General features: G+C 70.2%; 93 protein-coding genes. 36 read left to right on the forward strand and 57 right to left on the reverse strand.

Annotated features, from left to right (window positions below; genetic code table 11):
* Positions 1 to 73 precede the first annotated feature (73 nt).
* The 3 genes from ACODT0_RS28505 to ACODT0_RS28515 are packed head-to-tail and all read left to right on the forward strand — an operon-like array spanning position 74 to position 4,079.
* On the forward strand, positions 74 to 2,104 hold the full coding sequence (locus ACODT0_RS28505; protein ID WP_489042851.1) for a transglutaminase TgpA family protein: 2,031 nt from the start codon (positions 74 to 76) through the stop codon (positions 2,102 to 2,104).
* 57 nt (positions 2,105 to 2,161) lie between these two features.
* Complete coding sequence (gene mltB / locus ACODT0_RS28510) at positions 2,162 to 3,427, forward strand: lytic murein transglycosylase B (RefSeq protein ID WP_413763005.1); 1,266 nt, start codon at positions 2,162 to 2,164, stop codon at positions 3,425 to 3,427.
* A 10-nt stretch (positions 3,428 to 3,437) separates the two neighbouring features.
* Positions 3,438 to 4,079 (forward strand): HD domain-containing protein, encoded by a 642-nt coding sequence (locus tag ACODT0_RS28515; protein ID WP_489042852.1) that lies wholly within the window; start codon positions 3,438 to 3,440, stop codon positions 4,077 to 4,079.
* Between the two features lie 16 nt (positions 4,080 to 4,095).
* On the opposite strand, the gene ACODT0_RS28520 is transcribed toward ACODT0_RS28515, so the two are convergent.
* From ACODT0_RS28520 to glpD, 16 genes are all read right to left on the reverse strand, one after another.
* Positions 4,096 to 4,542, reverse strand: a complete 447-nt coding sequence (locus ACODT0_RS28520) for a hypothetical protein (protein ID WP_489042853.1) — start codon at positions 4,540 to 4,542, stop codon at positions 4,096 to 4,098.
* Between the two features lie 41 nt (positions 4,543 to 4,583).
* Positions 4,584 to 5,672: a beta-ketoacyl synthase N-terminal-like domain-containing protein gene (locus tag ACODT0_RS28525; RefSeq protein WP_489042854.1), complete on the reverse strand. Its 1,089-nt coding sequence runs from the start codon at positions 5,670 to 5,672 to the stop codon at positions 4,584 to 4,586.
* A gap of 7 nt (positions 5,673 to 5,679) precedes the next feature.
* Positions 5,680 to 5,952 carry an acyl carrier protein gene (locus ACODT0_RS28530; protein WP_296798125.1) on the reverse strand — a complete coding sequence of 91 codons (273 nt, stop codon included), beginning with the start codon at positions 5,950 to 5,952 and terminating at the stop codon, positions 5,680 to 5,682.
* Entirely contained in the window at positions 5,949 to 7,106 is a 1,158-nt protein-coding gene (locus tag ACODT0_RS28535; RefSeq protein WP_489042855.1) for an ABC transporter permease, read from the reverse strand. Before ACODT0_RS28535 ends, ACODT0_RS28530 begins: the two co-directional genes overlap by 4 nt.
* A 6-nt stretch (positions 7,107 to 7,112) precedes the next feature.
* Positions 7,113 to 8,021 carry an ABC transporter ATP-binding protein gene (locus ACODT0_RS28540; RefSeq protein WP_489042856.1) on the reverse strand — a complete coding sequence of 303 codons (909 nt, stop codon included), beginning with the start codon at positions 8,019 to 8,021 and terminating at the stop codon, positions 7,113 to 7,115.
* Complete coding sequence (darH, locus tag ACODT0_RS28545; protein ID WP_296723492.1) at positions 8,021 to 9,034, reverse strand: BtrH-related acyltransferase DarH; 1,014 nt, start codon at positions 9,032 to 9,034, stop codon at positions 8,021 to 8,023. Before darH ends, ACODT0_RS28540 begins: the two co-directional genes overlap by 1 nt.
* The gene (locus tag ACODT0_RS28550; protein ID WP_413762999.1) at positions 9,031 to 9,426 is read right to left on the reverse strand and encodes a DarG family dialkylresorcinol biosynthesis protein; all 396 of its coding nucleotides are present in this window, start codon (positions 9,424 to 9,426) and stop codon (positions 9,031 to 9,033) included. Before ACODT0_RS28550 ends, darH begins: the two co-directional genes overlap by 4 nt.
* A gap of 32 nt (positions 9,427 to 9,458) precedes the next feature.
* Positions 9,459 to 10,601 carry a beta-ketoacyl-ACP synthase III gene (locus ACODT0_RS28555; RefSeq protein WP_413762998.1) on the reverse strand — a complete coding sequence of 381 codons (1,143 nt, stop codon included), beginning with the start codon at positions 10,599 to 10,601 and terminating at the stop codon, positions 9,459 to 9,461.
* A complete protein-coding gene (locus ACODT0_RS28560; RefSeq protein WP_489042857.1) occupies positions 10,591 to 11,574 on the reverse strand; it encodes a dialkylresorcinol condensing enzyme in 984 nt (327 codons plus the stop codon). Before ACODT0_RS28560 ends, ACODT0_RS28555 begins: the two co-directional genes overlap by 11 nt.
* A 265-nt stretch (positions 11,575 to 11,839) precedes the next feature.
* Positions 11,840 to 13,570: an ABC transporter substrate-binding protein gene (locus tag ACODT0_RS28565; protein WP_057592250.1), complete on the reverse strand. Its 1,731-nt coding sequence runs from the start codon at positions 13,568 to 13,570 to the stop codon at positions 11,840 to 11,842.
* Positions 13,571 to 13,671: 101 nt separating this feature from the next.
* Positions 13,672 to 13,980 carry a DUF2160 domain-containing protein gene (locus ACODT0_RS28570; protein WP_057592251.1) on the reverse strand — a complete coding sequence of 103 codons (309 nt, stop codon included), beginning with the start codon at positions 13,978 to 13,980 and terminating at the stop codon, positions 13,672 to 13,674.
* A 13-nt stretch (positions 13,981 to 13,993) separates the two neighbouring features.
* Positions 13,994 to 14,806, reverse strand: coding sequence for a carbohydrate ABC transporter permease (locus tag ACODT0_RS28575; RefSeq protein ID WP_019656045.1), 813 nt, complete (start codon positions 14,804 to 14,806; stop codon positions 13,994 to 13,996).
* Complete coding sequence (locus tag ACODT0_RS28580; RefSeq protein WP_057592252.1) at positions 14,803 to 15,693, reverse strand: carbohydrate ABC transporter permease; 891 nt, start codon at positions 15,691 to 15,693, stop codon at positions 14,803 to 14,805. Before ACODT0_RS28580 ends, ACODT0_RS28575 begins: the two co-directional genes overlap by 4 nt.
* Entirely contained in the window at positions 15,690 to 16,760 is a 1,071-nt protein-coding gene (locus ACODT0_RS28585; protein WP_057592253.1) for an ABC transporter ATP-binding protein, read from the reverse strand. The genes ACODT0_RS28580 and ACODT0_RS28585 overlap by 4 nt, the downstream gene beginning before the upstream one ends.
* Position 16,761: 1 nt before the next feature.
* A complete protein-coding gene (locus ACODT0_RS28590) occupies positions 16,762 to 17,835 on the reverse strand; it encodes an ABC transporter ATP-binding protein (RefSeq protein WP_489042858.1) in 1,074 nt (357 codons plus the stop codon).
* On the reverse strand, positions 17,835 to 19,529 hold the full coding sequence (glpD, locus tag ACODT0_RS28595; protein WP_489042859.1) for a glycerol-3-phosphate dehydrogenase: 1,695 nt from the start codon (positions 19,527 to 19,529) through the stop codon (positions 17,835 to 17,837). The genes ACODT0_RS28590 and glpD overlap by 1 nt, the downstream gene beginning before the upstream one ends.
* Positions 19,530 to 19,686: 157 nt before the next feature.
* Here glpD and ACODT0_RS28600 point away from each other — a divergent pair, with 157 nt between their 5' ends.
* Complete coding sequence (locus ACODT0_RS28600) at positions 19,687 to 20,472, forward strand: DeoR/GlpR family DNA-binding transcription regulator (protein ID WP_057592256.1); 786 nt, start codon at positions 19,687 to 19,689, stop codon at positions 20,470 to 20,472.
* A 7-nt stretch (positions 20,473 to 20,479) separates the two neighbouring features.
* Positions 20,480 to 21,979 carry a glycerol kinase GlpK gene (gene glpK, locus ACODT0_RS28605; RefSeq protein ID WP_057592257.1) on the forward strand — a complete coding sequence of 500 codons (1,500 nt, stop codon included), beginning with the start codon at positions 20,480 to 20,482 and terminating at the stop codon, positions 21,977 to 21,979.
* A 15-nt stretch (positions 21,980 to 21,994) separates the two neighbouring features.
* Here glpK and ACODT0_RS28610 read toward each other — a convergent pair whose 3' ends face one another.
* Positions 21,995 to 22,450, reverse strand: a complete 456-nt coding sequence (locus ACODT0_RS28610; RefSeq protein WP_057592258.1) for an SH3 domain-containing protein — start codon at positions 22,448 to 22,450, stop codon at positions 21,995 to 21,997.
* A gap of 128 nt (positions 22,451 to 22,578) precedes the next feature.
* Between ACODT0_RS28610 and ACODT0_RS28615 the strand changes: the two genes are divergently transcribed.
* Both ACODT0_RS28615 and ACODT0_RS28620 read left to right on the forward strand, forming a co-directional pair.
* Complete coding sequence (locus ACODT0_RS28615) at positions 22,579 to 23,100, forward strand: hypothetical protein (RefSeq protein ID WP_489042860.1); 522 nt, start codon at positions 22,579 to 22,581, stop codon at positions 23,098 to 23,100.
* Positions 23,101 to 23,207: 107 nt separating this feature from the next.
* A complete protein-coding gene (locus tag ACODT0_RS28620) occupies positions 23,208 to 24,896 on the forward strand; it encodes a phosphoethanolamine transferase (RefSeq protein WP_489042861.1) in 1,689 nt (562 codons plus the stop codon).
* 13 nt (positions 24,897 to 24,909) lie between these two features.
* On the opposite strand, the gene ACODT0_RS28625 is transcribed toward ACODT0_RS28620, so the two are convergent.
* From ACODT0_RS28625 to ACODT0_RS28645, 5 genes are all read right to left on the reverse strand, one after another.
* Positions 24,910 to 25,452, reverse strand: coding sequence for a prolyl hydroxylase family protein (locus ACODT0_RS28625; protein WP_064262422.1), 543 nt, complete (start codon positions 25,450 to 25,452; stop codon positions 24,910 to 24,912).
* A gap of 29 nt (positions 25,453 to 25,481) precedes the next feature.
* Complete coding sequence (locus ACODT0_RS28630) at positions 25,482 to 26,438, reverse strand: alpha-E domain-containing protein (RefSeq protein WP_057592260.1); 957 nt, start codon at positions 26,436 to 26,438, stop codon at positions 25,482 to 25,484.
* A 23-nt stretch (positions 26,439 to 26,461) separates the two neighbouring features.
* Positions 26,462 to 27,958, reverse strand: a complete 1,497-nt coding sequence (locus ACODT0_RS28635) for a circularly permuted type 2 ATP-grasp protein (protein ID WP_057592261.1) — start codon at positions 27,956 to 27,958, stop codon at positions 26,462 to 26,464.
* Between the two features lie 90 nt (positions 27,959 to 28,048).
* Positions 28,049 to 28,906 carry an oxepin-CoA hydrolase, alternative type gene (locus tag ACODT0_RS28640; protein ID WP_489042862.1) on the reverse strand — a complete coding sequence of 286 codons (858 nt, stop codon included), beginning with the start codon at positions 28,904 to 28,906 and terminating at the stop codon, positions 28,049 to 28,051.
* A gap of 145 nt (positions 28,907 to 29,051) precedes the next feature.
* Positions 29,052 to 31,529 carry a DNA internalization-related competence protein ComEC/Rec2 gene (locus ACODT0_RS28645; RefSeq protein WP_489042863.1) on the reverse strand — a complete coding sequence of 826 codons (2,478 nt, stop codon included), beginning with the start codon at positions 31,527 to 31,529 and terminating at the stop codon, positions 29,052 to 29,054.
* Positions 31,530 to 31,650: 121 nt separating this feature from the next.
* Here ACODT0_RS28645 and ACODT0_RS28650 point away from each other — a divergent pair, with 121 nt between their 5' ends.
* The 7 genes from ACODT0_RS28650 (at position 31,651) to ACODT0_RS28680 (ending at position 41,185) form a co-directional block, all read left to right on the forward strand.
* Positions 31,651 to 35,172 (forward strand): transglutaminase family protein, encoded by a 3,522-nt coding sequence (locus tag ACODT0_RS28650; RefSeq protein ID WP_489042864.1) that lies wholly within the window; start codon positions 31,651 to 31,653, stop codon positions 35,170 to 35,172.
* A gap of 144 nt (positions 35,173 to 35,316) precedes the next feature.
* On the forward strand, positions 35,317 to 38,094 hold the full coding sequence (locus ACODT0_RS28655) for a circularly permuted type 2 ATP-grasp protein (protein WP_489042865.1): 2,778 nt from the start codon (positions 35,317 to 35,319) through the stop codon (positions 38,092 to 38,094).
* A 67-nt stretch (positions 38,095 to 38,161) separates the two neighbouring features.
* Positions 38,162 to 38,974, forward strand: coding sequence for a basic amino acid ABC transporter substrate-binding protein (locus tag ACODT0_RS28660; protein WP_489042866.1), 813 nt, complete (start codon positions 38,162 to 38,164; stop codon positions 38,972 to 38,974).
* Between the two features lie 15 nt (positions 38,975 to 38,989).
* Positions 38,990 to 40,045: a transglutaminase family protein gene (locus ACODT0_RS28665; protein ID WP_489042867.1), complete on the forward strand. Its 1,056-nt coding sequence runs from the start codon at positions 38,990 to 38,992 to the stop codon at positions 40,043 to 40,045.
* The gene (locus tag ACODT0_RS28670; RefSeq protein WP_261216038.1) at positions 40,042 to 40,500 is read left to right on the forward strand and encodes a RidA family protein; all 459 of its coding nucleotides are present in this window, start codon (positions 40,042 to 40,044) and stop codon (positions 40,498 to 40,500) included. Before ACODT0_RS28665 ends, ACODT0_RS28670 begins: the two co-directional genes overlap by 4 nt.
* 62 nt (positions 40,501 to 40,562) lie before the next feature.
* Positions 40,563 to 40,841 (forward strand): c-type cytochrome, encoded by a 279-nt coding sequence (locus ACODT0_RS28675; protein ID WP_489042868.1) that lies wholly within the window; start codon positions 40,563 to 40,565, stop codon positions 40,839 to 40,841.
* Positions 40,842 to 40,855: 14 nt separating this feature from the next.
* Complete coding sequence (locus ACODT0_RS28680; protein ID WP_057595372.1) at positions 40,856 to 41,185, forward strand: Rieske (2Fe-2S) protein; 330 nt, start codon at positions 40,856 to 40,858, stop codon at positions 41,183 to 41,185.
* A 29-nt stretch (positions 41,186 to 41,214) separates the two neighbouring features.
* On the opposite strand, the gene ACODT0_RS28685 is transcribed toward ACODT0_RS28680, so the two are convergent.
* The gene (locus ACODT0_RS28685; RefSeq protein WP_489042869.1) at positions 41,215 to 41,589 is read right to left on the reverse strand and encodes a hypothetical protein; all 375 of its coding nucleotides are present in this window, start codon (positions 41,587 to 41,589) and stop codon (positions 41,215 to 41,217) included.
* 166 nt (positions 41,590 to 41,755) lie between these two features.
* Between ACODT0_RS28685 and ACODT0_RS28690 the strand changes: the two genes are divergently transcribed.
* Positions 41,756 to 43,501 (forward strand): GMC family oxidoreductase, encoded by a 1,746-nt coding sequence (locus ACODT0_RS28690; RefSeq protein ID WP_489042870.1) that lies wholly within the window; start codon positions 41,756 to 41,758, stop codon positions 43,499 to 43,501.
* Here the strand turns inward: ACODT0_RS28690 and ACODT0_RS28695 are convergent.
* From ACODT0_RS28695 to ACODT0_RS28730, 8 genes are all read right to left on the reverse strand, one after another.
* Positions 43,392 to 44,426 (reverse strand): LacI family DNA-binding transcriptional regulator, encoded by a 1,035-nt coding sequence (locus ACODT0_RS28695; protein WP_057595376.1) that lies wholly within the window; start codon positions 44,424 to 44,426, stop codon positions 43,392 to 43,394. The genes ACODT0_RS28690 and ACODT0_RS28695 overlap by 110 nt on opposite strands.
* Complete coding sequence (locus tag ACODT0_RS28700) at positions 44,423 to 45,421, reverse strand: 2-hydroxyacid dehydrogenase (RefSeq protein WP_489042871.1); 999 nt, start codon at positions 45,419 to 45,421, stop codon at positions 44,423 to 44,425. The genes ACODT0_RS28695 and ACODT0_RS28700 overlap by 4 nt, the downstream gene beginning before the upstream one ends.
* A 5-nt stretch (positions 45,422 to 45,426) precedes the next feature.
* Positions 45,427 to 46,380 carry a sugar kinase gene (locus tag ACODT0_RS28705; RefSeq protein ID WP_261216055.1) on the reverse strand — a complete coding sequence of 318 codons (954 nt, stop codon included), beginning with the start codon at positions 46,378 to 46,380 and terminating at the stop codon, positions 45,427 to 45,429.
* A gap of 17 nt (positions 46,381 to 46,397) precedes the next feature.
* Positions 46,398 to 47,141, reverse strand: a complete 744-nt coding sequence (locus tag ACODT0_RS28710; protein ID WP_093354698.1) for a sugar phosphate isomerase/epimerase family protein — start codon at positions 47,139 to 47,141, stop codon at positions 46,398 to 46,400.
* Positions 47,141 to 47,893: an amino acid ABC transporter ATP-binding protein gene (locus ACODT0_RS28715; protein ID WP_057595380.1), complete on the reverse strand. Its 753-nt coding sequence runs from the start codon at positions 47,891 to 47,893 to the stop codon at positions 47,141 to 47,143. Before ACODT0_RS28715 ends, ACODT0_RS28710 begins: the two co-directional genes overlap by 1 nt.
* Positions 47,894 to 48,061: 168 nt before the next feature.
* Positions 48,062 to 48,871: a transporter substrate-binding domain-containing protein gene (locus ACODT0_RS28720; protein WP_489042872.1), complete on the reverse strand. Its 810-nt coding sequence runs from the start codon at positions 48,869 to 48,871 to the stop codon at positions 48,062 to 48,064.
* Positions 48,872 to 48,945: 74 nt separating this feature from the next.
* Entirely contained in the window at positions 48,946 to 49,599 is a 654-nt protein-coding gene (locus ACODT0_RS28725) for an amino acid ABC transporter permease (protein ID WP_057595382.1), read from the reverse strand.
* Between the two features lie 27 nt (positions 49,600 to 49,626).
* Positions 49,627 to 50,298 (reverse strand): amino acid ABC transporter permease, encoded by a 672-nt coding sequence (locus ACODT0_RS28730; protein WP_057595383.1) that lies wholly within the window; start codon positions 50,296 to 50,298, stop codon positions 49,627 to 49,629.
* A 177-nt stretch (positions 50,299 to 50,475) separates the two neighbouring features.
* Here ACODT0_RS28730 and ACODT0_RS28735 point away from each other — a divergent pair, with 177 nt between their 5' ends.
* Complete coding sequence (locus tag ACODT0_RS28735) at positions 50,476 to 52,188, forward strand: hypothetical protein (RefSeq protein WP_489042892.1); 1,713 nt, start codon at positions 50,476 to 50,478, stop codon at positions 52,186 to 52,188.
* Between the two features lie 147 nt (positions 52,189 to 52,335).
* On the opposite strand, the gene ACODT0_RS28740 is transcribed toward ACODT0_RS28735, so the two are convergent.
* Complete coding sequence (locus ACODT0_RS28740; protein WP_057595384.1) at positions 52,336 to 52,872, reverse strand: cysteine hydrolase family protein; 537 nt, start codon at positions 52,870 to 52,872, stop codon at positions 52,336 to 52,338.
* A gap of 152 nt (positions 52,873 to 53,024) precedes the next feature.
* On the opposite strand from ACODT0_RS28740, the gene ACODT0_RS28745 reads away from it, so the two are divergent.
* Entirely contained in the window at positions 53,025 to 54,140 is a 1,116-nt protein-coding gene (locus ACODT0_RS28745) for an MBL fold metallo-hydrolase (protein WP_489042873.1), read from the forward strand.
* A gap of 21 nt (positions 54,141 to 54,161) precedes the next feature.
* On the opposite strand, the gene ACODT0_RS28750 is transcribed toward ACODT0_RS28745, so the two are convergent.
* From ACODT0_RS28750 to ACODT0_RS28770, 5 genes are all read right to left on the reverse strand, one after another.
* Positions 54,162 to 54,350: a hypothetical protein gene (locus ACODT0_RS28750; RefSeq protein ID WP_057595386.1), complete on the reverse strand. Its 189-nt coding sequence runs from the start codon at positions 54,348 to 54,350 to the stop codon at positions 54,162 to 54,164.
* Positions 54,350 to 56,749, reverse strand: a complete 2,400-nt coding sequence (gene parC / locus ACODT0_RS28755) for a DNA topoisomerase IV subunit A (RefSeq protein ID WP_489042874.1) — start codon at positions 56,747 to 56,749, stop codon at positions 54,350 to 54,352. The genes ACODT0_RS28750 and parC overlap by 1 nt, the downstream gene beginning before the upstream one ends.
* Positions 56,750 to 56,796: 47 nt before the next feature.
* Entirely contained in the window at positions 56,797 to 57,915 is a 1,119-nt protein-coding gene (locus ACODT0_RS28760; protein WP_057595388.1) for a Kelch repeat-containing protein, read from the reverse strand.
* 64 nt (positions 57,916 to 57,979) lie between these two features.
* A complete protein-coding gene (locus ACODT0_RS28765) occupies positions 57,980 to 58,894 on the reverse strand; it encodes a lytic transglycosylase domain-containing protein (protein ID WP_296723744.1) in 915 nt (304 codons plus the stop codon).
* 11 nt (positions 58,895 to 58,905) lie between these two features.
* A complete protein-coding gene (locus ACODT0_RS28770) occupies positions 58,906 to 60,900 on the reverse strand; it encodes a DNA topoisomerase IV subunit B (RefSeq protein ID WP_489042875.1) in 1,995 nt (664 codons plus the stop codon).
* A gap of 167 nt (positions 60,901 to 61,067) precedes the next feature.
* Here ACODT0_RS28770 and ACODT0_RS28775 point away from each other — a divergent pair, with 167 nt between their 5' ends.
* From ACODT0_RS28775 to ACODT0_RS28800, 6 genes are all read left to right on the forward strand, one after another.
* Positions 61,068 to 62,297 (forward strand): MFS transporter, encoded by a 1,230-nt coding sequence (locus tag ACODT0_RS28775; protein WP_057595393.1) that lies wholly within the window; start codon positions 61,068 to 61,070, stop codon positions 62,295 to 62,297.
* A gap of 33 nt (positions 62,298 to 62,330) precedes the next feature.
* Positions 62,331 to 62,471, forward strand: a complete 141-nt coding sequence (locus tag ACODT0_RS28780) for a hypothetical protein (RefSeq protein ID WP_172705632.1) — start codon at positions 62,331 to 62,333, stop codon at positions 62,469 to 62,471.
* Positions 62,472 to 62,502: 31 nt separating this feature from the next.
* Positions 62,503 to 63,084 (forward strand): class I SAM-dependent methyltransferase, encoded by a 582-nt coding sequence (locus ACODT0_RS28785; protein ID WP_489042876.1) that lies wholly within the window; start codon positions 62,503 to 62,505, stop codon positions 63,082 to 63,084.
* A gap of 91 nt (positions 63,085 to 63,175) precedes the next feature.
* Positions 63,176 to 64,066: a 4-hydroxy-tetrahydrodipicolinate synthase gene (gene dapA, locus ACODT0_RS28790; RefSeq protein ID WP_082322177.1), complete on the forward strand. Its 891-nt coding sequence runs from the start codon at positions 63,176 to 63,178 to the stop codon at positions 64,064 to 64,066.
* Between the two features lie 158 nt (positions 64,067 to 64,224).
* Positions 64,225 to 65,307, forward strand: a complete 1,083-nt coding sequence (gene bamC / locus ACODT0_RS28795) for an NlpB/DapX family lipoprotein (RefSeq protein ID WP_422096543.1) — start codon at positions 64,225 to 64,227, stop codon at positions 65,305 to 65,307.
* A 5-nt stretch (positions 65,308 to 65,312) separates the two neighbouring features.
* Positions 65,313 to 66,089: an MBL fold metallo-hydrolase gene (locus ACODT0_RS28800; RefSeq protein ID WP_057595396.1), complete on the forward strand. Its 777-nt coding sequence runs from the start codon at positions 65,313 to 65,315 to the stop codon at positions 66,087 to 66,089.
* Positions 66,090 to 66,161: 72 nt separating this feature from the next.
* On the opposite strand, the gene ACODT0_RS28805 is transcribed toward ACODT0_RS28800, so the two are convergent.
* From ACODT0_RS28805 to ACODT0_RS28815, 3 genes are all read right to left on the reverse strand, one after another.
* Positions 66,162 to 66,428, reverse strand: coding sequence for a hypothetical protein (locus tag ACODT0_RS28805; RefSeq protein ID WP_208513330.1), 267 nt, complete (start codon positions 66,426 to 66,428; stop codon positions 66,162 to 66,164).
* Positions 66,429 to 66,528: 100 nt separating this feature from the next.
* Entirely contained in the window at positions 66,529 to 67,044 is a 516-nt protein-coding gene (locus tag ACODT0_RS28810; protein WP_296723718.1) for a hypothetical protein, read from the reverse strand.
* A complete protein-coding gene (locus ACODT0_RS28815; protein ID WP_489042877.1) occupies positions 67,034 to 68,176 on the reverse strand; it encodes a JmjC domain-containing protein in 1,143 nt (380 codons plus the stop codon). The genes ACODT0_RS28810 and ACODT0_RS28815 overlap by 11 nt, the downstream gene beginning before the upstream one ends.
* 14 nt (positions 68,177 to 68,190) lie before the next feature.
* On the opposite strand from ACODT0_RS28815, the gene ACODT0_RS28820 reads away from it, so the two are divergent.
* Complete coding sequence (locus ACODT0_RS28820) at positions 68,191 to 68,715, forward strand: FKBP-type peptidyl-prolyl cis-trans isomerase (RefSeq protein ID WP_422096542.1); 525 nt, start codon at positions 68,191 to 68,193, stop codon at positions 68,713 to 68,715.
* Between the two features lie 75 nt (positions 68,716 to 68,790).
* On the opposite strand, the gene ACODT0_RS28825 is transcribed toward ACODT0_RS28820, so the two are convergent.
* The 4 genes from ACODT0_RS28825 to coaBC form a co-directional block, all read right to left on the reverse strand.
* On the reverse strand, positions 68,791 to 69,291 hold the full coding sequence (locus ACODT0_RS28825) for an outer membrane lipoprotein (protein ID WP_057595940.1): 501 nt from the start codon (positions 69,289 to 69,291) through the stop codon (positions 68,791 to 68,793).
* Positions 69,292 to 69,496: 205 nt separating this feature from the next.
* Positions 69,497 to 69,943, reverse strand: a complete 447-nt coding sequence (gene dut / locus ACODT0_RS28830) for a dUTP diphosphatase (RefSeq protein WP_057595939.1) — start codon at positions 69,941 to 69,943, stop codon at positions 69,497 to 69,499.
* On the reverse strand, positions 69,940 to 70,404 hold the full coding sequence (locus ACODT0_RS28835) for a hypothetical protein (protein WP_489042878.1): 465 nt from the start codon (positions 70,402 to 70,404) through the stop codon (positions 69,940 to 69,942). Before ACODT0_RS28835 ends, dut begins: the two co-directional genes overlap by 4 nt.
* Positions 70,404 to 71,627, reverse strand: a complete 1,224-nt coding sequence (gene coaBC, locus ACODT0_RS28840; protein WP_057595937.1) for a bifunctional phosphopantothenoylcysteine decarboxylase/phosphopantothenate--cysteine ligase CoaBC — start codon at positions 71,625 to 71,627, stop codon at positions 70,404 to 70,406. The genes ACODT0_RS28835 and coaBC overlap by 1 nt, the downstream gene beginning before the upstream one ends.
* A gap of 179 nt (positions 71,628 to 71,806) precedes the next feature.
* On the opposite strand from coaBC, the gene pyrG reads away from it, so the two are divergent.
* The 7 genes from pyrG (at position 71,807) to ACODT0_RS28875 (ending at position 78,029) form a co-directional block, all read left to right on the forward strand.
* Entirely contained in the window at positions 71,807 to 73,489 is a 1,683-nt protein-coding gene (gene pyrG, locus ACODT0_RS28845) for a CTP synthase (protein WP_057595936.1), read from the forward strand.
* On the forward strand, positions 73,486 to 73,776 hold the full coding sequence (locus tag ACODT0_RS28850; protein WP_489042879.1) for a DUF1330 domain-containing protein: 291 nt from the start codon (positions 73,486 to 73,488) through the stop codon (positions 73,774 to 73,776). The genes pyrG and ACODT0_RS28850 overlap by 4 nt, the downstream gene beginning before the upstream one ends.
* A gap of 28 nt (positions 73,777 to 73,804) precedes the next feature.
* Complete coding sequence (gene eno, locus ACODT0_RS28855) at positions 73,805 to 75,088, forward strand: phosphopyruvate hydratase (RefSeq protein WP_057595934.1); 1,284 nt, start codon at positions 73,805 to 73,807, stop codon at positions 75,086 to 75,088.
* Between the two features lie 116 nt (positions 75,089 to 75,204).
* Positions 75,205 to 75,483: a cell division protein FtsB gene (gene ftsB, locus ACODT0_RS28860; protein WP_057595933.1), complete on the forward strand. Its 279-nt coding sequence runs from the start codon at positions 75,205 to 75,207 to the stop codon at positions 75,481 to 75,483.
* A 116-nt stretch (positions 75,484 to 75,599) separates the two neighbouring features.
* Positions 75,600 to 76,220: a nicotinamide riboside transporter PnuC gene (gene pnuC, locus ACODT0_RS28865; RefSeq protein WP_489042880.1), complete on the forward strand. Its 621-nt coding sequence runs from the start codon at positions 75,600 to 75,602 to the stop codon at positions 76,218 to 76,220.
* Positions 76,217 to 76,912: an AAA family ATPase gene (locus ACODT0_RS28870; protein ID WP_489042881.1), complete on the forward strand. Its 696-nt coding sequence runs from the start codon at positions 76,217 to 76,219 to the stop codon at positions 76,910 to 76,912. Before pnuC ends, ACODT0_RS28870 begins: the two co-directional genes overlap by 4 nt.
* A gap of 121 nt (positions 76,913 to 77,033) precedes the next feature.
* Positions 77,034 to 78,029: a hypothetical protein gene (locus ACODT0_RS28875; RefSeq protein ID WP_489042882.1), complete on the forward strand. Its 996-nt coding sequence runs from the start codon at positions 77,034 to 77,036 to the stop codon at positions 78,027 to 78,029.
* 9 nt (positions 78,030 to 78,038) lie between these two features.
* Here ACODT0_RS28875 and ACODT0_RS28880 read toward each other — a convergent pair whose 3' ends face one another.
* Entirely contained in the window at positions 78,039 to 78,824 is a 786-nt protein-coding gene (locus tag ACODT0_RS28880) for an AraC family transcriptional regulator (protein WP_261216091.1), read from the reverse strand.
* Positions 78,825 to 78,918: 94 nt separating this feature from the next.
* Here ACODT0_RS28880 and ACODT0_RS28885 point away from each other — a divergent pair, with 94 nt between their 5' ends.
* Entirely contained in the window at positions 78,919 to 79,710 is a 792-nt protein-coding gene (locus ACODT0_RS28885) for an SDR family oxidoreductase (RefSeq protein WP_489042883.1), read from the forward strand.
* 2 nt (positions 79,711 to 79,712) lie between these two features.
* Entirely contained in the window at positions 79,713 to 80,582 is an 870-nt protein-coding gene (locus tag ACODT0_RS28890; RefSeq protein WP_489042884.1) for an NAD(P)-dependent oxidoreductase, read from the forward strand.
* A gap of 15 nt (positions 80,583 to 80,597) precedes the next feature.
* Here the strand turns inward: ACODT0_RS28890 and hslO are convergent, their stop codons facing one another.
* Together hslO and ACODT0_RS28900 are read right to left on the reverse strand one after the other, a co-directional pair.
* Positions 80,598 to 81,596 carry an Hsp33 family molecular chaperone HslO gene (gene hslO, locus ACODT0_RS28895; protein ID WP_261216095.1) on the reverse strand — a complete coding sequence of 333 codons (999 nt, stop codon included), beginning with the start codon at positions 81,594 to 81,596 and terminating at the stop codon, positions 80,598 to 80,600.
* A gap of 37 nt (positions 81,597 to 81,633) precedes the next feature.
* Positions 81,634 to 82,158: a gamma carbonic anhydrase family protein gene (locus tag ACODT0_RS28900; RefSeq protein WP_489042885.1), complete on the reverse strand. Its 525-nt coding sequence runs from the start codon at positions 82,156 to 82,158 to the stop codon at positions 81,634 to 81,636.
* A gap of 50 nt (positions 82,159 to 82,208) precedes the next feature.
* Here ACODT0_RS28900 and ACODT0_RS28905 point away from each other — a divergent pair, with 50 nt between their 5' ends.
* Positions 82,209 to 83,021: a ferritin-like domain-containing protein gene (locus ACODT0_RS28905; protein WP_489042886.1), complete on the forward strand. Its 813-nt coding sequence runs from the start codon at positions 82,209 to 82,211 to the stop codon at positions 83,019 to 83,021.
* Between the two features lie 9 nt (positions 83,022 to 83,030).
* On the opposite strand, the gene ACODT0_RS28910 is transcribed toward ACODT0_RS28905, so the two are convergent.
* From ACODT0_RS28910 to phnD, 8 genes are all read right to left on the reverse strand, one after another.
* The gene (locus tag ACODT0_RS28910) at positions 83,031 to 83,495 is read right to left on the reverse strand and encodes a MaoC family dehydratase (RefSeq protein ID WP_489042887.1); all 465 of its coding nucleotides are present in this window, start codon (positions 83,493 to 83,495) and stop codon (positions 83,031 to 83,033) included.
* An 83-nt stretch (positions 83,496 to 83,578) separates the two neighbouring features.
* Positions 83,579 to 84,712 (reverse strand): thiolase family protein, encoded by a 1,134-nt coding sequence (locus ACODT0_RS28915; protein ID WP_489042888.1) that lies wholly within the window; start codon positions 84,710 to 84,712, stop codon positions 83,579 to 83,581.
* Between the two features lie 90 nt (positions 84,713 to 84,802).
* Positions 84,803 to 85,384 carry a TetR/AcrR family transcriptional regulator gene (locus ACODT0_RS28920; RefSeq protein ID WP_261216109.1) on the reverse strand — a complete coding sequence of 194 codons (582 nt, stop codon included), beginning with the start codon at positions 85,382 to 85,384 and terminating at the stop codon, positions 84,803 to 84,805.
* 76 nt (positions 85,385 to 85,460) lie between these two features.
* Positions 85,461 to 86,468, reverse strand: a complete 1,008-nt coding sequence (locus ACODT0_RS28925) for a Bug family tripartite tricarboxylate transporter substrate binding protein (RefSeq protein ID WP_172705653.1) — start codon at positions 86,466 to 86,468, stop codon at positions 85,461 to 85,463.
* A gap of 20 nt (positions 86,469 to 86,488) precedes the next feature.
* On the reverse strand, positions 86,489 to 87,469 hold the full coding sequence (locus ACODT0_RS28930; RefSeq protein ID WP_261216113.1) for a Bug family tripartite tricarboxylate transporter substrate binding protein: 981 nt from the start codon (positions 87,467 to 87,469) through the stop codon (positions 86,489 to 86,491).
* 95 nt (positions 87,470 to 87,564) lie between these two features.
* Positions 87,565 to 88,386 carry a phosphonate ABC transporter, permease protein PhnE gene (phnE, locus tag ACODT0_RS28935; RefSeq protein WP_172705652.1) on the reverse strand — a complete coding sequence of 274 codons (822 nt, stop codon included), beginning with the start codon at positions 88,384 to 88,386 and terminating at the stop codon, positions 87,565 to 87,567.
* Positions 88,383 to 89,213, reverse strand: a complete 831-nt coding sequence (gene phnC, locus ACODT0_RS28940; RefSeq protein WP_057595919.1) for a phosphonate ABC transporter ATP-binding protein — start codon at positions 89,211 to 89,213, stop codon at positions 88,383 to 88,385. The genes phnE and phnC overlap by 4 nt, the downstream gene beginning before the upstream one ends.
* The gene (gene phnD, locus ACODT0_RS28945) at positions 89,210 to 90,073 is read right to left on the reverse strand and encodes a phosphonate ABC transporter substrate-binding protein (RefSeq protein ID WP_489042889.1); all 864 of its coding nucleotides are present in this window, start codon (positions 90,071 to 90,073) and stop codon (positions 89,210 to 89,212) included. The genes phnC and phnD overlap by 4 nt, the downstream gene beginning before the upstream one ends.
* A gap of 225 nt (positions 90,074 to 90,298) precedes the next feature.
* On the opposite strand from phnD, the gene ACODT0_RS28950 reads away from it, so the two are divergent.
* A complete protein-coding gene (locus tag ACODT0_RS28950; protein WP_489042890.1) occupies positions 90,299 to 91,198 on the forward strand; it encodes a LysR substrate-binding domain-containing protein in 900 nt (299 codons plus the stop codon).
* A 9-nt stretch (positions 91,199 to 91,207) separates the two neighbouring features.
* Here ACODT0_RS28950 and xerD read toward each other — a convergent pair whose 3' ends face one another.
* Both xerD and ACODT0_RS28960 read right to left on the reverse strand, forming a co-directional pair.
* Positions 91,208 to 92,119: a site-specific tyrosine recombinase XerD gene (gene xerD / locus ACODT0_RS28955; protein WP_057595917.1), complete on the reverse strand. Its 912-nt coding sequence runs from the start codon at positions 92,117 to 92,119 to the stop codon at positions 91,208 to 91,210.
* Positions 92,120 to 92,192: 73 nt separating this feature from the next.
* Positions 92,193 to 93,167, reverse strand: a complete 975-nt coding sequence (locus ACODT0_RS28960) for a tripartite tricarboxylate transporter substrate binding protein BugE (protein WP_057595916.1) — start codon at positions 93,165 to 93,167, stop codon at positions 92,193 to 92,195.
* A gap of 101 nt (positions 93,168 to 93,268) precedes the next feature.
* Between ACODT0_RS28960 and ACODT0_RS28965 the strand changes: the two genes are divergently transcribed.
* Positions 93,269 to 94,186, forward strand: a complete 918-nt coding sequence (locus tag ACODT0_RS28965) for an AEC family transporter (protein WP_489042891.1) — start codon at positions 93,269 to 93,271, stop codon at positions 94,184 to 94,186.
* Positions 94,187 to 94,286 lie beyond the last annotated feature (100 nt).

A 94,286-nucleotide genomic window follows, 5' to 3' on the forward strand; every position in this document is an offset into this window, starting at 1 on the left:
TGGCGAAGCAAAAGAAAGTGACTCGCCCGCCGGGGCGAGTCCCGGCCAACAGCCTAAAAAAGAAGAGCTCCCAATGAAGAAGCTCACGATGGCCACATTGCCAAGAGACGCAAGAGACACCCTCTTTCTCCTGGCAGTCATAGCCCTCATCATCCTCCCCCAGGCAGACACCCTCCCCTGGTGGTGCACCACCCTCACCACAGCAGTCCTGATCTGGCGCGGCACCCTCGCCATCCAATCCCGACCCCTCCCCTCCCGCTGGTGGCGCATCGCCCTGCTCGTGGTGACAGTCGCCGCCACCTTCGCCACCCACCGCACCCTGCTCGGCCGCGACGCCGGCGTCACCCTGGTCGTGATCCTGCTCGCGCTCAAGACGCTCGAACTGCGCGCGCGCCGCGACGCCTTCGTCGTCTTCTTCCTGGGCTTCTTCGCGATGCTCACGAACTTCTTCTACTCGCAGTCGCTCGCCACCGCGGCCATGATGCTGCTCGCGCTGCTGGGCCTGCTGACCGCACTGGTCAATGCCCACATGCCGGTGGGCCGGCCGCCGCTCGCACAGGCCGCGCGCACCGCGGGCTGGATGGCGCTCGCGGGCGCGCCGATCATGTTCGCGCTGTTCCTGCTGTTCCCGCGCTTCGCGCCGCTGTGGGGCACGCCGACCGATGCGATGGCAGGCCGCAGCGGGCTGTCGAACACGATGCGCGTGGGCACCATCGCCGAGCTCGCGCTCGACGGCCGCGTGGCGGCACGCATCAAGTTCGACGGCGACCGCGCGCCGCCGCAGAGCCAGCTCTATTTCCGCGGCCCGGTGCTCGCGCAGTTCGATGGCCGCGAGTGGACCGCGCTGCCATCCTGGCGCCGCGGCGCGGGCGGCTCCGAGCTGCGCACCAGCGGCGAGCCGCTGGGCTACGAGGTCACGCTCGAGCCCAGCAACCGCCCGTGGCTGCTCACGCTCGACGCCGCGCCGCGCGCGCCCGCGCTGCCGGGCTACGAGGTCACGGGCAGTTCGGACCTGCAATGGTTCGTGAACCGGCCTCTGTCGGACCTGGTGCGCTACCGCGCCCAGAGCTACACGCGCTTCGAGAGCGGCCCGGTCGCCAGCGCCAACAGCCTGCGCGCCTACCTCGCGCTGCCGCCCGCGTCGAACCCGCGCACCGCGGCGCTCGCGCGCGAAATGCTCGCCGACCCGGCGCTGGCCGGTGCCGCCACGCCCGCGCTCGTGCAGGCGGTGCTGCGGCGGCTGCGCACCGGCGGCTACAGCTACACGCTCGAGCCCGGCGTCTACGGCAACGACACCGCCGACGAGTTCTGGTTCGACCGCAAGGAAGGCTTCTGCGAGCACATCGCCTCTGCCTTCGTGGTGCTGATGCGCGGCATGAACGTGCCGGCGCGCATCGTCACGGGCTACCAGGGCGGCGAACTCAACGGCATCGACAACTACTGGGTGCTGCGCCAGAGCGATGCCCACGCCTGGGCCGAGGTCTGGGAAGCCGGCAAGGGCTGGGTGCGCGTCGACCCCACGGGCGCGGTGGCGCCGGGACGGGTCGGCCAGTCGATGCGGCTCGTGCAGCCGCCGGGCCTGTTCGCGGGCGCGGTCATCGCGATGAGCCCGACCTTCGCGCAGAACCTGCGCGCGGCCTGGGAGGCCGTCAACAACGGCTGGAACCAGTGGGTGCTCAACTACACGCAGAGCCGCCAGCTCGACCTGTTGAAGAACATCGGCTTCGAGGCGCCGAGCCTCGAGGACCTGGCCTACGTGCTGCTCTACCTGCTGGTGGGCGCGAGCCTGGCCGGCGCGCTCTGGACGCTGTGGGAACGCAGCCAGCACGATCCCTGGCTGCGCCTGCTCGGCCGAGCGCGCGCGCGGCTCGCGAAAGCCGGCCTCGCCGTGCCCGACACCGCGCCGCCGCGCCAGATGGCGGCGCTGGCCGAGGCCTTCTTCGGCACCGATGAAAGCGCGCCGCTGCGCGACTGGCTGCTGAAGCTCGAAGCCCAGCGCTATGCACCGGCCGGCCCCGGGACGCTGGCCGCGCTGCGCGCCGAGTTCCGCCGCCTGCCATGGCCCGCGCGCAAGGCCGGGCCCGCACTGCTGCAGCCCGGCTGAACGCAACCACATGTGTCGCCCGCCGGCCCGCGCGCGGCCGGGCGGCACAATCGGCCGATGCGATCCTCCCTCTCCCCGCGGCGCCAGCCGGTCCGCGCCGCCGCCCTCGCCCTCTTCGCTGCCTGCGCCGCCGGCCTCGCCACGCAGGCCGCGGCCCAGCCCCGCCCGGCAGTCAAGGCCGTGGTCGGCAGCACGCCCTACGCCACGCGCGACGACGCGATGCGCTTCGCCGACGAGGTCGCGGCGCGCCGGGGCCTGGACCGCCAATGGGTGCGCGCCACCATCGGCGGCGCGCGCTTCCTGCCCAACGTGCCGCGGCTGATGCTGCCGGGACCGGTGGGCACGGTGAAGAACTGGCAGGTCTACCGCAGCCGCTTCATCGATGCCACGCGCATCGCCGCGGGCGTGCGCTTCTGGCGCGCCAATGCCGACCTGCTCGCGCGCGCCGAGGCCACCTACGGCGTGCCGCCCGAGATCGTCGTGGGCATCGTGGGCGTGGAGACCATCTACGGTCGCAACATGGGCAACTTCCGCGTCATCGATGCGCTCGCCACCCTGGCCTTCGACTTCCCGCAGGGCCATCCTCGCGCGGCCGAACGGCAGGCCTTCTTCCGCGGCGAACTCGAGAGCTTCCTGAGCACCGAGAGCCGCACCGCCGACGATCCGATGGTGCCGCTGGGCAGCTACGCGGGCGCGATGGGCATGCCGCAGTTCATGCCGAGCAGCATCGCCAAGTACGCGGTCGACTTCGACGGCGACGGCCGCATCGACCTGGTCAACAACACGGCCGACGTGATCGGCTCGGTGGCCAGCTATTTCAAGGCCTTCGGCTGGCAGCCGGGCATGCCCGCGATCTACCCGGTGCGCTTCGACGAGTCGCGGCTGCGCAAGGACATCCTGCTGGCACCCGACATCCTGCCGAGCTTCAGCGCCGACAGCTTCGTGGCCGCGGGCGCGGTGCTCGATGGCGAGGGCCAGCGCCATCGCGGCCTGCTCGCGCTGATCGAACTGCAGAACGGCGCGAGTGCCGCGCCGACCTACGTGGCGGGCACGCGCAACTTCTACGTGATCACGCGCTACAACTGGAGCAGCTACTACGCGATGTCGGTGCTCGACCTCGGCAACGAGGTCAAGGCGGCGATGGGCTATGCGCCGGCGCCGCAGCCGGTGCTCGCGCCGGCCCCCGCGCCGCTGCGCTCGCAGCCGAGGCTCGATGCGCAACCGATGCCGCTGCCCCTGCAATCGACGCCGACCGAGCCGACGGCCTCGCAACCGCTGCCGCCCGCCTCCTCGCCGCGGCAACCGATGCCGCTGCCGCAGTGAGGGCCACGCAATGACGCCCCTGTCGAGCGCGGCCCTGTGGGCCAATTGGCACGCCGCCTGGCGCGCGCTCGGCATCGCGCAACCCGGCACGCCCGAGCGCGATGCGCTGTGCGACGCGCTGCAGCGCCGCTACGCCGAGCCGCAGCGCCACTACCACACGCTGCAGCACCTCGGCGAATGCCTGGCCTGGTTCGAGCGCGAGCAGGCCGCCGCGCAACGGCCCGGCGAAGTGGCGCTCGCGCTATGGTTCCACGACGCGATCTACGACGTGCATGCGCACGACAACGAGGCACGCAGCGCCGCCTGGGCGCTCGAGGCGCTGCGCAGCTTCGAGGCCGGCGAGGACGTGGCGCAGCGCGTGCACGACCTCGTGATGGCCACGCGCCACGATGCCGTGCCCGAAGGCCGCGATGCCGAGCTGCTGATCGACATCGACCTCTCGATCCTCGGCGCCGAGCGCGCGCGCTTCGATGAGTACGAGGAGCAGGTCGGGCGGGAATACGCCTTCGTGCCGCTCGAGATCCGCCTGCCGCGCCGGCGCGCGATCCTGCAACGCTTCCTCGACCGCGAGGCGATCTACGCCACGCCGCGCATGCACGCCTTGCTCGAGGTCCGCGCGCGCGAGAACCTGCGCCGGTCGATCGCGGGCTGAGCGCGCCGCCGGGCTCTCAGGCCGGTAGCAGCCGCCACCATTCCGAGCGCATCGGCAAGGCGCCACCGGCCTCCTCGACCTGGCCCAGCAGCAGGCCGTCGGCCCCCGCGCCGTGCACCACCAGCCGCAGCAGTTGCGCCGCATCGCGGTTCAGCACGAAGCTGCCGTCGCCGCGCCAGCCCAGGCAGCGGCCGACCTCGGCCAGCGCCAGCGCGGGCTGGCTCTGCATGAAGGTGAAGGGCATGGTGAGCCCCGCATCGAGCTGCTCGAGCCCGGTGCAGGTCGCGGCCCAGGGTCCGCGCCGGCTGCCGACGCGCAGGCGCGCACCGGCCGGCAGCGCGGCCTCGCCGGCGGCGTCGATGCAGCGCAGCGCGCCATGCATCGCGAGCTCGGTCCAGGCGCCGACGCGGCGCGGCCGGTAGCCGAGCCGCTGCACCAGTTGCGCGTGCCAGTCTTCGGCCAAGGGGTCGGCACCGACATGCGCGACGACGCGCCAGCCCTCGATCATGGCGCGCCCCCCCCCGCATCCTCGAGCACCAGCGCCGCATGGCCACCGCCGAAGCCCAGCACGTTGAACAGCACATGACGCAGTCCGCGCGGCGCCGAGGCACTCAGCGCCAGGCCCAGCGCCTCATCGGGCGCATGCGTCGCCACCGGCCACGCACCATGCGCGACGCAGCCGGTCAGCAAGGCCAGCTCGGCCGCGCCCGAGGCGCCGAGCGTGTGGCCGATCGCGGTCTTGAACGACACCAGCGGCGGCAGCGGATCGAACAGCGCGCGCAGCGCCTGCGCCTCCACCGCGTCGTTGCCGGGGCTGCCCGCGGCCTGCACCTTGACCAGGCCGATGTCGCGCGGCCGCAGCCCGGCCTGCGCGAGCGCGGCCTCGCACACGGCGCGCACCGCGCCCGCCTCGTTGCCCGCGGGATTGCTGCCGTCGACGATGTTCGCGCCGCCCGCGATGCGCCAGCGCGCGGGCCGCGTGCGCAGCTGCAGCGCCGCGAAGGCCTCGCCGAGCACCAGCCCGTCGCGGCCGGCGCCGAAGGGCCGCGCGCCATCGGGCGACAGCAGCTGCATCGCGCCGAAGCCCGCCACGGTGAAGCGGTTGTCGGGCTCGGCGCCGAGCACCAGCGCCTCCTCGGCCCCGCCGCCGCGCAGCAGCTCCGAGGCCGCGAGGATCGCGTTGAGCGCCGAGGTGCAGGCCGTCGACACGGTGAAGACGGGGCCGCGCCAGGCGAGCGCGCCGGCCACGATCTCGGCGAAGTCGAGCAGGTCGCCGCCGAGCCGGCGGTCGTCCTTCTCGTGCTCCATGTGGCCGATGTCGAGCGAGGACGAGGCGACGAACAGCGGCGCGTCGCGCGACACCGCGCCGCCCGAGCGATCGGCCTGCGTCACCACCGCGCGCACGCGCCGGCGCACGCGTTCGTCCCAGCCACCGTCGGTGGGCGACAGCTTGTAGACGGGCCATTGCGCCTGCGCCGACACGGCCACCGGCACGGGCCGCACGCCGCCCGCGCGCAAGGTGGCGAGCGCCGCGTCCAGATCGTCGCCCAGCGCGCAGGCCAGCCCCACGCCGCCGAGGTACACCGCCCTCATCGCGCGGTCATGCCTTCTGCTCGCGCAGCAGGTGCTCGGCCAGGTGCGCGACCGAGCTCAGCGCGCGGCGCGTCTCCTTGCTGTCGGGCATGCGCACGCCGAAGGCCTGCTGGATCGCCATCGACACCTGCAGCGCATCGAGCGAGTCGAGGTCCAGCCGCGCCTCGGGGCCGAACAGGGCCTCGTCGTCCGACAGGCCGCCGGGCGGCGGCTCCTTCTCGACGGCCTCGAGCACCAGCGTCTTGAGCCGGGCGATGAATTCGGGAGTGACGAGGTTCATGGCGTGCGCCTGCGAAAGAGAAAGACCGCGAGCACGAACATGGCGGCCGCGAACACCACCAGCCGCCCGACCTGCGGCAGCGTGTCGGCCACGCCGCCGCCGCGCAGCAGCACGGTCAGCAGGGCCTCGAGGCCCCAGTTCATCGGCGAGAGCTCGACCAGCCGCTGCATGAAGCCCGGCATCACGAACTTGGGCACCATGATCCCGCCCGCGGCCGCCATCAGCACGTTGACCATCGGCCCGATGGTGGCGGCCTGCGCATGGCTGCGCACCGCGCAGGCCAGCGCCAGCGAGAGGCTCACGGCCGCGAGGCTCACCGCGCCGAGCGCGACCAGCAACGCGCCCCAGTCGATGCCCGCGAGCGAGAGCGCATCGCCGCCGATCAATGGCATCAGCCAGATGCCCGCGGCCAGCATCAGCGCGGCCTGCACCGCGTTCACCGCGAGATAGGGCAAGGCCTTCGAGGCCAGCAGCATGGCGCGCGACACGCCCAGGCTCTGCAGCCGGCCCAGCGCGCCCGAGCCGCGCTCCTGCACCAGCAGGCTCGAGAGCGAGGCCACCACGAAGAACATGCCGAACACCAGCCAGGCCGGCACGTTCTGCTGCACCGAGGTCGGCCGCGGCCCGCTGCTCGCGAAGCGCTCGGCCTGCACCAGCGCCTGGATCGACGCACCCTGCGCCGGCCCCGCGGTGCCCGGCACCTGCAGCGCGAGCCGCGCCTTGAGCTCGCCCGAGGCGCCGACCAGCTCGGCGCGCAGCGCGTTGTGCAGGTTGCTGTCGATGCCGGGCTCGGTCAGCAGCTCGATGTAGGGGCGCGTCGAGAGCGCCACCGACTCGAGCTCGTCCGACAGCCCCGGCTGCAGCACGATCACGTACTTGAGCTCGCCGCGGCGCAGCCGTGCCTGCCAATCGGCGCCCAGCGGCTCGGGCGCGCCATGCGCCTTGCGCCACAGCTGCAGCAGCCACTGCGCGGGCGTGCCGTCGTCGCGCACGTCGACCGCGTAATTCAGCGCGGCCAGCGGCGGGCGGTAGATGTCCTTGAGCGTGAGCGACATCAGCACGATGAAGATCATCGGCATCAGGAACAGCGCGGCCAGGCCGTGCATGTCGCGCCGCAGCGCGAGCAGTTCCTTCTGGATCAGGGCCCGCAGCATCGGTCCTCAGTCCCGCAGCGAACGGTGGGTGAGCGCCATGAACAGCTGCTCGAGGTCGTGGCGGCCGAACTCGGCATGGCGCACCTCGATGCCCGCGACCTCGAGCGCGGCCAGCACCGGGGCCGGGCCGGTGCCCGGATGCAGGTGGATGCGCCAGTGCACGCCACCCTGCTCCACCGTGCCGAAGCGCGAGAGCATTTGCGCATCGAGCCCGTCGGCGGCCAGCGTGAGCAGCATCGCGTTCTTCGACAGCAGTTCCTCGAGCGAGCCCTCGCGCAGCACCCGGCCGTGGTCGAGGATCGCCACCCGGTCGGCGATGGCCTCGATCTCCTCCATGTAGTGCGAGGCGTAGATCACTGCGGCACCCGCGCGCGCCAGGCCCTTGATCGCATCGAGCACGAAGGCGCGCGACTGCGGATCGACGCCGACGGTGGGCTCGTCGAACAGCATCAGCTCGGGTTCGGGCAAGAGCGCGATCGCGAGGTTGAGCCGGCGCTTGAGGCCGCCCGACAGCCGCTCGGCGCGCGTGCCCGCGAAGGCTTCGAGTTGCGCGAACGCCAGGCAGGCCGCGATGCGCTCGCGCTTGCGCGCGCCCGCGAGCCGGCCCGCGGCGGCGAAGCAGGCCAGGTTCTCGGCCACGGTGAGCATCGGGTAGAAGGCATGGTCCTGCGGCGCCACCGCGATGCGCGTGGGCGCCTGCGCACGCACCTGCGCGAGCGGCACGCCATCGATGCGGATCTGGCCCGACTGCACCGCGAGCGCGCCCGACAGGTGCGAGATCAGGGTGGTCTTGCCCGCGCCGTTGGGCCCGAGCAGGCCGAGCACGCAGCCGCGCGGCACGGCCAGCGACACTGCGTCGAGCGCGTTCGCCTGGGCGTGCGGGTAGCGGTGGCTCAGCCACTGCAGTTCGAGCATCAGGACACGGCGGCCTTGAGGTCGCGGAAGAAGCTTTGCTCGCGTTGCGCCTGCTCGCGCAGCAGCGCCGCGAGCTTCGCCGGATCGACCGCCTCGCGCCCCTTGACCATGCGCGCGGCCTTGAGCGCGAAGGCGCGCCAGTCGTCGCCGATCGCCGTGAGGCGGTCGGACATCTGCAGCAACTGCGGCTTGCCGAGCAGCGCGGCGGCCTCCTGCAGGAAGGCCGCGTAGATGAAGCGGAAGCCGGCACCGCCGGTGCCGATCTCCTCCTGCATGCGCACCAGGTGGCCGATGAAGGCCACGGTGCGCGGATCGGCCGGCGCGAGCTTCGCGATGCGGCCGGCCAGGGTGCGCATGCCGCGCACGCCGACGATGGGCACCGGCGCGAGCATGTTGCGCACCGTCTTCAGGATCGCCTTGCGCACCGCGCCCGCGTCGACCGCCTTGCGCTCGATCGCCTGCGGGTAGTACATGAGTCCCTTGGGCGCGAGCACGCCCTTGGCGAAGCGCGCGCGCGCCAGGTCGGCGCTGGCGCAGCGCACCGGCTCCTCGAACACCGGGTCGCTGATCAGGTACTCGTCGCCCTCCTTGCCGTAGACCAGCAGGTTGTGCGCATTGAAGTGGAAGCGCATGTTGGGCGGGAAGTACGGCAGCCAGTAGACCGAGGTCTGCAGGCCCACGAGGTGGCCGTCGGCGAGCAGCGCGTCGAGCCGGCGCTGGCCGTCCTCGGGGCTTCTGAAGGTCTCGAAGCAAAAGCGCGCGGCCATCGGCGCGAGCAGGCCCTTGATCATCGCGCGCGGCGGCATGCGGTAGGAGATCAGCGGCAGGCCCGAGAGCTTGATGAACGGCAGGTAGGCGAACGACAGGCCCGAGGACAGGCCCAGCGCCATGCTCTCGGTCATCGCGGGCACGCCGTGGTGGCGCATCAGGCTCGAGATCACGCCGCTCTCGCAATGGGCGGCCTGGCTGTGGCGAAAGCCGGCTTCGGCAACCGGTGCGGCGATGGCATTCATGGCAGTTCCTTGAGCGCGGCGACGGACAGGCCCAGCGCCTGCGCATAACGCGCGAGCTGGTCCCCGGAGAGCGCCGCGAAATGCCGCGGCTGCAGGTGGCGCCGCACGCGCCATTGCCAGAAGCCGCTGGTCTGCGACAGCAGCGCCACGTCCATGCGGCGGTCGTACATCCAGTATTCGAGAGGCGAGGCCAGGCCCCGCGCCACGCGCTCGCGCGCGGCCCCGGCCTGCGCCACCAGCGCGTCGACCGCATGGGTGGTGACGATCTCCTCGGCCTCCCAGCCGCGCGAGGTGGTCGTGACCACGCGGCCCTGCGCATCGCGCGCGTACATCAGCTTGGCGTGGCCCGCGAGCGTGGCGTTGCCTTCCTGGGGAACTGCGTCGAGGTCCATGTCAGCGTCTCTCCTTCGCCATCGGCTTCGTGTCAGACGGCCTCGAGGTAGATGAAGCCGCTCGAGAAGCGGCCGCTCTCGGGCACGAACATCAGCAGCTTGTGGCCGGGCCGGATGCGGCCCGAGCGGAACAGCTCGTCGAGCATGATGTAGGGCGAGGCGGAACCGGTATTGCCCTTCTGCACCAAGTTGCTGAACCAGCGCTCGCGCGGAATCGCGAAGCCCATCTGCTCGAGGCAACGCGCCACCGGTTCCATGAAGTAGCTCGACGACAGGTGCGGCAGGAACCAGTCGACGTCATCGGGCCGCAGGCCGCGCTTCTCGACGATGGCCGCGAGCGGCTCGCCGAGCGTGGCGCGCACGATGTTCTCGTTGAGCAGCCGCACGTCCTGCTTGATCGCGAAGGTGGAGTCGCGGTGCCAGTCGCTCGGCGCGGTGCGGGCCCAGCCGGTGAGGCTGCCGTCGGCGGTGCGGTCGGCGCCGGCATACATGCACACCGGCAGCTCGTGCGCGGCCGAGGAGAGATCGATCCATTCGACCTTGAGCGACAGCGGCCCGCGCGGCGCGCGCTCCAGCAGCACCGCGCCCGCGCCGTCCGAAAGCATCCAGCGCAGGAAGTCCTTCTCGAACGCGATCTCGGGATTCGTCTCGAGCAGGTCGACGCGGTGCGCGATCTCGGCTTCGAAGCGCGAGCCGCGCATCAGCGGCGAGGCCAGTTCCGAGCCGGTGGCCACGGCGCGCTCGGCATCGCCCGCGCGCACCGAGAGCCAGGCGTGCTTGAGCGCGGTGGCGCCGGCCAGGCAGATGCCCGCGCAGGCCACCACCTCGAGCCGCGGCCAGCCGAGCTCGCCGTGCACCATCACCGCGTGGTTGGGCATCAGCTGGTCGGGCATCGAGGTGCCGGTGACGAGGCAGTCGATGCGCCCCAGTTCCTCGGGCGTGCCGAGCCCGCGGATCGCCGCGGCGGTGAGCTCGGCATTGCTCATGGCCTGCAGGCCGGTCGCGCGGTCGATCGCGTAGTGGCGCGACTGGATGCCGTTGCTGCGCAGGATCAGGCGTCGCGCACGCGACACCCGGTCGCCGACGCGGCCCAGGACTTCTTCGATGTCTTCGTTGCTGACCGGAGCAAAAGGCAGGAAGGCGGCGGTACGGGTCAGGAAGACATCAGTCGTCATAGAGATGGGAACGGTCCGTGGCCGAGCCGGAGGGCCGCTCGAAATGGGCGGTCATTCTAGTCAGCCACCCACGCAGCAGAGGGCGCAGCAGCGCCTGCAGGGTGAGGCTCACCGGGACCACGGTGACGATCAGCGCGAGCAGGAACAGCACGTAGAGCACCAGCAGCGGCTTGCGCTGCCAGGCCCCGGGGCCGCCGGCGGCCATCAAGAGCTTGCCCCAGAGGAAGAAGCTGCGCGTGCCGGCCTTCTCGCTGACCAGGAGCCGCGCATTGGCGTTGACCGCGCCCAGCCCCGCGAGCAGCGGCGCGGTGCCGCGCTCGAGCCCCTGGTGCAGCGCATCGCGCAGCGCGCGGCCGAAGCGCACGGTGCGCGCGATCTGGCCCGGCTCGAGGCCCGCATCGGGCATGCCCCAGAAGCCGCGCTTGCGGCCCCAGACCAGCCAGGCCGGGGTGGTGAAGAAGGTGGCGAGCGTGGGGCCCGGATCGGTCAGCACCACGTTGTCGATCAGCCGCGCGTCGATGGCGGCGAGCAGGCCCTCGAGCTTCTGGTGCGCGAGGTGCCACATGTTGCGGCAGGCGATCACCGTGACCACGGGCTTGCCCTGGAGCAGGCGCGCCGCCACCGGGTGCTTGAGGAAGGCCGTGATCGGCTGCGAGGGCGCGAGGAACCACACCTGGTAGGGCAGGATCACGAGGTCGAAGTCCTCCTCGCCCGTGAGCGCCAGCGGCTGCAGCGCGGGCGGCTTCATGTGCGCGGTCTCGGGGAAGGCGTCGAAGAAGCGGATGAAGCCCCAGGGGAACGGAAAGGGCCGCACCGGCCGCAGCGTCTCCACGTGCACCGCGATCGCGGGGTCGTCGCGCAGCGGCGCCACGATCCGCTCGGCGACGCTGCCGAGCTGGCCGGTCTGCGAATAGTGGATCACGAGCACGCGCTTGGCGATGGTCGGCGCGACGGCCTCGAAAGGGCTGGACAAGCTGGAATTCACGGGTGGGCGGTTCGAAGGGCCGTCGAATGTACGCGAAGCCCCGGCATCGCGCATCTGCCATAGGTCATGCATCGAAAGGATGCGGCGAACGGGCAACGCGCGGTTACGAGATCTCGTAGCCGGGGCCACGCCCGGGTGCATGCACGCAAAAAAGGGCCGCGCCTCGCGGCGCGGCCCTGCATGTGCCGTCCCGGCATCCCCACGACCGTCCGGCCGGTCGCGTCGGCGGCGGTCGGGATGCCTCCCTGCGGGATCAGCGAACCTTGCCTTCCTTCCAGGCCGTCAGCAGCTTGTTGTAGTCGATGGTCTCGCCCTTGGGCTTCTCGTTGGCCAGCTTCTTCCACGGCGCGTGGTCGTCGCTCAGGTACTTGGCCGGGTCGCCCTTGGGATTGAGCTTGGGCGCGCACTTGGCCATGCCGGCGCGCTCGAGGCGGGCCATCACGTTGTCCATCTCGTCGGCCAGGTTGTCCATCGCCTTCTGCGGCGTCTTCTCGCCCGTCACGGCCTCGGCCACGTTCTTCCACCACAGCTGCGCGAGCTTCGGATAGTCGGGCACGTTGGTGCCGGTCGGGGTCCAGGCCACGCGCGCCGGGCTGCGGTAGAACTCGATCAGGCCGCCGTACTTGTTGGCGTTCTGCGTGAAGTAGTCCGAGCGGATGTCGCTGTCGCGGATGAAGGTCAGACCGGTGATCGACTTCTTCAGCGAGGTGGTCTTGGCGGTGATGAACTGCGCGTAGAGCCAGGCCGCGGCCGTCTTGTTGGCGTCGTGGCCCTTGAAGAAGGTCCACGAGCCCACGTCCTGGTAGCCGTTCTGCATGCCCTGCTTCCAGTACGGGCCGTTCGGGCCGGGGGCCATGCGCCACTTGGGCGAACCGTCGTCGTTGACGACCGGCAGGCCCTTCTTGGTCATGTCGGCGGTGAAGGCCGTGTACCAGAAGATCTGCTGCGCGATCTGGCCCTGCGCGGGCACCGGACCCGATTCGCCGAAGGTCATGCCCATGGCTTCCTTGGGCGCGTACTTCTTCATCCAGTCGATGTACTTGGTGAGCGCGTACACGGCGGCCGGCGAATTGGTGGCGCCGCCGCGCGCCACGGAGGCGCCGGTCGGCGTGCACTTGTCGGCCGCCACGCGGATGCCCCATTCGTCGATCGGCATGCCGTTCGGGATGCCCTTGTCGGCCGCGCCGGCCATCGACAGCCAGGCATCGGTGAAGCGCCAGCCGAGCGACGGGTCCTTCTTGCCGTAGTCCATGTGGCCGTAGATCGGCTTGCCGTCGATGGTCTTCACGTCGGTGCTGAAGAACTCGGCGATGTCTTCATAGGCGCTCCAGTTCAGCGGCACGCCCAGGTCGTAGCCGTACTTGGCCTTGAACTTGTCCTGCAGGTCCTTGCGCGCGAACAGGTCGGCGCGGAACCAGTAGAGGTTGGCGAACTGCTGGTCGGGCAGCTGATAGAGCTGGCCGTCGGGCGCGGTCGTGAAGCTGGTGCCGATGAAGTCCTTGAGGTCGAGGCCGGGGTTGGTGAACTCCTTGCCCGCGCCGCCCATGTACTCGGTCAGCGACATGATCTTGCCATAGCGGTAGTGGGTGCCGATCAGGTCGGAGTCGGAGACCCAGCCGTCGTAGATCGACTTGCCCGACTGCATCGAGGTCTGCAGCTTCTCGACCACGTCGCCTTCCTGGATCAGGTCGTGCTTGACCTTGATGCCGGTGATCTCCTCGAAGGCCTTGGCCAGCGTCTTCGACTCGTATTCATGGGTGGTCAGGGTCTCGGAGACCACCGAGATCTCCTTCACGCCCTTGGCCTGCAGCTTCTTCGCGGCCTCGATGAACCACTTCATCTCGTCCATCTGCTTGTCCTTGGACAAGGTCGAGGGCTGGAACTCGCTGTCGATCCATTTCTTGGCCTCGGCCTCCCCGGCCGACGCACCGTGCGCGGCGAACATCGCAGCCGCCAACGCCAACGCTGTGTAGCGCATCTTCATGAACGTGTCTCCTCGGTTGATTGCTTCCCCGGTTTTGTCGATCGCGGCTCCGGGGAGGCGGAGAGCCGGATTCGTTGTGGAAAGAAGAGAGCGTGCCGCGTTCAGCCCTTGCGCAGGATCAGCGCGAGCAGCAGCATCGACAGCACGAAGCTGATCCAGACCGAGGGCTCGGCCTCGAGGCTGAACCAGGCCTGGAACTTGTCGGCCAGGCCGACGAAGGCCAGGTTGACGTAGGCCGCCGACAGCAGGCCGATGAACAGCCGGTCGCCGCGCGTGGTGGCGATCGGCAGCCAGCCGCGGCGCAGCGTGGTCGGCGACTTGAGCTCCCACAGTGTCATGCCGGCCAGCATGAGCACGATGCAGATGAAGAACACGGCCACCGGGGTGGTCCAGACCATCCAGTCGAACATCTCTGTTGTCTCCTCAGACGCGACCCATCGCAAAGCCTTTTGCGATGTAGTGACGCACGAACCAGATCACGATCGCGCCCGGCACGATGGTCAGCACGCCGGCCGCCGCCAGGGTCGCCCAGTCCATGCCCGAGGCGCTCACGGTGCGCGTCATCGTCGCCACGATCGGCTTGGCATTCACGCTCGTGAGCGTGCGCGCCAGCAGCAGCTCGACCCAGCTGAACATGAAGCAGAAGAAGGCGGCCACGCCCACGCCGGCCTTGATCAGCGGCAGGAAGATGGTGAGGAAGAAGCGCGGGAACGAATAGCCGTCGATGTAGGCCGTCTCGTCGATCTCGCGCGGGATGCCGCTCATGAAGCCCTCGAGGATCCAGACCGCGAGCGGCACGTTGAACAGCAGGTGCGCGAGCGCCACGCCCAGGTGCGTGTCCATCAGGCCGACCGTGCTGTAGAGCTGGAAGAACGGCAGCAGGAACACCGCGGGCGGCGTCATGCGGTTCGTGAGCAGCCAGAAGAACACGTGCTTGTCGCCGAGGAAGGAATAGCGCGAGAAGGCATAGGCCGCCGGCAGCGCCACCGTCAGCGAGATCACGGTGTTGATCGCCACGTAGATCAGGCTGTTGATGTAGCCCGAGTACCACGACTCGTCGGTGAAGATGCGCGCGTAGTTGGCCCAGGTGAGCTGCTGCGGGAAGAACGAGAAGCTCGAGAGGATCTCCTCGTTCGTCTTGAAGCTCATGTTGATCATCCAGTAGATGGGCAACAGCGCGAACAGGATGTACAGCACCAGGAAGATGCTGCGCTTGTGGAACCGTTTCTCGTTCATCGCTCGACCTCCGCTTCCTGCGTACCCACCCGCTGCATCCAGTTGTAGAGCACGAAGCACAGCAGCAGGATGATGAGGAAATAGATCAGCGAGAACGCCGCCGCCGGCCCCAGGTCGAACTGGCCCACGGCCTTCTGCGTCAGGTACTGGCTCAGGAAGGTGGTGGCGTTGCCCGGCCCGCCGCCCGTCAGCACGAAGGGCTCGGTGTAGATCATGAAGCTGTCCATGAAGCGCAGCAGCACCGCGATCATCAGCACGCCGCGCATCTTGGGCAGCTGGATGTAGCGGAACACCGCGAACTTGCTGGCGCCGTCGATGCGCGCGGCCTGGTAGTAGGCGTCGGGGATCGAGCGCAGGCCGGCATAGCACAGCAGCGCCACCAGCGGCGTCCAGTGCCACACGTCCATCACCAGCACCGTGAGCCAGGCATCGGTGGCGCTGCCGGTGTAGTTGTAGTCCACGCCGAGCTTCTGCAGCGCGTGGCCCAGCAGGCCGATGTCGGCGCGGCCATAGATCTGCCAGATGGTGCCGACCACGTTCCAGGGAATCAGCAGCGAGAGCGCGACCACCACCAGCACGGCCGAGGACTTCCAGCCCTTGGCCGGCATCGACAGCGCGAGCGCGATGCCCAGCGGGATCTCGACCAGCAGCACCGCGAGCGAGAAGCCGAGCTGGCGCCACAGCGCCTGGTGCAGCTCGTCGTCGCGCATCACGGCGGCGAACCACTCGGTGCCGACGAAGACGCGGCGCTCGGGCGAGATGATGTCCTGCACCGAGTAGTTCACCACCGTCATCAGCGGCACGATGGCCGAGAAGGCCACGCAGACCAGCACCGGCAGCACGAGCCACCAGGCCTTCTGGTTGATGGGCTTGTTGATGGTGCTCATGCCACCAGCTCCTCGTCCTTGTAGTAGCAGGTGTGCGCGTCCAGCACGCGCAGCCACACCGTGTCGCCCACCGCGGGCGGCTGCTCGTCGGGATGCAGGCGCACCTTGAGCGGGCTGCCGTCCGCATGGGCGCTCACCATCGTGTAGGTGCCCACGTCCTGCACCTGCGCCACCGTCGCGGGCACGGCGCCGCCGGCACCGGCCGGGGCCAGCCGCAGGTACTCGGGGCGGATGCCGATCTTGAGTTCGCCCGCCGGCAGTTCGCGCGTGGGCACCAGCGGCGTGCCCGCCACCTCGATGGTGCCGTGAGCGCTCTTCGCGGCCAGGAAGTTCATGCCCGGCGAACCGATGAAGTGGCCGACGAAGGTGTGGGCCGGGCGCTCGAACAGCGCGTCGGCGCTGCCCACCTGCACCGCCTTGCCGCGCGTCATCACCACCACCTCCTCGGCGAAGGTCAGCGCCTCCACCTGGTCGTGCGTGACGTAGATCAGCGTGAGCTTGAGCTCGCGGTGGATCTGCTTGAGCTTGCGCCGCAGCTGCCACTTGAGGTGCGGATCGATCACGGTCAGCGGCTCGTCGAACAGCACCGCCGACACGTCGCTGCGCACCAGGCCGCGGCCCAGCGAGATCTTCTGCTTGGCGTCGGCCGCGAGGCCCGCGGCGCGCTGGTCGAGCTGGCCGCTCATGTCGAGCATCTCGGCGATCTCGCCGACGCGCTTCCTGATCTGGTCGGCCGGCATCTTGCGGTTGCGCAGCGGGAACGCGAGGTTCTCGGCCACGGTCATCGTGTCGTAGATCACCGGGAACTGGAACACCTGCGCGATGTTGCGTTCCTGCGGCGTGGCCTGCGTCACGTCGCGGCCGTCGAACCTGACCGTGCCCTGCGAGGGCACGAGCAGGCCCGAGACGATGTTGAGCATGGTGGTCTTGCCGCAGCCCGAGGGGCCGAGCAAGGCGTAGGCGCCGCCGTCGCGAAAGCTCATCGTGAGCGGCAGCAGCGCATAGTCGCTGTCCTGCGTCGGGTTCGGGCGGTAGGCGTGGGCCAGGTCGAGGTCGATGCGGGCCATCTCAGTTTCCTTTGCGCCATGCCGGCGCGCGCGCCAGCTTCTCGCCGGCATCGAACACATAGGCCCGCGCCGCGCTGAAGTACAGCGTGATCGAGGCCCCCAGCTCGAAGCGGTGCACGCCGGTGAGCTGCGCCACCAGTTCGCCGACCGCGGTCTCCACGTGCACGAAGGTGTCGGAGCCCGAGATCTCGGCCAGCTCCACGGTGCCGGGCAGCGCGATGTCGCCCTCGCCCGCTTCCACGTCGAGCGCGCTCGCGCGCAGCCCGACCGTGACCGCGCCCGCCACCGACTCGGGCAGCGCGAGCGCCAGCGCCGGCCCGCCGGCCAGTTGCACGCTGCCCGCGGCGGCGGTGCCGGCCAGCAGGTTCATCGGCGGATCGCTGAAGGCGCGCGCCACGCGCAGCGACCGCGGCGCATGGAACACCTCGGCGGTCGGGCCGTACTGCAGCAGCTCGCCGGCATCCATCACCGCGGTGTGGCCGCCGAGCAGCAGCGCCTCGCCGGGCTCGGTGGTGGCGTAGATCACGGTCGAATCGCCGGCCGCGAACAGTTGCGTGAGTTCCTCGCGCAGGCCTTCGCGCAGCTTGTAGTCGAGGTTCACCAGCGGCTCGTCGAGCAGCATCAGCGGCGCGTTCTTGGCCAGCGCGCGCGCCAGCGCCACGCGCTGCTGCTGGCCGCCCGAGAGCTCCTGCGGATAGCGGTCGAGGAACATGCCGATATGCAGCTTGTCGGCCAGCGCGCGCACGCGGGCGTCGATGTTCGATTCGCCGCGCAGCTTGAGCGGCGAGGCGATGTTGTCGGCGACCTTCAGCGAGGGATAGTTGATGAACTGCTGGTAGACCATCGCCACGTTGCGTTCGCGCACCGGCATGCCGGTGACGTCCTGGCCGTCGACCAGCACGCGGCCCTCGGTGGGCGTGTCGAGGCCGGCCATCAGCCGCATCAGGCTGGTCTTGCCGGCCTGCGTGGCGCCGAGCAGCACGGTCACCGCGCCGCTCTTCGGCGCGATGCTCTGCTCGTAGAGCCAGGTTTGCGCGCCGACCTTCTTGGTCACGCGCTCCAGTGACAGCTGCATCAGCCTTCCCTCCCTTGCATGTCCACCCTTCCGCGATGCGCATCCAGCCAGTCGGCCACCTGCCGACGTTGCTGCGGCGTGTAGCGCAGCCCGAGCTTGGAACGGCGCCACAGCACGTCGTCGGCGCTCACCACCCATTCGTCGCGCTGCAGGAAGCGCAGCTCGCGCTCGTGCAGGCCGGGCGCCACCTCGGCGCCGAGGTCGGCCATCGATGCGGCATCGCCGAGCAGCTCGCCGATGCGCGCGCCGTAGGCACGCGCGAGCCGGCGCGCGAGCTTCGCGTCGAGCCAGCCGTAGCGCTGCTGCACGGCGGCCAGGAAGCGCTCGAAGTCGCCGTCGGGCCGCTGCGCCGCGCCGATCCAGGCCGACAGGTCGCCGCCCGCGAGGAAGGCGCCCTCGGTCCAGGCCGGGCGCTGGCTGTTCGGCTGGCCCAGCATGCGGCCGACCTCGTCGGCGGCGTCCTCGGCCAGCTTGCGGAAGGTGGTGATCTTGCCGCCCCACACCGACAGCAGCGGCGCGGCGGCGGTGTTCGACTCGAGCATGTAGTCGCGCGTGACCGCCGACGGATCGCCCGAGGCATCGTCGAGCAGCGGGCGCACGCCCGAGTAGGTCCACACCACGTCGCTCGGCGCGATCGGCTGCTCGAAATAGCGGCTGGCCTGGGTGCAGAGGTACTCGACCTCCTCGTCGGCGATGCGCGCCGCGCCCGGGTCGTCGCCATGCAGCTCGATGTCGGTGGTGCCGATCAGCGTGAAGTCGTCCTGGTAGGGGATCGCGAAGATGATCCGCTTGTCGGGGTTCTGGAAGATGTAGGCGTGGTCGTGCGCGAACACGCGCGGCACCACGATGTGGCTGCCCTTCACGAGGCGCAGGCTCTTGGTGGCCAGCGCCTCGCCGTTGGCGGGCTTCGCCACGCCGCGCAGGAAGGATTCGGCCCAGGGCCCGGCGGCATTCACGACCGCGCGGGCGCGTACCGTGCGGTGCGTGCCGTCGGGGCCCTCGAGCACCGCGGTCCAGCCGTCGGCCTCGCGCCGCGCATGCACGCAGCGGGTGCGCGTGAGCACCTCGGCGCCGCGTGCGCGCGCATCGAGCGCATTGAGCACCACCAGCCGCGCGTCGTCGACCCAGCCGTCCGAATAGACGAAGCCGCGCTTGAACTGCGGCTTGAGCGGCGCGCCCGCGGCATGGGTGCGCAGGTCCACGCCGCGCGAGGCCGGCAGCACCTCGCGTTTGGCGAGGTGGTCATAGAGGAACAGGCCGATGCGGATCATCCAGGCCGGGCGCATCGAGGGGTCGTGCGGCATCACGAAGCGCAGCGGCCACATGATGTGCGGCGCGCTCTTGAGCAGCACCTCGCGCTCCTGCAGCGCCTTGCGCACCAGCGAGAACTCGTAGTACTCGAGGTAGCGCAGCCCGCCGTGGATCAGCTTGGTCGACGACGAGGAGGTGTGGGAGGCGAGATCGTCCTTCTCGCACAGCACCACGCGCCAGCCGCGGCCCGCGAGATCGCGCGCGATGCCGCAGCCGTTGATGCCGCCGCCGACGATCAGCACATCGCAGTCGGTGGCCGGTGCCGGCGGATTCTGGGAGAGATCGCTCACTGGAATACCACCTGTCCTTTCGCCCGTCTTTTGTTGTTGCGATGCATGACCGAAGTCATCGAAGGCGGCCATTGTATTTTCGGTTTTTTTCACTTGAGTTCCTTATGGCGCGATTTTCCCCCGAGTTTTCCCTGATGAATGTTCGTTTTTTTTCCTTCTATAAAGTGACGCATCGGGCGCTCCGGCAACGGCCCCGGCGCGTTTTTTTGCGTACTCTCGGCTTACTTCCATTCGTTTTCGCCCCCACTCAGTGAATTCCAACCCCCGCCAGATCAATCTCCTCGACACCGTGCGCGCCCGCGGTTCGGTCACGGTCGAGCAGCTCGCCGACATGCTCGGCGTGACCCTGCAGACGGTGCGGCGCGATGTGCAGCGGCTGGCCGACGAAGGCCTGCTGACCCGCTTCCATGGCGGCGTGCGCGTGCCGAGCTCGACCACCGAGAACATCGGCTACCAGCAGCGCGAGACGCTGCATGCCGACGGCAAGGCGCGCATCGCGCGGCGCGTGGCCGAACTGGTGCCGAACGACTGCTCGCTGATCCTCAACATCGGCACCACCACCGAGGCGATCGCGAAGGCGCTGATGCGCCACACCGGCCTGCGCGTGATCACCAACAACCTGAACGTGGCGACCATCCTGAGCGGCAACAGCCAGTGCGAGGTGATCGTGGCGGGCGGTTCGGTGCGCGCGCGCGACCGCGCGGTCGTGGGCGAGGCCACGATCGATTTCATCCGGCAGTTCAAGGTCGACATCGCGCTGATCGGCGTGTCGAGCATCGAGTCCGACGGCTCGCTGCGCGACTTCGACCTGCGCGAGGTGAAGGTGGCGCAGACCATCATCGCGCAGGCGCGCGAGGTCTGGCTCGCGGCCGACGCGAGCAAGTTCAACCGCCCCGCCATGATCCAGCTCGGAACCCTGTCCCAGATCGACCGCCTCTTCACCGATGCGGAACCGCCCGATCCCTTCCCGACGCTGCTGCGCGACGCGCAGGTGCGGCTCGAGATCGCCCGGCCCCATCAGACCCCGAAGGAATGACTCCCGCATGACGACCACCTACCTGCTGGCCCTCGACCAGGGCACTTCCAGCTCGCGCAGCATCGTGTTCGACCGCGGCGGCCACGTGGTGGCCATCGCGCAGAAGGAGCTCACGCAGATCTACCCGCAGCCGGGCTGGGTCGAGCACGACCCGCTCGAGATCTGGGACAGCCAGCTCGCGACCGCGCGCGAGGTCATCGCCAAGGCGAAGCTGCGGCCCGAGGACATCCACGCGATAGGCATCACCAACCAGCGCGAGACCACCGTGCTGTGGCACCGCGAGACGGGCAAGCCGGTGCACCACGCGATCGTGTGGCAGGACCGGCGCGCCGAGCCGCTGTGCGCGCGGCTGCGCGAGGAGGGCCTGGCCGACACCATCCGCGAGAAGACCGGCCTCGTGATCGATGCCTACTTCTCGGGCACCAAGCTGCGCTGGCTGCTCGACAACGTGCCCGGCGCGCGCGAACAGGCCGAGCGCGGCGAGCTGGCCTTCGGCACCGTCGACAGCTGGCTCATGTGGCAGCTCACGGGCGGGCGCAAGCACGTGACCGACGTGAGCAATGCCTCGCGCACCATGCTGTTCAACGTGCATCGCAACGAATGGGATGCCGAGCTGCTGGCGGCGCTGCGCATCCCCGCCGCGCTGATGCCGGCGGTGCAGCCCTCGGCCTCGCACTTCGTCGACACCGACGCCGCGCTGCTCGGCCGCTCGCTGCCGGTGGGCGGCGTGGCCGGCGACCAGCAGAGCGCCCTCTTCGGCCAGGCCTGCTTCGAGGCCGGCATGGCCAAGAACACCTACGGCACCGGCTGCTTCCTGCTGATGCACACGGGCGAGGCCTTCCAGCCCTCGAGCAACGGCCTGCTCGTGACCAGCGCGGCGCAGACAAGCACGCAACCGCAGTACGCGATGGAAGGCAGCGTGTTCGTGGGCGGCGCCGTGGTGCAGTGGCTGCGCGACGGCCTCAAGGCGATCAAGGGCAGCGCCGAGGTGCAGTCGCTGGCCGAGAGCGTGCCCGACGCGGGCGGCGTGATGATGGTGCCGGCCTTCACCGGCCTGGGCGCGCCCTACTGGAACGCCGACGCGCGCGGCACCATCACCGGCCTCACGCGCGGCACCACCGTGGCCCACATCGCGCGCGCCGCGCTCGAGAGCATCGCCTACCAGAGCGCCGCGCTGCTGCAGGCCATGAGCCGCGACGCGGTGGCCGCGGGCGGCAAGCCGGTGGCCGAGCTGCGCGTCGACGGCGGCGCCAGCGTGAACGACCTGCTGATGCAGTTCCAGGCCGACCTGCTGGGCATCCCGGTGGTGCGGCCCGAGGTGGTCGAGACCACCGCGCTGGGCGCGGCCTACCTCGCGGGGCTGTCGAGCGGCGTCTACGGCGACGTCGGCCAGCTCTCGAAACAGTGGAAGGTGGAGCGCCGCTTCATGCCCACGATGGGCCGCGCGCAGGCCGAGGAATCGATGGCGCGCTGGGAGCGCGCGGTGCGCCAGGCCACGCAGGCCTGAGCGCCTGGCCCGGGCCTACCAGCCCCAGGTGAGGCTGGTCGCCACCCAGCCCACCGCGCCGCCCTCGTGGCGCACCTTGGTCCACTTGCCGCGCTTCTCGAGCGTGCGCAGCACGTCGCCGTAGCCGGCCTTCTTCACGATCGGACCGCGCGCGCCCGGCGCGCGCCGCAGGTTCGCCACCTGCGCCTTCACCACGCGGTGCGGCACCTTGTTCGTCATCGAGCGGTAGACCCAGGCGCGGTCGCCCTCGAAGTCGCGCACCTGCAGCCAGTCGCCCTTGCGCTGGAGCACCTGGAACGGATAGCCGCGCGTCACGGTCCAGTGCGCGGGGTTGCCCACGCCGGGGCCGCTGCGCAGGTTGAGCGTCCTGACCGCGGAACTGACCATCTCGCGCGCCCAGGCGGCCGGGGCCGAGACGAGCAGCAGGGTCATGACGAGCAGGAGTGCGGGCAGTCGGCTGAATCCGTTCATGGAGGAGGGTTTCCTTTCTCGAGAAGCAAGGGTTTTCCAGAGGGCCGGCGAGGCCGGCGCGAGCCCTTCTGGGCCGCATGCGCCGCAGAAGTTCCGCGGCCGATCGATGGCTGATCGATACTTGCGTGATGCCCCCGTCTCCCAGGAATCATCGAAACAGCCGCGCGCGGACGCTGTCGCGCGCCATCCCATGGGCCGCCACCGCCGCGCTGCTCGCCCTCGGCCTGCTCGTGTCGGGCTGCACCGACGGCTATCCGAGCGAAGACGCGCCCAACGTGCGGCACATGACGGACGACCAGCACCTGCGCGCCCTCAACCACTACCTCGCGCTCGGCGCGACCGCGAGCGGCACCGTGCACCGCAAGCTCGTGAGCCAGGACGACTGCCACGTGGTGCTCAAGAAGCGCCGCGAGGCCGGCCAGACCCAGCGCATCGTGATCCCGCTGCTCGAGTCGAGCGTGGAGATCGCCACCCAGCCCGGCGGCAGCGGCCTGCGCGTGAAGCTCGCGCAGCACCTGGAAGACGGCGAGCGGGAGGTCCGGCTCAAGCTCGACCTGGACCGCTGGATCGACGCGGTCGCATGGCGCTCGCACTTCCAGCAGCTGCAGATGAACTGCCGCGAGATCAGCGAAGGCGCCGACGCCGCGTAGCGCCCCCGTGCGCCGGCGAAGCCCTCCCTCGCGACGGGGGCACTGCGCGGAACACCCGTGCACGGCGGCAGAATCGCGCCCGCGATCCACCCCTCCGCCCGCTCCGCTTGACACAGCCGCCCGCCCAAGCCCCCGACCTGCTCCAGGCGCCGGCCATTCCCTCCCCCGACACCGCGCGCAGCAACGGCCTGCTCGCCTGCGGCGTGGTGGCCGCCACCCTGCTCGCCGTGATCGTGCTCGGCCACGACGGGCGCCGCATCGCGCAGCTCGCGGTGCTGGCGCTGCCGATGGTGCTGTGGCTGGCCTGGCCGGTGCGCAGCGCGCGCGTGCGCCGCTGGCGCACCGTGCTGGCCTGCGCCTGGACCCTGGCCTTCGCCTTCGACGGCGCCTTGCGCGCCTACCTGCTCGACACCTACCAGGCCGCGCCCGACGGCGCCATGGTGCTGAGCGCCGCGGCCAACACCAACGCACGCGAGAGCGGCGAGTACCTGCAGATGCACTGGCGCTCGGCGCTGCTGTGGAGTGGCGCGGCCGCCGCCGCGGCCCTGCTGGTGGCGGCCTTCGCACGGCGCGGAGCCAGCGCGCCGGCCGGGGTGCGCGCGCGGCCGCCGGGCTGGGCCACGGCACTGCTCGCGCTGCTGCTGCTGGTGGCCTGCGTGGGCTATGCGAGCAAGCCCTGGCGGCGGCTGCATCCGGTGCTCTTCTGGTCGCAGTGGGGCCAGTCGATCCATGCGCTGCGCGGCCTCTGGGCCGACCAGGAGCGGATGCGCGAACGGATGCTCGCGCGCGCCAAGGCCATGGCGCCGGTGATCGAGCACGCCGGTCCGTCGACCGTGGTGCTGGTCATCACCGACAGCATCAACCGCGACAACATGGGGCTCTACGGCTACGGCCGCCCGACCACGCCGCGCCTGCTGGCCCACAAGGCGCAGGCGGGCGCGCACATGGAGGTGCTGCCCAATGCCTGGTCGGTCGATGCCACCACCGTGCCCGCGCTGCGCAACATGTTCCATTTCGGCCTGCCCGAGAGCGAGAACCCGCCGCACCTGCTCGCGCTCGCGCGCGCGGCCGGCTACAAGGTCTGGTGGATCAGCAACCACGACGACCTCGCGATCGAGCAGCAGCATGCGCGCTACGCCGACGTGGTCGACATGGTCAACCGCACGCCGGGCCGCGCGAGCGCCTCGCTCGACGGCGAGATCCTCGACTGCATGCAGGAGGCGCTGGACGACACCAGCGCCGAGCGCAAGCTGATCGTGGTGCACCTGATGGGCGCCCATCCGCACTACAGCCTGCGCTTTCCGCCCGATGCCAATCCCTTCGACGACAGCGTCGACGCGGTCGAGACCGGGCTGATGAAGAACGGCCGCTCGGCCTGGGTGCGCCACTACCGCCACGAGTACGACGCCGCCCTGCTCTATCACGACTTCGTGGTGTCCGAACTGCTGCAGCAGACGCGCAGCGCCGGCCCGCCGCAGGAGCCCCGCGCCTGGATGTACCTGTCGGACCATGGGCAGGAAGTGGGCCACGGCAGCGACCGCGCGGGCCACAGCCCCGCGACCGCCTCGGGCTACCGCATCCCGACCGTGATCTGGCGCCGTCCGCAGACGCCGTTCGCGGACCATGCGCCGCAGCAGCCGCAGCAACCGTTTCGCGCGGACTGGGCCGGCTGGACGCTGATGAACCTGCTCGACATCCGCTGGAACGGCCAGCGGCCCGAGCGCGACGTGCTCGGTGCGACCTACCGCTGGGAAGCGCCCACGCTGCCGGTGGCGGTGGAATCGTTCGAGCGCTGAGGTAGCGGCGCGTTCAGGCCGCGCCGTACATCACGTCGGAGCGCAGCACGTACTTCGTGCCGGCCTCGATCGCCGCGCCCTCGTGCCAGGTGTCGTGCACGAACAGCAGCGCGGCGCCGGCCTCGGGCTTCACGCGGAACTCGCGGAAATCGGTGTCGCCGCCCGTGAAGCCGTCGTTGAGATAGACCAGCAGCGTGAGCCGGCTCGCGAGGCCGTCCTCGCGCCAGGGGCCGTCCTTGTGCATCTTGAAGCGCTGGCCCGGCAGGTACTTGTAGAAGCGCAGCTCGCGCGGCAACCCGAGCGCGGCCTCGCCCTCGAGCACCGGCAGTTCGACTTGGCCCAGGCGCTGCCAGAGCAGCGCCACCCATTCGGGCGCCGCGAGCATCGCGCGCTCGTTGTTGCGGATCGCGGGCATGGCCTTCGGGCCCTCGGCGGTGCGCACGCCGGCCGCCGCGAAGCCCTCGCGCTCGGCCAGCGCGATCAGCGCCTCGCATTCGTCGGCCGACAGGAACTGCCCGACCGAAAACGCGCGCGGCGAATGGACCACGAGGTGCATTCGCCGCTTTCGCTCCGGAAGGTCGCCGTTCAGTGGGCCGGTACCAGGAAGTCCTGGCTGATGCGCACGCCGAGTTCGTTCACGCGGTCGAGGAACTGCGTGAGGTAGGCATGCAGGCCGGTCGCGAGGATCTCGTCGACGCGCGCGTACTGCAGGTCGGCCAGCAGCTTGCCGGCGCGGCGCTGGGTTTCGGCGCTCTGCTCGTTCTGCACCTTCGCGAGGTTGGCCACCACCTCGGCCAGGCTCGCATGCAGCGAGCGCGGCATGTCGGCGCGCAGGATCAGCAGCTCGGCCACGCGCTCGGGCTTGATCACGTCGCGGTAGACCTTGCGGTAGACCTCGAAGGCCGAGACGCTGCGCAGGATCGCGCTCCAGTGATAGAAGTCGTACTCCTGGTCCTCCTCGGTGGCGGCACCGAAGAACTCGCTGTTGAGCGCGTGGAACTTCACGTCGACCAGCCGCGCCGTGTTGTCGGCGCGTTCGAGGAAGGTGCCCAGGCGCGAGAAGTAGAAGGCCTCGTCCTGCAGCATCGTGCCCAGCGTGACGCCGCGCGAGAGGTGCGAGCGGAACTTGACCCATTCGAAGAACTGGCCGGGATCGCGCTCGAAGTCGCCCGCGCGCAGCATGCGGTTGACCTCGAGCCAGGTGGTGTTCTGCGTTTCCCAGGCCTCGGTGGTCAGCGCGCCGCGCACCGCGCGCGCGTTCTCGCGCGCGGCCTTGAGGCAGGAGAGGATCGAGGACGGATTGCTCTCGTCCTTGACCATGAACTCCATCACCTCGTTGGGCGCGATCTGGTCGTACTTCTGGTTGTACGAGGGCAGCAGCTCGCTGATCGAGAGCACGCCCTGCCAGCCGTACTTGGCGACCTCGGCCGACTGCGGCAGCAGCGAGGTCTGGTAGTTGACGTCGAGCATGCGCGCGGTGTTCTCGGCGCGCTCGGTGTAGCGGGACATCCAGTAGAGGTGGTCTGCGGTGCGGGACAGCATGTGGTTCTCCGGGCTTCTTGCACTCAGGCCGACTGGCTCTGCGACTGGGACTGCGTCTTCGGCTTGGCCGTGCGGTCGGCTTCGAGGATCCAGGTGTCCTTGGTGCCGCCGCCCTGCGAGGAATTGACCACCAGCGAGCCTTCCTTGAGCGCCACGCGCGTGAGGCCGCCGGGCACCATCTGCACCTCGCTGCCCGAGAGCACGAAAGGCCGCAGGTCGATGTGGCGCGGCGCGATGCCGGCGTCGACGAAGGTCGGCGAGGTCGACAGGCTCAGCGTGGGCTGGGCGATGTAGCCGTCGGGCTTGGCGATCACGGCCTTCTTGAAGTCCTCGATCTCGGCCTGCGTGGCGGCCGGGCCGATCAGCATGCCGTAGCCGCCGGCGCCGTGCACTTCCTTGACCACGAGGTCCTTCATGTTGTCGAGCGTGTACTGCAGCTCGTCCTTGTTGCGGCACATGTAGGTCGGCACGTTCTTGAGGATCGGCTGCTCGCCGAGGTAGAACTCGATCATCTTCGGCACGTATGGATAGATCGACTTGTCGTCGGCCACGCCGGTGCCCACGGCATTGCAGATCACGACGTTGCCGTCGCGGTAGGCGCGCATCAGGCCCGCGCAGCCCAGCGTGGAGCTCGGGCGGAACACCTCGGGGTCGAGGAAGTCGTCGTCGACGCGGCGGTAGATCACGTCGACGCGCTTCGGCCCGCGCGTGGTGCGCATGTAGACGAAGTTGTCCTTGACGAACAGGTCCTGGCCCTCGACCAGCTCGACGCCCATCTGCTGTGCGAGGAAGGCGTGCTCGAAGTAGGCGCTGTTGTACATGCCGGGCGTGAGCACCACCACCGTGGGCTCGGCCGTCGCGGCCGGCGCGCTGGCGCGCAGCGTCTCGAGCAGCAGGTCGGGATAGTGCGCCACGGGCGCGATGCGGTTCTGGTTGAACAGCTCGGGGAACAGCCGCATCATCATCTTGCGGTTCTCGAGCATGTAGCTCACGCCGCTGGGCACGCGCAGGTTGTCCTCGAGCACGTAGTACTCGCCGTTGCCGTGGGCATCGGGGGCACGCACGATGTCGATGCCCGAGATGTTCGAGTAGACGTTGTGCGGCACCGTCACGCCCATCATTTCGGGGCGGAACTGCGCGTTGTTGAGGATCTGCTCGGCCGGGATGATGCCGGCCTTGATGATTTCCTGGTCGTGGTAGACGTCATGCAGGAAGCGGTTGAGCGCCGTGACGCGCTGCACCAGCCCCTTCTCCATGCTGTCCCACTCGTGCGCCGGAATGATCCGGGGCAGCAGGTCGAACGGGATCAGCCGCTCGGTGCCCGAGCCGTCCTCGTCCTTGGCGCCGTACACGGCGAAGGTGATACCGACCCGGCGGAAGATCATTTCCGCCTCTTCGCGCCGCGAACGCATCACCTCGCCGGGTTGCTTCGCGAGCCATTGGTCGTATCGCTTGTAGTGCTGCCGGATCGCGGCTCCCGCATAGGGGAGCTGCTCATACATCTCGTCGAATTTGTGCATGGAACGACCAATCTCCTTGAGCCATAGCTTAGCAAGTTCGAGGCCAGTAGAACCCCTGATGCCAAGCCCGGCCGGGCGACGGTCGGATTTTTATTCGCGCGTTTCGGGAACGGCGGCCGCGTCGGCCGCGCGCTTCTTGCGCGGCGACAGGAAGGCCTTGATGCGCTCGGCGCGCTCGTCGCCATAGAGGCTCGCGACCGAGGATTCGCGCTCGGCATCGAGCTGCTCGCGCCGGCTGCGCCCGCGCGCCGCGTGCACCAGCTGCTTGGTGCGCGCCTGCGCCTCGAAGGGCCCGCGCGCGAGCCGCTGGGCCCACTCGATCGCCACCGCGCAGGCTTCGCCGGACGGCACCACCTTGTTGACCACGCCCCAGCCGTGCAGCCGCTGCGCCGTGCAGGGCTCGCCGTCGAGCAGCAGTTCGAGCGCGGCCTGCGGCGGCAGCGCGCGGGCCAGCGAATCGGTGGCCCCGCCGTCGGGCGTCAGGCCCATGCTGACGAAGGAGGTGAAGAACTTCGCGTCCTCGGCCGCCACGACCAGATCGCAGGCCAGGGCCAGCGAGAAGCCGCCGCCGGCCGCCGCGCCCTCGACCGCGGCGATGACCGGCTGCGGCGCCGCCTCGATCGCGAGGATCCAGTCGTGCAGCGCCGCCAGGTGCTCGTGCTGCTCGGCGGCCGGCAGCCGGCGCTGCCGGGCCAGCCGGCGCAGGTCGCCGCCACCGCTGAAATGCGCGCCCTCGCCGCACAGCACGATGGCGCGCACGGTGCGAAAGCCCGCGGCATCGCGCATGGCCTTGGCCGCGGCGCGGTAGACCGGGGGACTGAGCGCGTTGCGGGCGCCGGGGTTGCTGAGCGTCAGCACCAGCACCGGGCCCTCGCGATGGGTCTTGAGCCGCGCTGTGGAGCCGCCGCCGACGTGGCTGCTGGTGATGGCGGGAACGGCGGCGGTCATGGCGCGATGCCCGCGAGCGGGCGCGGGAAGAAGGCCTGGCGGTGATGCGATGTCATGGGTCCCCTGCGTCGTTGGTTTTCGCTACAACGCATGGGACGCCGCCGCGCCCGACCTGGCAAGGGTTCGCCCGGCGGGTTTTTAACAACTAGTTCACAGTTTCAACCTCAGTGACCGGCCGGTGCTGCCAGTAGCGCGGCGCACGTTCGCGCTCGCAGCCCACCTCGACCGGGCGGGCGCTGCGCCAGTGCGCGGCACCGCAGCGCACGTTCTCGACCAGGCGCACACCGCGCTCGGCATGGCGCGCCGTCACCTCGGGCACGGGATGGCCGAAGCGGTTGCGGTAGCCGGCCTGGACCAGGCCGATGCGCGGGCGCACCGCATCGAGGAAGGCGGCACTCGACGAGGTCCTGCTGCCGTGGTGCGGCACCAGCAGCACGTCGGCGCGCAGCCGTTCGGGCACGCGCTCGAGCAGCGCGGCCTCCTGCAGCCGCTCGATGTCGCCGGCCAGCAGCGCGGTCGCGCGGCCGTTGCCGATGCGCAGCACGCACGAGATGGCATTGGGCCGCGTGAGGAACAGGTAGTCGCCGGAGCGCGGGTGCAGCAGCTCGAAGTCCACGCCGTCCCAGGTCCAGCGCTGGCCCGCCTCGCAGCGCCGCGCGCGGCGTTGCGACTGCAGCGGGTGTTCGGCCTCGATCGAACTCAGCAGTCCGGCGCGCGGATGCATCGCGAGCACGGCGCTCGCGCCGCCGGTGTGGTCGCTGTCGCGGTGGCTCAGCACCATCAGGTCGAGCCGCTCGCCCAGGGCGCGCAGCAGCGGCACCAGCACGCGCTGGCCGGCATCGCTCTCGAGGCTGTAGCGCGGGCCGCTGTCGTAGAGCAGGCTGTGGTTCGCGGTGCGCACCAGCACCGCATTGCCCTGGCCGACGTCGGCCGCGAGCAGTTCGAACTCGCCGAGGGCGGGACGCGCCGGCTGCCACAGCAGCACCGGCAGCAGCAATGGCAGGCCGAGCGCGCGCAGCGACCATGGCAGCCGCATCGCGGCGAGCACGCCGCCCGCCACGCCGCAGGCCGCCAGCCACGCCGGCGGCGCGGCCATCGAGATGCTGGCGAACGGCAACGCCGCGAGCCACGACAGCAGCAATCCCAACACCTGCACCGCGCGCGCCGCGAGGTCCCACAGCGGCGCGGCGACGGTGCCGAGCATCGCGAGCGGCGTGATCACCAGCGTGACCCAGGGAATCGCGACCAGGTTGGCCACCAGCCCGACCAGCGACACCTGCTGGAACAGCAGCAGGCTCAAGGGCGTGAGCGCCAGCGTGATCGTCCATTGCTCGCGCAGCAGCCGCCACAGCCGCGCGCGCAGGCCCGGGCGCGTGTCGCCGGGCCAGCCCGCATCGGTGGCGAACAGCACGCCCACCGCCACGAAGCTGAGCCAGAAGCCGGCCTGCGTCAGGGCCCAGGGATCGAACGCGACCACCACCGCCGCGGTCAGCAGCCAGCCGTGCGGCCAGGGCCAGCGTCGCCCCGTGAGGCGCAGCAGCGCCACGGTCGCGAGCATCCAGACCGTGCGCTGCGATGGCACGCCCCAGCCGCTGAACAGCGCATAGAGCGCGGCCAGCAGCACGCCGCCCACGAGTGCCGCGCGCTGTGCCGGCAGGCGCAGCATCAATCGCGGGCCGCGGCGCCAGAGCGCGCCGACGACATGCGCGGCGAGCCACGCGAACAAGGTCACGTGCAGGCCCGAGATCGACATCAGGTGGGCCACGCCGGTGGCACGGAAGACGTCCCAGCCCTCGCGGTCGATCGCGCCCTGGTCGCCCGTGACCAGCGCGGCGATCACGCCCGCGGCAAAGCGCTCGGGCACGCGCGCGAAGATGGCATCGCGCACCGCCTCACGCGCGCGTTCGACCGGATGCCGCCCCGTGAGGCCCAGCCGCGCGGGCGCCTCGTCGCGCGCGCCGATGCGCACATGGCCGCTGGCGCGCAGGCCCTGCTCCCACATCCACAGCTCGCTGTCGAAGCCATGCGGGTTGCGATGGCCGTGAGGCGCCTTGAGGCGCACGGTCAGGCGCCAGCGCTCGCCCGCATGCACCGGGCTCTCGGGCAGGAGGTCCGGCGCCGACGCATCGGCCGCGCCGTTCCAAAGGCTGCTGCCTTCGGCATACCAGCCGAGCGCGATGCGGTCGGGCACCGCGGGCGATCCGGCCGCGGCAGGGTCGGCCCAGCGCGCGGACTCGACAGTGAAGCGAAAACGCGTGCCGGCATCGCCGCGCTGCGGCATCTGCGACACCACGCCCACGAGCTGCAGGTCGTGCCCCTCGAGCGCGGGATCGAGCGCGCCGGCTGCATAGACCGTGGCCCGTGCGCCCGCGAGCCCCGCGCCGATCGCCGCACCGGCCAGCGCGGCGCAGACCCAGGCGGTGCGCGCATGCCGCGGCAGGCGCCAGGCCGACCAGAGACCCGCGATGCCGGCGAGCAGTCCGCCCGCATAGACCATGCCGTCCCACAGCACCGGCTGGCGCAGCTGCAGCGCCACGCCCGCGAGCGCTGCCGCGAGCGCGACGAAGGCGCAGCGCGCGCGCACGACGGCATCGGATGCGTCTCGCACACCCTCGGCGACCATGATGCAAACCCTCCCCCAACGACGCTCCGTGGCGCGCTAATTGCTTTGTCTTCTGGGCTAGTATGCGTCTCACCAGAGACATCTTTTCGATGCAATCTGCCAGTACTGCACACAAAAACGCATGTCCATCCACGCCGCGCTCCACCACGTCACCCACTACAAATACGACCGCCTGGTGCAACTCGGCCCGCAGGTCGTCCGGCTGCGTCCGGCGCCGCATTGCCGCAGCAACGTCATCTCGTACTCGCTGCGCGTCGAACCGGCCGAGCACTTCGTCAACTGGATGCAGGACCCGTTCGCCAACTACCAGGCGCGGCTCGTGTTCCCCGAGAAGACGCGCGAGTTCAAGGTCACGGTCGACCTCGTGGTCGAGATGGCGGTCTACAACCCCTTCGACTTCTTCCTCGAGCCGCAGGCCGAGAACTTCCCGTTCAAGTACACGCCCTCGCAGGCCGAGGAACTCGCGCCCTATCTGGTCACCGAGGAGCCCACGCCGCTGCTCGCGGCCTACCTCGACAAGATCGACCGCAAGGAACAGCGCACCATCGACTTCCTGGTCGGCATCAACCAGCAGGTGCAGCAGGACGTCAACTACCTGATCCGCATGGAGCCCGGCGTGCAGACGCCGGAAGAAACGCTCGCCAACGGCAGCGGCTCCTGCCGCGACTCGGGCTGGCTGCTGGTGCAGCTGCTGCGCCACTGCGGCCTGGCCGCGCGCTTCGTCTCGGGCTACCTGATCCAGCTCACGCCCGACGTGAAGGCGCTCGACGGCCCGAGCGGCACCACGGTCGACTTCACCGACCTGCATGCCTGGTGCGAGGTGTTCCTGCCGGGCGCCGGATGGATCGGCCTCGATGCCACCTCCGGCCTGCTGGCCGGCGAGGGCCACATCCCGCTGGCCTGCACGCCCACGCCCTCGAGCGCCGCGCCCATCGAGGGCGGTGTCGACGAGTCGAAGGTCGAGTTCGGCCATGACATGAAGGTCACGCGCATCTACGAATCGCCGCGCGTGACCAAGCCCTACACCGAGGAGCAATGGACCGAGGTGCTGGCACTGGGCGAGGCGGTCGACAAGCGGCTGCAGGCCGGCGACGTGCGCCTCACGATGGGCGGCGAGCCCACCTACGTGGCCACCAGCGACCGCGACACGCCCGAGTGGAACACCGACGCGCTCGGCCCCACCAAGCGCGGCTATGCCACCGAGCTGGTCCACCGGCTGCGCGCCGAGTACGGCCAGGGCGGCTTCCTGCACTTCGGCCAGGGCAAGTGGTACCCGGGCGAGCAGTTGCCGCGCTGGGCGCTGTCGATCTTCTGGCGCGCCGACGGCCAGACGTTGTGGCACGACCCCGAGCTGTTCGCCGACGAGCGCTTCCCCACGCACTACACCAGCGAGGACGCGCGCCGCTTCACCAGCCTGCTGGCACGCAAGCTCGGCCTGACCGACCGCTACGTGCAGCCGGGCTTCGAGGACATCTACTACTACCTGTGGCGCGAACGCCGTCTGCCGGTCAACGTCGACCCCTTCGACTCCAAGCTCGACGACGAACTCGAACGCGTGCGCCTGCGCCGCGTGTTCACGCAGAAGCTCGACGCGGTGATCGGCTACATGCTGCCGATCGAGCCCGGCAACGCGAACCGCGACGCGCCCGCGCTCGAGGGCCCGGCCTGGAAGACCGGCCCCTGGTTCCTGCGCGACGACCGGCTCTACCTGATCCCCGGCGATTCGCCGATGGGCTACCGCCTGCCGCTCGACTCGCAACCCTGGGCCAGCAAGGGCGACTACCCCTACCTGATCGAGCGCGACCCGACCGCGGCGCGCGACGCGCTGCCGAGCGCGGCCGACTACCGCGCGCGCTACACCGTGGGCGCGACCGGCGGTACCGGTGCCGACCTCGGCGCCGTGCCCTATGCCTTCGGCACGCCCGCGGCCGTGCCCGCGGCGCTGCGCATGCAGGGGCCGGGTACCGGCATCGGCGAAGGCACGGGCGACGGCAGCGCGGCCGATGCCGACGCCGCCCTCGACAGCGCCGCCACGCGCCAGCCGCTGCGCGGCGAGTCGGCCCACTGGGTCACGCGCACCGCGCTGTGCGTCGAGGTGCGCGACCCGCGCCGCGCCAACGGCCCGGCGGCCGAGAAGAAGGGCAGCGCCTCGGGCGTGCTCTACGTCTTCATGCCGCCGCTGGCGCGCCTCGAGGACTACCTCGACCTGGTCGCCGCCGTGGAAGCCACCGCGCGCGAGCTCGGCGTGCGCATCGTGATGGAAGGCTATCCGCCGCCGCGCGATCCGCGCCTGAAGATGCTGCAGGTCACGCCCGACCCCGGCGTGATCGAGGTCAACATCCATCCGGCCCACAACTGGAAGGAACTGGTCGACCACACCGAATTCCTCTACCAGGCCGCGTTCGAGACCCGGCTGTCGGCCGAGAAGTTCATGACCGACGGCCGCCACACCGGCACCGGCGGCGGCAACCACTTCGTGATGGGCGGCGCCACGCCGGCCGACAGCCCCTTCCTGCGCCGGCCCGAGCTGCTGGCCAGCCTGCTGCTGTACTGGCACAACCATCCCTCGCTGAGCTACCTGTTCTCGGGCATGTTCATCGGCCCGACCAGCCAGGCGCCGCGCGTGGACGAAGCGCGCAACGACCAGGTCTACGAGCTCGAGATCGCGCTCAAGGAGATCGCGAAGAACCGCGAGCTGTACGGCCAGCACATGCCGGCCTGGCTGGTCGACCGCACCCTGCGCAACATCCTGATCGACGTCTCGGGCAACACGCACCGCAGCGAGTTCTGCATCGACAAGCTCTACTCGCCCGACTCCAGCACCGGGCGCCTGGGCCTGCTCGAGCTGCGTGCCTTCGAGATGCCGCCGCATGCGCGCATGAGCATCGCGCAGCAGCTGCTGATCCGCGCGCTGGTGGCGCGCTTCTGGGACGAGCCCTACAAGGCGCCCGTCACGCGCTGGGGCACCGAGCTGCACGACCGCTTCCTGCTGCCGACCTTCGTCAAGATGGACTTCGACGACGTCATCAGCGAGATGCGCCAGGCCGGCTTCGCCTTCGATCCCGACTGGTTCGCGCCGCACTTCGAATTCCGCTTCCCGCTCGTGGGCCAGGTGCAGGCGATGGGCGTCGAGCTCTCGCTGCGCAACGCGCTCGAGCCCTGGCACGTGATGGGCGAGGAAGGCTCGGCCGGCGGCACGGTGCGCTACGTCGACTCCTCGCTCGAGCGCATCGAGGTGCGCGTGACCGGCCTCAACGAGAGCCGCCACGTGGTCACCGTCAACGGCCGCGTGCTGCCGCTGCAGCCCACGGGCGTGGCCGGCGAGTTCGTCGCCGGCGTGCGCTACAAGGCCTGGAACCCGCCCTCGGCGCTGCATCCGAGCATCAAGGCCCATGCGCCGCTGACGGTCGACCTGGTCGACACCTGGATGAAGCGCTCGCTCGGCGGCTGCCAGTACTTCGTGGCCCATCCGGGCGGCCGCAACTACGAGACCTTCCCGGTCAATGCCTACGAGGCAGAGAGCCGGCGCCTGTCGCGCTTCACGCGCACCGGCCACACGCCGGGCCTGATGCGCACGCCGGCCGCCACCATCGAGGTGCCCGGCAGCCGCGAATTCCCGTTCACGCTCGACCTGCGGCGCTGAGCGGCGCCCACGGCCCGCCCCTCGTCCACGGGGCGCGGGCCGGGCCGCCGGGTGTGTCGTCCCGCCCACACGGATGGCTGCAGCGGGCATTTCGCACGCCATCGCCGGCGGGCCCGGTGACAGCGATGTGACAATCCCAACCCTGTGGAACCCCTCAACGAATCCCTGTTCGACGCCCAGGCGCTGGATTTTCCGGCCGCCCTGGCGTCGGCGCTCGCCCCGCCCGCCCTGCCCGGCCACTTCGACGAGCTGCGCGGCATCGCGACGCCGGAGGCGCCCGCACGGCCCGCCGCCGGGCCGGTAGCGCCCACGGGACCGCATCTGCACGACGCGACGGCGGGCAGCCAAAGCCAATCCCAAACGCAGGGCGGCCAGACCCAGACGCAATCCGCGGCCCAGCGCGCGCCCTCCGCCGACATCGCCGCGCCGGCCCCCGCCGCCGGCGACAAGCCCCCGCTGCTGCCGCCCTGGCATGCCTTCTTCGAGCAGCTCGGCTCCGACGGCTTCGGCGACCTGCCGCGGCGCGCGGTCAGCCTGGAGCGCCAGATCCGGGACAACGGCGTCACCTACAACGTCTACGCCGACGCCACCCACGGCCCGCAGCGGCCCTGGTCGCTCGACCTGTTCCCGCTGATCGTCTCGCCCGAGAGCTGGGCGCAGATCGAGACCGGCGTGCTGCAGCGCGTGCGCGTGCTCGACCGCGTGATGGCCGACGTCTACGGCCCGCAGCGCCTCCTGGCCGAAGGCCTGCTGCCGCCCGCGCTGGTGCGCGGTCATCCGGGCTACCTGCGCGCGCTGCACGGCGTGAAGCCGCCGGGCGACACCTGGCTGCACATCGCGGCCTTCGACCTCGCGCGCGGCCCCGACGGCAACTGGTGGGTGGTCTCGCAGCGCACCCAGGCGCCCTCGGGCCTGGGCTACCTGCTCGAGAACCGGCTCGCGATCACGCGCCAGTTCCCGCAGGCCTTCGAGGCGCTGCACGTACAGCGGCTGGCCGCCACCTACAGCGCCATGATGGACGGCCTGCAGCGCATGTGCCCGGCCGGCGTGCCGCCGCACATCGCGCTGCTCACGCCCGGTCCCTACAACGAGACCTACTTCGAGCACGCCTACCTCGCGCGCTACCTCGGCGTCACGCTGGTCGAGGGCAACGACCTCACGGTGCGCGACCAGCGCCTGTACCTCAAGACGCTGCAGGGCCTGCGCCCCGTGCACGGGCTCATCAAGCGGCTCGACGACCAGTTCCTCGACCCGCTCGAGCTGCGCCCCGACTCCACGCTCGGCGTGCCGGGCCTGCTGCAGGCGATCCGCGCCGGCAACGTGCTGGTGGCCAACATGCCGGGCTCGGCCTTCCTCGAGTCGCCGGCGCTGCTGGGCTTCCTGCCCGGCCTGGCGCGCCACCTGCTCGACGAGAAGCTGCTGCTGCCCGCGCTGCCCACCTGGTGGTGCGGCGAGCGCGCGGCGCTCGAGGCGGTGCTGCCGCAGCTCGGCGACTGCTTCATCAAGCCCACCTACCCGGGCATCGACGGGCGCGAGAGCTTCGACGCGGTGCTGGGCCGCCAGCTCGGGCGCCGCGAGCTCGACGAATGGGCCGGGCGCATCGTGCGCGAGGGCGAGGCCCACACGGTGCAGAGCTACCTGCCGCTGTCGCAGATGCCGACCTGGGCCAGCGACCTCGGGCCCGGCCACATCGCGCCGCGCGCGGTGCTGCTGCGCGTGTTCGCGGTCAGCGACGGCGCGCAATCGTGGCGCGTGCTGCCCGGCGGGCTGGCGCGGCTCGCGGGGCCCGATGCGCAGATCGCCTCGATGCAGCGCGGCGGCAGCAGCGCCGACGTCTGGGTGCAGACCCATGGCGAGGTCGACCGCACCACGCTGCTGCAGCCGCAGGCCACGCCGGCCTCGCTGGCGCGGCACCGCGCGCCGGTCACCAGCCGCGCGGCCGAGAACATGTTCTGGCTCGGCCGCTACACCGAGCGCGCCGAGAACGCGGTGCGGCTGGCGCGCCTCACGCTCAACATCCTCGGCGGCGAGGACCAGTCCTCGCGCCCGCTGCTCGAATGGCTGCACCGCATGGCGGTGCGCAATGCGCTGGTGCCGGCCGGCGTGCCGAGCGCGCCTCAGTCGCGCCGCGTGTTCGAGCGCGCGCTGATCGCCGAGCTCGGCGACGTGGCGCAGGGCGGCAGCGTGGGCTACAGCCTGCGCAGCATCCGCCAGGCCGCGGCCGCGGTGCGCGAGCGGCTCTCGCCCGACCACTGGAACCAGATCGTGCGCGCCGAGGCCGACTTCCTGCGCCGCGCCGCCGAGCAGGCCGGCGAAGGCAGCTTCGCCACCGGCGCGGCGCTGCGCTCGCTCGAGTCGGCCAGTTCGGCGCTCGCGGCCATGACCGGCGCGCAGACCGACCGCATGACGCGCGACGATGCCTGGCGGCTGCTGTCGATCGGCCGCCACATCGAGCGCCTGAGCTTCCTCGCCAACGCCCTGCTCGCGGGTTTCCAGAACCACGCGGTGCACGAGGTCAGCGGCTTCGAGGCGATGGTCGCGCTGTTCGACAGCACCATCACCTTCCATGCGCGCTACCAGCAGCGCCGCGACGTCGCCACGCTGGTCGACCTGCTGGTGCTCGACGCCGAGAACCCGCGCTCGCTGGCCTGGGTCACGCAGACCCTGCGCGGGCGCATCGCGCGGCTCGCGGGCAGCGCGCCCGGCAAGCTCACGGCGCTGTCGTACGAGCTGCCCGACCCGGCCACCTGGACGCTCGAGCACCTGTGCGACCCCGGCCCCGCCGACGGCGAGGACGGCCCCTATGCGGCGCTGGCCGCGCTGCTCGCGCACTGCGAGGCCGCCGCCTACCATGTGTCCGATGCCATCGGCATCCGCTACTTCACGCTGACCTCGGAATCGCTGCGCTCCGTGGGCGCCTGAGCCCTCGCTGCGCGCGCCGCGCGACCAGACCACCGCACAAGCAACGACTGACCAAGGAGGGCTTCCCATGACCACGATCCATCGCCGCTTCGCACTGGCCGCCGGCCTCGCCGCGGTCCTCGCGCTCGCCGGCTGCGGCAAGCAGGAGACCGCCGCGCCCGCCGCCGCATCGGCCCCGCCCGCACCGTCCGCCGCGCGCGTGCTGGTCGTGGGCACCGATGCCGCCTACACGCCCTTCGAATCGCAGAACGAGAAGGGCGAGATCGTGGGCTTCGACATCGACATCGTGAACGCCGTCGCGAAGAAGGCCGGTATCGAGGTGAAGTTCGTCAACACGCCGTGGGAAGGCATCTTCAACACGCTCGACCAGGGCGACCGCGACTTCCTGGTGTCGGCCATCACCATCACGCCCGAGCGCCGCCAGACCATGGACTTCTCGCAGCCCTACTTCGACGCGCGCCAGCTGATCGCGGTCAGGAGCGACACGGCCGTGACCCGCTTCGAGGACCTGAAGACGCTCAAGGTCGGCGTGCAGAACGGCACCACCGGCGACGAAGTGGTCGGCAAGCTGCTCGGCAAGTCGAGCGCGAACATCAAGCGCTTCGAGTCGACCCCGCTCGCGCTCAAGGAGCTCGAGGCCGGCGGCGTGCAGGCGGTGGTGGCCGACAACGGCGTGGTGGCGCACTATCTCGCGAACAACGCGGGCGCGGGCTTCAAGACCGTGAGCGATGCCGGCTTCGCGACCGAGCAGTACGGCCTCGCCGTCAAGAAAGGTAATGCCGAGCTGCTCGCCAGGCTCGACAAGGGCCTGGCCGAGATCAAGGCCGACGGCAGCTACGACAGGATCTACGCCGCGCACTTCGGCGCCGCGTCGAAGTAACCCACGGCGCGCGCCATGCGACTCCACGTCACCCACGAAACCCGCTACGAGTACTCGCCGCCGGTCGAGACCGCGCAGCACCTCGCGCACCTGCGGCCGCTGGTCACGCCCTCGCAGCGCCTGCTGAGCCACCGGCTCGCGATCGAGCCCGCGCCCGCGCAGCGCGTCGAGCAGGCCGACCTCTACGGCAACGTGCGCGCCTTCTTCGCGCTCGACACCACGCACGACAGCCTGGTGGTCACGGCCGAGAGCGTGGTCGAGACCTCGGCGCCCGTGCTCTCGAGCGCGGTGGCGCGCGAGCTGCCGTGGGAGTCGGTGCGCGAGCGCTTCCGCTTCCGCAAGGACGCGCTGTTCGACCCGGCCTCGGAGTTCGTCTTCCCCTCGCCCTACGTGCCGCGCCACGACGACTTCGTCGCCTATGCGCGCGCGAGCTTCGCGCCGGGCCGCCCGGCCTTCGACGTGGCGATGGACCTCACCGAGCGCATCCACCGCGACTTCGACTACGACGCCGACAGCACCGAGATCAACACGCCCGCGGCCGAGGCGCTGGCCCAGCGCAAGGGCGTGTGCCAGGACTTCGCGCACATCATGATCGCGTGCTTCCGCGGGATGGGCCTGCCGGCGCGCTACGTCAGCGGCTACCTGCTGACGCAGCCGGCGCCGGGCCAGCCGCGGCTGATCGGCGCCGATGCCTCGCACGCCTGGGTCTCGGTCTACCTGCCCGGCGAAGGCGACGGCCCCGGCAGCGCCGGCGACTGGGCCGACTTCGATCCCACCAATGGCCGCCAGCCCGGCGAGGACTACGTGACGCTGGCGATCGGCCGCGATTACTCCGACGTCTCGCCGATGCGCGGCGTGCTGCACGGCGGTGCGCGCCACACGCTGCACGTGGGCGTGACGGTGCAGCCGGTCGACGAGCTCGAGCCGCCGCAAGCCCCCGGCGGCGCAGGGCCTTCGGCCGCGGCGTCGCCTACGATCACGGCTTCGCCGGTACAAACGCCGGTCGATTCCCCGCAGCCGCCCTCCGCGCGGCCGCCTTCACCACCGTCTCACCAGGAGCCTTCTTCATGAGCGTCTACGACAAGCTTTCCAGCCTCGGCATCACCCTCCCGCCGGTCTCGGTTCCGGCCGCCGCCTACGTGCCTTTCGTGCAGACCGGCAACCTCGTGTTCCTGTCGGGCCACATCGCCAAGAAGGACGGCAAGGTCTGGACCGGCCAGCTCGGCGCCGACGTCAGCACCGAGCAGGGCAAGCAGGCCGCGCGCGCGGTCGCGGTCGACCTGCTGGGCACGCTGCATGCGGCCGTGGGCGACCTGAACAAGGTCAAGCGCATCGTCAAGGTGATGAGCCTGGTCAACTCGGTCGGCAGCTTCACCGAGCAGCACCTCGTGACCAACGGCGCGAGCGAACTGTTCGCCGAGGTCTTCGGCCCCGAGAAGGGCGCGCATGCGCGCAGCGCCTTCGGCGTGGCGCAGATCCCGATGGGCGCCTGCGTCGAGATCGAGCTGATCGCGGAGATCGGCTGATTCGCCTGCCGCGGTCCCTGTGGCTGGCACTGCCGCTCGCGGCCATCGCGCCGCTGGCGGCCGTGGCCGACGAGATACCGGCGCCGCTGCGCGAGCCGGTCGCGCGCTATGCCTGCCTCAGTTGCCACGGCATGGTGCGCAAGCAGGTGGGCCCGGGCTTCGCGCAGATCGCGGCGCGCTACCGCCACGACCCCGAGGCACCGGCCCGTCTCGCCGACAAGCTGCGCGATGGCAGCGTCGGTGCCTGGGGCCGCGTCATCATGCCGCGCCAGCCCCACATGAGCCTCGACGAATCGCGCCGGCTCGCGCAGTGGGTGCTGTCGCAGCCCTCCCCGCCCTGAATGTCCGCACCACCATGACCGATGCACTGCTGATCTGCGACGCGCTGCCCGAATCCCGCGACGCGGTGAAGTTCGAGGCGCCGGGCCGCGGGCCGGCCTTCGTCGTGCGCTGGCAGGGCCGGGTCCATGGCTACCTCAACCAGTGCGCGCACGTGGGCGGCCCGATCGATTTCGAGGGCCAGGTGCTCGAGCGCTCGGGCCGCTACCTGATGTGCGCGCGGCACGGCGCGATCTACGAGCCCGACACGGGCTTGTGCGTGGGCGGCCCCTGCAAGGGTGCGCGCCTGGTTCCCCTGGCGGTGGAAGAGTCGGCCGACGGCAAGGTCTGGCTGCGCGCGGCCTGAGCCGGAGCGGGCGCCCCGGCATCGAGGATCTAATGCGCGGCCACGCCGCGTTCGACCCCCGTCCCGTCGGCGCCGGCCCAGAAGTTGTCCGGGACGCCGCGCGGCTGCCGCTCCTCGATCTCGACCGTGACGCTGACCGAGATGTCGGCCGCCTGTTCGCGGCGCTTCAGAAAGCTTTCGAACTGGTCGAGGTAGTGATGTTCTTCATTCACGGATCGGGCCTCCATCTGGTTTTCGATACCGGAGGTTTTAATCCGTCGCAGCGTGTCGCCAAAGGTTGCGGATGCCGCCGCCGCGTGCAGGACAGGAGGCCATCGCCGCCGCCGTGCCGCGCTGGCAAGGCCTACGACCTTCCGTAGTCCTCGAACCGCCTTCACCTCGCGCGCGCCGGTCGGGGTCGGCATCCGCCTGGAGAAACTCCGTCTGAGGCTCCCGCTTCGCGCGTCGCGCACGCGACAGTGCCACTTTGGTCCGACGGGAAAACGCTAGGCGCCCTGCCCCGTTTCGTTCCTACAGTCCACGGGCCGGCATCGGCGCAATCGAAGAAGAAGCAGGAAAGGACGCGGGGCGATGGAGTTCGACTACGTGATCGTCGGAGGCGGCTCCGGAGGCGCCACGCTCGCCGCGCGGCTCAGCGAGGATGCGCGCGTGCGCGTGTGCCTGATCGAGGCCGGCGGCGACGGCCGCGGCATCCTGGTGCGCGCGCCGGCCGCCACGGTGGCGATGCTGCCGGGCCGCCCGCCGATCAACAACTACGCGCTGCGCACCGAGCCGCAGCCGGGCCTGGACGGGCGCCGCGGCTACCAGCCGCGCGGGCGCTGCCTCGGCGGTTCGAGCGCGATCAACGCCATGCTCTACGTGCGCGGCCACCGCGAGGACTACGACGACTGGGAGCGCGCCGGCTGCGGCGGCTGGTCCTTCGGCGACGTGCTGCCCTGGTTCCGCCGCGCCGAGGGCAACCAGCGCGGCGCGAGCCCGCTGCACGGCGCCGACGGTCCGCTGCAGGTGGCCGACCAGCAGACGCCGCGCGCCATCAGCGAGGACTTCGTGCGCGCCGCGGTGCAGTCGGGCGTGCCCTTCAACGACGACTTCAACGGCATCGAGCAGGAAGGCGCGGGCCTCTACCAGGTCACGCAGTTCCATGGCGGCGCGAGGAACGGCGAGCGCTGCTCGGCCGCGGCGGCCTACCTGCATCCGGCGATGACGCGCCCCAACCTCGCGGTGCTCACGCACACGCAGGCGCTGCGCGTGGTGATCGAGCATGGCCGCGCCGTGGGCGTGGAGGTGCGCCGCGGCGGCAACGTCGAGCGCATCCATGCGCGGCGCGAGGTGGCGCTGTGCGGCGGCGCCTTCCATTCGCCGCAGCTGCTGATGCTCTCGGGCATCGGCGATCCCGCGCAGCTGCAGCAGCACGGCATCGCGGTGCAGCAGGCGCTGCCCGGCGTGGGGCGCAACCTGCAGGACCACCTCGACTTCATCCTCGCCTACCGCTCGAAGCACCGCGACCTGTTCGGCATCGGCCTCGGCGCGAGCTGGATCCTGCTGCGCCAGGCGCTCCTGTGGCGCAGGACCGGCACCGGCCTGGTCGCCACGCCCTTCGCCGAGGGCGGCGCCTTCGTCAAGTCCTCGCCCGAGCTGCGCCGGCCCGACCTGCAGCTGCACTTCGTGATCGCCATCACCGACGACCATGCGCGCAAGCTGCACGCGGGCTACGGCTTCTCGTGCCATGTCTGCGTGCTGCGGCCGAAGAGCCGCGGCGAGGTGCGGCTGGCCGATGCCAACCCGGCCTCGGCGCCACGCATCGATCCGCGCTTCCTGTCCGACCCCGAGGACCTCGCGCTGCTGCTGCAGGGCGTGAAGAAGACGCGCGAGATCATGGCGGCGGCGCCGCTCGCGAAGTACCGTCAGCGCGAGCTCTACACGGCCGATGCGCGCGGCGACGAGGACCTGGTGCGCCAGATCCGCGCGCGCGCCGACACCATCTACCACCCGGTCGGCACCTGCCGCATGGGCGCGCCCAACGACGCGGGGGCGGTGGTCGATCCACGGCTGCGCGTGCGCGGCATCGAGGGCCTGCGCGTGGTCGATGCCTCGGTGATGCCGACCTTGATCGGCGGCAACACCAACGCGCCCACGGTGATGATCGCCGAGCGCGCGGCCGACTGGATGCGCGGGCCTGCGCGCTTCGCGGCCGAAGCCGATCCGGCTACGCGGGGACAGGCGCCTTCGACGAGCCCCGCACCTGCAACTGCCCCGGCAGCAGCAACTGCCGCGGCGGGCTTTCGAGCCCCCGCAGCCGGTCGATCAGGCAGCTAGCGGCGGCGCGCCCGATGTCGTCGGTGGGCTGGGCTACGGTGCTGAGGCCCGGGCCGATCAGCGAAGCCCATTCGGGATCGTCGAAGCCGACGAAGCCGAGGTCGGCGCCGAACTGCCAGCCCAGCCGCGCCATCGCCTGCGCCACGCGCAGCGTGACGACCGCGTTGCCCGCCACCACGGCGGCGCGCCGGCCGCGCCTGGCGCGCTTGCGCAGCGCCGCGAGCGCATCGTCGAGCGCCTGCTGTTCGCCCTCCACGCTCTCGAACACCTCGCCGGCCATGCGCGGCCCGTTCGCGGTCACGCAGGCGCCGAAGGCCGCGGTCCGCTCGCGCCGCGAGCTCACGCCCGCGAGCGGCTCGGTCACGTAGAGCAGCTCGCGAAAGCCGCCCTCGACCAGGTGGTCGCAGGTGGCCTTCATCGCGGCCTCGTTGTCGAGCGAGACGAAGTCGGTGTGCATGCCCGCGTGGCGCCGGTCGACCAGCACCGCGGGCTTGCCGTGCAGCGCGACCGCGTCGAACACGCCGCTGCCGCGGCCCAGGGTGTTGAGGATGAAGCCGTCGACCTGGTAGCCCGCGAGCGCGTCGATGGCCTCGCGCTCGCGTTCGCTCTCGTTGCCGAGGTTGAACAGCATCACGAGGTAGCCGGCGTCCTGGCAGGCCTTCTCGGCGCCGCGCAGCACCGCCACCGAATAGGGGTTGGTGATGTCGGCCACGATCAGGCCGATGAGGCGCGAGCGGCCGTGGCTCAGCGCCTGCGCCATCGGGCTCGGCGAATAGGCGAGCTGCGCGATCGCGGCCTCGACGCGCGCCGCGATGTCGGGGCTCAGCAGCCGCTCGCGGTGGTTGAGGAAGCGCGAGACCGTGGCCTTGGAGACGCCCGCGGCCTGCGCCACGTCGGCGATGGTGGCGCGGCCCGTGGGTTTCATGCGCTGGCCGTGTCGTAGGGCGCGGTCGGCCTCTCCCCGGCCAGCACCTGCAGCAAGTTGGTGGTCGCGAGCTCGGCCATCGCATGCCGGGTCTCGTGCGTGGCCGAGCCGATGTGCGGCAGCGGCGTCACGCGCGGATGGGTGCGCAGCGGCGAATCGGCCGGCAGCGGCTCCTTGGCGAACACGTCGAGGCCGGCCGCGCGCAGCGTGCCCTTGTCGAGCGCGTCGAGCAGCGCCTGCTCGTTCACGGTCGCGCCGCGGCCGCCGTTGATGAAGGCGGCGCCGGGCTTCATGCGGGCGAAGAAGGCGGCGTCGGCCATGCCGCGCGTGGCCTCGGTCAGCGGCAGCATCGCGAGCACGATGTCGGCGCGCGCCAGCAGCTCGTCGAGCGGCGTGTGGGTGGCGCGGCCCTGCAGCTCGGGCGCCTGCGCGGCCAGGTCGACCGGGCGGCGCGCGTGGTAGAGCACCGGCATGCCGAAGCCCAGGGCGGCGCGGCGCGCCACGGCCTGGCCGATGCGGCCGAAGCCGAGGATGCCGAGCGTCTTGCCGTGCACGTCGGTACCGAACAGGTCCTCGCCGATGTTCTTCGTCCAGCGGCCTTCGCGCACCAGGGTCGAGAGCTCGACCACGCGGCGCTGGGTGGCCATGAGGATCGCGAACATGGTGTCGGCCACGGTCTCGGTCAGCACGTCGGGCGTGTGGCACAGCACGATGTTGCGGCGGCGCAGCTCGGTCAGCGGGTAGTTGTCGACACCGACCGAGACGCTCGAGATCACCTCGAGCCGGGGCGCCGCGTCGAGCATCGAGGCATTGAAGTTGACGCTCGAGCCGATCAGGCCCTGCGCCGCGGGCAGCGCGGCCGCGAAGGCCTCGGGCGACTGGCGCGCGTCGGCCACGACGACCTCGTGCGCGGCCTGCAGGCGCGCGAGCTGGTCCTCGGGCAGGGTGCGGAAGACGAGGACGTTCTTGCGGGAGGAAGACGAAGAGGAAGCCATGGCGCTCACAGCCCCGCCGCTTCGAGTTCGGCCCGCGTCGGCAGGCCCTCGGTGTCGCCGAGCACCTGCACCGCGCGCGCGCCGATCCAGGCGCCGCGCCGCACCGCCTCGGGCACGCTGCGGCCCTCGAGCAGCGCGCTGACCACGCCGGCCGCGAAGCCGTCGCCCGCGCCCACGGTGTCGATCACTTCCTTCACCGGGAAGCCCGCGACGCGGCCGGTGCCGGCCACGTCGCTGTCGTAGTAGGCGCCCTCGGCGCCGAGCTTGACCACCACCAGCTTCGCGCCGCGCTCGCGGTAGAAGCGCGCCACGTCCTCGGGCCGGTCGTGGCCGGTGAGCAGCAGGCCCTCCTCGATGCCGGGCAGCACCCAGTCGGCGCGCGCGGCCAGCTCGTTGATCCAGTGGCGCATGGTCTCCTTCGAGGACCACAGCGTCGGGCGCAGGTTGGTGTCGAAGGAGATGGTGCGGCCCGCGGCGCGCATCACGTCCATCGAACGCAGCGCTGCCTGCAGGCTGGTTTCGGAGATGGCCGCGAACACGCCGGTGGCGTGCAGGTGGCGCGCCGAGCGCAGCCAGGGCTCGTCGATGTCGGCCGGGCCCATGTGGCTCGCGGCCGAGCCCTTGCGGTGGTATTCGATCGGCGGGTCGCTGCCGTCGGTGACGCGGCCCTTGAACTGGAAGCCGGTGCGCTGCGCGGCATCGGCGATCACGTGCGAGCAGTCGATGCCCTCGGCGCGCATCGCGTTGAGCAGCGCGCGGCCCATCGAGTCGGTGCCGAGCCGGCTGGCCCAGCCCACCTTCAGGCCCAGGCGCGACAGGCCGATGGCCACGTTGGTCTCGGCGCCGGCGGTGCGCTTGTGGAAGGACTGCGCATCCTCGATCGGCCCCGGCCGGTCGGCCACGAGCAGCAGCATGGCCTCGCCGAACAGGGCGACATCGAAGGCGGTGGGTTCTGTCATCGGTGTGAGTGGTTTCGCTACGCGCGCGCGGCGCGGATGAAGTCGATCTGCGTGCGGACGACGGCCTCGAGGTCGTCGCCCACGAGCGGGTATTCGATGGCATGCGGCACGTCGGCCGGCAGCGCGCGCAGCACGGCGCGCCAGGGTGCCACCGAGTCGCCGAGCGGCACCGCCACCCACTTGTGCGGCAGGCGCTGCGCGCCCTTGCAGTGCACGTAGCGCACGCGCTGGCCGAGCGCCTGCGCGGCCAGCAGCGGGCATTCGCCGACCCAGTGCCAGTTGCCCATGTCGAAGGTCATGCCCAGCGACACGCCCGCGCGGTCGGCGGCTTCGAAGAAGGCTTGCAGCGCGGGCACGGTGCCGGCGCGCACGCTCTGGTCGTTCTCGATCACGAGCTCGACGCGGGTTTCGGCCAGCTCGACCTTGAGGCCCCAGAGCGAGCCGTGCGAGGACGGCTGGAAGTCGCCGATCGACATCTTCAGCCGCTTCGCGCCCACGCGCGTGGCGGCCGCGATGCCGCGCTTGAGCGCGGCGCTGTCGAGCCAGCCGCCCTGGGCCCACAGGCCCTCGGGACTGGAGTAGACCGAGGCCAGGCCGTTGAGCGCCGGCAGTTCGGCCTCGGCGTCGCGCAGCATCTCGCCGCGCACCTCCACCGAATCGGCGCCCGCGCGCTTCGACAGCTGCGAGCACCAGAGCTGGCCATGGCGTCCCACCTCGGCCGCGCCGAAGGAGGACAGGGAAATCAGGACCTCGAAGGACATCAGTGGGCCTGGTGCGAGCTGAGGATCTGGCCCAGGAACTGCCGGGTCTTCTCGTTCTGGGGGTTGCCGAAGAACTCCTCCGGCGGCGCCTGCTCCACGATCCTGCCCTCGGCCATGAAGATCACGCGGTCGGCCACGCTGCGCGCGAAGCCCATCTCGTGCGTCACGCACAGCATGGTCATGCCGTCCTCGGCCAGGCCGATCATGGTGTCGAGCACTTCCTTCACCATCTCGGGGTCGAGCGCGGAGGTGGGCTCGTCGAACAGCATGATCTTGGGCGTCATGCACAGCGCGCGCGCGATCGCCACGCGCTGCTGCTGGCCGCCCGAGAGCTGGCTCGGGTACTTGTTGGCCTGCTCGGGAATGCGCACGCGCGTGAGGTACTTCATCGCCACCTCCTCGGCCTGCGCCTGCGTCATGCCGCGCGAGCGCATCGGCGCCAGCGTGCAGTTCTGCAGGATCGTGAGGTGCGGGAACAGGTTGAACTGCTGGAACACCATGCCGACCTCGGCCCGCACCGCGTCGACGTTCCTGCCGCCGGCCGTGAGATCGATGCCGTCGACCTCGATGCGGCCCTTCTGCACCGTCTCGAGCCGGTTGATGCAGCGGATCAGCGTCGACTTGCCCGAGCCCGAGGGCCCGCAGATCACGATGCGCTCGCCCGCGCGCACGCTGAGGTCGATGCCGGTCAGCACCTGGAAGTCGCCGTACCACTTGTTGACGGCTTCCATGCGGATGATGGGGTCGGTCATGGAATGTTCACTCGTTGGAATCAGGGAAGGAAATCGGGTTGACCGGACGCGAAGGACGCGAAGGTTTCGCAAAGGTCGCGAAAGACCGCCAGGAAAAATTTTCAGGTTTTCCTTTTGCGTCCTTCGCGAAACCTTCGCGTCCTCTGCGTCCGGCTGTCCGCTCCCGCATTACTGCATCTTGGGCAGGTCGGCCTGCAGCCACTTCTGATAGAGCTTGTTGAGTTCGCCGTTGGCGGTGTTCTTCGCCACGAAGTCGTTGACGGCCTTGGTCAGCTCGTCCTGGCCCGGGCGCATCGCGATGCCCATCGACTGCTGCACCAGCGTGAACTTGTTTTCGTAGGTGCCGGCGGGCACGCGCTTGGCGATCTGGGCGGCCACGGTCACCGAGCAGCCGATGGCGTCGACCTGGCCCGAGATCAGCGCCTGCATGGCCGAGGCGTCGTCGTCGAAGCGGCGGATCTCGGTGCCTTCGGGCGCGGCCTTGGTCACGGCCACGTCCTGGGTCGACGCACGGGCCACGCCCACGCGCAGGCCCTTGAGGTCGCCGGCGGCCTTGATCGGGGTCTTGGTCGCGCCGTACAGCACGATGGTGGCGGCCGCGTAGGGCTGCGAGAACTGCACCTGCTTCGCGCGCTCGGGCGTGATGGCCAGCGAGGCGACCAGCAGGTCGACCTTGTTGGTCAGCAGGAAGGGAATGCGGTTCGGGCCGGTCACCGGCACGATGTTGGCCTTCACGCCCCAGTCCTTGGCCAGGAGCTTGGCCACGTCGGCGTCGTAGCCGTCGGGCTGGTTCTTCGCGTCGGTGGTGCCGTAGGGCGGGAAGTCGACCAGCATGCCGATGGTGATCTCGCCCTTCTTCTTGATGTCGGCCACGCTCTGCGCCGAGGCGAAGGGGGCGAACACGGTGAGGGCGGCGCCCAAACTCAGGGACGCGAGGGCTGCGATCGCCGCGCGGCGGGTGGTGGTTGTGCGGGTCATGGGATGTGTCTCCTGAAAAAGAAAGGAAGCGACGGAAAAAACGAAAGCGACGGGGAAGATGGCGAACGGGGAAATCAGCGGGCCAGCGCGCGTGCGCGCTTGCGCTCCATGCGCGCGGCCAGCAGCGACAGCGGCCAGCAGATGACGAAGTAGATGGCGGCCACCACCGAGAACACGATGAGCGGCTGGAAGGTGGCGTTGTTGACGATCTGGCCGGCGCGCGTGACCTCGACGAAGCCGATGATGGCCGCGAGCGAGGTCCCCTTGATGATCTGCACCAGGTAGCCCACGGTAGGCGCGAGCGCGATCCTGAAGGCCTGCGGCAGCACCACGTCGCGCATGCGCGCGCTGTAGTTGAGGCTCAGCGCCTGCGCCGCCTCCCACTGGCCGCGCGGGATGGCCTCGATGCAGCCGCGCCAGATCTCGCCGAGGAAGGCCGCGCTGTTGAGCACCAGCGCCACGCCCGCGGCGACCCAGGGGTTGATGTCCAGCCCCAGCACCGGCGCGCCGAAGAACACCAGGAACAGCTGCAGCAAGAGCGGCGTGCCCTGGAAGATCTGGATGAAGGTGGTCGAGACGCCGCGTGCCCACGCCGATTCGGACGTGCGCATGAGCGCGATCGCGAGCCCCAGGATCGCGCCGCCCACGAAGGCGATGGCCGACAGCGCGAGCGTCCATTGGGCCGCTTCGAGGATGAACAGGAATTCGGGAAAGCCGAAGGTGCGCATGGTGTGGTGGTCTCCGTCGGTCGACGCTTACCGGCGGTCCGGGTAGTTGAGCGTGCGCTTGTAGATCAGCTTGAACATCGCCGAGAAGGCGAGCGCCAGCGCGAGGTAGATGGCCGCGACCACGATGTAGATCTCGAAGCTGCGGAAGGTCTGCGACTGCAGGTTGGCGGCCACCGAGGTCAGGTCGTCGGCCGAGATCACCGAGACCACCGCCGAGCTCAGCATCAGCAGGATGAACTGGCTGGTGAGCGCCGGATAGATGGCCTTGAGCGCGGGCTTGATGATGATGAAGCGGAAGATCTCCCAGGACTTGAGGTTGAGCGCGCGGCCCGCCTCGATCTGGCCCTTGGGAATGGATTCGATGCCGGCGCGGATGATCTCGGTGGCGTAGGCGCCGAGGTTCACCACCATCGCCACCAGCGCGGCCGTCTGCGGCGACCAGCGCAGGCCGATGGCCGGCAGCGCGAAAAAGAAGAAGAACAGCTGTACCAGGAACGGCGTGTTGCGGATCACCTCGATGTAGGCGTTGATCACGAAGCGCAGCCAGCCCGGCCCCGAGGTCTTGCCCCAGGCGCAGAAGATGGCCACCACCAGCCCGAGCACGGTGGCGACCAGCGACAGCTGGACGGTGATCCACGTGCCCTTGAGCAGCAGCGGCCAGGCGGCGAAGACGGCGTCGAATTGAAACTGGTAGTTCATGGTCCGGCTGCGGCGCGGGTGCACGCGCACAGTGGAAAAGCAATGCTTGCAGCTTATATGAAACCGGTTTCACGATGACCGAGGGATTACCCTAGTCGGTCTTTGCGGGGGGCCGCTGCCTACACTTCCGCGATGCTCACACCCCTGGCCGACCCCACGACCGCGCAGCTGGACGACATGGCCGAAGACCCCGGCGCCACGCTCGCCGAGACCTCCGCCCATGCCCCCGCCGTGAAGCACCTGCGCCAGGCCCTGCTGTGGCCCGTGCGGCTGATGCCGGCGCGCGATGCGAAGTCCGCGCACCAGGCGCCGTGGCACCTGCTGCGCGAGATGGGCGAGGCCTCGCCGTGGCGCGAGGAGATCGACGAATACACCGGCGACAGCAGCCGCTTCCACCAGCGCCACTACAACGAGTTCGTGAGCTTCCTGCCCTATGTGCAGCGCTTCCTCTACGGCGAGGGCCGCTCGCGCGCGCAGGCCGGCGGACCCGACTCCAGCAGCGACGGCGATTCGCCGATGCGCATCTTCCGCCGCCACGACATCGCCGCGGTGCGCGTGGTCACGCGCGCCGGCGAGGCACCGATCACGCTCGAGGTGGTGCACTGCGACCTCTACTTCTTCTTCGACGTCGACGTGGTGCTGCTGAACCTCGAGGTCGGCGTGAACGACCTGAGCCTGGCGCAGGCGCAGGAACTGCTCTACCGCTTCGGCCGCGCCTATCCCGCGGGCTGGGATGCCGAGGGCGGCGCGCTGCACTGCATGGCCAGCGTCGAATGGCTGGCGGCCGATGGCCGCGTGCTCGCCAGCTCCGACGCGCAGCACAGCGAGGCCTTCATCTCGCACGTGGCGCAGCACCGCGCGCCGCGCATCGCCGCCCACTGGGCCTACCTGATGCAGCCGCTGGTGAGCGACCATTCGGAGGACCAGGGCGCGCTGCGCTACCGGCAGATCGAGTACTACCGCATGCCGGTGATGGCCTACCTGTCGCTCGACGATCCGAAGCGGCTCACGCGCAACGACTTCGTCCGCCTCGGCCTGGTCACGGGCGCGGGCGAGGCCGAGGCGGCGCTCGCGGGACGCCAGGACCACCTGCCCTATGCCGACCACCACCTGGCCGACTTCGAGAGCCGCTACTGCTACGACCGCTTCTGGGTCGATGCCGGCGCGGCCCCCAACACGCGCTACCTGTGCAACGGCCATGCGCTGATCGTGGTGGGCGATGCGCGCTCCGAGTTCTTCTGCTGCCGCGACCGCGGCGTGCTCGCGCAGTTCCGCCACCAGCACTTCCTGCTGTTCCTGATCGCGCACTTCCAGAAGGCCTCGCTGCTGATGTTCTCGGACCAGCTGGTGGAGGCGCTCAAGCGCCTGGACATCCGCAGCACGCCGAGCGTGAAGCGCTTCAAGCGCGCGATCCGCGCGAGCTTCGAACGCTTCCTGCGCTTCACGCACCGCTACTGGTTCCACGAGATCTCCGAGCAGGCGCAGGTGCGCGCGCTGTCGCACCTGTGCGCCACCCACCTCGGGCTCGATCCGCTCTACGACGAGGTCAAGGAGCGCATCGCCGACATGAACACCTACCTCGACGCCGACAGCCTGCGGCGCCAGGCCAACACCGTGGTGCGGCTCACGGTCGTGACCCTGTTCGGGCTGATCGGCACCATCACCACCGGCTTCCTCGGCATGAACCTGCTGGCCGAAGCCGAGGCGCCGCTGTGGCGCAAGGCGGTCTGGTTCGGCGTGGTGCTGGTGTTCACGACCTGGCTCACGGTCTACACCATGGTCAAGTCGCAGCGGCTGTCGGACTTCATCGACGTGCTGTCGAACGACCGCATGAGCTTCCGGGAGAAGCTCGGGGCGCTGGTGCGGGTGTGGCGGCCGGGGGCGGACTGAAAGCGGGATCGGACAGCCGAACTTCCGGACGCAGAGGACGCGAAGAATTCGCGAAGAACGCGAAAGGAAACCAGAAGACCTTTTTGAATTCTTTCGCGCCCTTCGCGTAACCTTCGCGTCCTCTGCGTCCGGCTGTCCGCTTTCCTTTCAGCCGTCGAAGGACACATCGGCGCTGTCGACCGCGCGGATCGGCACGCCGAAGCTCGTGATGTCCGCGAGCGTGGCGTTGTGGTGTGCGCGGATCCGCGCGCCCGTGGCATGCGGCTTGTCGTGCGAGGTGTGGGCGTCGGCCGCGAGCGTCACCTCGTAGCCCAGCCCGGCCGCGCGGCGCACCGTGGTGTCGACGCAGAACTCCGACGAATAGCCGCAGACCACCACGCGCTTCACGCCACGCTCCGAGAGCCAGGCATCGAGCGGCGTGCGCAGGAAGGAATCGGGCGTGGTCTTGCGCAGCCGCGCGTCGCGCGTGTCGGTGTCAAGCGCGCCGGCGAGCTGCCAGCGCTCGGAGTCGAACGCGAGGTCGATCTCGTTCTCGTGCTGGATGAAGGCCACCGGCACACCGGCCGCGCGGGCACGCTCGGTGAGCGCGTTGATGCGCTCGATCACCGCGGCGGCTTCGTGCGGACGCGGGGCGTCGTCGACGAGGCCGCGCTGCATGTCGATGACGAGGACGGCGAGAGTCATGGGGAACCCTTTCTGGTGCGCGGACGGTGAGGCCGAAGGATCGCACAGGACGCCGCCAATGCCCCTGCCCGGCGAATGTTTCTGGCGTTGAAACCATTGCCCGCGCACCCGCCGCTAAGCTCGCGCCGCCCGCAGAACCACACAACACCGCCATGACCGACGCCATCGCTCCTTCTCTCCCGCAGCGCCTGCGCCGGCGCGCCGCCGCCGCCTTCGCAGCCGCCTGCGCGCTGCTGGCCGGCTGCAGCAGCAACAGCGGCTGCGAGGCCCGCTACGACGCCTCGCCGCAGTTCAAGGGCTGCACCTTCCAGAACATGGACAACCCCGACGTGCTGCCCAACCAGAGCGGCTGGAAGATCTGGACCCGTTTCTTCTTCGAGACCAAGACCGACTCGGTGCCCACCGACGCGATCCCCGTGAAGCCGCTGACGCCGGCCGCGCTCGAAGCGCTCGACGCCCAGGCCAACCACGTGGTGCGCCTGGGCCATTCCTCGCACCTGCTGAAGCTGCGCGGCAAGTACTGGCTGATCGACCCGGTGTTCGGCGAGCGCGTGTCGCCGTTCTCGTTCGCGGGGCCCAAGCGCTTCCACCAGCCGCCGATCGCGCTGCAGGACCTGCCGCCGATCGAGGGCCTGATCCTCTCGCACGACCACTACGACCACCTCGACGTCTACACCATCGAGTACCTCGCGAAACGGGTGCAACGCTACTTCGTGCCGCTGGGCGTGAAGGCGCGGCTGGTGGCGATGGGCGTGCCGCCCGAGCGCATCAGCGAGTTCGACTGGTGGCAGGCCGGCGAGCACGACGGCGTGAAGCTCACGGCCACGCCGGCGCAGCACTTCTCGGGCCGCTCGCTGACCGACCGCGGCCGCACGCTGTGGGCCTCGTGGGTGGTGCAAAGCGGCGAGCAGCGCATCTTCTACAGCGGCGACTCGGGCTACTTCCCGGGCTTCAGGCAGATCGGCGAGCGCTTCGGCGGCTTCGACCTCGCGCTGATGGAGAACGGCGCCTACGACGCCTACTGGCCCGCGGTCCACATGACGCCCGAGCAGAGCGTGCAGGCCTTCGAGGACCTGCGCGGCAAGGTGCTGTACTCGGTGCACAACAGCACCTTCGACCTCGCCTTCCATACCTGGCACGACCCGCTGGACCGCATCGCGAAGCTCACGCAGGAGCGCCGGATCGAACTGGCCACGCCGGTGATCGGCGAGGTGCTGACGGTGGGCCAGGCGCGCACCAACGTGCGCTGGTGGGAAGGCCTGAAGTAGCGCGCAGGGAGCAGCGAGCGGCTAGCCGCGCTCGCGCCGCTCGCGCGCGCGGCGCTGCTGACGCGTCTCGAGCGCCTGCGCCGCCACGCGGTCCTTCGCGCGCTTCTTCTCGGCGCGCTTGCCGCGGAAGTGCCGGCCCACGAGAAAGCTCCCGATGCCGGTCACGACCGCGATGACGAAGCCGATGGTGCTGATGTCGAGGCCGCCCATCAGAGCACCCGCACGATGCTGGCCGGCTTGAAGCCCAGGTCGGCCGCCTTGCCCTTGCGCGCGCGGGTGCCGCGCGCGTTGTTCAGGGTGCGGATCTCGAGCGTCTCGTCGCGCTCCTTGCCGCCGCGGCCGATGCCTTCGATCCTCACGCTGCGCGTGTAGGCCGCGGCACCCGCGAGGGTGTCCTTGGGTTCGAGGTCGATCAGCGTGAGGCCGCGGCCGCCCTTGGGCAGGCTCTTGAGCTCGGCGATCTCGAAGGTCAGGATGCGCCCGCCCGTGGAGGCGCAGGCCACGTGCGTGGCCGCGGGCATGGGCTCGGCACCGCCGGCACCGCCCACCAGCGAGGGCCGGCACAGCTGCTCGCCCTCGCCCACGTCGATGAAGGCCTTGCCGCCGCGCTGGCGCGACATCATGTTCTCGACCGTGGCGATGAAGCCGTAGCCGCCCGAATTGGCCAGCAGCAGGCTGGCCGCGACCGGGCCCGCGAAGTAGTGCGTGACATGCGTGCCCGCATCGAGGTCGATCAGCGTGGTGACCGGCTGGCCGTCGCCGCGCGCGCCCGGCAGCGAGGCCACGGGCACGGTGTAGACGCGCACGCTCTTGTCCTTGGCGCTGCCGAACACCAGCAGCGTGTCGACGCTGCGGCATTCGAAGGCGCCGTAGAGCGAGTCGCCCGACTTGAAGCTGTACTCGGGCGCGGCACCGCCGTTGGCCGTGGGCCAGCCCTTCTGCGCGCGCACCCAGCCCTTCTGCGAGACGATCACCGTGACCGGTTCGTCGACCACCTTGACCTCGGCCACGGCGCGCTTCTCGGCCTGGATCAGCGTGCGGCGCGGGTCCTCGAAGGTCTTGGCGTCGGCCTCGATCTCCTTGACCAGCAGGCGGCGCAGCGCGGCCGGGCTGCCGAGGATCTCCTCAAGCTTCTTCTGCTCCTCGCGCAGTTCCTTGAGCTGCTGCTCGATCTTGATGGCTTCGAGCCGCGCGAGCTGGCGCAGCCGGATCTCGAGGATGTCCTCGGCCTGCACCTCGCTGAGGTTGAAGCGCGCGATCAACGCGGCCTTCGGATCCTCGGCCGCGCGGATGATGGCGATCACCTCGTCGATGTTCAGCAGCACCAGCTGCCGGCCCTCTAGGATGTGGATGCGGTCCTGTACCTTGCCCAGGCGGTGCTTCGAGCGCTTCTCGACCGTGGCGGCGCGGAACTCGATCCATTCCTCGAGCATCTGGCGCAGCGACTTCTGCGTCGGCTTGCCGTCGATGCCCACCATCGTGAGGTTGATCGACGACGAGGTCTCGAGCGAGGTCTGCGCCAGCAGCGTGGTGATGAACTCCTCCTGGCTGATGCGCGAGGTCTTGGGCTCGAACACCAGCCGCACGGCGGCGTCCTTGCTCGACTCGTCGCGCACCACGTCGAGCACCGAGAGCATCGCGGCCTTGACCTGGGTCTGCTCGGTGCTCAGCGCCTTCTTGCCGGCCTTGACCTTGGGGTTGGTGATCTCCTCGATCTCCTCGAGCACCTTCTGCGTGCTCACGCCCGGCGGCAGCTCGTTGACCACCAGCTGCCACTGGCCGCGCGCGAGATCCTCGATCTTCCAGCGCGCGCGCACCTTGAGCGAGCCGCGGCCGATGCGGTAGGCATCGGCGATGTCGCCCGCGCTGCTGATGATCTGCGCACCGCCCGGATAGTCGGGGCCGGGCACGATGGCGAACAGCTCTTCCTCGCTGAGCTTGCCGTTCGACTTGATCAGCGCCACGCAGGCATCGGCGATCTCGCGCAGGTTGTGGCTCGGGATCTCGGTGGCCAGGCCGACCGCGATGCCGCTCGCGCCGTTGAGCAGCGTGAACGGCAGCCGCGCGGGCAGGAGGCGCGGCTCCTCGGTGCTGCCGTCGTAGTTGGGAATGAAGTCGACCGTGCCCTCGTCGATCTCGTCGAGCAGCAGGCTGGTGATGCGCGCGAGGCGCGCCTCGGTGTAGCGCATGGCCGCGGCGCCGTCGCCGTCGCGGCTGCCGAAGTTGCCCTGGCCGTCGACCAGCGGATAGCGCTGCGAGAAGTCCTGCGCCATGCGCACCAGCGCGTCGTAGGCGGCCTGGTCGCTGTGCGGATGGAAGCGGCCGAGCACGTCGCCGACCACGCGCGCGCTCTTCACGGGCTTGGCGCCCACGGTGCCGTTGGTGCCGCCGAAGCCCAGGCCCATGCGCGACATCGAATAGAGGATGCGCCGCTGCACCGGCTTCTGGCCGTCCGACACGTCGGGCAGCGCGCGGCCCTTGACCACGCTCAGCGCGTATTCGAGGTAGGCGGTCTGGGCATAGTCGGCGAGCGTGAGCGAGGTGCCGTCGCCGCCGTCGTTGTTGTCGTCGCCGGGAGGCAGGAGATCGAGCGGGGGTTGGGAGTCCATGGAAGAGCGGGTGAGAAAACGAAAAAAGGGGTGGCTTGCGGGGGCGCTCAGCCCAGCGTGAAGGCCTCGTGCACCGCCGACTGCACCGAGCCGCCGAGCACGGCACCGCCGCCGGCCACGTAGATCCAGTCGCCGATGACGGCGGCACCGACGGCGTGGCGCGGCGTGGTCATGGGCGCATGGCGCTGCCAGCTGTCGGCCACCGGATCGTAGCTTTCCATCTGGCCGAAGACCTTGGCCTGGCGCGGCACGCCGCCGACGAGGAAACCGCCCTCGCCGCCCATGGCGAAGAAGCGGTCGCGATAGACCACCAGGCCATGGCCCGAGCGCGCGGTGGGCAGCGGCGCACGCGGCTCCCAGGTGTCGCGCGCGGGAAGGTAGACGTGGTGCAGGTCGGTGTTGTACTCGAAGGTGTTGAAGCGCCCGCCGACCACGTGGATCAGGCCGCCGTGCGCCACGCAGCCCACGTGATCGCGCGCGCCGGGCAGCGGCTTGCGCGCGCTCCAGCGGTCGGCCTTCGGGTCGTAGACCTCGTGCCAGCCCACGCTGGCGCGCTCGGCCGCGGGCTCGGAGGCGCCGCCGATCAGGTGCAGCTGCCCGTCGAGCACCACCGCGGCGGCCGCGCCGCGCGGACGCGGCAGCGGCGCGATGGGGGTCCAGCGGTTGGCCGCGATCTCGTAGACGTAGGCGTTCGTGTCGGAGCGCCGGTTCTGCTCGACGAAGCCACCGAGCGCGTAGACCCGGCCGCCGTCGGCCGCCACGGCGACGTGGTTGGCGCCGCGCGGCAGCGGCGCGCCGTCGAGCCAGCGGTCGGCCTGCGGGTCGTAGATGTGGTGGTAGTCGCGGTTGACCGCGCCCTCGCCGTAGCCGCCGACCACGTGCATGCGGCCCTGCGCGGCCGTGGCCCAGGCCATCTCGCTGCGCGGGAGCGGCAACGCCGCGCGTGCCGCCCAGCGCCCCTGCGGGCCGCGCGGCGCGGGGCTGTCGGTGACGCGCTGCGACTCCTGCTCGGGCGTCATGTGGTGCGGCACGCCGCCCTGCAGCCGCGCGTAGGGCTCGGCCGAGGACGGCACGGGCTGCGGCGCCGCGTGCGAGGCGGGATGCTGGGCGCGCGCGGCACCGCTCAGCGCGGCGGCGCCGGCCAGGACGAAATCTCGACGTTGCATCGCGGTCTCCTCGTTCTTGGGGTGGTCGGGGCGGGCGAAGGCGCTCGCTCGCGGGACGCCGTGCTCACGACAGCGGCGAAGCGGGGAGATCGCCGGTGCCGGCATCGGCCGCGGGCGGCGCGGCCGACTCGGGCACGGCCGGCATCGCCGGCAGGCCGCGCGGCGCATCCGGGGGCATGTTGCCGCGGCCGATCGCGCCGCCGGCGGGCACCGTCATCTCCATGCGGATGCGCCCCGGCGTCTTGCCGCCGCGCAGGCCGCCGCCCCGGGCCACCGAAGGCTTGAGGTAGGCATAGAGCTGCAGCACCGTCTGCACGTAGTTCTGCGTTTCCTTGTAGTTCGGGATCTTGTTGCCCGCGCGCTGCACCGCGCCCTCGCCCGCGTTGTAGGCCGCCAGCGCCAGCTCGATCTGGCCCGGGAACATCGCGATCAGGTCGCGCAGGTAGTGCGAGCCGGCGGCGATGTTGATGCGCGGGTCGAACAGCTTCTTCTCGAGGCTCGCGCGCTTGTCGCCCGCCACGCCGTAGCGCTGCGCGGTGCCGGGCATCAGCTGCATCAGCCCGCGCGCGCCCTTGGGCGAGACGGCCTGGGCGTCGAAGCCCGACTCGGTGGCGATCAGCGCCTGCAGCAGTTCGTAGTCGATCGCGTGCTTGTTCGCGGCATCGCGCAGCGCGCTCTTGGCGATCTTGTAGCTGGGCGAGGCCTCGAACATGGCCAGCAGCGTCTGCGAGGCCGGCGACACCTTGCCGTCGAGCTTGCGATCGCCGCGGCCCAGGCGACCGAGCGGCGAGATGCCCTGCGTGGTGTCGAAGCTCTGGCCGTCGCGGAAGAACACCTGGTAGCGCTCGTCGACCTTCTCGGCCGCGAAGTGCGCCACGCCGTTGGCGTCGATGTAGCCGTAGACGTCAGCGGCGCGCGCCGGCCCCTGCAGCGCGAGCAGCAGGAAGGCCAGGAGCAGCGAAGGCTTGAGGAGGGACATGCGGGGTGGAATCAAACATCGATGTCGACGTCGTCGGCGCGCAGTTCCATCAGTTCGCGCCGCGCCGCCGCTTCGCCCTTGCCCATGAGCTTGGTGATCTCGCCCTGGGTGGCACTGAAGTCGAAGCGGCCCAATTGGACCTGCATCAGGCGCCGGGTGTCCGGATTGAGCGTGGTTTCCCACAATTGTTCCGCGCTCATTTCGCCCAGGCCCTTGAAGCGGCTGATGCTCCAGGCGCCTTCGCGCACGCCGTCCTTGCGCAGTTTGTCGAGCGTGGCGGTCAGTTCGCCCTCGTCGAGCGCATAGACCTTGGAGGCCGGCTTCTTGCCGCGCGCGGGCGCGTCGACCCGGAACAATGGCGGCTTCGCGACATACACGTGGCCGGTTTCGATCAATTTGGGGAAGTGGCGGAAGAACAGCGTGAGCAGCAGCACCTGGATGTGCGAGCCGTCCACGTCGGCATCGGAAAGGATGCAGATCTTGCCGTAGCGCAGGCCGCTGAGGTCGGGCGTGTCGTCGGGGCCATGCGGATCGACGCCCACGGCCACCGAGATATCGTGGATTTCGGTGTTGGCGAACAGCCGGTCGCGCTCGACCTCCCAGGTGTTGAGCACCTTGCCGCGCAGCGGCAGGATGGCCTGGCTTTCCTTGTCGCGGCCCATCTTGGCGCTGCCGCCGGCCGAGTCGCCCTCGACCAGGAAGACTTCGTTGTGGCCGATGTCCTTGCTCTCGCAGTCGGTCAGCTTGCCGGGCAGCACGGCCACGCCCGAGCCCTTGCGCTTCTCGACCTTCTGGCCCGCGCGCTGGCGCGTCTGGGCTGCCTTGATCGCCAGTTCGGCGAGCTTGCGGCCGTAGTCGACGTGCTGGTTGAGCCACAGCTCGAGCGCCGGGCGCACGAAGCTCGACACCAGCCGCACCGCGTCGCGCGAATTCAGGCGCTCCTTGATCTGGCCCTGGAACTGCGGATCGAGCACCTTGGCGCTGAGCACGTAGGAGGCGCGCGCGAACACGTCCTCAGGCAAGAGCTTCACACCCTTGGGCAGCAGCGAGTGCAGCTCGATGAAGCCGTTGACCGCCGTGAACAGGCCGTCGCGCAGGCCGCTCTCGTGCGTGCCGCCGGCGCTGGTGGGAATCAGGTTGACGTAGCTCTCGCGCACAGGCTGGCCGTCCTCGGTGAAGGCCACGGCCCAGTCGGCACCCTCGCCCTCGGCGAAGTTGTCGGCGTTCTTGTCGGCATGGCCGCTGCCCTCGAACAGCGGGATCACCGGATCGCCGTTGAGCGTCTGCATCAGGTAGTCGCTCAGGCCGCCCTTGTAGAGCCACTGCTGCGTTTCCTTGGTCTTCTCGTTGACCAGCGTGACGCCCACGCCGGGCATCAGCACCGCCTTGCTGCGCAGCAGGTGGGTGAGCTCGGCCATGGGCAGCGCGGAGGACTCGAAATACCTGGCGTCGGGCCAGGCGCGCACCGTGGTGCCCTGCTTGCGCTCGCCGGCCTCGAGCCTGCGCACCTCGAGCGGCTCGATCACGTCGCCGCCGCTGAAAGTCAACTTGGCCACCGAGCCTTCGCGGTGCGTCGCCACCTCGAGCCGCTTCGACAGCGCATTGGTCACCGACACGCCCACGCCATGCAGGCCGCCCGAGAAGCTGTAGGCGCCGCCCGAGCCCTTGTCGAACTTGCCGCCCGCGTGCAGCCGGGTGTAGACCAGCTCGATCACGGGCGCCTTCTCTTCAGGATGCAGGCCGAACGGAATGCCGCGGCCGTCGTCCTCGATGCTGACCGAGCCGTCGGCGTGCAGCGTGACCTTGATCTTCTTGCCGTGGCCCGCGAGCGCTTCGTCGGCCGCGTTGTCGAGCACTTCCTGGATGATGTGCAGCGGGTTGTCGGTGCGGGTGTACATGCCCGGGCGCTGCTTGACGGGCTCGAGGCCCTTGAGCACGCGGATCGAGCCTTCGGAGTAGCCGGAGGCGTCGGAGGAACTGGTTGGAGTCTTGGGGGGAGTCGCCATGGGGGCGGATTGTAGTCAGTCGCCAGGGAAATGACTGGATGCGCATACAGGTGCGCGGCCCGATGCGGTTTTGATGCGATTCACGCATCGATCGGCCGCCGATAAATCATCAATGGCTGTCGCCGCCGGCGCGCATGCCAAAGCCGGCTCTTGGCTACAGTCGCCGCATGCAATCGCCTTCCACTCCCACCCTCTCGATCAGGCAGGTGCTGTTCTGCGGCGCCATGATCGTCACGCTCTCGATGGGCATCCGCCATGGCTTCGGGCTCTGGCTGCAGCCGATCACGCAGGCGCAGGACTGGAGCCGGCAGACCTTCTCGTTCGCGCTGGCGATACAGAACCTCTCGTGGGGCATCTTCGGGGTGTTCGCGGGCATGCTGGCCGACCGCTTCGGCGCGTTCCGGGTGCTGATCGGCGGCGCGGTGTTCTACGCACTGGGCCTGCTGGGCATGGCGCATTCGCCGACGCCGCTGCTGTTCACCTTGAGCGCCGGCCTGCTGATCGGCGCGGCCCAGGCCGGCACCACCTACGCGGTGATCTACGGCGTGATCGGGCGGCAGATCCCGGCCGAGCGGCGCTCGTGGGCAATGGGGGTGGCGGCCGCGGCCGGCTCCTTCGGCCAGTTCCTGATGGCGCCGGTCGAGGGCCGGCTGATCGGCCAGTTCGGCTGGCAGACCGCGCTGGCCGTGGTCGCCGTGCTGGTGCTGGTGATCGTGCCGCTGGCCTTCGGCCTGCGCGAGCCCCGGAGCGAAGCCGCGACCGCGCACCGCGAGCAGTCGGTGCTGCAGGCCGTGGGCGAGGCCTTCCGCTACCCGAGCTTCGGCCTGCTGATGGCCGGCTATTTCGTCTGCGGCTTCCAGCTCGCCTTCATCGGCATCCACATGCCGACCTACCTGCGCGACAAGAGCCTGCCGGCCGACGTGGCCGGCTACGCGCTGGCGCTGATCGGCCTGTTCAACGTGTTCGGCACCTACACCGTGGGACTGCTGGGCCAGAAGCTGGCCAAGCGCAAGATCCTGGCCGCGATCTACTTCGCGCGGGCGGTGTCCATCGCGCTGTTCCTCGTGGTGCCGACCTCGCCGCTGAGCGTCTACCTGTTCTCGGCCGCGATGGGCTTCCTCTGGCTCTCGACCGTGCCGGCCACCAACGCGATCGTGGCGGGCATCTTCGGCGTGGCCCATCTCTCGATGCTCAGCGGCTTCGTGTTCCTGAGCCACCAGGTCGGCTCCTTCCTCGGCGTCTGGCTCGGCGGCTACCTCTACGACACCACGGGCAGCTACGACGTGGTCTGGTATCTGGCGATCGCGCTCGGCGTGTTCGCGGCGCTGGTCAACCTGCCGGTGCGCGAGAGCGCGATCGCGCGCCCGGTGGGCCGGCCCGCCGCGCATGCGGGCTGATACGCGGGCTGAGCCGGGATCACAATGGCGGCCATGACACCCCTCTCGCGCCAACGGCTCGCACGCACCGGCTGGTTTGCCGCCGCGGCGCTGGCGCTGGCGGGCGTGTTCAGCCTCTACACCCACCCCGAATTCGCGGTGATGCTGGTCGACCAGATCTGGTCGTGCTTCTGACCGATCGCGCGCCCGGCGGGCGCAAGGCGCCATGAAAGATGTAACCAATCCCCCTTCGCCGGTCCACGGCCTGTCGGCGCCCTCGGAATGGATCGTGCGCTGGAGCCACCTGCTCGCGCCGGGCGCCACCGTGCTCGACGTGGCCTGCGGCGCCGGCCGCCACATGCACTGGTTCGCGCAGCGGGGGCACCCGGCCACGGGCGTCGACCGCTCGGCCGAAGCCACGGCGGCCGCGGCCGCCTTCGGCACGGCCGTCACCGCCGACATCGAGGACGGCCCCTGGCCCTTCGCCGGCCAGGGCTTCGGCGCGGTGGTCGTCACCAACTACCTGTGGCGGGCGCGGCTGCCCGACATCGTCGCGGCCGTGGCGCCCGGCGGCGTGCTGCTCTACGAGACCTTCGCGGCGGGCAACGAGAGCGTGGGCAAGCCCTCGCGGCCCGACTTCCTGCTGCGCCCGGGCGAACTGCTGGCTGCCTGCGACGGGCTGCGCGTGGTGGCCTACGAGGACGGCTTCTTGAGCGAGCCGGCGCGCTTCGTGCAGCGCATCGCGGCGGTGCGGGTGCCCGCCGCCGCGGCGGACCTGCCGGCGCGCCATCCGCTGAAGGCCGCCTGACCACCCCCTCGGGACCCGGGGCCGCCCGGGTGGCGGGCAGGGGGTGCGCTATTAGAATGCGTGCTTTCGTCCACGACAAAGAGATTCCCCCTTGGAGCAACTCACAGGCAGCATCGTCGCGCTGGCCACGCCGATGCACGACGACGGCAGCGTTGACTATCCCGCGCTGCGCCGGCTGATCGACTGGCACATCGACGAAGGCACCGACTGCCTCGGCGTCGTCGGCACCACCGGCGAATCGCCGACGGTCGACGTGGAAGAGCACTGCGAAATCATCCGCGTGTCGGTCGAGCAGGCCCGGGGCCGCGTGCCCGTCATGGCCGGCTGCGGCGCCAACTCGACCAAGGAGGCGATCGAGCTCGCCAAGTTCGCCAAGGGCGTGGGCGCCAATTCCCAGCTCCAGGTCGTCCCCTACTACAACAAGCCCACGCAAGAGGGCCAGTACCAGCACTTCAAGGCCATCGCCGAAGCCGTGGGCGACCTGCCCACCGTGCTGTACAACGTGCCCGGCCGCACCGTCGCCGATATGGCGCACGACACCGTGCTGCGCCTGGCCCAGGTGCCCGGCATCATCGGCATCAAGGAAGCCACCGGCAACATCGAACGCGCCCAGTGGCTGATCCGCGACCTGCCCGAGCGCTTCGCCGTCTATTCGGGCGACGACCCGACCGCCGTGGCGCTCATGCTGTGCGGCGGCAAGGGCAACATCAGCGTCACGGCCAACGTGGCGCCGCGCAAGATGCACGAGCTGTGCGTGGCCGCGCTCGCGGGCGACGTGAAGCGCGCGATGCAGATCCAGTTCGAGCTGATGCCGCTGCACCGCAACCTGTTCGTCGAACCCAATCCGATTCCGCTCAAGTGGGCCATGTCCCGCCTCGGCCTCTGCGGCGGTGCGCTGCGGCTGCCGCTGACCGAGCTTTCCGAGGCCAGCCGTCCGGCGGTCGAGGCCGCGCTGCGCGCGACCGGGCTGCTCAAGGACTGATGCGCGCCTGCGCGCCCTCGCCCCTCCACATTCCCTCCACGATCTTCTTTTACCCTGCCGCGTTCGAGGTTAAGCAACCTTTTGCCTGAACCGAGCTCAGAACGGGCGGGCACAGCGGCCCATCGATTGACCGAACCATTCCAACAAGGAAGACGACGTTGAAGTACCTCTCGCGATTCGCACTCCTGGCCCTCGTCGCCAGCCTCGCCGCCTGCTCCGTTCTCGAGAGCGACAAGATCGACTACAAGAGCGCCGGCAAGGCCCCGACGCTCGAAGTGCCGCCCGACCTGTCGCAGCTCTCGCGCGACAACCGCTACGCGATCCCCGGCGGCGCCGTGACCGCCAATGCCTACCAGACCGGCGTTGCCAACGCGCCGGGCGTGCCCACCGCCGTCTCCAACCTCGGTGACGTGCGCCTGGAGCGCACCGGCTCGCAACGCTGGCTGGTCGTCAACCGTTCGCCCGACCAGCTCTGGGATCCGGTCAAGGACTTCTGGCAGGAAAGCGGCTTCCTGCTGACCACCGAGCAGCGCAACCTCGGCATCATGGAAACCGACTGGGCCGAGAACCGCGCCAAGCTGCCGCAGGACATCATCCGCGGCACGCTGGGCAAGCTGGTCGACTCGATCTACTCCACCGGCGAACTCGATCGCTTCCGCACCCGCATGGAGCGCACGCCCACCGGCACCGAGATCTACATCAGCCATCGCGGCATGCAGGAGGTCTACACCAACACGCGCCAGGACCAGACCGTCTGGCAGCCGCGTCCGTCCGACCCCGAACTCGAGGCCGAATTCCTGCGCCGCCTGATGGTCAAGCTCGGCGTCTCGCAGGAGCAGGCCAAGCAGGTCGCGGCCACCGCCGCCGCGGCACCGGTGCAGACTGCCCGCGTGTCCAACGTCGGCGGCCAGCCGATCGTGCAGCTCAGCGACGGCTTCGACCGCGCATGGCGCCGCATCGGCCTCGCGCTCGACCGCACCGGCTTCACCGTCGAAGACCGTGACCGCAGCGCCGGCGTCTACTTCGTGCGCTACGTGCCGCCGAACCCCGACAAGAAGGAGCCCGGCTTCTTCGGCAAGCTGTTCAGCTCGAGCAAGACCGAGGCACCGCTCAAGTTCCGCATCCTGGTCAAGAGCCAGGGCGAGAGCAGCACGGTGTCGGTGCAGAACGAGGCCGGCGCGCCCGAGACCTCGGCCAATGCCGAGCGCATCGTCAAGGTCATCGCCGACGACCTGAAGTAAGTTCCATGCTCCGCTTCCGAAGCCTCGGCAGCGGCAGCACGGGCAATGCCGCGCTGGTCGAGGCGACCAGCGGCGGCCGCACCTCCCGGCTCCTGATCGACTGCGGCTTCGGCATCCGCCAGCTCGATCAGCGGCTGGCCCGCGCCGGGCTCGCCGCGAGCGACATCGATGCCGTCTTCGTCACGCACGAACACGGCGACCACATCGGCTGCGCCCACACCCTCTCGCGGCGCAACCGCATTCCCGTCTGGATGAGCGAAGGCACCTGGCTCGCCACGGGCGCGCGCGACTTCGAAGGGCAACTGCGCCTCGCGCGCGACGACGAGGACTTCGCGGTCGGCGAACTCTCGGTGCACCCCTTCACCGTGCCGCACGACGCGCGCGAGCCGCTGCAGCTGCGCTGCACCGACGGCCATCGCACGCTCGGCGTGCTGACCGACCTCGGCCATGCCACAACCCACGTGCTCGCACGCCTGGCCGGCGCGCATTCGCTGCTGCTGGAGTTCAACCACGACAGCGAGCTGCTGGCCAACTCGGCCTATCCGCCCTTCCTGAAGATGCGCGTGGGCGGCAACTACGGCCACCTCTCGAACCAGGCCGCCGCGGACATCGCGCGCGCACTGCTGCACGACGGGCTGCGCCACGTGGTCGCGGCGCACCTGAGCGAGCAGAACAACCGGCCCGAGATCGTGCGCCGGCTGATGGCGCAGGCCCTGGGCGGCGACGAGGCCGAGATGCTGACCGCGAACGCGGCCGAGGGATCGCCCTGGCTCGACGTCTGAGTTGAAAGGCGATTGAAAGCCGCATGAAGAAAGCCGCCCTGGAGGCGGCTTTGCTTCGTGTGCGGCGACGGCTTACTTGCTCGGCGCTTCGCCCTTCTTCGCGGCTTCGGTCGCGGCATTGGCCGCATCGAGTGCCGACGATGCGGCCGCCGAGGGTGCCGATGCACCCGCCGACGGCGCCGATGCGGCAGGGGCGGGCGCGGGGGCCGGTGCCGGCTCGGTCACGGGCGCGGGCGGCGGCGTGGTCACGGCGGGCGCCGCATCCTCCTTCTTGCCGCAGGCCACCAGGGCGGAAGCGGCGAGCAGCGAGGCGAGCAGGACGGACGTTGTCTTCTTCATGAAAAGGCTCCTTTGGCAATGAAGGTCTTGAGGGACGAAAAAAATTCTAGACCCGCATGCTGTCCCTCTTGTGTCTGGCCGCGGGATTCGCGGCATTGGCTTACAAGCCCAGCGTGCTCGCGGGAAAGGCGGGCCGGGCCTGGCGCCAGCATTCCTCGATCGACTCGCGCAGCGCGCTGCGCGTGCGCGCATCGGTACCGCTGAGACCGCGGCCATGCTCGATGTCGATGCGATGCAGGAACCACGAGGGCGTCCACCACGCGCTCGGCACGCCGCTGCCGGCTTGCGCATGCGGCACGCGCAGCGCACGGCATTCGACGATGTGGTCCCAGGTGCGGCGCCAGCCGACGAAGCGCGCATGCCGGCGCTCCACGCCATCGAAGCGCTCGGCCAGCAGCACCAGCCTGCGCCCGCTGGCCGACCAGGCCTGCAGCGCCTCGATGCTCGCGCGTTCGCCGAGCGGCCAGTCGGCGAAGTCGGGGTCGCTGAGGATCAGCTCCTTCCAGCCCTCCCGCGCGGCCGATGCGAGCGCGGTGCGCAGCAGCCCGTCGAACGCTTCGCGGCCGTCGAAGCGGCCCTCGGGCAGCGGCGACGGCAACGCGGTGTCACTCGGCATGCAGCCAGCCCGCCTCGCACCATTCGGCCAGCAGCGACAGCGCATCGTCGCTGGCCTTCGCGAGCTCGCGCGGCCCGAGCGCGCGCCGGTCGGCGAGGCGCCGCATCAGCGTGGCATCGGCACCGCCCGCGCGGAAGCTCTCGCCGTTGATGTAGAGATGGCGCGCGTCGTAGAGCATGCGCGTGCGACGGTCCAGCCGCACCGCATGCAGCGCGTCGGGCACCTCGCCGCCTTCGTCGAACCAGGTGCTGGCCTTGGGCTCGGTCAGCGATTCGCCGAGCGCGCGGTCGATCGCGTCGGGATCGCGCAGCGCCATCTCGACCGCCTTGCGCGCGAAGGCCTGCAGCGCGGCGGGCATGGCGCCGGGCGCCTCGACAGCGGGTTGCGCGGGGTCGCGGTAGCGCACGGCGGCCGACGGGCCCGCGTCCTCGAGCGCGTCGGCATGGGCCTGCGCGATGCGCGCCAGCAGGTCGGCGCCGAGCTCGCCCGCGGAGGGCGAGCGCAGCCCGATCGAAAAGGTCATGCAGTCGCCGCCGACCGCCACGCCGTCGTGCGCATAACGCGGCGGCAGGTAGAGCATGTCGCCGGGCTCGAGCACGAAGCTCTGCTCGGGCTCGAAGCGCTCGAGGATCTTGAGCGGCACGTCGGGCTGCAGCCGCAGGTCGCCCTGCTTGCCGATGGACCAGCGGCGCCGGCCCTGCGCCTGCAGCAGGAACACGTCGTAGCTGTCGAAATGCGCGCCCACGCCGCCGCCGTCGCTCGCGTAGCTGATCATCAGGTCGTCGAGCCGCGCGTCGGGCAGGAAGCTGAACTGCCGCAGCAGCGCATGGATGCCCTCGTGGTGCAGGTCGACGCCCTGCACCAGCAGGGTCCAGGCGGCCTGCTTCAGCGAGGGCAGCGAGCGACGTGGCAGCGGGCCGTGCTTCAGGCTCCAACCGGTCTTGCCGTGGCGGATCAGCCGGGATTCGACCTCTTCGCGTTCGGCCAGCGCGAACAGCGCGGAACGGTCGATGGGTGGCACCATGTCGGGTACCGCCTGTCGCACCAGCAGCGGTTTCTTCTGCCAGTGCCGCCGCATGAACTGCGCGGCGCTCAGGCCGCCCAGCAGAGGCAGCGGTGTTGTGATCTCCATGGGAGAATTCTGCAATGGAAATCTCTGAACAATGCGTGGTCGGCCTGACCTGGACCCTGAAAGACACGCTCGGCGATGTGCTGGACGTGCTCGACGAACCGGTCGAATTCCTGATCGGTGGCGACGATCTGTTCGACGTGATCGAGGCGGCCCTGCAGGGCCATGAGCCCGGTGATCGCATCCAGCTGCAGGTCGAGCCCGAACAGGGCTTCGGCGACTTCGACGACCAGTTGCTCTTCCTCGAGCCGCGCGCCCTCTTCCCCGAGGGCACCGAAGAGGGCATGACCTTCGAGGGCAGTGCGCTGCCCACGGGCGTGAGCGAGAACATCCCGAAGGATGCGATGTACACGGTGTCCGAGATCTACCCCGAGCACCTCGTGCTCGACGGCAACCATCCGCTGGCGGGCATCGCGATCCGGCTCGACATTCTCGTGCGCTCGGTGCGCGAAGCCACCGAGGAAGAGATCGGCCGCGGCACCGCGGGCACGGCCTTCTTCAAGGTGCAGCCGGTCTCGCCGGGCAACGACACGCTGCACTGAGTCCCTCGACGCATCAACGACAAAGCCGGGCATTGCCCGGCTTTTCCTTGGCTGGCGCGACGCACCGATGCCGATTTACATGCGCGAGAGCTGGCCGTTGTCGATGCGCACGCGGTCGCCGATGCGCAGGTCGCCCGGGTGCTGCACGTCGAAGGCACGGTAGCCGCCGCGGTCGGTCTGCACCGAGATGCGATAGCTCTCGTAGGCACGCGGACCGTTCTGCTGCGCCTCGATGGTGTTGCCCAGCAGCGCGCCGCCGATCACACCCAGCGCGGTGGCGGCCGCGCGGCCATTGCCGCGGCCGAACTGGTTGCCCACCACGCCGCCGATGACGCCACCGGCCACGGCACCGCCACCGGTGGTGCCGGTGCCGGCGGTCTCGCTGCGCAGCACCTCGATGTTCGCCACGTGGCCGTATTCGACGTAGGCGGCCTCGCGGTAGGGCACGGCCTGCGGCGGCGGCTGGTAGGGATAGCGGGAGGTCTGGTAGACCGGTGCGGGTGCCACGCAGGCGGTGAGCGTGGCCAGGGCCAGCACGGATGCGGTGACGGAAACGAAGCGCATTGAGATCTTCATGTTGAAAGGCTCCTCGGAAAGAACGGTGCGCCATCCGTGATGAGCGGCGCACCCGCCTGGGTGTTCAACGCCGCAGTTGCCACGGCGATGACGCAAGGACACAAGCTGAAACCTGTGAGCCCCGCCCCGCTTCCGAGGTTCCTTTCTTTACCGCCGCGATACGCGCCGTTGCGCGCGGTTGCGGGTCGTCGCGGTCAGCTCCCGGTCAGTGCTTGCCGGTGGAGCCGTAGCCGCCCTCGCCGCGCTGCGTGGGCGCGAATTCGGTGACGACATGGAACTTCGCCTGCACCACCGGCACGATGACCAGTTGCGCGAGCCGCTCCATCGGCTGCAGCACGAAGGGCGTGTCGCTGCGGTTCCAGGCGCTGATCTTGAGCTCGCCCTGGTAATCGCTGTCGATGAGCCCGACCAGGTTGCCCAGCACGATGCCGTGCTTGTGGCCCAGTCCCGAGCGCGGCAGGATCATCGCCGCGTAGGCCGGGTCGCCGAGGTGGATCGCGATGCCGGTGCCCACCAGTTGCCAGGCATTGGGCTCCAGCGTGACGGGCGCATCGATGCAGGCCCTGAGATCGAGCCCCGCGCTGCCGGGCGTGGCGTAGGTGGGCAGTTGCTCCACCATGCGGGGATCGAGGATGCGGACGTCGACTTTCACTTGCTTGCTTTTCCTTGTTGAGATTCGGTCCCGCGGCGGTTCGCCTCCTCGAGCACCTGCTGCCACTTGGCGGCGCCGGGGAAGGCCAGCGACTTGAACTTGCCGGCGAACCAGAAGGCCAGGCCGGCGAGCACCACCAGCACGTAGATCGGCACGCCGATCGACCACAGGATCACGAAGGCCACGCCGGCCGCGCCGAGCAGGGGCTTGGTGAGCGCGCCGAAGGGTCCGCCCTGCGCGGATTCGGACTTGGCGGCCTTGGCGGCCGCGGCGCGCGCGCGGGCCTGCGCCGGCGGCACCACCGCGCCCGGCCCCGCGCTCGGCGTCATGCCGACGTCGAGCCCGTGCTCGCCGGTCACGTCCGTCTGGCCGCGCCCGAGGTTCCTCGCGGCCTGGGCCGTCAGCCCCTCGACATAGCGCACGAAGTCGCCATTGGGCGGGGTGTTCCATTCAGCCTTCATCAGACCCTCCAGTCGGGCAGCCGCGCCGCGATCTCCGTCATGAGCTCGCGCGCCAGCGTGAGCTTGGGCGCGCGAGGCAGTTCGCGCACGCCATCGGCGTCCACGAGCAGCAGCGCATTGTCGTCCTGGCCGAAGGTCAGCGGGCCGATATTGCCCACCAGCAAGGGGATGCCCTTGCGCTCGCGCTTGGCCTTGGCATGCGCGACGAGGTTCTCGCTCTCGGCCGCGAAGCCCACGCAGAACAGCTTCTTCGCCTGCGCGCGCTCGCTGCGCGCCACGGTCAGCAGGATGTCGGGGTTCTCGACGAACTCGAGCACCGGGGTCTTGCCGCTGCCGTCCTTCTTGATCTTCTGGTCGCTCTGGGTCGCGGGGCGCCAGTCGGCGACCGCCGCCGTTGCTACGAAAACGCTAGCACGCGAGGATGCACCGACGGTCGCCGCGAGCATCTCCTGCGCCGAGCGCACGTCGATGCGGGTGACGCCGCGCGGCGTCGGCAGGTGCACCGGCCCGGCCACCAGCGTGACCTCGGCGCCGGCTTCGCGCGCGGCGCGGGCGATGGCGAAACCCATCTTGCCCGACGAATGGTTGGTGATGCCGCGGATCGGATCGAGCGCCTCGAAGGTCGGCCCGGCCGTCACCAGCAGGTGCTGGCCCGCGAGCAGCTTGGGATGGAAGAAGGCGGTGATGTCTTCCAGCAATTGGGCCGGCTCGAGCATGCGGCCGTCGCCGGTCTCGCCGCAGGCCTGCCAGCCGTTGCCCACGCCGAGCACGGTGGCGCCGTCGGCCGCCACCTGCGCCAGGTTGCGCTGGGTCGCGGGATGCATCCACATCTCGCGGTTCATGGCGGGCGCGAGAAGAAGCGGCACGCGGTCGCGCGGGCGCGCCAGGCACAGCAGGCTCAGCAACTCGTCGGAGCGGCCCTGCACCAGGCGCGCGATGAAGTCGGCGCTGCAGGGCGCGAGCACGATCGCGTCGGCCTCGCGGCTCAGGTTGATGTGCGGCATGTTGTTGGGCTCGCGCGCGTCCCACTGCGAGGTGTAGACGGGGCGGCCCGAGAGCGCCTGCATCGTCACCGGCGTCATGAACTGCTCGGCCGACTCGGTCATGACGACCTGGACCGTGGCCCCCGCCTTCACGAACAGCCGGCACAGCTCGGCCGATTTGTAGCAGGCGATGCCGCCCGTGAGTCCCAGAACGATGTGTTTGCCGGCGAGGTCTTGCATGGTGGGGCGGAGTGTAATGACCCGCGCATCCCCGCCGCGCCCTGGGGCGAACGGTCGTTCGCCGCGGCCCCGATGTCCCGCGCCGGGCGAGGTAACAGTGTCCACCCGCGCCGGGTGTCGCCGGGGGCACACCTATAATCTCAATTTCCCACTGCCCGGTCCTTGCGTCCGGAACTGGCATGACCAAATTTGTCTTCGTCACCGGTGGTGTGGTGTCTTCCCTCGGCAAGGGAATCGCCTCCGCCTCGCTGGCCGCGATCCTCGAATCCCGCGGCCTCAAAGTCACCCTCATCAAGCTCGATCCCTACATCAACGTCGACCCCGGCACGATGTCGCCGTTCCAGCACGGCGAGGTGTTCGTCACCGACGACGGTGCGGAAACCGACCTCGACCTCGGCCACTACGAGCGCTTCATCACGACGCGCATGCGCAAGGCCAACAACTTCACGACCGGCCAGATCTACAAGACCGTGCTCGAGAAGGAACGCCGCGGCGACTACCTCGGCAAGACGGTGCAGGTGATCCCGCACATCACCAACGAGATCCAGGAATACGTCAAGCGCGGCGCCGGCATCGGCACCGCGCACGAGGTCGACGTGGCCATCGTCGAGATCGGCGGCACCGTGGGCGACATCGAGTCGCTGCCCTTCCTCGAGGCCGTGCGCCAGATGAGCCTGCGCATGGGCCCGAACAATTCGGCCTTCGTGCACCTGAGCTACGTCCCCTGGATCGCCGCCGCCGGCGAGCTCAAGACCAAGCCCACGCAGCACACGGCGCAGAAGCTGCGCGAGATCGGCATCCAGGCCGACGCCCTGCTGTGCCGCGCCGACCGCCCGATCCCCGACGACGAGCGCGCCAAGATCTCGCTGTTCTCGAACGTGCCCGAATGGGGCGTGATCTCGATGTGGGACGTGGACACCATCTACAAGGTGCCGCGCATGCTGCACGAGCAGGGCCTCGACGGCCTGATCTGCGACAAGCTGCGCATCAACACGCCGCCGGCCAAGCTCACGCGCTGGGACGAACTGGTCTACGAGGTCGAGCATCCGCAGCAGGAAGTGGCGATCGCCATGGTCGGCAAGTACGTCGACCTGTCGGACAGCTACAAGTCGCTCAACGAGGCGCTGCGCCACGCCGGCATGAAGAACCATGCGCGCGTGAAGATCGACTACGTCGACTCCGAGACCATCACCGCGCAGGACGTCTCGCGCCTGGCCAAGTACGACGCCATCCTCGTGCCTGGCGGCTTCGGCCAGCGCGGCGTCGAGGGCAAGATCCTCGCGGCCCGCTTCGCGCGCGAAGGCAAGGTGCCCTACCTCGGCATCTGCCTGGGCATGCAGGTCGCCACCATCGAGTACGCGCGCCACGTGGCCGGCCTGCCCGATGCCAACAGCACCGAGTTCGACCCCGAGACCTCCTGCCCCGTGATCGCGCTGATCACCGAGTGGAAGGACGCCGACGGCACGATCAAGGTGCGCAACGAGAAGTCCGACCTCGGCGGCACCATGCGCCTGGGCGCGCAGAGTTCCGACGTGACCGACGGCACGCTGGCCCACAGCATCTACGGCGACGTGGTCACCGAGCGCCACCGCCATCGCTACGAAGCCAACGTCAACTACCTCGACCAGCTGCGCAAGGCCGGCCTCGTGATCTCCGCGCTCACGCAGCGCGAGCAGTTGACCGAGATCGTCGAGCTGCCGCAGGACGTGCATCCCTGGTTCATGGGCGTGCAGTTCCACCCCGAGTTCAAGTCCACGCCGTGGAGCGGCCATCCGCTGTTCAACGCTTTCATCAAGGCCGCGCTCGACCACAAGGGCCAGGGCGCCGGCAATGCGGGCAAGACGCTGAAGGCAGTGGCATGACCAGTGCCTACATCATCGCCAACGTCGAGGTGACCAATCCGACCCAGTACGAGGAGTACAAGAAGTGGTCGACCGCCGCCATGCAGGCGCATGGCGCCGAGGTCTGCGTGCGTGGCGGCAAGGTCGAGGTGCTCGAGGGCGACTGGGCGCCGCAGCGCATCGTGATCCTCAAGTTCCCGAGCGTCGAGGCCGCGAAGACGTTCGACAGCTCGCCCGAATACGGCAAGGCGCGCGAGGCGCGCCAGGGTGCCGCGATCATGCGCATGATCGTCGTCGAAGGTCTGTGATCCGTTTTTACTGGAGAAAGAAAAGAAGATGAGTGCAATCGTTGACATCGTCGGCCGCGAGATCCTCGACAGCCGCGGCAATCCCACCGTCGAGTGCGACGTGCTGCTCGAGTCGGGCACCATGGGCCGCGCGGCCGTGCCCTCGGGCGCATCCACCGGTTCGCGCGAAGCCATCGAGCTGCGCGACGGCGACAAGAAGCGCTACCTCGGCAAGGGCGTGCTCAAGGCGGTGGAGAACATCAACACCGAGATCTCCGAAGCCGTGCTCGGCCTCGATGCCAGCGAACAGGCCTTCCTCGACCGCACGATGATCGACCTCGACGGCACCGACAACAAGGGCCGCCTGGGCGCCAACGCCACGCTGGCCGTGTCGATGGCCGTGGCCCGCGCGGCCGCCGAGGAATCGGGCCTGCCGCTGTACCGCTACTTCGGCGGCATGGGCGGCATGCAGATGCCGGTGCCGATGATGAACGTCATCAACGGCGGCGCGCACGCCAACAACAGCCTGGACCTGCAGGAGTTCATGATCATCCCCGTGGGCGCGCCGAGCTTCCGCGAAGCCGTGCGCTACGGTGCCGAGGTGTTCCATGCGCTCAAGAAGATCCTGGGCGACCGCGGCATCAGCACCGCCGTGGGCGACGAAGGCGGTTTCGCGCCGAGCGTCGAGAGCCACGAAGCGGCGATCCAGCTGATCCTCGAAGCCATCGACAAGGCCGGCTACGTGGCCGGCGAGCAGATCGCGCTGGGCCTGGACTGCGCCGCCAGCGAGTTCTACAAGGACGGCAAGTACGTGCTGTCTGGCGAGAACCTCTCGCTGTCGGCCGAGAACTGGACCGACATGCTCGCGACCTGGGTCGACAAGTACCCGATCATCAGCATCGAAGACGGCATGCACGAAGGCGACTGGGACGGCTGGAAGCACCTGACCGAACGCCTGGGCAAGCGCGTGCAGCTGGTGGGCGACGATCTGTTCGTCACCAACACCAAGATCCTGCAGGAAGGCATCGAGAAGGGCATCGCCAACTCGATCCTGATCAAGATCAACCAGATCGGCACCCTGACCGAGACCTTCGCCGCGATCGAGATGGCCAAGCGCGCCGGCTACACGGCCGTGATCTCGCACCGCTCGGGCGAGACCGAGGACAGCACCATCGCCGACATCGCCGTGGGCACCAACGCCGGCCAGATCAAGACCGGCTCGCTCTCGCGCTCGGACCGCATCGCCAAGTACAACCAGCTGCTGCGCATCGAGGAAGACCTCGGCGACATCGCCGTCTACCCGGGCCGCGGCGCGTTCTACAACCTCAAGTGATGCCCCCTCCCCGGCCCGAAGAGCCGCGCGCATTGCCGCTTTTTCCGCATTTCGCGGATCGGCGCTGCGCCGTCCCCGGCGGGCCGTGCGGGGAGCGCGGGTAAAGTCCGCGGACCATGCGCGCGCGCTTCATTCCTCCCATCGTCCTGCTCGTGCTGCTGGCCATCCTCCAGTGGCAGCTGTGGAACGGGCGCGGCAGCGTGCGCGACGTGGCGCAGCTTCAGGCCAAGCTGGCCTCGCAGAAGGATTCGAACGCCAAGGCCGCCATCACCAACGAGCGGCTGGCCTCCGAGGTCAACGACCTCAAGGACGGCCTCGAGATGGTCGAGGAACGTGCCCGCCAGGAGCTGGGCATGGTCAAGCCCAACGAGGTCTTCGTCCAGATCGCCCACTGAATGGCCCCCACGCTCGGCACTGCGTGTCCTCGCTGCCCCCCGAGGGGGCCGCTCGCGCCTTGGGGCGGCCCGGCGGCGCTCGGTGCATTCGCACCGCGCAGCCTGCCCTCCAACTGATGCCCGAACTCCTCTCCGCCCCCGCCTTCGCGCTCTGGGGCTCTCCCGTCACCTGGCTCGAATGCGTGGCCGCCGTGCTGGCATTGGCCATGGTCGGCTGCAACATGCGCGAGATCCACTGGGGCTGGCCGCTCGCGCTCGTCAGCTCGCTGCTCTACGTGGGCGTGTTCGCGCAGGCGAAGATCTATGGCGACGCCTCGCTGCAGGTCTTCTTCGCGGTCGTCGCCTTCTGGGGCTGGCTGCAATGGCTGCGCGGCCACCGGGCCGACGGCTCGGCGCTGCGCGTGAGCCGTCTCTCGCGCCGCGGCCTCGCGCTCGCGCTGCTGGCCTGCGCGCTGGCCTGGCCCGCGGTCGCCCTCTTCCTGCGCCGCTTCACCGACACCGACGTGCCCTGGTGGGACGGCTTCGCCACCGGCCTGAGCCTGGTCGGGCAGTTCCTGCTCGGGCGCAAGTTCATCGAGAACTGGGTCGTGTGGCTGGCCGTCAACCTGGTCAGCATCGGCCTCTTCGTCCACAAGGGCCTGTGGCTCACGGTCGGGCTGTACGCCGTGTTCGCGGCGCTCAGCGTGGCCGGCTACCTGGCCTGGCGCCAGCGGCTGCCGAAGGCGGCCGCCGCATGACGCCCGTGCTGCCCACCGGCTGCATCGTCGCGCTGCTCGGCGCCGAGAGCACCGGCAAGACCGAGCTCGCGCGCGCCCTCGTGCAGCGCATGAACGAGCGCGGCATCCACGCCACCTTCGTCGGCGAATACCTGCGCGAATGGTGCGAGCGCGAAGGCCGCACGCCGCGTGCCGACGAGCAGCAGGCCATCGCCGAGGAGCAGACCCGCCGCATCGATGCCGCGGCCGCGCTCGGCGTGGCGGTGGCCGACACCACGGCCGTCATGACCGCCGTCTACAGCGAGCTGCTGTTCGCCGACACCACCCTCTACCCCGATGCGCTCGCGGCCCAGCAGCGCTGCGCGATCACCCTGCTGACCGCGCTCGACCTGCCCTGGGTGGCCGACGAAATGCGCGACGGCCCGCACGTGCGCGAGCCGGTCGACGCGATGGTGCGCCGCGCGCTCGCCAGCGCGGGCGTGGCCTACACCGTGGTGCATGGCAGCGGCAGCGAACGGCTGGCCGGCGCCTGGCGCGCGATCCAGAGCGTGGCCGACCGCGGCGGCCTGTTGCGCGACGGCGGACGCGATGCCGTGGTGCCCGACCGCGGCGCGGCCACGGCGGGCGAAGGCTGGACCTGGTCCTGCGACAAGTGCTCCGATCCCGAGTGCGAGCACCGCCTGTTCACCGACCTGCTCGCGCGCCGCGAGTGAGGCCGCCGCGCCCGCGCGGTGCCCTCCGACATGGCGCCGTCCGGTGCTGCGTCATCCTCTAAGCTTCGGCGTCCGTTGCCCGTTGCCGTTGTTTCCCCTCTTCCTCTTGCCTGGAGACCCGATGCCTCTTCGCCGCCGCTTCCGCACCGCCGCCCTCCTCGCCACCGCCCTCGCGGCCTCGGTGCTGGTCGGCGCCGCCGCCAGCGCGGCCCCGTTGCGCGCCACGGTCGAGAACGGCACCACGCCCACCGCCTGCGCCGAGGAGGACAACGTCTCGCTGGTGCTGCGCGGCGAAGGCATACGGCGGCTGCGCATCGAGGCGCTGCAGCCGTCCTACCTGGCCAGCATCGGCAACGACGTCACCGCGCCCGACTTCTCGGGCTGCAACTTCGACGGCGGCGAACACCCCACCGACCCCGCGCACCGCTTCGACCCGCGCACCGTGGTGCTGCTCGACAACGCGCAGTGGCGCATCGTCGGCATGACGCTGGCGAGCTTCTGGCGGCCGCAGCGCGTGCCGGTGCGCGTGGGCACCGTCAGCGACCGCGGCTTCCACCTGCTGCAGGTCTTCCGCAAGGAGAACGGCAAGGCGCTCGAGGCGCTGGTGCTCTACCCCTCCGACGGCTACTGGCGCATCAAGCCCCTGCCCGAGGCGCGCTTCGGCGACGGCGTCTACGGCTCCTCGTTCCTGCTCGGCCCGGTCGAGCAGGCCGGCCGGCCGGTGGTCGACATCGCCTCGATCCGCATCGTGCCGAAGCCGCTGTCGATCCACCTGCGCTTCGCGCGCGGCGGCAGCGCGGTCGCCAATGTCGAGGAGATCAGCCGCGAACGCACCGCGCTCGACGTGCGCTTCTCGGCCCCCACGCGCGAGGCAAGGCCCTTCGCGGTGCTGCGCTCGATGTACGTGACGCCCGACAACGCCGACGTCAGCGAGGTGCGCTGGCAGGCCGCGCCCGAGGCACCGCCGGTCGCGACACCGCTGCCCGAAGTGAAGACGCTCGAGGGCACGCAGTTCCGCTTCGGACGCAGCCTGCCGTCGAAGCACAACACGAGCGCACCGGACATCTTCTTCGGGGGTTTCGACAGCGCGAACCCGCGCGAAGCCAAGGCGCGCTGAGCGCCTCGTTCAACCCGCGCGCCGCACCTCGCCCGGCGTCACGCCGAGCACGCGCCGCATGCAGCGCGCCATGTGGCTCTGGTGCGAGAAGCCGCTCTCCAGCGCCACCTGGCTCGCGGGCAGGTCGCTGCGCAGCAGCAGGCCGCGCGCGCGGTCGACGCGGCGGTGCACCACGTACTCGTGCACCGGCAGGCCGGTCGAGCGCTTGAACAGGGTCTTGAGGTGCGAGGCGCTGAGGCCCGCCACGTCGGCCAGCGAGGACAGCGAAAGATCGCCATCGAGGTGGGCCTCGATGTGCTCGGTCACGCGGCGCAGCTGCGGCCGCGTGAGGCCGCGCGCGGGCACGGGCTCGGGGCGGCGCTGGCCGCTCAGCAGGTGCACGGCGAGCGCGGTGCCGAGGCTGTCGGCATACAGGGTGCCATTGGCAAAGCCCGCGCGGCGTTCGGCGTCGAGGGCCCAGGCGATGTGCTCGATGTGGGCATCGCGGAACTGGTGGCGCTGCGCGAGCGTGGCGCATTCGGCGGGCAGCCCCATCTCGTCGGCCGTGCGGCGCAGCAGCGCGGTCGACACGCGCAGCATCAGCGAGGTGCTCGCGGCCTCCTCGTGCCACACGTCGCTCACGCCCGCGGGCACGATGTCGAGGTCGCCGCGCGTGTAGAGGAAGCGGTGGAACTGGCAGGCACCGGCCACCGGCGCGCCCGTGTGGAGCTTGATGCGGTGCTCGGGCAGCGGCTCGTAGCCGACGATGCCGGCGGGCGTCTGCCGCAGTTCGATGCGCAGGTCGGTGTCGCTCATCGGACCATTATCGGCCGCGCGCCGTCGTCCGTTCGTGCTCGGGGCTGCCCGATCGTGGGCGACCGCGCGCCATGCGCGCGGAATCATCGCGGCCATGAACACCACTCTCCACCAAGACAGCAACACCCGCTACCGCGGCAAGACCGCCGTCATCACGGGCGGCACCATCGGCATGGGCCTGGCCACGGCCCAGGCGCTGCTCGCGGGCGGCGCCCGCGTGATCCTGACCGGGCGCAATCCGAGGAACCTCGAGGCCGCGCGCCACGCGCTGGGCCCGCAGGCGCAGGTGCTGGCGAGCGACGCCGCCTCGCTGGCCGACATCGATGCGCTCGCGGCCACCGCGCGCGAAGCGCTGGGCCATGTCGACCTGCTGCACATCAACGCCGGCATCGCCACGCTCGAGCCCTTCGAGCAGGTCACGGAGGCCGGCTACGACCGTGCCTTCGCGATCAATACCAAGGGCGCCTTCTTCACGGTGCAGAAGCTCGCGCCGCTGATGAAGCCCGGCGCGTCCATCGTCTTCACCTCGTCGATCGCCGACGAGGGCGGCATGCACGGCATGGGCGTGTACAGCGCGACCAAGGCCGCGCTGCGCTCCTTCGCCTCGGGCTTCGCGGCCGAGCTGGTCGGGCGCGGCATCCGCGTCAACGTGGTGAGCCCGGGCTTCATCGACACGCCCACGCTCGGCGTGGCCGATGCCACGCCCGCCGAGCGCGCGGAGTTCGTGCGCCTGGGCGACCAGATCACGCCGATGCGGCGCCACGGCAGCGCCGAGGAAGTGGCGCGCGCGGTGCTGTTCCTGGCCTTCGACGCCACCTTCACCACCGGCGCGCGGCTCACGGTCGACGGCGGCCTGGGGCAGAACCTCAGCCCGGCGCAGGAGTGACCATGCACACTACCGACGTCTCCCTCATCGGCCTCGGCCCGATGGGCAGCGCGCTCGCGCGCGCCCTCCAGCGCGGCCACACGCTCACGCTGTGGAACCGCACGCCGAGCCGCGCCGAAGCGCTGCTCGGCCAGGGCACCGTGCTCGCCGCCGATGCACGCGCCGCCGTTGCAGCGAGCCCCATCGTGCTGGTCTGCGTGGCCGACTACGCGGCCTGGCGCGCGATCCTCGCGCAACCGGGCGTGGCCGAGGCGCTGCGCGGCAAGGTGCTGGTGCAGCTGAACACCGGCACGCCGCAGGATGCGCGCGACGACTGGGCGCGACTCGACGGCGTGGCCTACCTCGACGGCGCGCTGCTCGCCACGCCCTCGCAGATTGGCCGGCCCGACACGCCGCTGTTCGTCTCCGGCGAGGAGCGCGCGCTCGCGGCCTGCCGGCCGGTGCTCGAGGCCATCGCGGGCCACATCGCCTACCTGGGCGAGCCGATCGGCAACGCCGCCGCCTGGGACCTGGCCACGCTGTCGTGCATGTTCGGCGCGATGGCCGGCTTCTTCCACGGCGTGCGCATCTTCGAATCGGAGCGGCTGCCGGTGCGGGACTTCGCACGAATGATCGGCACCATCTCGCCCGTGATCGGCGAGATGATCCGCGCCGAGGGCGAAGACATCCATGCCGAGCGCTACGGCGAACCCGAGAGCTCGATGGCGACCTGCGCGGGCTCGGGCCGGCTGTTCGTGCGGCAGGCGCGCGAGGCGCGGCTCGACGCGGGCTTTCCCGATTTCCTGATGGGCTGGTTCGACCGCGCGCTCGCGGCCGGCTATGCGAACGAGCGGCTCGCGGCGATGGTCAAGGTGCTGCGGCAGCCGGGCTGAACGCCCGGCACCGGCTTACTGCACCACCGGCGTGCCGGGAATCTGGTCGCCCGGCGGACGGAAGATCTGCGCCGCATCGACCGCGTCGAAGCGGTACTGCTTGCCGCAGAAGTCGCAGCCCACCTCGATATCGCCGCGCTCGGCGAGGATGCTCTCGGCCTCCTCGGCGCCGAGGCCGCGGATCATCTGCGCCACGCGCTCGCGGCCGCAGGTGCAGGCGAAGTGCGGGCCCAGCATGCCGCGCTGCGGCTCGAAGCGCAGCAGCTTCTCTTCCCAGAACAGGCGCCGCAGGATGGTCTCGACGTCGAGCGTGAGCAGCTCCTCGCGCGTGAGCGTCGAGGCCAGGATCGAGATCCGGTTGTAGTCCTCGTTGCGGCCGATCTGGTCCTCGTTCGCCTGGTCGCGGTCGGCCGGCGCCGTGCCTTCGAGGTTGCCCTCGCCCTTGACCGGCAGGCGCTGGATCAACAGGCCCGCCGCCACCTTGTCGTCGGCCGCCAGTACCAGCGTGGTGTCGAGCTGCTCGCTCTGCAGCATGTAGTGCTGCAGCACCTCGCTGAGCTTGCCGAGCTTCTCGCCCTCGTCGCCGAACAGCGGCACCACGCCCTGGTAGGGCTGCTGGCCCGGCAGCTTGTCCTTGGGGTCGAGCGTGATCGCGCAGCGGCCCTTGTTGTTCACGTTGACCATGTCGGGCAGCCGCGCATCGGCCGGCAGCTCGCCGATGGTCTTGGCGGTGGCGCGCAGGCTCAGGTCGGGCTTGACCTCGGCCACGGCCACCTTCACCGGGCCGTCGCCGAAGATCTGCAGGATCAGCGCGCCGTTGAACTTGATGTTGGCCTGCATCAGCGTGGCCGCGGCCGTCATCTCGCCGAGCAGCTCGACCACCGGCGGCGGGTAGGCGCCGGTGGCGGTGTTGGAGGCGCGCCGCGCGAGGATCTCCTGCCAGGCATCCGTCAGGCGCACGATCATGCCGCGCACCGGCAGGCCATCGAACAGGAATTTATGCAGCTCGCTCACAACGGGGTTCTTTCTTCGGGTGCCCTCGCGCGCAGGCTCAGGCGATCTTCTTCAGGCCGGCCGCGAAGCGGCGGGCGTTCTTGACGTAGTGCTCCGCGCCCTGGCGCAGCTTGCCGGCGGCCGCTTCGTCGAGCGTGCGCACCACCTTGGCGGGCGATCCCAGGATCATCGAGTTGTCGGGGAATTCCGAGCCCTCGGTCACGAGCGCACCGGCGCCGACGATCGAGTTGCGGCCGATCTTCGCGTTATTCAAGACCACCGCCTGCATGCCGATCAGCGTGTTGTCGCCGATGGTGCAGCCGTGCAGCATGACCTGGTGGCCCACCGTGACGTTCTCGCCCACCGTCAGCGGGCAGCCGATGTCGCAATGGAGCACCGACAGGTCCTGGATGTTGCTGTTGCGCCCGATGGTCATGGCTTCGGTGTCGCCGCGCAGCACGGCGCCGAACCAAACGTTCGCGTTCTCGGCCAGCGTCACGCGCCCCATCACCTCGGCGCTGTCGGCGACCCATGCGCCGTCGCCGAGTTGCGGCGCCACGCCGTCGAGTTCATAGAGGGCCATCGTGGGAGTCTCCGGAAAGGGAAAGAGGGGTGAAACCTAGAATTGTAGGGATGCACCCCCGATTGAGCGCCCTGGCCGCGCTGCGCCTCACAGACCCCGACGAGAAAGTGGCGGCAACCCGCGCGCTGGCAACGCATATCGCTAGCGAAACCATAGCAGACGAACCCGTGCGCGTGCCCGGCGACGAGCTCGGCGTGCCGGGCCGTCCCGAGCGCCCGCTGCGCGTGTCGGCCATGGCGGTGGGCAAGCGCTCGCCGTTCAACACCGAGGGCCGCGCGGCGCTGGTCCATTCGATCTGCCACATCGAGTTCAACGCCATCAACCTCGCGCTCGACGCCGCCTGGCGCTACGACGGCATGCCCGCGCGCTACTACCAGGACTGGCTGCGCGTGGCCGACGAGGAGGCGCAGCACTTCACGCTGCTGCATGCGCACCTGCGGACCATGGGCTGGCGCTACGGCGACTTCACCGGCCACGACGGCCTGTGGAGCATGTGCGAGAAGACGCGCGACGACGTGCTCGCGCGCATGGCGCTGGTGCCGCGCACGCTCGAGGCGCGCGGGCTCGACGCCACGCCGCTGATCCAGGCCAAGCTCAAGCGCGTGAACACGCCCGATGCGCTGCGCGCGGTCGAGATCCTCGACATCATCCTGCGCGACGAGGTGGGCCACGTGGCGATCGGCAACCACTGGTACCGCTGGCTCTGCGAGCGCGCGGGGATCGATGCCGAGGCCGCCTACCCCGAGCTCGTGGCGCGCTACGAGGCGCCGCGGCTCAAGCCGCCGTTCAACCTCGAGGCGCGCACGCGCGCGGGCTTCAGCGACGAGGAACTGAAGGCGCTGGGCGGCGGCCCAGCCCCCTAACGCCCGAAGTCAATCCGGCTTCTTCATCACCACCAGCTTGGGCGAGAAGTGCTGCAGCACCTCGCCGCGCTGGTTGCGCGTCTCGCAGCGCACGCGGACCATCGCGCGGCCCGGCTTGGAGCGCGAGGGCACGATCTCGACGATCTCGCTGACCACGTGCAGCACGTCGCCGGGCCGCGTGGGCTGCGGCCAGCGGATCTCGTCGCCGCCCGAACCGATGATGCCGTCGGCCAGCGGAATGCCGCTGTCGACCAGGAGGCGCATGGTCACGGCCGCCGTGTGCCAGCCGCTCGCGGCCAGGCCGCCGAAGAAGGTGCGCTTGGCGGCCTCCTCGTCGGTGTGGAAGGGCTGCGGATCGAACTGCTGCGCGAAGGCCTTGATCTTCTCGGCGTCGAGCGCGTATTCGCCGCTGGTGAAGCGGTCGCCCACGGCGAGGTCGTCGAGGTACAGCCTGGGGCGGGTGGTGTCGTTCATGGTGCGTTCCTCCTTCGCAAGATGGCACGGCGGCATTGTCGCCACCGTGCCGGTCGTGTCGTGTCGCGCGGGCGCCCGGATGCTCAGACGCGCTCGAGGATGGTCGCGATGCCCTGCCCGCCGCCGATGCACTGCGTGGCCAGCGCATAGCGGCCGTTCTCGCGCGCCAGCAGCGAGGCCGCCTTGCCCGTGATGCGCGCGCCGGTCGCGCCCAGCGGATGGCCGATCGACAGGCCGCCGCCGTCGAGATTGACCGTGGCCGGATCGAGCCCGAGGTCGCGGATGCAGGCCAGCGCCTGCGAGGAGAAGGCCTCGTTGATCTCGACCACGTCGAGGTCGGCCACGCTCAGGCCCGCGCGTGCCAGCGCCTTGCGCGTGGCGGGGATCGGGCCGATGCCCATGATGGCCGGGTCCACGCCCACGGTGGCGAAGGACCTGATGCGCGCCAGCGCCTTCAGTCCATGGCGCGCGGCGAAGGCATCGCTGGTCACCAGCACCGCGGCCGCGCCGTCGGTCAGCGGCGACGAGGTGCCGGCCGTCACCACGCCATCGGCACGGAAGGCGGGCTTGAGCTTGGCCAGCGCCTCGGCCGAGGTGGTGGGACGGATGCAGCCGTCGGCCTCGACCAGCTCGCCCGAGGCCAGGCGCACCGGCACGATCTCGCCGGCCAGGCGGCCCTGCTCGCGCGCGGCGGCGGCCTTGCGGTGCGATTCGACCGCCAGCGCCTCCTGGTCGGCGCGGCTCACGTTCCAGCGCTGCGCCACGTTCTCGGCGGTCTCGCCCATCGAGATGTAGGCGTCGGTGTTCGCCAGCAGTTCCGGGCTCGGCGAGAAATTGAAGCCGCCCTGCGGCACCATGCTCATCGACTCCACGCCCACGCAGAGGAAGGCCTCGCCCATGCCGGCCTCGATCTGCGCGGCGGCGATGTGCACCGCCTGCATCGACGAGCCGCAGAAGCGGTTGACCGTCATGCCGCCCACTTCGTGCGGCAGGCCGGCCAGCAGGCCGACGATGCGCGCGAGGTTGTTGCCCTGCGAGGCCTCGGGATAGGCGCAGCCCAGGACGATGTCCTCGAGCAGCGCGGGATCGAGGTCGGCGCGCTGCAGCAGGCCCCGGACCACGCCGGCGGCCAGCGTGTCGGGACGCACCTCGGCCAGCGCGCCCTTCTTCGCGAAATGGAACGGCGAACGGGCATAGGCGGAAATGACGGCTTTCATGGTGTGCTCCTAAAAACTACCATCCAATCGGTAGGCTGACAGGTCAAAAAAGAGGCACGCGGGGCGTGCCTTCGGGCGGATGCCGGTGCGTCAGGCGGGCAGCGAACTCCTCAGTTGCGCGACCGCGTCGTCGAAATCCTCCACGCGGCCGGTCATGCGCGCCGCGATCAGCGCGCCCTGGCAGACCGCGAACACATAGGCCGCGAGCGCCGCGGCGCCCCCGCCCTGGAGCCGCTCGGGCGCCAGCGCGCCGAGCACGCCGCTCAGCCACAGCACCTGCTTCTCGCGCAGCTCCTGGACCGTGAGACGCAGCTCCTCGTTGGTGCAGCCCCAGCCCGGCGCCAGCGCCCCCGCGGGACAGACGGCCGAACCGGCCTTCAGGCCATTGCGGTACATGCGGAAATAGGCGTCGAGCGACTCGCGCGGCGTGCGCGACTTGGCCTCGTCCCAGCGACGGAAACCCTGGATCGCGTCGCGCAGCACGGCCACGCCCAGCGCTTCCTTGGACGGGAAGTGGTGGTAGAGGCTGGCCTTGCGGATGCCGACCGCGTCGGCCACGTCCTGGAAGCTGAAACCCAGGTACGAGCGCGTGGTGATGAGCTCGCGCGCCGCGCCCAGGATCTGGTCGCGCGTGCTGCCGGTGGCGAGTGCCGCTGAGGAGACGCTGCTCATGATTTTGCCTACTATAAGGTAGGGAAAAAGGTGGGCCTATCGCGTGGGCGACAAGCCCGCGTCGCCGCCGGGGTTCTCAGTCCGCCTTGATCCCGGCCGCCTTCACGATCCTGCCATTGCTCTCGAACTCGCTGGCGATCTCCTTCGCGAAGTCGGCCGCGGGCCCACCCGTGGGCACGTTGTCGGTGGCCGTGAGCTTGGCGCGCAGCTCGGGGCTGGCCAGCGCCTTGTTGATCTCGGCGTTGTAGCGCGCGAGCAGCGCCGGCGGCGTGGCGGCCGGCGCGAACACGCCGAACAGCGAGTTGATGTTGGCCGCCTTGTAGCCCAGCTCGCCCAGCGTGGGCACCTGCGGCAGGCTCTCGAGCCGCGCCGGCGCGCCCACCGCGAGCGGCCGCAGCTTGCCCGACTGGATGTGCGCGCCCAGCGTGGGGCTGGCGTTGGTCGAGAGGATCTCGAACTGCCCGCCCAGCGCATCGTTGAGCTGCTGGCCGCCGCCCTTGTAGGGCACGTGCGTGATGTCGACGTTGGCGGCCGAGCGCAGCTGCTCGAGCACGATGTGGCCCAGCGAGGCCGGCCCCGAGGTGGCCCAGCGCACCGCGCCCGGATGGGCCCTGGCGTCGTCGAGCAGTGCGCGGAAGTCCTTCGCCTTGCTCGCGGGCGTGGCGATCAGCAGCACCGGCGAATACATCACGCTGGCCACCGGCGCCACGTCCTTCAGCGGATCGAAGGGCAGCTTGCCCAGGTGCGGGCTCAGCACCAGCGGGCTGATGGCCGAGAAGCCCAGGGTCGCGCCGTCGGGCGCGGCCTTGGCCACCGCGTCCATGCCGATCGCGCCGCTGGCGCCCGCGCGGTTCTCGACCACCACCGTGGTGCCGAGCTGCGCCGCGAGCCGGTCGCCGAGCGCGCGCGCGACCACGTCGCTGACGCCGCCGGCCGGATAGGCCACGATCAGCCGCAGGGTCTTGGGCACGGCCGGAGTCTGGGCCGCCGCGGTGCCGCAGAGGAAGGCGCCGGCCGCGGCCAGCGAGGCGAGCACCGCGGTGCGGCGCGTCGGGAAGAAGAAGGAATGCATCGGATTCGTCATGGCCCTCGAGTCTGCCTCCATCAGTCGAGCTGCAGCTTGCGCTCGCGGATCAGCTTCGACCATTTCTCGTTGTCGGCCTTCACGAAGGCCGCGAACTCGGTCGGGCCCAGCGAATGGACCTCGGCGCCCGCCGCGGCGAACTTGGCGCGGATCGCCGGCTGCGCGAGCGCCTTGGCGAGTTCGCCCGCGAGACGGTCCACCACCTCCTTCGGCATGCCCGCCGGTCCCACCAGGCCCTGGAAGCCCACCGACTCCATGCCCGCGAGGCCCAGCTCCTTCACGGTCGGCACGTCGGGCAGCTGCGGATCGCGCTGCGGCCCGGTCACGGCCAGCGCCTTGAGCTTGCCGCCCTTCACCTGCGGCAGCAGCACGCTGCCCGCGTCGATCAGGATCTGCGTCTGCCCGCCGATCAGGTCCTGCACCGCGGGCGCGCTGCCCTTGTAGGGCACGTGCGTCATGTCCAGGCCCGTGACCTGGTTCATCAGCTCGCCGTTGAGGTGCGTCGAGGTGCCGTTGCCGCCCGAGGCGAAGTTGACCTTGCCGGGCTGGCCCTTGGCCCAGGCCACGAATTCCTTCAGGTCCCTGGCCGGATGATCGGGCCGCGTCACCGCGATGTAGCTGCCCTGGCTGATCTGGCCGATGTAGGTGAACTGCTTGATGGGGTCGTACGGCGGCTTGCTCTGCAGGTACGGCGCGATCGCGAACGGCCCGGTGTTGGCCAGCAGCAGCGTGTAGCCGTCGGCCGGCTGGCGCGTGAGCTCGGTGGCCGCGATCATGCCGCTCGCGCCGGGCTTGTAGTCGACCACCAGCTGCTGCTTGAGCGCCTCCTGCAGCGGCACCTGCACCGTGCGCGCCGCGAAGTCGATGCCGCCGCCGGGCGGGTAGCCGACGATCAGGCGGATGGGCTTGGCGGAGGGGTAGCCCTGGGCCAGGGCGGGGCCGATGGTGGCGGCGGTCGCGGCCAGCGCGAGGCCGGCCAGGAAGACGCGGTGGATCCTCATGTCGATGTCTCTCGTGTTCGAAAGCCGCCGATTCTGCGGCAAGCCGCGGCACGGCCTCGAAGCACGAGAGACAGGGCGCGCGGCCCGCCGCGACCTCAGGAACGGCTGCCCTGCTGGATCCAGGCGCGCAGCCGGGTCGAGAGGTAGTCGGCGGTCATCACCATGACGACGATGACCAGGATGCAGGTCGCCGTGTCCTGGTACTGGAACAGCTTCATGCTGCCCACCAGCTCGAAGCCGATGCCGCCCGCGCCCACCATGCCCAGCACCGTGGCCTGGCGCAGGTTGGTCTCGAAGCGGTAGACGATGACGCCGATCCATGCCGTCACGACCTGCGGGATCACGCCGAAGACGATGGTCTGGATCGGGCCCGCGCCCGTGGAGCGCAGCGCCTCGATCGGCCCGTGGTCGATCTCCTCGATCGACTCGGCGAAGAACTTGCCGAGCATGCCCGCGCCATGCAGCGCCAGTGCCAGCACGCCCGGAAAGGGCCCGAGGCCGACCGCCGCCACGAAGATCAGCGCGAGGATGATCTCGTTGATGCCGCGCGTGATGTTGAGCACCTGCCGCATCGCATGGAACACCGCCGGGTTCGGCGAGATGTTGCGCGCCGCGAAGAAGCACAACGGCACCGCGAGCACCACCGCCAGCAGCGTGCCCCAGAGCGCGATCTGCACCGTCTCGATGGCGGGCTTCACCAGCCTGCCCATGAACTCCCAGTTGGGCGGCAGCATGCGGCCGAGGAAGTCGGCGATCCACGGCATGCCCTTGGCGAGCTCGCCGAAGCTCACCTGGGCGCCGATCGCGGCCCACCAGAGCACGCCGAGCCCGGCCGCCGCGGCGACCAGGTACTTCCACCAGCCGGGGTTGCCGTCGCTGCGGGCGATCAGCAGGTTGTAGCGTCCGATCGCGATCATGGCTGCTCCAGGGCGAGTTGCTGGACCGGCGGCAGCGCCGGCGCGTGCGCCGCGGCCAGGGCCGCGTCCTCCTTCGGTTCCCCCGGGTCGGGCTCGAGGCCGCCCGGATAGATGCGCTGCAGCACCTCGTCGGTCAGCGCGTCGGGCCGGCCCTCGAACACCACGCGTCCGCCCGCCACCCCGATCACGCGCTGCGCGAACTCGCGCGCGTAATCGACCTGGTGCAGGTTGCAGATCACGGTGATGCCGTCCTCGCGGCTGGCCTGCCGCAAATAGTTCAGCACCTTGCGCGAGGTCTTCGGATCGAGGCTGGCCACCGGCTCGTCGGCCAGGATCACCTTGGGCCGCTGCGCCAGCGCCCGCGCGATGCCCACGCGCTGCTTCTGGCCGCCCGAGAGCGTGTCGGTGCGCAGCTCGGCCTTGTGGTCGAGCTCGACGCGGCGCAGGCACTCGCGCGCGATCGCGATGTCGCGCGCCGGAAAGACCTGGAACCACGAGGCCAGCGCCGGCATCGAGCCCAGCCGCCCCGTCAGCACGTTCTTCAGCACCGACAGGCGCGGCACCACGTTGTAGTGCTGGAAGATCATCGCCACGTCGCGGCGCACGCGGCGCAGCCCCGCGCGATCGCGCCGCACCGGCTCGCCGTCCACCCGCACCTCGCCCTGCGTGGGCTCGGCGAGCTGGTTGATGCAGCGAAGCAGCGTCGACTTGCCGGCGCCCGAGGCACCGAGGATGACGACGAACTCGCCCTTGCCGACCGCGAGGTCGACCTGGTGGAGCGCGGTGAAGTCGCCGTAGCGCTTGCAAAGGCCGCGGATCTCGATCATTTCATCTTCCCCAGGTCGAGCTTCAGGATCCTGGCCGTGTCGCGGATCACGTTGTAGGCCGCGTCGTTGGTCGGATGGAAGCCGTTGAGCAGGCCCTGGTCGGACCAGGGGATGTCCTTCACCTGCAGGAAGGCCGCCTGCACGCGCTGCTTGAGATCGGCGCCGAGGTCCTTGCGCCAGACCGTGGGCGATTCGGGGATCGGCTCGGAGCGCCAGACCTCGACCAGATCCTCGCGCTTGACCAGCCCCTTCGCCACCGCGGCATCGAGGATGCGGTCGGCGATGGCGGCCGCGTCGACCTTGCGGTTCTGCACCGCGATCGCGCTCGAGTCGTGCGAGCCCGAGAAGATCACGCGGCCGAAGTCCTTGTCGGGATCGAAGCCGGCCTTCATCAGCCCCGCCTTGGGGAACAGGTGGCCCGAGGTGGAACTGGGATCGACGAAGGCGAAGGTGCGGCCCTTGAGGTCCTTCACGCTCTTGATGCCGCTGTCCTTGTGGGCCACCACCTGGCTGTAATAGAAGGTGCGGCCGGCCTTCTTGGTCTCGGCGACCGCGAAGGCCTCGATGTCGGCCACCGAGGTGCCCAGCACGTACGAGAACGGGCCGAGGTAGGCCACGTCGAGCCGCTTCGAGCGCAGCGCCTCGATCACGCCGTTGTAGTCGGCCGCCACGAAGGGCTTGACCGGCATGCCGAGGCCCTGGGCCAGCATGTCCATCATGCGCTGGCTGTTGGCGATCATCGCGCGCGAGTCCTCGGAAGGAATCAGCCCGACCGTGAGCGCCTGCTGCGCCCTCGCCGGTGGAATGAAGGCCGCGCCCACGGCGGCGGCCGTGCCGAACAGCAAGCTTCTGCGTTTCATCATCTGTGTCTCCAGTCTTCTGCGGTTCCGGTCCCTCGCGCCGCCGTCGTGGCGGCCCGAGGATTCGTGGCGTTCCGGTCGTCTTTTTTCGTGCCGACCTGGAGCACCTGGCGGCGAGTACATCACCGGCCCATTCATCGATCCAATTCAAATTTTTTTGTCGATGTATTCAATGAACCTATAGTCGGATTCATCGAGAATTCCCGCTTTTTCCGGAGCCGCCGCATGCGCCTGACCCAGCTTCGTTCCTTCTTCGCGGTGGCCCGCGAAGGCAGCTTCACGCGCGCCGCCGAGAGCCTGCACGTGAGCCAGCCCACCATCACGACGCAGGTGCGCTTTCTCGAGGAGACCTACAAGGTCGAGCTGTTCCACCGCCGCGGCCGGCGCGTGCAGCTCACGGTGATGGGCGAGCAGCTGATGCAGCTCGCGCAGCAGATCTTCAGCCTCGAGGCCGATGCGGTGAACCTGCTGGGCGACGCGGGCGAGCTGCGCACCGGCCACCTGCGCGTGGCGGCCGTGGGGCCCTATCACGTGACGAAGATGCTGGTCGACTTCAACCAGCGCTATCCCGGCATCAAGGTGACGGTGAGCACCGGCAACTCACAGGACGTGCTGAACCAGCTGCTCGACTACAGCGCCGACGTGGGCGTGCTCGCGCAGATGGTGCGCGACGAGCGCTTCCTCGCGGTGCCCTTCATGAAGCAGCCGGTGGTGATCTTCGTGCCCTCCTCGCACCGCTTCGCGCGCCGCCGCGCGATCCGGCTGGCCGAGCTCGAGGGCGAGCGGCTGATCATGCGCGAGCAGGGCTCGACCACGCGCAAGGCGCTCGAGCTCGCGCTCGACAAGGCACGCATCCGCGCCGACGTGGTGATGGAGATCGGCAGCCGCGAGGTGATCCGCGAAGCCGTGCTGCAGGGCCTGGGCATCGCCGCGGTGTCGGAGGTCGAGTACGTGCCCGCGCCCGACCTGCATCGCGTGGCGATCAGCGACACCGAGATCTTCACCTCGGCCCATGCGCTGTGCCTGGCCGAGCGGCGCGACATGCGCATGGTCAGCGCCTTCTTCGACACCCTCTCGCCCGCGCTCTCGGCCGCGCCCGAGGGCCGGCGGCGCAGGAGCCACTGAGCGCGGGCCTCAGCCGCGCGGATGGTGCTGCGCGTGCAACTGTTTGAGCCGCTCGCGCGCCACGTGCGTGTAGATGGTGGTGGTCGAGATGTCGGCGTGGCCCAGCAGCATCTGCACCGCGCGCAGGTCGGCGCCGTGGTTCAGCAGGTGGGTCGCGAAGGCATGGCGCAGCGTGTGCGGCGACAGCGGCACGTGGATGCCGGCCGCGGCCGCCTGCTTCTTCACGATGACCCAGAACATCACGCGCGTCATGCCCGCGCCGCGCGCGGTCACGAACAGGTCGGGCGTCTGCTGGCCGTCGAGGATCACGGGGCGCGACTCCTCGATGTAGCGCTCGATCCAGCGCCGCGCCTCGCCGCCGAAGGGCACCAGGCGCTCCTTGCTGCCCTTGCCGAGCACGCGCAGCACGCCGTCGTTGAGGCTGATGTCGATCACCTTGAGCGAGACCAGCTCGCTCACGCGCAGCCCGCTCGCATACATCAGCTCGAGCATCGCGCGGTCGCGCAGGCCCAGCGGTGTGTCGACGTCGGGCGCGCCGAGCAGGTCGTCGACCTGCTTCTCCGACAGCAGCTTGATCGCGCGCGGCATCTGGCGCGCCGGCATCAGCCGCAGGCTCGGGTCGGCCACGATGCGGCGCTCGCGCAGCGCCCAGCGGTAGTAGCGCTTGAACACCGTGAGCCGCCGGTTGGCCGAGGTGGCCTTGCCCTTGGCCGACAGCCGCACGCCCATGTAGGCCTGCAGGTCGGCCTCCTGCGCGGCGCCGAGCTTCATGCCGCCGCGCTGCTGGTCGAGCCAGTGCGCGAACAGCGCGAGGTCGCGCCGGTAGGCGGCGAGCGTGTTCTTCGACAGGCCGTCCTCGAGCCAGAGGGCGTCGATGAACTCGTCGATGTCGGGGGTGGGTGCGGCGGCGGCCTCGGTCATGGGTGGGCAAGATAGCAAAAAAAAGGGCCGCTCCCCGCGACGGGGGACGGCCCTTCTTTTGGCTGGCGTGGAATCAGTCGAGCTTGAGCTTCTGCTTGGCCACCACGTCCTTGTAGACCTCGTACTCGGCCTTGATCTGGGCCGAGAACTGCTCGGGCGTGTTGGCCACGATCAGCGAGCCGGTGTCCTCGATGCGCTTCTTCACGGCCGGGTCTTCCACCGCCTTCTTCACGCCGGCGCTGATCTTGTCGACCACTTCCTTCGGCAGGCCCTTCGGGCCGAGGATGCCGTAGTAGGCCATGCGGTTCACCGGCTCGAGGCCGACTTCCTTGAAGGTCGGCACGTTCGGCAGCGCGGCCAGGCGCTGCGGCGCCGACACCACGATCGGGACCAGCCGGCCGCTCTGGATGAAGGGCATGGCCGAGGGGATGTTGTCGAACATGATCGGCACCTGGCCGGCCACCACGTCGTTGAGCGCCGGGCCCGCGCCGCGGTACGGGATGTGCGTGACGAAGGTGTTGGTGAGGCTCTTGTAGAGCTCCATCAGCAGGTGGCCGATGCCGCCCGTGCCCGACGAGGCGTACGAGTACTTGCCGGGGTTCTTCTTGAGCTCGGCCACGAACTCGGCGTAGTTCTTCGCCGGGAAGCTCGGGTTGACCGCGATGATGTTCGGCGTGGCCGCGATGTTGATGATCGGCGTGAAGTCGTTGATCGGGTCGTACGGCGTCTTCGGGTTGATGGCCGGGTTGGCCGCCGTGCTCGACACCGTGGCCACGCCGAGCTTGTAGCCGTCGGGCGCCGAGCGCGCCGTCTCGGCCGCGCCCACGATGCCGCCGCCGCCGGCGCGGTTGATCACCACCACCGGCTGGCCCAGCACCTTGCCCAGCGGATCGGCCACCACGCGCGCCACGATGTCCGTCGTGCCACCCGGGGCGAAGGGAACGCTCAGTTCGACCGGCTTGTTGGGATAGCCCTGGGCGAAGGCCGGGCCCGCGACCGCGACCAGCGCGGCGGCACCGACGAAGGCACTCCATTGGCGACGTTGCATCGATTACTCCTTGAACGATGGGGACGAAATTGCGAAAGCAGCGATGCTAGCGGCTCGCCGCCTCGGCCCGAGCCCTGGAATACCCATGGTTTGGGCGGTTTATGCTCGGCGCGGTGAACTACGCGCAGCTGCTTTTCCCCGACTTCTCCCTGATCGCCATCGGCTGGCTCCTGTGCCGCTACACCGCACTGGACCGCAAGGTCTGGGACCAGGTCGAGAGCCTCGTCTACTACTTTCTTTTTCCCACGCTGCTGTTCCATTCGATCGTGCGCAGCCCGCTCGATTTTGGTGCGACCTCGAGCCTGCTGATGGCGGGCGTGGGCGTGAGCCTGTGCGGCGTGGCGCTGGCCTATGCCCTGCCCTGGGTGCCGGGCCTCGGCTCGCACCTCGACCGGCGCGATCACGCGGCGAGCGTGCAGGTCGCGTTCCGCTTCAACTCCTTCATCTGCCTCGCGATGGCCGAGCGGCTCGCGGGGCCCGAAGGCCTGCTGCTGATCGCGGTGCTGATCGGGGTGTGCGTGCCGATGATGAACATCGCGGCGGTGTGGCCGATGACGCGGCATGCGCAGACCGGATTCGCGCGGCAGCTGGTGCGCAATCCGCTGATCGTGGCGACGGTGGCGGGGTTGCTGGCGAACGTGCTGGGGTTCACGGTGCCTGGCTGGCTCACGCCGACCTTGTCGCGGATCGGGGCGGCTTCGTTGGCGCTCGGGTTGCTGGCTGCGGGGGCTGGGATGCAGTTCGCTACGTTGGGGCGGGGGAAGGTGCTGGCTGTCTCGGTGCTTTCCATTCGGCACTTCATCTTGCCGCTGGTGGCCTGGGGGCTGGCTCGGTGGTTGCGGCTGGATGCGGCGCAGGCTTCTGTGTTGATGGCTTTTTCTGCGGTTCCTACGGCTTCGAGTGCGTATGTGCTGGCGCAGAGGATGGGGTACAACGGGGCGTTTGTGGCGGGGTTGGTGACTATGTCTACGGTGTTGGGGATGGTTAGTTTGCCGTTTGCTTTGGCGCTGCCTCGTTGAATCCTTCCAGCGCTGTCTGCTTGATTTTTTTGTTGGTCCTGCTGAGGCCGTTGGCCGGGTCTCGCCCCGGCGGGCGAGTCACTTTCTCTTGTCTCGCCAA

This window comes from Variovorax sp. FG153 (assembly GCF_057809595.1).

Excerpts from the sequence above, each read along its gene's own strand:
- ACODT0_RS28960 (WP_057595916.1), bottom strand. The coding sequence starts at position 93,167 with ATGCAACGTCGCCAATGGAGTGCCTTCGTCGGTGCCGCCGCGCTGGTC.
- ACODT0_RS28735 (WP_489042892.1), top strand. The coding sequence starts at position 50,476 with ATGGCCGAAGACCCCGGCGCCACGCTCGCCGAGACCTCCGCCCATGCC.
- ACODT0_RS28700 (WP_489042871.1), bottom strand. The coding sequence starts at position 45,421 with ATGGCTTCCTCTTCGTCTTCCTCCCGCAAGAACGTCCTCGTCTTCCGC.
- ACODT0_RS28635 (WP_057592261.1), bottom strand. The coding sequence starts at position 27,958 with ATGCACAAATTCGACGAGATGTATGAGCAGCTCCCCTATGCGGGAGCC.
- ACODT0_RS28615 (WP_489042860.1), top strand. The coding sequence starts at position 22,579 with ATGCCCCCGTCTCCCAGGAATCATCGAAACAGCCGCGCGCGGACGCTG.
- ACODT0_RS28745 (WP_489042873.1), top strand. The coding sequence starts at position 53,025 with ATGACCGACGCCATCGCTCCTTCTCTCCCGCAGCGCCTGCGCCGGCGC.
- ACODT0_RS28885 (WP_489042883.1), top strand. The coding sequence starts at position 78,919 with ATGAACACCACTCTCCACCAAGACAGCAACACCCGCTACCGCGGCAAG.
- ACODT0_RS28950 (WP_489042890.1), top strand. The coding sequence starts at position 90,299 with ATGCGCCTGACCCAGCTTCGTTCCTTCTTCGCGGTGGCCCGCGAAGGC.
- ACODT0_RS28705 (WP_261216055.1), bottom strand. The coding sequence starts at position 46,380 with ATGACAGAACCCACCGCCTTCGATGTCGCCCTGTTCGGCGAGGCCATG.
- ACODT0_RS28660 (WP_489042866.1), top strand. The coding sequence starts at position 38,162 with ATGACCACGATCCATCGCCGCTTCGCACTGGCCGCCGGCCTCGCCGCG.
- ACODT0_RS28890 (WP_489042884.1), top strand. The coding sequence starts at position 79,713 with ATGCACACTACCGACGTCTCCCTCATCGGCCTCGGCCCGATGGGCAGC.
- ACODT0_RS28720 (WP_489042872.1), bottom strand. The coding sequence starts at position 48,871 with ATGACCCGCACAACCACCACCCGCCGCGCGGCGATCGCAGCCCTCGCG.
- ACODT0_RS28775 (WP_057595393.1), top strand. The coding sequence starts at position 61,068 with ATGCAATCGCCTTCCACTCCCACCCTCTCGATCAGGCAGGTGCTGTTC.
- ACODT0_RS28850 (WP_489042879.1), top strand. The coding sequence starts at position 73,486 with ATGACCAGTGCCTACATCATCGCCAACGTCGAGGTGACCAATCCGACC.
- phnE (WP_172705652.1), bottom strand. The coding sequence starts at position 88,386 with ATGATCGCGATCGGACGCTACAACCTGCTGATCGCCCGCAGCGACGGC.
- ACODT0_RS28650 (WP_489042864.1), top strand. The coding sequence starts at position 31,651 with ATGTCCATCCACGCCGCGCTCCACCACGTCACCCACTACAAATACGAC.
- ACODT0_RS28575 (WP_019656045.1), bottom strand. The coding sequence starts at position 14,806 with ATGAACGAGAAACGGTTCCACAAGCGCAGCATCTTCCTGGTGCTGTAC.
- ACODT0_RS28685 (WP_489042869.1), bottom strand. The coding sequence starts at position 41,589 with ATGCCGACCCCGACCGGCGCGCGCGAGGTGAAGGCGGTTCGAGGACTA.
- glpK (WP_057592257.1), top strand. The coding sequence starts at position 20,480 with ATGACGACCACCTACCTGCTGGCCCTCGACCAGGGCACTTCCAGCTCG.
- parC (WP_489042874.1), bottom strand. The coding sequence starts at position 56,749 with ATGGACTCCCAACCCCCGCTCGATCTCCTGCCTCCCGGCGACGACAAC.
- ACODT0_RS28550 (WP_413762999.1), bottom strand. The coding sequence starts at position 9,426 with ATGGACCTCGACGCAGTTCCCCAGGAAGGCAACGCCACGCTCGCGGGC.
- ACODT0_RS28505 (WP_489042851.1), top strand. The coding sequence starts at position 74 with ATGAAGAAGCTCACGATGGCCACATTGCCAAGAGACGCAAGAGACACC.
- ACODT0_RS28565 (WP_057592250.1), bottom strand. The coding sequence starts at position 13,570 with ATGAAGATGCGCTACACAGCGTTGGCGTTGGCGGCTGCGATGTTCGCC.
- ACODT0_RS28875 (WP_489042882.1), top strand. The coding sequence starts at position 77,034 with ATGCCTCTTCGCCGCCGCTTCCGCACCGCCGCCCTCCTCGCCACCGCC.
- pyrG (WP_057595936.1), top strand. The coding sequence starts at position 71,807 with ATGACCAAATTTGTCTTCGTCACCGGTGGTGTGGTGTCTTCCCTCGGC.
- ACODT0_RS28905 (WP_489042886.1), top strand. The coding sequence starts at position 82,209 with ATGCACCCCCGATTGAGCGCCCTGGCCGCGCTGCGCCTCACAGACCCC.
- ACODT0_RS28610 (WP_057592258.1), bottom strand. The coding sequence starts at position 22,450 with ATGAACGGATTCAGCCGACTGCCCGCACTCCTGCTCGTCATGACCCTG.
- ACODT0_RS28925 (WP_172705653.1), bottom strand. The coding sequence starts at position 86,468 with ATGACGAATCCGATGCATTCCTTCTTCTTCCCGACGCGCCGCACCGCG.
- coaBC (WP_057595937.1), bottom strand. The coding sequence starts at position 71,627 with ATGCAAGACCTCGCCGGCAAACACATCGTTCTGGGACTCACGGGCGGC.
- ACODT0_RS28590 (WP_489042858.1), bottom strand. The coding sequence starts at position 17,835 with ATGCAGCTGTCACTGGAGCGCGTGACCAAGAAGGTCGGCGCGCAAACC.
- ACODT0_RS28800 (WP_057595396.1), top strand. The coding sequence starts at position 65,313 with ATGCTCCGCTTCCGAAGCCTCGGCAGCGGCAGCACGGGCAATGCCGCG.
- ACODT0_RS28780 (WP_172705632.1), top strand. The coding sequence starts at position 62,331 with ATGACACCCCTCTCGCGCCAACGGCTCGCACGCACCGGCTGGTTTGCC.
- ACODT0_RS28580 (WP_057592252.1), bottom strand. The coding sequence starts at position 15,693 with ATGAGCACCATCAACAAGCCCATCAACCAGAAGGCCTGGTGGCTCGTG.
- ACODT0_RS28570 (WP_057592251.1), bottom strand. The coding sequence starts at position 13,980 with ATGTTCGACTGGATGGTCTGGACCACCCCGGTGGCCGTGTTCTTCATC.
- ACODT0_RS28785 (WP_489042876.1), top strand. The coding sequence starts at position 62,503 with ATGAAAGATGTAACCAATCCCCCTTCGCCGGTCCACGGCCTGTCGGCG.
- ACODT0_RS28640 (WP_489042862.1), bottom strand. The coding sequence starts at position 28,906 with ATGACCGCCGCCGTTCCCGCCATCACCAGCAGCCACGTCGGCGGCGGC.
- pnuC (WP_489042880.1), top strand. The coding sequence starts at position 75,600 with ATGCCCGAACTCCTCTCCGCCCCCGCCTTCGCGCTCTGGGGCTCTCCC.
- ACODT0_RS28535 (WP_489042855.1), bottom strand. The coding sequence starts at position 7,106 with ATGCTGCGGGCCCTGATCCAGAAGGAACTGCTCGCGCTGCGGCGCGAC.
- darH (WP_296723492.1), bottom strand. The coding sequence starts at position 9,034 with ATGAATGCCATCGCCGCACCGGTTGCCGAAGCCGGCTTTCGCCACAGC.
- ACODT0_RS28585 (WP_057592253.1), bottom strand. The coding sequence starts at position 16,760 with ATGGCCCGCATCGACCTCGACCTGGCCCACGCCTACCGCCCGAACCCG.
- ACODT0_RS28695 (WP_057595376.1), bottom strand. The coding sequence starts at position 44,426 with ATGAAACCCACGGGCCGCGCCACCATCGCCGACGTGGCGCAGGCCGCG.
- ACODT0_RS28740 (WP_057595384.1), bottom strand. The coding sequence starts at position 52,872 with ATGACTCTCGCCGTCCTCGTCATCGACATGCAGCGCGGCCTCGTCGAC.
- ACODT0_RS28815 (WP_489042877.1), bottom strand. The coding sequence starts at position 68,176 with ATGGAGATCACAACACCGCTGCCTCTGCTGGGCGGCCTGAGCGCCGCG.
- ACODT0_RS28665 (WP_489042867.1), top strand. The coding sequence starts at position 38,990 with ATGCGACTCCACGTCACCCACGAAACCCGCTACGAGTACTCGCCGCCG.
- ACODT0_RS28750 (WP_057595386.1), bottom strand. The coding sequence starts at position 54,350 with ATGGGCGGCCTCGACATCAGCACCATCGGCTTCGTCATCGCGGTCGTG.
- ACODT0_RS28670 (WP_261216038.1), top strand. The coding sequence starts at position 40,042 with ATGAGCGTCTACGACAAGCTTTCCAGCCTCGGCATCACCCTCCCGCCG.
- ACODT0_RS28680 (WP_057595372.1), top strand. The coding sequence starts at position 40,856 with ATGACCGATGCACTGCTGATCTGCGACGCGCTGCCCGAATCCCGCGAC.
- xerD (WP_057595917.1), bottom strand. The coding sequence starts at position 92,119 with ATGACCGAGGCCGCCGCCGCACCCACCCCCGACATCGACGAGTTCATC.
- ACODT0_RS28825 (WP_057595940.1), bottom strand. The coding sequence starts at position 69,291 with ATGAAGATCTCAATGCGCTTCGTTTCCGTCACCGCATCCGTGCTGGCC.
- ACODT0_RS28805 (WP_208513330.1), bottom strand. The coding sequence starts at position 66,428 with ATGAAGAAGACAACGTCCGTCCTGCTCGCCTCGCTGCTCGCCGCTTCC.
- ACODT0_RS28725 (WP_057595382.1), bottom strand. The coding sequence starts at position 49,599 with ATGCGCACCTTCGGCTTTCCCGAATTCCTGTTCATCCTCGAAGCGGCC.
- eno (WP_057595934.1), top strand. The coding sequence starts at position 73,805 with ATGAGTGCAATCGTTGACATCGTCGGCCGCGAGATCCTCGACAGCCGC.
- ftsB (WP_057595933.1), top strand. The coding sequence starts at position 75,205 with ATGCGCGCGCGCTTCATTCCTCCCATCGTCCTGCTCGTGCTGCTGGCC.
- mltB (WP_413763005.1), top strand. The coding sequence starts at position 2,162 with ATGCGATCCTCCCTCTCCCCGCGGCGCCAGCCGGTCCGCGCCGCCGCC.
- ACODT0_RS28555 (WP_413762998.1), bottom strand. The coding sequence starts at position 10,601 with ATGACGACTGATGTCTTCCTGACCCGTACCGCCGCCTTCCTGCCTTTT.
- ACODT0_RS28930 (WP_261216113.1), bottom strand. The coding sequence starts at position 87,469 with ATGAGGATCCACCGCGTCTTCCTGGCCGGCCTCGCGCTGGCCGCGACC.
- ACODT0_RS28870 (WP_489042881.1), top strand. The coding sequence starts at position 76,217 with ATGACGCCCGTGCTGCCCACCGGCTGCATCGTCGCGCTGCTCGGCGCC.
- ACODT0_RS28910 (WP_489042887.1), bottom strand. The coding sequence starts at position 83,495 with ATGAACGACACCACCCGCCCCAGGCTGTACCTCGACGACCTCGCCGTG.
- ACODT0_RS28900 (WP_489042885.1), bottom strand. The coding sequence starts at position 82,158 with ATGGCCCTCTATGAACTCGACGGCGTGGCGCCGCAACTCGGCGACGGC.
- ACODT0_RS28530 (WP_296798125.1), bottom strand. The coding sequence starts at position 5,952 with ATGAACCTCGTCACTCCCGAATTCATCGCCCGGCTCAAGACGCTGGTG.
- phnC (WP_057595919.1), bottom strand. The coding sequence starts at position 89,213 with ATGATCGAGATCCGCGGCCTTTGCAAGCGCTACGGCGACTTCACCGCG.
- ACODT0_RS28690 (WP_489042870.1), top strand. The coding sequence starts at position 41,756 with ATGGAGTTCGACTACGTGATCGTCGGAGGCGGCTCCGGAGGCGCCACG.
- ACODT0_RS28625 (WP_064262422.1), bottom strand. The coding sequence starts at position 25,452 with ATGCACCTCGTGGTCCATTCGCCGCGCGCGTTTTCGGTCGGGCAGTTC.
- ACODT0_RS28915 (WP_489042888.1), bottom strand. The coding sequence starts at position 84,712 with ATGAAAGCCGTCATTTCCGCCTATGCCCGTTCGCCGTTCCATTTCGCG.
- ACODT0_RS28765 (WP_296723744.1), bottom strand. The coding sequence starts at position 58,894 with ATGTCCCTCCTCAAGCCTTCGCTGCTCCTGGCCTTCCTGCTGCTCGCG.
- ACODT0_RS28730 (WP_057595383.1), bottom strand. The coding sequence starts at position 50,298 with ATGAACTACCAGTTTCAATTCGACGCCGTCTTCGCCGCCTGGCCGCTG.
- ACODT0_RS28820 (WP_422096542.1), top strand. The coding sequence starts at position 68,191 with ATGGAAATCTCTGAACAATGCGTGGTCGGCCTGACCTGGACCCTGAAA.
- ACODT0_RS28525 (WP_489042854.1), bottom strand. The coding sequence starts at position 5,672 with ATGAGGGCGGTGTACCTCGGCGGCGTGGGGCTGGCCTGCGCGCTGGGC.
- ACODT0_RS28880 (WP_261216091.1), bottom strand. The coding sequence starts at position 78,824 with ATGAGCGACACCGACCTGCGCATCGAACTGCGGCAGACGCCCGCCGGC.
- ACODT0_RS28835 (WP_489042878.1), bottom strand. The coding sequence starts at position 70,404 with ATGAAGGCTGAATGGAACACCCCGCCCAATGGCGACTTCGTGCGCTAT.
- ACODT0_RS28760 (WP_057595388.1), bottom strand. The coding sequence starts at position 57,915 with ATGCAACGTCGAGATTTCGTCCTGGCCGGCGCCGCCGCGCTGAGCGGT.
- ACODT0_RS28810 (WP_296723718.1), bottom strand. The coding sequence starts at position 67,044 with ATGCCGAGTGACACCGCGTTGCCGTCGCCGCTGCCCGAGGGCCGCTTC.
- ACODT0_RS28515 (WP_489042852.1), top strand. The coding sequence starts at position 3,438 with ATGACGCCCCTGTCGAGCGCGGCCCTGTGGGCCAATTGGCACGCCGCC.
- ACODT0_RS28715 (WP_057595380.1), bottom strand. The coding sequence starts at position 47,893 with ATGACCGACCCCATCATCCGCATGGAAGCCGTCAACAAGTGGTACGGC.
- ACODT0_RS28770 (WP_489042875.1), bottom strand. The coding sequence starts at position 60,900 with ATGGCGACTCCCCCCAAGACTCCAACCAGTTCCTCCGACGCCTCCGGC.
- phnD (WP_489042889.1), bottom strand. The coding sequence starts at position 90,073 with ATGAAACGCAGAAGCTTGCTGTTCGGCACGGCCGCCGCCGTGGGCGCG.
- ACODT0_RS28965 (WP_489042891.1), top strand. The coding sequence starts at position 93,269 with ATGCTCGGCGCGGTGAACTACGCGCAGCTGCTTTTCCCCGACTTCTCC.
- ACODT0_RS28920 (WP_261216109.1), bottom strand. The coding sequence starts at position 85,384 with ATGAGCAGCGTCTCCTCAGCGGCACTCGCCACCGGCAGCACGCGCGAC.
- ACODT0_RS28630 (WP_057592260.1), bottom strand. The coding sequence starts at position 26,438 with ATGCTGTCCCGCACCGCAGACCACCTCTACTGGATGTCCCGCTACACC.
- ACODT0_RS28710 (WP_093354698.1), bottom strand. The coding sequence starts at position 47,141 with ATGTCCTTCGAGGTCCTGATTTCCCTGTCCTCCTTCGGCGCGGCCGAG.
- ACODT0_RS28645 (WP_489042863.1), bottom strand. The coding sequence starts at position 31,529 with ATGGTCGCCGAGGGTGTGCGAGACGCATCCGATGCCGTCGTGCGCGCG.
- ACODT0_RS28540 (WP_489042856.1), bottom strand. The coding sequence starts at position 8,021 with ATGCTCGAACTGCAGTGGCTGAGCCACCGCTACCCGCACGCCCAGGCG.